102 protein-coding genes, 5 tRNA genes and 1 pseudogene (1 of these 108 only partly in view) are annotated in these 114148 nt (G+C 67.7%); 68 read left to right on the top strand and 40 right to left on the bottom strand.

The features are described from left to right. On the top strand, positions 1-1045 hold a 1045-nt coding region (locus NA3_RS03065; RefSeq protein WP_233427268.1), incomplete at its 5' end, for a hypothetical protein. Positions 1046-1219: 174 nt separating this feature from the next. Here the strand turns inward: NA3_RS03065 and NA3_RS03060 are convergent. Together NA3_RS03060 and NA3_RS03055 are read right to left on the bottom strand one after the other, a co-directional pair. Continuing rightward, positions 1220-1636, bottom strand: coding sequence for a helix-turn-helix domain-containing protein (locus NA3_RS03060; protein ID WP_014348820.1), 417 nt, complete (start codon positions 1634-1636; stop codon positions 1220-1222). Positions 1637-1994: 358 nt separating this feature from the next. Beyond that, complete coding sequence (locus NA3_RS03055) at positions 1995-3161, bottom strand: steroid 3-ketoacyl-CoA thiolase (protein WP_062962012.1); 1167 nt, start codon at positions 3159-3161, stop codon at positions 1995-1997. 213 nt (positions 3162-3374) lie between these two features. Between NA3_RS03055 and NA3_RS03050 the strand changes: the two genes are divergently transcribed. Then, complete coding sequence (locus NA3_RS03050) at positions 3375-4559, top strand: cytochrome P450 (protein ID WP_062962011.1); 1185 nt, start codon at positions 3375-3377, stop codon at positions 4557-4559. 67 nt (positions 4560-4626) lie between these two features. On the opposite strand, the gene NA3_RS03045 is transcribed toward NA3_RS03050, so the two are convergent. The 4 genes from NA3_RS03045 to NA3_RS03030 all read right to left on the bottom strand — a co-directional run bounded on the left by NA3_RS03045 (position 4627) and on the right by NA3_RS03030 (position 8373). Further along, a complete protein-coding gene (locus tag NA3_RS03045; protein ID WP_062962010.1) occupies positions 4627-5049 on the bottom strand; it encodes a nuclear transport factor 2 family protein in 423 nt (140 codons plus the stop codon). A 103-nt stretch (positions 5050-5152) separates the two neighbouring features. Beyond that, a complete protein-coding gene (locus NA3_RS03040) occupies positions 5153-6319 on the bottom strand; it encodes a thiolase family protein (RefSeq protein WP_062962009.1) in 1167 nt (388 codons plus the stop codon). Beyond that, a complete protein-coding gene (locus NA3_RS03035) occupies positions 6316-7350 on the bottom strand; it encodes a thiolase family protein (protein WP_062962008.1) in 1035 nt (344 codons plus the stop codon). The genes NA3_RS03040 and NA3_RS03035 overlap by 4 nt, the downstream gene beginning before the upstream one ends. A gap of 12 nt (positions 7351-7362) precedes the next feature. After that, positions 7363-8373 (bottom strand): Zn-ribbon domain-containing OB-fold protein, encoded by a 1011-nt coding sequence (locus NA3_RS03030; RefSeq protein ID WP_062962007.1) that lies wholly within the window; start codon positions 8371-8373, stop codon positions 7363-7365. Positions 8374-8477: 104 nt separating this feature from the next. On the opposite strand from NA3_RS03030, the gene NA3_RS03025 reads away from it, so the two are divergent. From NA3_RS03025 to NA3_RS03005, 5 genes are all read left to right on the top strand, one after another. Further along, positions 8478-9515, top strand: coding sequence for an LLM class F420-dependent oxidoreductase (locus tag NA3_RS03025; RefSeq protein WP_062962006.1), 1038 nt, complete (start codon positions 8478-8480; stop codon positions 9513-9515). Between the two features lie 30 nt (positions 9516-9545). Next, positions 9546-11087: an acyl-CoA synthetase gene (locus NA3_RS03020; RefSeq protein WP_062962005.1), complete on the top strand. Its 1542-nt coding sequence runs from the start codon at positions 9546-9548 to the stop codon at positions 11085-11087. 215 nt (positions 11088-11302) lie between these two features. Then, complete coding sequence (locus NA3_RS03015) at positions 11303-12952, top strand: acyl-CoA synthetase (RefSeq protein ID WP_062962004.1); 1650 nt, start codon at positions 11303-11305, stop codon at positions 12950-12952. Positions 12953-13198: 246 nt separating this feature from the next. Next, positions 13199-14188 carry a sigma-70 family RNA polymerase sigma factor gene (locus tag NA3_RS03010; RefSeq protein ID WP_062962060.1) on the top strand — a complete coding sequence of 330 codons (990 nt, stop codon included), beginning with the start codon at positions 13199-13201 and terminating at the stop codon, positions 14186-14188. Between the two features lie 214 nt (positions 14189-14402). Further along, positions 14403-15830 (top strand): MFS transporter, encoded by a 1428-nt coding sequence (locus NA3_RS03005; protein WP_062962003.1) that lies wholly within the window; start codon positions 14403-14405, stop codon positions 15828-15830. 48 nt (positions 15831-15878) lie between these two features. Here NA3_RS03005 and NA3_RS36620 read toward each other — a convergent pair whose 3' ends face one another. Both NA3_RS36620 and NA3_RS03000 read right to left on the bottom strand, forming a co-directional pair. Beyond that, positions 15879-16022 (bottom strand): hypothetical protein, encoded by a 144-nt coding sequence (locus NA3_RS36620; RefSeq protein WP_157126521.1) that lies wholly within the window; start codon positions 16020-16022, stop codon positions 15879-15881. 248 nt (positions 16023-16270) lie between these two features. Next, on the bottom strand, positions 16271-17155 hold the full coding sequence (locus NA3_RS03000) for a LysR family transcriptional regulator (RefSeq protein ID WP_062962002.1): 885 nt from the start codon (positions 17153-17155) through the stop codon (positions 16271-16273). Between the two features lie 112 nt (positions 17156-17267). On the opposite strand from NA3_RS03000, the gene NA3_RS02995 reads away from it, so the two are divergent. Together NA3_RS02995 and NA3_RS02990 are read left to right on the top strand one after the other, a co-directional pair. Then, complete coding sequence (locus NA3_RS02995) at positions 17268-18059, top strand: alpha/beta fold hydrolase (protein ID WP_218021761.1); 792 nt, start codon at positions 17268-17270, stop codon at positions 18057-18059. Between the two features lie 32 nt (positions 18060-18091). Then, positions 18092-18904 (top strand): alpha/beta fold hydrolase, encoded by an 813-nt coding sequence (locus NA3_RS02990; protein ID WP_062962001.1) that lies wholly within the window; start codon positions 18092-18094, stop codon positions 18902-18904. A 43-nt stretch (positions 18905-18947) separates the two neighbouring features. Here the strand turns inward: NA3_RS02990 and NA3_RS02985 are convergent, their stop codons facing one another. After that, a complete protein-coding gene (locus NA3_RS02985; protein WP_062962000.1) occupies positions 18948-19367 on the bottom strand; it encodes a VOC family protein in 420 nt (139 codons plus the stop codon). A 160-nt stretch (positions 19368-19527) separates the two neighbouring features. On the opposite strand from NA3_RS02985, the gene NA3_RS02980 reads away from it, so the two are divergent. Continuing rightward, the gene (locus NA3_RS02980) at positions 19528-20082 is read left to right on the top strand and encodes an AAA family ATPase (RefSeq protein ID WP_062962058.1); all 555 of its coding nucleotides are present in this window, start codon (positions 19528-19530) and stop codon (positions 20080-20082) included. Here NA3_RS02980 and NA3_RS02975 read toward each other — a convergent pair. Together NA3_RS02975 and NA3_RS02970 are read right to left on the bottom strand one after the other, a co-directional pair. Then, positions 20079-21176 (bottom strand): acyl-CoA dehydrogenase family protein, encoded by a 1098-nt coding sequence (locus tag NA3_RS02975; RefSeq protein WP_062961999.1) that lies wholly within the window; start codon positions 21174-21176, stop codon positions 20079-20081. The genes NA3_RS02980 and NA3_RS02975 overlap by 4 nt on opposite strands. Positions 21177-21226: 50 nt before the next feature. Further along, entirely contained in the window at positions 21227-22420 is a 1194-nt protein-coding gene (locus NA3_RS02970; RefSeq protein WP_062961998.1) for an acyl-CoA dehydrogenase family protein, read from the bottom strand. A gap of 209 nt (positions 22421-22629) precedes the next feature. Here NA3_RS02970 and NA3_RS02965 point away from each other — a divergent pair, with 209 nt between their 5' ends. From NA3_RS02965 to NA3_RS02910, 12 genes are all read left to right on the top strand, one after another. Further along, a complete protein-coding gene (locus tag NA3_RS02965) occupies positions 22630-22818 on the top strand; it encodes a ferredoxin (protein ID WP_030518642.1) in 189 nt (62 codons plus the stop codon). A gap of 44 nt (positions 22819-22862) precedes the next feature. Then, on the top strand, positions 22863-23780 hold the full coding sequence (locus NA3_RS02960; RefSeq protein ID WP_062961997.1) for a 3-oxoacyl-ACP reductase: 918 nt from the start codon (positions 22863-22865) through the stop codon (positions 23778-23780). Between the two features lie 279 nt (positions 23781-24059). Next, positions 24060-24824: an MlaE family ABC transporter permease gene (locus tag NA3_RS02955; protein WP_062961996.1), complete on the top strand. Its 765-nt coding sequence runs from the start codon at positions 24060-24062 to the stop codon at positions 24822-24824. 4 nt (positions 24825-24828) lie between these two features. Next, positions 24829-25680 (top strand): ABC transporter permease, encoded by an 852-nt coding sequence (locus tag NA3_RS02950; RefSeq protein ID WP_062961995.1) that lies wholly within the window; start codon positions 24829-24831, stop codon positions 25678-25680. A 5-nt stretch (positions 25681-25685) separates the two neighbouring features. Next, positions 25686-26903: an MCE family protein gene (locus tag NA3_RS02945; RefSeq protein WP_062961994.1), complete on the top strand. Its 1218-nt coding sequence runs from the start codon at positions 25686-25688 to the stop codon at positions 26901-26903. Next, positions 26900-27931 carry an MCE family protein gene (locus NA3_RS02940; RefSeq protein WP_084490928.1) on the top strand — a complete coding sequence of 344 codons (1032 nt, stop codon included), beginning with the start codon at positions 26900-26902 and terminating at the stop codon, positions 27929-27931. Before NA3_RS02945 ends, NA3_RS02940 begins: the two co-directional genes overlap by 4 nt. Then, positions 27928-28989, top strand: a complete 1062-nt coding sequence (locus NA3_RS02935) for an MCE family protein (RefSeq protein WP_062962057.1) — start codon at positions 27928-27930, stop codon at positions 28987-28989. Before NA3_RS02940 ends, NA3_RS02935 begins: the two co-directional genes overlap by 4 nt. Further along, complete coding sequence (locus NA3_RS02930; protein ID WP_062961993.1) at positions 28986-30251, top strand: MCE family protein; 1266 nt, start codon at positions 28986-28988, stop codon at positions 30249-30251. Before NA3_RS02935 ends, NA3_RS02930 begins: the two co-directional genes overlap by 4 nt. Beyond that, positions 30248-31492 carry an MCE family protein gene (locus tag NA3_RS02925; RefSeq protein WP_062961992.1) on the top strand — a complete coding sequence of 415 codons (1245 nt, stop codon included), beginning with the start codon at positions 30248-30250 and terminating at the stop codon, positions 31490-31492. Before NA3_RS02930 ends, NA3_RS02925 begins: the two co-directional genes overlap by 4 nt. Beyond that, positions 31489-32913: an MCE family protein gene (locus tag NA3_RS02920; RefSeq protein WP_062961991.1), complete on the top strand. Its 1425-nt coding sequence runs from the start codon at positions 31489-31491 to the stop codon at positions 32911-32913. The genes NA3_RS02925 and NA3_RS02920 overlap by 4 nt, the downstream gene beginning before the upstream one ends. After that, entirely contained in the window at positions 32910-33728 is an 819-nt protein-coding gene (locus NA3_RS02915; protein ID WP_062961990.1) for an Rv1363c family protein, read from the top strand. Before NA3_RS02920 ends, NA3_RS02915 begins: the two co-directional genes overlap by 4 nt. Then, on the top strand, positions 33725-34222 hold the full coding sequence (locus tag NA3_RS02910) for an Rv1363c family protein (protein WP_062961989.1): 498 nt from the start codon (positions 33725-33727) through the stop codon (positions 34220-34222). Before NA3_RS02915 ends, NA3_RS02910 begins: the two co-directional genes overlap by 4 nt. A gap of 359 nt (positions 34223-34581) precedes the next feature. Here NA3_RS02910 and NA3_RS02905 read toward each other — a convergent pair whose 3' ends face one another. Next, positions 34582-36129, bottom strand: a complete 1548-nt coding sequence (locus NA3_RS02905; protein WP_062962055.1) for an alpha,alpha-trehalose-phosphate synthase (UDP-forming) — start codon at positions 36127-36129, stop codon at positions 34582-34584. 85 nt (positions 36130-36214) lie between these two features. Next, positions 36215-36385, bottom strand: a complete 171-nt coding sequence (locus NA3_RS02900; protein ID WP_157110959.1) for a hypothetical protein — start codon at positions 36383-36385, stop codon at positions 36215-36217. 266 nt (positions 36386-36651) lie between these two features. Between NA3_RS02900 and NA3_RS02895 the strand changes: the two genes are divergently transcribed. From NA3_RS02895 to NA3_RS02885, 3 genes are all read left to right on the top strand, one after another. Further along, positions 36652-37491 (top strand): alpha/beta fold hydrolase, encoded by an 840-nt coding sequence (locus NA3_RS02895; RefSeq protein ID WP_062961987.1) that lies wholly within the window; start codon positions 36652-36654, stop codon positions 37489-37491. A gap of 158 nt (positions 37492-37649) precedes the next feature. Continuing rightward, positions 37650-37892 carry an MbtH family protein gene (locus NA3_RS02890; protein WP_011207082.1) on the top strand — a complete coding sequence of 81 codons (243 nt, stop codon included), beginning with the start codon at positions 37650-37652 and terminating at the stop codon, positions 37890-37892. A 158-nt stretch (positions 37893-38050) separates the two neighbouring features. After that, positions 38051-38122: transfer RNA gene (locus NA3_RS02885), tRNA-Thr, on the top strand. Positions 38123-38225: 103 nt separating this feature from the next. Here the strand turns inward: NA3_RS02885 and NA3_RS02880 are convergent. After that, positions 38226-38432, bottom strand: coding sequence for a hypothetical protein (locus NA3_RS02880; protein ID WP_062962054.1), 207 nt, complete (start codon positions 38430-38432; stop codon positions 38226-38228). A gap of 172 nt (positions 38433-38604) precedes the next feature. On the opposite strand from NA3_RS02880, the gene NA3_RS02875 reads away from it, so the two are divergent. Together NA3_RS02875 and NA3_RS02870 are read left to right on the top strand one after the other, a co-directional pair. After that, positions 38605-39342: a response regulator transcription factor gene (locus NA3_RS02875; RefSeq protein ID WP_084490925.1), complete on the top strand. Its 738-nt coding sequence runs from the start codon at positions 38605-38607 to the stop codon at positions 39340-39342. Between the two features lie 188 nt (positions 39343-39530). Then, positions 39531-40934, top strand: a complete 1404-nt coding sequence (locus NA3_RS02870) for a sensor histidine kinase (RefSeq protein ID WP_062962053.1) — start codon at positions 39531-39533, stop codon at positions 40932-40934. Position 40935: 1 nt separating this feature from the next. Here the strand turns inward: NA3_RS02870 and NA3_RS02865 are convergent, their stop codons facing one another. Beyond that, a complete protein-coding gene (locus NA3_RS02865) occupies positions 40936-41361 on the bottom strand; it encodes an HIT family protein (RefSeq protein WP_062961986.1) in 426 nt (141 codons plus the stop codon). 105 nt (positions 41362-41466) lie between these two features. Between NA3_RS02865 and purD the strand changes: the two genes are divergently transcribed. After that, positions 41467-42759 (top strand): phosphoribosylamine--glycine ligase, encoded by a 1293-nt coding sequence (gene purD, locus NA3_RS02860; protein WP_062961985.1) that lies wholly within the window; start codon positions 41467-41469, stop codon positions 42757-42759. 45 nt (positions 42760-42804) lie between these two features. On the opposite strand, the gene NA3_RS02855 is transcribed toward purD, so the two are convergent. Continuing rightward, a complete protein-coding gene (locus tag NA3_RS02855; RefSeq protein ID WP_062961984.1) occupies positions 42805-43809 on the bottom strand; it encodes a M23 family metallopeptidase in 1005 nt (334 codons plus the stop codon). 131 nt (positions 43810-43940) lie between these two features. Between NA3_RS02855 and NA3_RS02850 the strand changes: the two genes are divergently transcribed. The 5 genes from NA3_RS02850 to NA3_RS02830 all read left to right on the top strand — a co-directional run bounded on the left by NA3_RS02850 (position 43941) and on the right by NA3_RS02830 (position 49182). After that, positions 43941-45110, top strand: a complete 1170-nt coding sequence (locus tag NA3_RS02850; RefSeq protein WP_181838443.1) for a pyridoxal phosphate-dependent aminotransferase — start codon at positions 43941-43943, stop codon at positions 45108-45110. Between the two features lie 247 nt (positions 45111-45357). Continuing rightward, positions 45358-46062 (top strand): TetR/AcrR family transcriptional regulator, encoded by a 705-nt coding sequence (locus NA3_RS02845; RefSeq protein ID WP_084490919.1) that lies wholly within the window; start codon positions 45358-45360, stop codon positions 46060-46062. A gap of 6 nt (positions 46063-46068) precedes the next feature. Then, complete coding sequence (gene purB, locus NA3_RS02840) at positions 46069-47502, top strand: adenylosuccinate lyase (RefSeq protein WP_062961983.1); 1434 nt, start codon at positions 46069-46071, stop codon at positions 47500-47502. Positions 47503-47633: 131 nt separating this feature from the next. Beyond that, positions 47634-48104: an HIT family protein gene (locus NA3_RS02835; RefSeq protein WP_062962051.1), complete on the top strand. Its 471-nt coding sequence runs from the start codon at positions 47634-47636 to the stop codon at positions 48102-48104. Positions 48105-48222: 118 nt separating this feature from the next. After that, a complete protein-coding gene (locus NA3_RS02830; RefSeq protein ID WP_062961982.1) occupies positions 48223-49182 on the top strand; it encodes an alpha/beta hydrolase in 960 nt (319 codons plus the stop codon). Between the two features lie 73 nt (positions 49183-49255). Here NA3_RS02830 and NA3_RS02825 read toward each other — a convergent pair whose 3' ends face one another. Then, entirely contained in the window at positions 49256-49480 is a 225-nt protein-coding gene (locus NA3_RS02825) for a DUF397 domain-containing protein (protein WP_223273481.1), read from the bottom strand. A 310-nt stretch (positions 49481-49790) separates the two neighbouring features. Here NA3_RS02825 and NA3_RS02820 point away from each other — a divergent pair, with 310 nt between their 5' ends. From NA3_RS02820 to NA3_RS02810, 3 genes are all read left to right on the top strand, one after another. Then, on the top strand, positions 49791-50003 hold the full coding sequence (locus NA3_RS02820) for a hypothetical protein (protein ID WP_063065915.1): 213 nt from the start codon (positions 49791-49793) through the stop codon (positions 50001-50003). Between the two features lie 99 nt (positions 50004-50102). Continuing rightward, positions 50103-52280, top strand: a complete 2178-nt coding sequence (locus NA3_RS02815) for a S9 family peptidase (RefSeq protein WP_062962050.1) — start codon at positions 50103-50105, stop codon at positions 52278-52280. A 106-nt stretch (positions 52281-52386) separates the two neighbouring features. Beyond that, entirely contained in the window at positions 52387-53106 is a 720-nt protein-coding gene (locus NA3_RS02810; protein ID WP_062961981.1) for a DUF2334 domain-containing protein, read from the top strand. 12 nt (positions 53107-53118) lie between these two features. Here NA3_RS02810 and gad read toward each other — a convergent pair whose 3' ends face one another. Next, positions 53119-54564: a glutamate decarboxylase gene (gad, locus tag NA3_RS02805; protein ID WP_062962049.1), complete on the bottom strand. Its 1446-nt coding sequence runs from the start codon at positions 54562-54564 to the stop codon at positions 53119-53121. Between the two features lie 160 nt (positions 54565-54724). Here gad and NA3_RS02800 point away from each other — a divergent pair, with 160 nt between their 5' ends. Continuing rightward, entirely contained in the window at positions 54725-56095 is a 1371-nt protein-coding gene (locus NA3_RS02800; protein WP_062961980.1) for a dipeptidase, read from the top strand. A gap of 12 nt (positions 56096-56107) precedes the next feature. On the opposite strand, the gene NA3_RS02795 is transcribed toward NA3_RS02800, so the two are convergent. Beyond that, on the bottom strand, positions 56108-56752 hold the full coding sequence (locus NA3_RS02795) for an MBL fold metallo-hydrolase (protein WP_062961979.1): 645 nt from the start codon (positions 56750-56752) through the stop codon (positions 56108-56110). Between the two features lie 126 nt (positions 56753-56878). Between NA3_RS02795 and purS the strand changes: the two genes are divergently transcribed. Then, positions 56879-57115, top strand: a complete 237-nt coding sequence (purS, locus tag NA3_RS02790; protein ID WP_030517414.1) for a phosphoribosylformylglycinamidine synthase subunit PurS — start codon at positions 56879-56881, stop codon at positions 57113-57115. After that, positions 57112-57798, top strand: coding sequence for a phosphoribosylformylglycinamidine synthase subunit PurQ (purQ, locus tag NA3_RS02785; protein WP_062961978.1), 687 nt, complete (start codon positions 57112-57114; stop codon positions 57796-57798). The genes purS and purQ overlap by 4 nt, the downstream gene beginning before the upstream one ends. A gap of 12 nt (positions 57799-57810) precedes the next feature. On the opposite strand, the gene NA3_RS02780 is transcribed toward purQ, so the two are convergent. Beyond that, on the bottom strand, positions 57811-59055 hold the full coding sequence (locus NA3_RS02780; protein ID WP_372464254.1) for a Glu/Leu/Phe/Val dehydrogenase dimerization domain-containing protein: 1245 nt from the start codon (positions 59053-59055) through the stop codon (positions 57811-57813). Between the two features lie 232 nt (positions 59056-59287). Between NA3_RS02780 and NA3_RS02775 the strand changes: the two genes are divergently transcribed. Beyond that, the gene (locus NA3_RS02775; protein ID WP_062961977.1) at positions 59288-60286 is read left to right on the top strand and encodes a LysR family transcriptional regulator; all 999 of its coding nucleotides are present in this window, start codon (positions 59288-59290) and stop codon (positions 60284-60286) included. Between the two features lie 31 nt (positions 60287-60317). Here NA3_RS02775 and NA3_RS02770 read toward each other — a convergent pair whose 3' ends face one another. After that, positions 60318-61385, bottom strand: a complete 1068-nt coding sequence (locus NA3_RS02770) for a substrate-binding domain-containing protein (RefSeq protein WP_062961976.1) — start codon at positions 61383-61385, stop codon at positions 60318-60320. Positions 61386-61431: 46 nt separating this feature from the next. Here NA3_RS02770 and NA3_RS02765 point away from each other — a divergent pair, with 46 nt between their 5' ends. Further along, on the top strand, positions 61432-61866 hold the full coding sequence (locus NA3_RS02765) for a MarR family winged helix-turn-helix transcriptional regulator (RefSeq protein ID WP_062961975.1): 435 nt from the start codon (positions 61432-61434) through the stop codon (positions 61864-61866). Between the two features lie 69 nt (positions 61867-61935). Continuing rightward, positions 61936-63240, top strand: coding sequence for a M18 family aminopeptidase (locus NA3_RS02760; protein ID WP_062961974.1), 1305 nt, complete (start codon positions 61936-61938; stop codon positions 63238-63240). Here the strand turns inward: NA3_RS02760 and NA3_RS02755 are convergent. Then, positions 63195-64502, bottom strand: coding sequence for a glycosyltransferase 87 family protein (locus NA3_RS02755; RefSeq protein WP_227995393.1), 1308 nt, complete (start codon positions 64500-64502; stop codon positions 63195-63197). The genes NA3_RS02760 and NA3_RS02755 overlap by 46 nt on opposite strands. A gap of 159 nt (positions 64503-64661) precedes the next feature. On the opposite strand from NA3_RS02755, the gene purL reads away from it, so the two are divergent. The 4 genes from purL (at position 64662) to NA3_RS02735 (ending at position 70079) form a co-directional block, all read left to right on the top strand. After that, the gene (gene purL, locus NA3_RS02750) at positions 64662-66956 is read left to right on the top strand and encodes a phosphoribosylformylglycinamidine synthase subunit PurL (protein ID WP_062961973.1); all 2295 of its coding nucleotides are present in this window, start codon (positions 64662-64664) and stop codon (positions 66954-66956) included. 192 nt (positions 66957-67148) lie between these two features. Next, a complete protein-coding gene (locus tag NA3_RS02745) occupies positions 67149-68906 on the top strand; it encodes an alpha/beta hydrolase (protein ID WP_062961972.1) in 1758 nt (585 codons plus the stop codon). A gap of 43 nt (positions 68907-68949) precedes the next feature. After that, positions 68950-69594 (top strand): CPBP family intramembrane glutamic endopeptidase, encoded by a 645-nt coding sequence (locus NA3_RS02740; protein ID WP_062961971.1) that lies wholly within the window; start codon positions 68950-68952, stop codon positions 69592-69594. Between the two features lie 98 nt (positions 69595-69692). Then, positions 69693-70079 carry a sterol carrier family protein gene (locus NA3_RS02735; RefSeq protein ID WP_062962046.1) on the top strand — a complete coding sequence of 129 codons (387 nt, stop codon included), beginning with the start codon at positions 69693-69695 and terminating at the stop codon, positions 70077-70079. 1 nt (position 70080) lies between these two features. On the opposite strand, the gene NA3_RS02730 is transcribed toward NA3_RS02735, so the two are convergent. Next, positions 70081-71358: a YhgE/Pip domain-containing protein gene (locus NA3_RS02730; RefSeq protein WP_062961970.1), complete on the bottom strand. Its 1278-nt coding sequence runs from the start codon at positions 71356-71358 to the stop codon at positions 70081-70083. Positions 71359-71533: 175 nt separating this feature from the next. Between NA3_RS02730 and purF the strand changes: the two genes are divergently transcribed. Further along, positions 71534-73138 carry an amidophosphoribosyltransferase gene (purF, locus tag NA3_RS02725; protein ID WP_062961969.1) on the top strand — a complete coding sequence of 535 codons (1605 nt, stop codon included), beginning with the start codon at positions 71534-71536 and terminating at the stop codon, positions 73136-73138. 105 nt (positions 73139-73243) lie between these two features. Here purF and NA3_RS02720 read toward each other — a convergent pair whose 3' ends face one another. Next, positions 73244-73867 carry a TetR/AcrR family transcriptional regulator gene (locus NA3_RS02720; protein WP_062961968.1) on the bottom strand — a complete coding sequence of 208 codons (624 nt, stop codon included), beginning with the start codon at positions 73865-73867 and terminating at the stop codon, positions 73244-73246. Continuing rightward, positions 73854-74723 (bottom strand): alpha/beta fold hydrolase, encoded by an 870-nt coding sequence (locus NA3_RS02715; RefSeq protein ID WP_062961967.1) that lies wholly within the window; start codon positions 74721-74723, stop codon positions 73854-73856. The genes NA3_RS02720 and NA3_RS02715 overlap by 14 nt, the downstream gene beginning before the upstream one ends. Before the next feature lie 187 nt (positions 74724-74910). Here NA3_RS02715 and purM point away from each other — a divergent pair, with 187 nt between their 5' ends. Further along, on the top strand, positions 74911-76029 hold the full coding sequence (gene purM / locus NA3_RS02710; RefSeq protein ID WP_051024195.1) for a phosphoribosylformylglycinamidine cyclo-ligase: 1119 nt from the start codon (positions 74911-74913) through the stop codon (positions 76027-76029). A 295-nt stretch (positions 76030-76324) separates the two neighbouring features. On the opposite strand, the gene NA3_RS02705 is transcribed toward purM, so the two are convergent. From NA3_RS02705 to ygfZ, 4 genes and pseudogenes are all read right to left on the bottom strand, one after another. Beyond that, positions 76325-76531: a DUF3073 domain-containing protein gene (locus NA3_RS02705; RefSeq protein ID WP_036497777.1), complete on the bottom strand. Its 207-nt coding sequence runs from the start codon at positions 76529-76531 to the stop codon at positions 76325-76327. Positions 76532-76716: 185 nt separating this feature from the next. Continuing rightward, complete coding sequence (locus NA3_RS02700) at positions 76717-77679, bottom strand: asparaginase (protein WP_062961966.1); 963 nt, start codon at positions 77677-77679, stop codon at positions 76717-76719. A gap of 203 nt (positions 77680-77882) precedes the next feature. After that, positions 77883-78521: pseudogene (locus NA3_RS02695) on the bottom strand (MOSC domain-containing protein); the annotation flags it as partial. 23 nt (positions 78522-78544) lie between these two features. Then, positions 78545-79660 carry a CAF17-like 4Fe-4S cluster assembly/insertion protein YgfZ gene (ygfZ, locus tag NA3_RS02690; protein WP_372464253.1) on the bottom strand — a complete coding sequence of 372 codons (1116 nt, stop codon included), beginning with the start codon at positions 79658-79660 and terminating at the stop codon, positions 78545-78547. Between the two features lie 165 nt (positions 79661-79825). Between ygfZ and NA3_RS02685 the strand changes: the two genes are divergently transcribed. From NA3_RS02685 to cydC, 5 genes are all read left to right on the top strand, one after another. After that, complete coding sequence (locus NA3_RS02685; protein WP_062961965.1) at positions 79826-80740, top strand: aminodeoxychorismate lyase; 915 nt, start codon at positions 79826-79828, stop codon at positions 80738-80740. Between the two features lie 169 nt (positions 80741-80909). Further along, the gene (locus NA3_RS02680; protein WP_062961964.1) at positions 80910-82358 is read left to right on the top strand and encodes a cytochrome ubiquinol oxidase subunit I; all 1449 of its coding nucleotides are present in this window, start codon (positions 80910-80912) and stop codon (positions 82356-82358) included. Positions 82359-82368: 10 nt separating this feature from the next. Continuing rightward, complete coding sequence (gene cydB / locus NA3_RS02675) at positions 82369-83430, top strand: cytochrome d ubiquinol oxidase subunit II (protein ID WP_062961963.1); 1062 nt, start codon at positions 82369-82371, stop codon at positions 83428-83430. Between the two features lie 6 nt (positions 83431-83436). Next, a complete protein-coding gene (gene cydD, locus NA3_RS02670) occupies positions 83437-85332 on the top strand; it encodes a thiol reductant ABC exporter subunit CydD (RefSeq protein ID WP_063917266.1) in 1896 nt (631 codons plus the stop codon). Next, positions 85329-87116 (top strand): thiol reductant ABC exporter subunit CydC, encoded by a 1788-nt coding sequence (cydC, locus tag NA3_RS02665; RefSeq protein WP_084490973.1) that lies wholly within the window; start codon positions 85329-85331, stop codon positions 87114-87116. Before cydD ends, cydC begins: the two co-directional genes overlap by 4 nt. A 409-nt stretch (positions 87117-87525) precedes the next feature. On the opposite strand, the gene NA3_RS02660 is transcribed toward cydC, so the two are convergent. From NA3_RS02660 to NA3_RS02635, 6 genes are all read right to left on the bottom strand, one after another. Then, a complete protein-coding gene (locus NA3_RS02660) occupies positions 87526-88341 on the bottom strand; it encodes a heme-binding beta-barrel domain-containing protein (protein WP_062961962.1) in 816 nt (271 codons plus the stop codon). 214 nt (positions 88342-88555) lie between these two features. After that, positions 88556-88861 (bottom strand): DUF1416 domain-containing protein, encoded by a 306-nt coding sequence (locus tag NA3_RS02655; RefSeq protein WP_062961961.1) that lies wholly within the window; start codon positions 88859-88861, stop codon positions 88556-88558. 6 nt (positions 88862-88867) lie between these two features. Beyond that, the gene (locus NA3_RS02650) at positions 88868-89701 is read right to left on the bottom strand and encodes a sulfurtransferase (protein WP_062961960.1); all 834 of its coding nucleotides are present in this window, start codon (positions 89699-89701) and stop codon (positions 88868-88870) included. A 66-nt stretch (positions 89702-89767) separates the two neighbouring features. After that, a complete protein-coding gene (locus NA3_RS02645; RefSeq protein ID WP_062961959.1) occupies positions 89768-90253 on the bottom strand; it encodes a DUF4395 domain-containing protein in 486 nt (161 codons plus the stop codon). A 359-nt stretch (positions 90254-90612) separates the two neighbouring features. After that, positions 90613-91059, bottom strand: coding sequence for a thioredoxin family protein (locus NA3_RS02640; protein ID WP_062961958.1), 447 nt, complete (start codon positions 91057-91059; stop codon positions 90613-90615). Then, entirely contained in the window at positions 91056-91862 is an 807-nt protein-coding gene (locus NA3_RS02635) for an LmeA family phospholipid-binding protein (RefSeq protein WP_062962043.1), read from the bottom strand. Before NA3_RS02635 ends, NA3_RS02640 begins: the two co-directional genes overlap by 4 nt. 312 nt (positions 91863-92174) lie before the next feature. Here NA3_RS02635 and NA3_RS02630 point away from each other — a divergent pair, with 312 nt between their 5' ends. From NA3_RS02630 to NA3_RS02600, 7 genes are all read left to right on the top strand, one after another. Continuing rightward, positions 92175-92948: a winged helix-turn-helix transcriptional regulator gene (locus tag NA3_RS02630; RefSeq protein ID WP_062961957.1), complete on the top strand. Its 774-nt coding sequence runs from the start codon at positions 92175-92177 to the stop codon at positions 92946-92948. Positions 92949-93168: 220 nt separating this feature from the next. Then, positions 93169-94161, top strand: a complete 993-nt coding sequence (gene mshD, locus NA3_RS02625; protein ID WP_062961956.1) for a mycothiol synthase — start codon at positions 93169-93171, stop codon at positions 94159-94161. A 228-nt stretch (positions 94162-94389) separates the two neighbouring features. Continuing rightward, positions 94390-95502, top strand: coding sequence for a phosphate ABC transporter substrate-binding protein PstS (gene pstS / locus NA3_RS02620; RefSeq protein ID WP_128145686.1), 1113 nt, complete (start codon positions 94390-94392; stop codon positions 95500-95502). Between the two features lie 106 nt (positions 95503-95608). Further along, on the top strand, positions 95609-96580 hold the full coding sequence (pstC, locus tag NA3_RS02615) for a phosphate ABC transporter permease subunit PstC (protein ID WP_062962042.1): 972 nt from the start codon (positions 95609-95611) through the stop codon (positions 96578-96580). Further along, positions 96580-97479, top strand: a complete 900-nt coding sequence (pstA, locus tag NA3_RS02610) for a phosphate ABC transporter permease PstA (protein WP_062961954.1) — start codon at positions 96580-96582, stop codon at positions 97477-97479. The genes pstC and pstA overlap by 1 nt, the downstream gene beginning before the upstream one ends. A 19-nt stretch (positions 97480-97498) precedes the next feature. After that, positions 97499-98275 carry a phosphate ABC transporter ATP-binding protein PstB gene (gene pstB, locus NA3_RS02605; protein ID WP_036497807.1) on the top strand — a complete coding sequence of 259 codons (777 nt, stop codon included), beginning with the start codon at positions 97499-97501 and terminating at the stop codon, positions 98273-98275. Between the two features lie 211 nt (positions 98276-98486). Beyond that, complete coding sequence (locus NA3_RS02600; RefSeq protein ID WP_084490910.1) at positions 98487-100214, top strand: MFS transporter; 1728 nt, start codon at positions 98487-98489, stop codon at positions 100212-100214. Here the strand turns inward: NA3_RS02600 and phoU are convergent. The 5 genes from phoU to NA3_RS02575 all read right to left on the bottom strand — a co-directional run bounded on the left by phoU (position 100109) and on the right by NA3_RS02575 (position 106191). Continuing rightward, positions 100109-100780, bottom strand: a complete 672-nt coding sequence (phoU, locus tag NA3_RS35680; RefSeq protein WP_062961953.1) for a phosphate signaling complex protein PhoU — start codon at positions 100778-100780, stop codon at positions 100109-100111. The two genes, NA3_RS02600 and phoU, sit on opposite strands and share 106 nt — an antisense overlap. A 98-nt stretch (positions 100781-100878) precedes the next feature. Further along, positions 100879-103410 (bottom strand): LCP family protein, encoded by a 2532-nt coding sequence (locus NA3_RS02590; protein ID WP_062961952.1) that lies wholly within the window; start codon positions 103408-103410, stop codon positions 100879-100881. A 175-nt stretch (positions 103411-103585) separates the two neighbouring features. Further along, on the bottom strand, positions 103586-104707 hold the full coding sequence (gene dusB, locus NA3_RS02585; protein WP_218021763.1) for a tRNA dihydrouridine synthase DusB: 1122 nt from the start codon (positions 104705-104707) through the stop codon (positions 103586-103588). Positions 104708-104851: 144 nt separating this feature from the next. Beyond that, on the bottom strand, positions 104852-105817 hold the full coding sequence (locus NA3_RS02580) for an acyl-ACP desaturase (RefSeq protein ID WP_062961950.1): 966 nt from the start codon (positions 105815-105817) through the stop codon (positions 104852-104854). Between the two features lie 301 nt (positions 105818-106118). Further along, a tRNA-Lys gene (locus NA3_RS02575) sits at positions 106119-106191 on the bottom strand. 918 nt (positions 106192-107109) lie between these two features. On the opposite strand from NA3_RS02575, the gene NA3_RS02570 reads away from it, so the two are divergent. The 8 genes from NA3_RS02570 to NA3_RS02535 form a co-directional block, all read left to right on the top strand. Then, positions 107110-107775 (top strand): TetR family transcriptional regulator, encoded by a 666-nt coding sequence (locus tag NA3_RS02570; protein WP_062961949.1) that lies wholly within the window; start codon positions 107110-107112, stop codon positions 107773-107775. A gap of 91 nt (positions 107776-107866) precedes the next feature. Next, positions 107867-107939: transfer RNA gene (locus NA3_RS02565), tRNA-Glu, on the top strand. 28 nt (positions 107940-107967) lie between these two features. Next, a tRNA-Asp gene (locus NA3_RS02560) sits at positions 107968-108041 on the top strand. A 32-nt stretch (positions 108042-108073) separates the two neighbouring features. After that, a tRNA-Phe gene (locus NA3_RS02555) sits at positions 108074-108147 on the top strand. A 152-nt stretch (positions 108148-108299) separates the two neighbouring features. Continuing rightward, complete coding sequence (locus NA3_RS02550; RefSeq protein ID WP_062961948.1) at positions 108300-109571, top strand: PucR family transcriptional regulator; 1272 nt, start codon at positions 108300-108302, stop codon at positions 109569-109571. Positions 109572-109763: 192 nt separating this feature from the next. Next, positions 109764-111209 carry a class I adenylate-forming enzyme family protein gene (locus NA3_RS02545; RefSeq protein ID WP_062961947.1) on the top strand — a complete coding sequence of 482 codons (1446 nt, stop codon included), beginning with the start codon at positions 109764-109766 and terminating at the stop codon, positions 111207-111209. Between the two features lie 28 nt (positions 111210-111237). After that, the gene (locus NA3_RS02540; RefSeq protein ID WP_062961946.1) at positions 111238-113040 is read left to right on the top strand and encodes a DUF3556 domain-containing protein; all 1803 of its coding nucleotides are present in this window, start codon (positions 111238-111240) and stop codon (positions 113038-113040) included. Next, positions 113037-114148: the 5' portion of a phytoene desaturase family protein gene (locus NA3_RS02535; protein WP_062961945.1), read on the top strand. It continues 307 nt past the right edge of the window; the window shows 1112 of its 1419 coding nt (coding positions 1-1112); it begins with the start codon at positions 113037-113039; its stop codon lies off the right edge, out of view. The genes NA3_RS02540 and NA3_RS02535 overlap by 4 nt, the downstream gene beginning before the upstream one ends.

Here is a 114148-nt window from a genome sequence, read left to right as displayed (position 1 = left end):
CGAGAAGGACAGGGTAGGTATGACGTTCTGGTTGACGGCCCTGCTGGTGTGGATGGCGGCCGGTGCCCGCATCGGTCGTGTCCTGGTGAAGCCCGCGACCACGGCCCGGGTGGCGATCGTGATCGCGGTCGCGGCGGTGGCCGCCGCGGCCACCCTCGGCATTCCGGAGATCGCGGTCGCGGTGGATCACGCACTGCCGCACGGGATCCACGGCCAGGCCCTGGCCGACCGCCTGGTGGTGGCGACCTGGCTGCTGTTCGCGGTGGCGACGTCGGTGGTCGCGGCCGCCGCCTGGCCGGTCGTCTCGCGCCGGAACCTGCGCCAGATCGCCTGGATGGTCTACGGTTTCGGCGCGCTCGTCATCGCCGCCACCATCGGGTGGTCGATCCTGTTCGGCTGGGTCGTGACCCTGCTCGGCTGCGTCTTCATCGCCGTGACCGGTCTGCGCAATCTGGACTGGACGGCGCTGGGCCGCGGTATCGCGCTCTACACCACCGGCACGGTGGTCGCGGGAGTGCTTGCGGCCCTGTCCGTTCTGCGGCTGGCGATCGGTGAACAGCCCGTGCGCCCGGGCGATCCGGGCTGGTTCTGGCCGGCCTGGCAGCTCGCGAGTCTGCTGATCGCGGTCGGCGCGGTGTGGATCGTGATCGAGCTGTGGATGCGAGCGCGCCTGCTGCTGCGCCAGATTCGGGCCCTGCACCGCACGATGGTCGAGCGCTTCCCCGAGGTGGTGGCGCACGAGCAGACGGTGTCGGCCACTCAGCTCAAGGCTTCCGATCAGGTCGCGCAGATCATGGACGCGCTGTATCTGCAGACCGGCGGCGGTATGGAACTGGCGGCGGCCGGGGTGCCCGCGCGTTCGACCACCGAACGTGCCGAGCGAGTGGCCCGCTGGGCACGCAATCCGCTCGGTGACGAGATCGTCGATGCCCGCTGGATCGCACCGCCGGAGGGATTGAGCCCGCGCGGCTGGGTGCAGGCGATCGCCCGCGCCTTCGAGCACACCGCGATCGACCGGAAATCAGCGGTCGCACAGGCGGATTGACCATCGATGCGGTCGGACCGATTGGGCGGGCGGTCCGATCGCACAGCGCATGCTGAACTACACAGCGCAGGCTGAATTACACAGCGCGGACCGAAGCGTCACCGCTTCGGTCTCAGGTCACAAGACAACACAGTGCGGTTCCGAGTGCCGCACTGTGTTGCCTTGTCCAACTTGCTATTCCGTGCCGTCCGGTGGAACCTCGGGCAGACCTTCACTCGCCCGGAGCTTTTCGGCCATCGAGGTCAGGAGGTTCTGCGACTCTTCGGAGAGATCGAACGCCCTGCTCGACAGCCGACGCAGTCCATAGCCCTGCAGCTGGGACAGCAGCTCCAGATCATGGTCGATCTTGGCGGCGTAGATGTCGTTGAAGAAGTAGTCCGGTTTGACCTTGAAGAACTTTGCCAGTGCGGCAACCGTCTCATCTGAGGGGTTCGTCCGCTGACCCGACCGCAACTGCGAGAGATACGGTTTCGAGATCGGATGCCCGGAGGCGGTGAGCGCTGCCGCCACCTCGGCATTGGTGTGCGGCTTACGCCCCGGGGGATGCACGGTTTCGAACAGCTTGTTCAGCCGCGCCGCGAAATCAGCCATTGTGAGCCGCCCAATTCCCTTCGCTGTACTAACAGTCGTTATCTCGGATACGTATCATTGATATTAGCGGCTGAGTAACTGAAAACCTACGCCTGATTCAGGATTTCCTTGAAGCTTCCAGGTCGGCCGTCCGGGAACTGTTCAGCGTCGGCGCGTTTGCGGGGCACCGCGCCCTCACTGGTCGAGGGGCAGTACGCTCCGGTTCTGGCCCGTCGAACGAGTCTCGTTCAACGGGCCATTGATAACCGGAAGATAGCTGACATCTCATCCTTTTGTCTGTATCGCAGTTTGTGTGGCGTACGACACGTCTCGGAGCTGTGAGGATGAACGTTCAACTGGGGACGAAATCTGTTCGGTATTACAACCGCTCGATGATTGTTCCGGTCGCAAGTGCGCCACCGGCGCACATGAGGACCATCGCGATCGACTTGTCGGAGCGTTCCAGCTCGTGCAGGGCGGTGGTGATCAACCGGGATCCCGTGCTGCCGACCGGATGTCCGATCGCGATCGCGCCGCCGTTGACGTTGACCCGGTCCATATCCGGCTTGTGCACCGACGCCCACGACAGCGGAACCGAGGCGAAGGCTTCGTTGATTTCGAAGAGATCGATATCGGCGATGCTCATGCCCGACTTCTCCAGCAGGCGCGTGGTCGCCTGCACCGGACCGTCGAGGTGGAACTCCGGCTCGGCGCCGACGAGGCACTGGGTGACGATGCGCGCCCGCGGCTTCAGTCCGGCACGCGCCGCGGCCTGTTCGTCCATGAGCAGCACGGCGGCCGCGCCGTCGGAGATCTGCGACGAGGTGCCGGCGGTATGAATTCCGTCCTCCAGCACCGGCTTCAGCTTCGCCAGGCTCTCCCGGCTGGTCTCGCGCAATCCCTGGTCGCGGTTGACGTCGAGCGTCTCGCCGGTGAGGGTGCCCTCCTTGTCGACCTGCGGGGCGCCGGCGATGGTCAGCACCTCGCGATCGAAGCGCCCTTCCGCCCATGCCTGCGCGGCCAAACGCTGTGAGCGCACGCCGAATTCGTCGACGTCGTCGCGGGTGATGCCGCGCCGCTTGGCGATTCGCTCGGCCGCCTCGAACTGGTTGGGCATATCGATGTCCCAGCTCGCGGGGCGGCGGGGCCCGGCGTTCTCGCCCACGTTCGCGCCCAGCGGGACGTGGCTCATGGATTCCACGCCACAGGCGACGCCGATGTCGATCGCGCCCTGGGCGATCTGCCCGGCGATCAGGTGGTTGGCCTGCTGGGCGGACCCGCACTGGCAGTCGATCGTGGTCGCGCCCACCTGCCAGGGGAGCCCGGCGTGCAGCCACGCGGTGCGGGTGACGTTGTTGCTCTGCTCGCCGACCTGCATGACGCAGCCGCCGATGACCTGTTCGACCAGTGCCGGATCGAGCTGTGCGCGCTCGAGGACGCCGCGCTGGGCGGCGCCGAGCACCTCGGCGGCGTGCAGGCCGGCCAGCCAGCCGTTGCGTTTGCCGATCGGGGTGCGCGCGGCCTCGACGATGACGGGGGTGCCCATAACTTCAACCTTTCGAACAGGATCCGTATCAGCACAGAAACTGGAACAAGTTCTGTGGATGTACTGAGGGCGGACTATGGCTTCTTTACTACTGATACCACCTATGCTGCAATGAAGGTAGAACGTGTTTCAGTTAGTCGAAGGAGACAACTGGTGGTTGACACCCATGTAGCTCCGAACCTCCCCGAGGGGTTCGATGCCACAGATCCGGACATGTGGGCCCGCGGCATTCCCGTCGAAGAGTTCGCGGAGCTGCGCCGGGCCGCGCCGATCTGGTGGAACCCGCAGTCTCCGGAGGTCGGCGGGTTCCACGACGACGGCTTCTGGGTTGTGTCCAAGCACGCCGATGTCAAGGAGGTCTCGCGGCGCGACGATTTCTCCACCTACGAGAACACCGCGATTCCCCGCTTCAACGACGACATCCCGCGCGAGGCCATCGAGCTGCAGCGCCACATCCTGATCAACAAGGATGCGCCCGAACACACCAAACTGCGCAAACTGATTTCCAAGGGCTTCACCCCGCGCGCGATCAACGGCCTGCGCGCGGAGCTGTCCGCTCGCGCCAAATCGATCGTCGAGGCGGCCGCGGCCAGTGGCGCCGGCGACTTCGTCACCCAGGTGGCCTGCGAGCTGCCGCTGCAGGCGATCGCCGAACTGATCGGCGTCCCGCAGGAAGACCGGATGAAGGTCTTCCAGTGGTCCAACGAGATGACCGGCTACGACGATCCGGACAGCGACGCCGACCCGGCCGCCTCGTCGATGGAGATTCTCGGCTACGCCTGGCAGATGGCGGAGGCTCGTAAGGCGGAACCGGCCAACGACATCGTCACCGCCCTGGTCAACGCCGATATCGACGGTGAGGCGCTGACCTCGGAGGAGTTCGGCTTCTTCGTCATCCTGCTGGCGGTCGCCGGGAACGAGACCACCCGCAATGCCATCACCCACGGCATGATCGCGTTCCTGGAGAACCCGGAACAGTGGGAGCTCTACAAGCGCGAGCGGCCGGTCACCGCCGCCGACGAGATCATCCGCTGGGCCACGCCGGTGAGCTCGTTCCAGCGGACCGCCCTGGTCGACACCGAACTGTCCGGGGTGCAGATCAAGAAGGGCCAGCGCGTCCTGCTGATGTACCGCTCGGCCAACTTCGACGAGGAGGTGTTCGAGAACCCGTACACCTTCGACATCACTCGCGATCCGAACCCGCACCTGTCCTTCGGTGGCACCGGCGCCCACTTCTGCATCGGCGCGAACCTGGCCCGGCTGGAGATCGACCTGATCTTCAACGCCATCGCCGACCACCTGCCCGATATCACCAAGCTCGGCGACCCCAAACGCCTGACCTCGGGCTGGCTCAACGGCATCAAGGAATTCCAGGTCGACTACAAGACCAAGGCCTGATTCGCACCCTGAAACACGAACAGGGCGGGCACCCGATGGGTGCCCGCCCTTTGTTCGTGCGGCGGCTTCACTGCTTGCGCATGGTTCCCATGGCGCGATCGGTTTCCCAGAACGCGCGCAGAGCCACGATCTTCCCGGCGTCGTCGACCTTGTAGGTGAAGACACCCTCGGCGTCGATGACGTGTCCGCCCAGCTGGGTGCGGATCAGCCCGGTGAAGGCCACCTCGTTGCCGCAGGCGAAGGAGTCTCCGAAGACGAAGTCGATGGATTCGGTCGGGGCGATGGCCTTGTCCCAGAACGCCGCGATGGCCTCGTGGCCGCGGTGACCCACGCCGTCGGGATCGAAGACCGAGGGGCCGATCGGATCCTCCACGATGCCGTCGGCGGCGAACAGTGCCAGCCACGCGTCCTTGTCCCGGGCGCGTACCGCGGCCTGTGAGGCCCGTCCGGCCAGGCGCGCCGGATGGTCGGTGGTAGTGGTAGCGGTCATATCGGACTCCCGGCTCGGCGGTATCGGCGAATTTGCTGATGGAATTGCAAATGTGCTTTCCGCCGGCAATCCGGACACCCGGAAATGCCGGCGGAATTGCGTGTCACCGTGGTTCCGAGCCCACTACCCACATCGAGAAGTACTGTGATCCGCCACCATAGGCATGGCCGAACGCTTTTCGAGCACCCTCGACTTGGTAATCGCCGGCCCGGCCCATTACCTGCTTGGCCGCCTCCGCGAAGCGGATCATGCCGGATGCGCCGATCGGGTTGGAACTCAACACACCGCCCGAGGGATTGACCGGCAGCTTTCCGCCGATCTCGGTCTCGCGCGCATCGACCAGCTTCCAGCCCTCGCCCTCGGGAGTGAAGCCCAGGTTCTCCAGCCACATCGGTTCGAACCAGGAGAACGGGACGTAGATCTCCGCCGCGTCGATCTCCTCGAGCGGATTGGTGATCCCGGCCTGCTTCCACAGCGCGGCCGCGGCGTCGCGTCCGGCCTGCGGGTTGACCTGGTCGCGGCCGGAGTAGGCCAGCGGTTCGGTGCGCATGGCCGTGCCGTGCACCCACGCGACCTTCTTACCCGACGCCTCGGCCGCCTTCGCCGACTCCTCGTCGCCGATCACGATCGCGCACGCGCCGTCGGAGGACGGGCAGGTCTCGTCGAAACGTACCGGGTCCCAGAGCATTTGGGACGCGAGTACCGATTCCATGGTGATATCGGGCTGGCGCAGATGCGCGAACGGATTCTTCGCGCCGTTGCGGCGGTCCTTCACCGCCACCATCGCGCCGATGTGCAGGGGAGCGTTGGCCCGGCGGATGTACGCGCGCACGTGCGGTGCGAAGTACCCGCCCGCACCGGCGCCGACCGGCATCGTGAACGGCACCGGATTGGACAGGGCCCACATGGCATTGGATTCGGACTGCTTCTCCCAGCAGATCGCCAGCACCCGGCGGTACACGCCGGCCTGCACGTGGTTGGCGGCCACGACGCCGGTCGAACCGCCGACCGAACCCGCCGTGTGCACGCGCAGCAGCGGTTTTCCGGTGGCGCCCAGGGCATCCGCCATGAACAGCTCGGGCATCATCGAGCCCTCGAACAGATCCGGCGCCTTACCGACGATCACCGCGTCGATATCGGCCATCGTCAGATCGGCATCTTCGAGTGCGCGATCGATTGCCTCGCGGCACATACCGGCCATCGAGACATCGGTCCGTTTCGTCACGTGATGGGTTTGTCCCGTGCCGAGTACGGCGGCTTGCTGCGTCATCGTCCTGCCTCCAGGATCGCCACCAAGTTCTGCTGCAACGCCGGACCGCTGGTGGCGTGTGCGAGGGCTCGCTCGGCGGTGCCGTTCATGATTTCGTTGGCCGCGTAGCCGATTCGTTCCAGTCCGGCGGCGAACATCGGGTTGCCCGCCAGCGCACCACCCGAGGGGTTGATGCGGGTGGACTCGCTCAGCCCGATGGCCTGCTTCAGGATCAGCTGTTCGTGGCTGTAGGTCGCATGCAATTCGGCGACATCGAATCCGCTCGCATCCCCGCCGAGCACCGCCTTGGCCGCGGCCGCGGTGGAGGGGGAGGTGGTCAGATCGCGGGCGCCGAACATCGGGGTATCGATGCGATGCGCCATGCCGGTCAGCCAGGCCGGCCGCTCGCACAGCTCGCGGGCCTTGTCGCCGCGGGCCAGCACGATCGCGGCGGCGCCGTCGGTGATCGGCGCGATGTCGTGTGCGCGCAACGGATTCGCGACATACGGTGCGGCGAGCCGCTTCTCGATCTCGGCGTCGTCGGCGGCCGAGACCGCGGCCATATCGCGTTCGGTCCAGTTTCCGGCGTCGAGACCGGCCCGGGCCTGCAGCCCGGCCACGGAGACCGCGTCCGGCCACAGCGGGGCGACCAGGTACGGATCCATCTGCATCGTCAGCACCTGCCGCAGCGTGCCGGCCGACGGCTTGCCGAAGCCGTAGACCAAGGCGGTCTCGGCCTGCCCGGAGCGCAGTTTCACCCAGGCCTCGTACAGCGCCCAGGCGGCGTCCATTTCGACGTGCGATTCGTTGATCGGCGGCACGGCGCCGATCGAGTCGATCGCGGAGATGAACGAGAAAGCGCGTCCGGCGAGGTAATCGGAGGATCCGGAGCACCAGAAGTCGATATCGGACACACCGATGCCGAGCTTGTCGTACAGCTGCCGGAAGCACGGAACCAGCATTTCGACACCGTTGGTGGTGCCGTAGGTTTCGCGGACATGCGGGGCGTGGGCGAAGCCCACCACCGCGATATCTGTTGCGTTGTCGCTCAAGGTGTTTCGCTCCTAGAGGTGGTGCCGGTAGCTGTCGTAGTCCGCGTCCGGCTCGCCGTTGGGCTCGAAGTGGTCCACGTTCTCCAGCGTGTAACCCCACTCCTCGCGCGGCTTCCACACCGCCTTCACGCGCATACCCATGCGGACTTCGCTGGGATCGCAGCCCAGCACCCGGTGCAGCACCGGAATATCGGCGCCGTCGAGCAGTACGTACGCGGTGACGTACGGCGGCTTGATCTTCTGGCCCATGAACGGCACGTTCACGATGCAGAACGTTGTGATGGTGCCGGTATCGGGCAGGTCCACCATCTCGTCGGTCGGGCGGCCGTCGATCGGGTCGGCGCCGCGCGGCGGGAAGTACACCTTGCTCTCGGCGTCGGCGCGACCGCCGATCAGGCGACCCTCGGCCAGCGCCTGCAGGTACCGCGTCTCGGTGGGCGAGGCGGTGTGCTTGTACCGCAGGTCTATCGGGGTGACGATGCCGGTGACCGGCTCGGCCGCCTCGGTATCCGACGAGGTGGAATCGGCTGGGGCCGAGGAAGTTTCGCCCGGTTCGACGCAGGCGATGTCGTGGATGCTGCCGGTGCGTTCGTCGGCCCAGCGCACCCGCACGCGCATTCCGCTGCGCACGTCGTCGGGAGACGACACGTCGAGAGCGTGCAGCACCGCGGTGTCGGCGCCGTCGAATTTCACCAGCGCCCAGGCGAAGGGGCGGTCGAACGGCTGGCCGGGCAGCGGATCGGCGACCCAGCTCCAGCTCTGCACCGTGCCGATATCGGAGACGTCGACGAACTCGGTCAGCCGCTCCGCGGTCACCGGATCGAATTCCGCCGGCGGCACGATCACCCGGCCGTCGCTGCCGCGAACGCCGACGATCCGGCCCTCGCGCAACCCGGTCAGGAACCGGCCGATGGTCGGTCCGACCGATCGGGTGTAGTCGAACTTCATCCGTAGTTCGGCGCTGAGTACCTCGGGTGCGGGTTCCGCTTCCGGACCGCTGCCTTTCGCGATTACGCCGGTCATGGTGTTCCCATTGGTCACGATATCGAGTAGAACAGGTTCTTATTCTGGTGGCAAGGGCTACCTGGAAAGGTGTCCGGCGACGGGCTCGGCGGAAGGAGTCGACGATGCGGTTCGGATTGCAGCTCGGATATTGGGGTGCGGGACCGCCGCCCAACGCCGGGGAGTTGGTGGTGGCCGCCGAGGAGGCCGGATTCGACGCGGTTTTCGCCGCCGAGTCGTGGGGTTCGGATGCCTTCACCCCACTGGCCTGGTGGGGTGCGTCCACACACCGGGTGCGGCTCGGGACGTCGGTGGTGCAGCTGTCCGCGCGCACTCCCACCGCGACCGCGATGGCCGCGCTGACCCTCGATCACCTCAGCGGTGGCCGCCACATCCTGGGGCTGGGCGTCTCCGGTCCGCAGGTGGTGGAGGGCTGGTACGGCCAGCCGTTCGCCAAGCCGTTGCAGCGCACCCGGGAGTACGTCGGGATCATCCGCCAGGTGCTGGCCCGCCAGGCGCCGGTGGTGAGTCAGGGCGCGCAGTACCGGTTGCCCTACGACGGGCCCGGCTCGACCGGCCTGGGTAAACCGCTCAAGCCGATAACCCACCCGCTACGTGCGGATCTGCCGATCTGGCTCGGCGCCGAGGGGCCCAAGAACGTGGCGCTGACGGCCGAGATCGCCGACGGCTGGCTGGCGATCTACTACACCCCGCGACTTGCCGGAATGTACGACGAATGGCTCGACGAGGGGTTTGCCCGTCCCGGCGCCCGGCGTTCTCGGGAGGACTTCGAGATCGCGGCGAGCTGTCAGGTGATCATCACCGACGACCCTCGCGCCGAGATCGATCGGATCAAGCCGGTGATGGCGCTCTACATCGGCGGCATGGGTGCCGAGGAGCTGAACTTCCACGCTCAGGTCTATCGCCGGATGGGTTACGGCGCCGAGGTCGACGAGATCACCAGGCTGTTCCGCTCCGGCCGCAAGGACGAGGCCGCCGCCGTGATTCCCGACCAGCTGATCCTCGATACCGCCATCATCGGCGACGAGGACCATGTGCGTTCCCAGCTGAAGGTCTGGGAGGCGGCGGGCGTCGGAATGCTCCTGGTGACCGTCCGCGACGTGGCGCAGCTGCACCGTCTCGCCCCCCTTGTTCAGATGTAGAACACGTTCTAGATTCGAGGAGTGACTTCGATGGAGCCGGCGCAGAAGCTGGGACTGTGGAATATCGCTGCCACCGACCCCGATCGGATCGCGGTCATCGATCCGTCGGGGCGCGAGGTCAGCTACCGGGAGCTGGCGGACCAGGCCGACCGCATCGCAAGAGGCTTGCAGGCCAAGGGTTTACAGCCCGGCGATGTGCTGGTGTCGATGGTGCACAACACCACCGAGGCGCTCGGCGTGTACTTCGCGGCCTACCAGGCCGGGCTGTACATCGTCGCGGTGAACTGGCATCTGACCGGTCCGGAGGTCGCCTACATCCTCGGCGACAGCGAGGCGAAGGTGTTCATCGCCGACGAGCGCTTCGCCGAGGCGGCGACGATCGCCGCCGACGAGGCGAATGTGCCTGCGAGCGCGCGCTATTCGGTGGGTGCCGTCGACGGGTTCCAGCCCCTGGCCGAACTCGGTGCGAGGGAGTCCGGACGTCCCGACGTCCGGACCACCGGTGCGCCGATGCTCTACACCTCGGGAACCACCGGGCGCCCCAAGGGAGTTCGCCGCCCGTTGACCGGCGCCGATCCGGATGTGGTGGGCCCGCAGGCGACCGGCTTCTTCGGACTCTTCGGCATTCAGCCCTTCGACGACCACGTGCACATCTGCGGCTCGCCGCTCTATCACACCGCCGTGCTGAACTTCGCCTCGATCTCGATTCAATTGGGGCACAAGGTGGTTCTGATGGACAAGTGGGATCCGGAGGAGATGCTGCGGCTGATCGACACACATCGGGTGACCCACAGCCATATGGTCCCCACCCAGTTCCACCGGCTGCTCGCCCTCCCGGAGGAGGTGCGGGCGCGCTACGACGTCTCCTCGCTGCGGTGCATGATCCACGGCGCCGCGCCGTGCCCGCAGGAGACCAAGCGCAAGATGCTGGAGTGGTGGGGCCCGGTCGTCACCGAGTATTACGCGGCCACCGAGGGCGGCGGCACGTCGATCTCGGGCGAGGAGTGGTTGCGCAAGCCGGGTTCGGTCGGCAAGGCGTGGCCGTACGCGGTGGTGAAGGTGCTCGACGAGGACGGCAACGAGGTCGCGCCCGGCGAGGTCGGCCAGGTGTACATGAAGATGGGCGGCTCCAACTTCGAGTACCACAAGGACAAGTCGAAGACCGAGGACGCGCGGGTGGGCGATCTGTTCACCGTGGGCGACATCGGGCATATGGATGCCGACGGTTATCTGTTCCTGCACGACCGGCGCTCGGACCTGATCCTGTCCGGGGGAGTGAACATCTATCCGGCCGAGATCGAGGGTGAGTTGATCACCCATCCCAAGGTCGCCGACGTCGCGGTCTTCGGTATCCCGCATCCGGATTGGGGGCAGGAGGTGAAGGCCGTCGTGCAGCCGGCCGAAGGAGTCGCGGCCGACGGCGAACTGACCCGGGAGCTGATGGAGTTCGCCGCGGCTCGCCTGGCGAAGTACAAGCTGCCCAAGAGCATCGACTACCTGCCCGAACTGCCGCGCGATCCGAACGGAAAGTTGTACAAGCGCAAGCTGCGCGAGCGTTACGTGCCCGCGTAGCCGCAGTCTCGCCGATCGAGTCCGGATGCCCTTTCCGTCCTGCCCTGTGTGGGCGTCCTCGATCGGGGCGCCTTCGAGCCCGCCCGGTTCCGCCGGCGGGCTCGTCGGCGTTGCAGAATACGCGTTCCGGCGAAACCCGCTGCCGCTTCGGCGGAATTAGTAAACTGTGTAAATCAAGTCTTGTCAGGCGTAAGAACACGTTCTATTTTGGTCCTGTGAGCTACAACATAGCGGACCTTGTCGAACACACCATCGACCTCGTGCCGGACCGTGTCGCGCTGGCCGACGACGTCCGCTCGGTGACCTATGCCGAGCTGGAGGATCGGGCCAACCGATTGGCGCATTACCTGCAAGAACAGGGTGTGCAACCGGGTGACAAGGTCGGCATCTACTCGCGCAACACGATCGAGGCCGTGGAGGCCATGGTCGCGATCTTCAAGGCGCGGGCAGTAATGATCAACGTGAACTTCCGGTACGTCGAGAACGAGTTGCAATACATTTTCGACAATTCCGATATGGTCGCGCTGATTCACGAACGTCGTTACAGCGACAAGGTATCGGCCGTGCGGCCGAACACGCCGAAGTTGAAGACGGTCATCGCCGTGAACGACGGTACCGAAGCCGAGGTGCCGCTGCCCGCGGATTCGGTGGAATACGAAGCGGCACTGGCGGCTTCGCACGGTGAGCGCGACTTCGGCGACCGCTCCAACGACGACATCTTCATGATCTACACCGGCGGCACCACCGGCATGCCCAAGGGCGTCATGTGGCGGCACGAGGACTGGTGGCGGGTGCTCGGCGGTGGCATCAACTTCGTCACCGGCGAAGCGATCGAGGACGAGTGGCAGCAGGCCAAGGCCGGCGCCGCCGGTGGGCAGATGGTGCGCTATCCGATCCCGCCGATGATCCACGGCGGTTCGCAGTCGGCGACCTTCCACGGCCTGTTCGACGGTGGCAAGACGATCATGCTGCCGGAGTTCGGCGCCCACACCGTGTGGCAGGCGATCGACCGCCACGGCGTGAACCTCATCTTCATCACCGGTGACGCCATGGCGCGGCCGATGCTGGACGCGCTCAAGGAAGGCAATCCGGAAACCGGTGAGCCGTACAAGCACGCGAATCTGTGGGCGATGGCCAGCAGTGCCGCGCTGTTCTCCCCGGCGCTCAAGGACGAGTTCATCGAGCTGCTGCCGAATACCGTCATCACCGATTCCATCGGCTCCTCGGAGACCGGTTTCGGCGGGCTGTCGGTGGCGGCCAAGGGCGCGACTCACACCGGCGGTCCTCGGGTCAAGATCGACGCCTCCACCGCCGTCATCGACGAGCAGGGCAACCCCGTCGCGCCCGGCTCCGGTCAGGTGGGCGTGCTGGCCCGGACCGGCAACATCCCGCTCGGCTACTACAACGACCCGGTGAAGACCGCCGCGACGTTCAAGGAGTTCAACGGCGTTCGCTACTCGATCCCCGGCGACTTCGCCCGGGTCGAGGAGGACGGCACCGTGACGATGCTGGGCCGCGGGTCGGTCAGCATCAACAGCGGCGGCGAGAAGATCTACCCGGAAGAGGTCGAGGGCGCGCTCAAGTGCCATCCGGAGATCTTCGACGCGCTGGTGATCGGTGTGCCGGACGAGCGGTGGGGACAGCGGGTGGCCGCGGTCGTGCAGTGTCGAGGCGGCAACCGTCCGACGCTCGAGGAGCTGCGTCCGGTGCTGACCAAGGAGATCTCCTCCTACAAGCTGCCGCGCAGCCTGTGGTTCGTGGACGAGATCAAGCGGTCTCCGGCCGGTAAACCCGACTACCGCTGGGCCAACGAACACGCTCGATCGCGGCCGGCCGACGAGGATTCGCAGGCATCGTCGAAATAGTCACGACGAAATAGCCACCCCGAAATAGATAGCTCGCCGAAGTAAATAACCGGCAATCGATATCGCCGCGCCCCGGCATGGCAGTGGGGGCGCGGCGATTTCGTGGCGCCGGAGGCTGGTGACTTTCGTCCGCCGCGTATCCGTCGAGTGCCATTGCATGGCCGCGGCCTGCTGAGCACGGCGTTCGTGTCCATGCCCCCACTTCCGGGGTGTTTTCTGTCGGTGGCCTGTGCCACAGTGATCCGCATGAGCGAACAAGCTTCCGCCGGCACCGTCGACGACGTGCTGCAGCAATTCGAGAGTTACCGGCGGGAGCTGTGTGCTTACGCCTATCGGATGTTGGGTTCCTCGTTCGAGGCAGAGGACGCGGTTCAGGAGACTTTCACTCGGGCCTGGAAGGCCTACGACTCGTTCGAGGGGCGGTCCAGTCTGCGGTCGTGGCTGTACAAGATCACCACGAACATCTGCCTGGACATGCTCGACGGCCCGCAGCGCCGGGCCCGGCCGATGGACCTGTCCGGGCCGTCGAGTCCGGACAGTCCGCTACCGCCGCCGCAGCCGGATTACGTCTGGGTCGAGCCGATTCCGAACGCACTGGCCTTCGGCGCCGACCCGGCCGAGCATGCCAGCACCAAGGATTCGCTGCGGCTGGCGTTCGTGGCGGCCTGTCAGCATCTGCCGGCCACCCAGCGGGCGATCCTGATCATGCGGGAGGTGCTTCGGTTCTCGGCCAACGAGACGGCCGAGATGTTGATGATGTCGCCGGCCTCGGTGAACAGCGCGCTGCAGCGGGCCCGCGCGACGATGTCGAAGGTGCAGCCCTCGGAGTCGGGCGGCTACGACGAATCCGACGACAGTCAGCGCAAACTCGTCGACGGTTTCGTCCGCGCCTTCGAGGCCTACGACATGGACGCGCTCACCTCGTTGCTCAAAGAGGATGTGGCGCTGTCGATGCCGCCCATCGAGCTGTGGGTTTCCGGCCCGGAGAACGTCGCTCGGTTCATGGTGTCGCCGGGGCCCTCGGCCTGCCGTGGTTCGCGGCTGGTTCCGCTGGAAGGCGCCAACGGCCTTCCGGCCTTCGGTCAGTACAAACCCACCGACGAACCCGGGGTCTTCTCGCCCTGGTCGATCACGGTGCTGGAATTCGACGGTCCCGCGATCAGCGGACTGAACTTCTTCCTCGACACCGACCGGTTGTTCCCGCTGTTCGGATTGCCGCCGGAGTTGCGCGACTGATCCGTCGTGGATCGTGACGGGCCCGCCGGTCGAAAGACCGGCGGGCCCGTCTTTTTCGTGGCCGCGGACGTTCTTCCGGCTATACCCTGTGGGGGTATGACGCGAATCACAGACTCGTTCCATGTCGTCGATATACCCCATAGGGGTATACAGAACGGGTCGGAAATTCAACGGGCGCAGCGGATGCGCCCGCAACCGAGGAGTGAGGATTTCGATGTCCACTCGGGTATCCGCGCCGCCGACGCGGCGCTGGTTCGCATTGGCCCTGATCGCGCTGGCTCAGTTCATGGTCATCATGGACACCTCGATCATCGGGGTCGCCCTGCCGAAAATGCAGGAGTCTCTGGGCTTTTCGCAGGAGGGCCTGTCCTGGGTCTTCAACGCCTACGTCATCGTCTTCGGCGGATTGCTGCTGCTCGGCGGACGACTGTCCGATATCTGGGGTGCGCGCCGCATCTTCCAGGCGGGCTGGGTCGTGCTCGGCGCCGGCTCGCTGGTCGCAGGGCTCGCCGGCTCGCCCGCGCTGGAGCTGATCGGACGAGGGGTCCAGGGCGCGGGCGCCGCACTGATCGCTCCCTCGGCGCTGACCCTGCTGATGATGGTGTTCGGGTCGAATCCCAAGGAGTTGACCACCGCATTCGCGTTCTACGGCGCCGCCGCCCCGGCGGGCGGTACCGCGGGCGTATTCCTCGGCGGCCTCATCACCGAGTACGCCTCGTGGCCGTGGGTCTTCTACATCAACATTCCGATCGCCGCGCTGGCCGTCGTCGCGGCCGCGGTACTCGTTCCCGGCGGGGCCTCGGCGGCCGGCGGTTCGGTCGATGTGCTCGGTGCCCTCACCGCGACGCTCGGCTTGGGTGCGGCCGTCTTCGCGGTCGTCCGCGCTCCCGAGGCCGGGTGGGGGTCCGGATCGACCTGGGCCGTCCTGGCGCTCGCGGTCGTCCTGCTGGCGGCGTTCCTGATCCTGCAGGCTCGTCGCCGGGAACCGCTGATGCCGCTGTCGATCTTCCGTGCGCCGAATCTCGGTGCGGCCAACCTGGCTCAGGTGCTGCTCGGTGCGGCCTGGGTGCCGATGTGGTTCTTTCTGAACCTGTATCTGCAGCAGGTTCTCGGTTATTCGGCGTTCCCGTCGGGTGCGGCCCTGCTGCCGATGACCGCCCTGATCATGGTCGGCATGATCGCGGTATCACCGAAGTTGTTCGCGCGCTTCGGCGCTCGCGCCATGGTCGTCACCGGACTGCTGCTCCTGGGCGCCGGGCTGGTCTGGCTGACCCTCATCCGGGCCGACGGCAGCTTCTGGATCGACGTGCTGCCCGGATCGCTGCTGGCCGCATTCGGTATGTCGCTGGCATTCGTGCCGTCGCTGCAGACCGCCATTTCCGCGGCGCGGCCGGAGCAGGGCGGGCTGGCGTCCGGGCTGGTGAACACCGGCTATCAGATCGGCTCGGCGCTGGGGCTGGCGGTGGTCACCGCGATCGCCTCGGCCGCCGGAGCCGATCGCCTCGATGACGCCGATGCGCTCACCGACGGGTTCTCGGCGGCATTCGGTGCCGCGGCGGGGATCGCGGTGCTGGCGGCGGCGCTCGCCTGGGCGACATTCCGGTCGCCGGCGCGGCGGGAACGCGTGCCGGCCGGTGTGTGACCGCCGCCCACGCGTGGCCCTCGACCCTGGTCGGGGGCCACACCCGTGTCAGTCGATGGCCTTGGCGGTCAGCCAGATGGTGATGACGACTCCGGCGGCCACCGCCATGCCGATGTGGCCGGGGGAGCGCGCGTAGTCGTAGCTCGAGAGCGCCGCGAGGGCCGCCATGACGAACATCAGCGAACGTTTCACTCTGTCCCCCCACCTCTCGGGAGTCAAGCATACGAGAGGCGGAAGTGGTTGCGCCACAGGAGAATCCCGCATATTCGCGGTCCCCCTATTGCGAGGTGTTCGCCGGTAGCCGAGGCGCACGTGTGGCGCGCGGATAGCTCGGTGGCCCAGCCTATCCGAGTCGGTCGCCGCGGCGGGTCGTGCGCCAGCGGAGCGAAAGCCGCTGGGGCGGAGCGTGTTCGGGTGGGGCGGGCGCAATGATCAGGTGGTCAATCGGTGACGGTGTGGCAGGCCTCGATGAGTGCGCGCAACTCCGCCCGCGGCGGATCGGGCCGCACCGCGAGATAGCTCGGCATCCGCGGCTCCGGGTTGCGCAGCGGACGCCAGACCACGCCCGGGAACGACACGTGCGCCGCCTGGGCCGCGTAGTACACCGTCCAACTCGGCGCGCCGAAGCCGATGGCGGCCAGCGTGTCCTGTTCGGTGGTGAACTCCGGTCCGAAGGCCGGTTCGAAGCCGGCCAGCCGGCACGAGTCGGTGACCAGGTCGTACAGGGCGGGATTGCGCGTGCGGCCGGCCAGCCGCAGCGGCAGTTCCGCGAGGCGCGCGAGATCGATCTCGCGCAACACGGCGAGGTCGTGGCGGGCGGGGAGCGCGGCCACGAGCGGGTCCGACCACAGCGGTAGTAGTTCGAGGCCGGGTTCGTCGCGCGCGCCGCGCACGATCGCCGCATCCAGTTGACCCGAGCGCACCCACTTCATCCGATCCGCGGTATCGGCGTTGACCAATTCGAGGTGGGCGTGCGCGGCGCGGTGGGTGAAGGCGACGAGAATGCCTTCCAGGCGCGTACCCAGACCGGTGCTGGTGCCCAGCCGGACCGTGCCGGTGCGTTCGACGCGCAGATCGTCGATGGCGGCCCGGGCCTGCGCCACCGCGGCGAGGACCTGTTCGGCGTGCGGAAGCAGGCGCCGCCCGCCCTCGGTGAGGCGCACGGTCCGGGTGGTCCGCTCGAACAGTGCGACGCCCAATTCCCGCTCCAGCCGGGTGATCTGCTGGCTCACGGCCGACTGCACGATATGCAGCCGCTCGGCCGCGCGTCCGAAGTGCAGTTCCTCGGCCACGGTCAGGAAGTACTGCAGTTGGCGGAGCTCCACGGCGCGAGATTAATCAGTTTCGGTGAACAGTGCCAGCGCGGTTCGACCATTTTTCGGCGCGGCCGATCGCGGTTTCCTGGTCGCAGCACATCGGAAACCGCACCGGGGAGTGATGACCATGCCGTATCTCACCGTCGACGACGTCCAGCTGTACTACGAGGATCAGGGAACCGGGCAGCCGCTGGTGTTCCTGCACGGCTGGGGTACCAGCGGGCGGGTCTGGGGCGCTCAGCAGGCCGCGCTGGCCACCGAGTTCCGGGTAATCACCGTCGATTGGCGCGGCTGCGGGCGATCGGACCGGCCGGTCGCCGGCAACGACCTGGCCGGTGTGATCGCCGATCTCGTCGAGCTCATCCGGCAGCTCGGGTTGTATCGCCCCATCGTCGTCGGATCCTCGGTCGGCGCGACCTTCGCGACCGAACTGGCGCTGGCCCATCCGGATCTGCTGGGCGGTGTGGTCGCGGTCGACGGTCCGGCCTACTGGCCCGCGCAGGGTATGCCGCTGGCCGAGATCATCGGCGAAATGCGGGACCACCGGGCCGAATTCGTCGCCCGGTGGGTGCCGAACTGGTACGCCCCGGGAACCTCGCCGGCGCTGGTGGACTGGACCGTGCGACAGATTCTCGATTCGGGTGTGTACATCGACGAACTGTTCCACCTCTTCGCGACCTACGATCCCCGCCCGCGGCTGCCGCGGCTGCGCACGCCGATCCACTACCTGCACGGCGAACTGGACGCCGAAATTCCGGTGGCGGTGGCGCGGACGTGCGCGGCCCTCACGCCGGGCGCGCGCGTCGGCGTGATCGCCGGCGCGGGCCATATGCCGCACCAGGAGCGAGCGGCCGAGTTCACGGCCGCCCTGCGCGCGGCGGTCGCCGGCTTCACTCGGCGGGCCGCCGCCTGATCACCGATACCACTGCGAGACGAGGATATTCGATGACATTCGCAACCGCCCGAATCGGTGCAGGCACCGCCGAGGTCGCCTACGACGTGACCGGTACTGGTCCGGCCGTCGTGCTGGTGCACGGCACGGCGGCGGCACGCGACCAGTGGGCGCCACTCACCGCCGACATCGCCGACCGCTATACCGTTGTGGCACTGGACTATTCCGGTTCCGGCGACACCGTCGACCACGGCGGCCCGCTCACCGTCGCCGATCTGGCCGCCGAGGTGCGCGCCGTCGCCGACCACGCCGGACTGAACCGATTCCATTTGGTGGGGCATTCCCTGGGTGCGGTGGTGGCCGCGCACGTCGCGGCGACCGCACCCGACCGGGTTCGCTCCCTGCTGATGCATGCGGGCTGGGTGCGCACCGACGCTCGGATGGATGCCGAATTCCGCTACTGGATCGAGCTGCTGCGCGCCGATGCCGCCTTCGGCACCAGCCTGTTCGCGCACATGCTGCCGCTGATGGCATTCGGTCCGCGCTACTGGGAACGGACGAGCGCGGAGGAGAACGCGACCCTGGTCGAACAGCTGGCGAAGGTGATCGCGCGCGGCGCCGCACGGCAGACCGAGGTGGATCGCACCGTGGATCTCACCGATCTGCTCGGCCGCATCACCGCGCCGACGCTGATCCTCGCCAGTGCGCACGATCGGGTCGTTCCGGCGGCGCAACAGCAGCAGCTGCTGGCGGCGATACCCGATGCCCGCTACGCCGAGATCGACGCCGGCCACGGCGCTCCGGGCGAGGATCCGGCCGGTTTCCACGCCAAGATCGTGAATTTCCTGGACGCGCAGACGGCCTGAAGGACCCGGGTGAGCGGCCGGTCGCTCGCTCACCCGGAGCGGGTCAGTTGCCGCCCGGATAATCCATCCAGAAGCCCTCCCAGTGGTGACCGTCGGGATCGACGAAGGCGCGGCTGAACATGCCCACCGCCTCCTCCTGGGCGCGTTTGTCCTCGCTGACCTCCTCGGTGGCCCCCGCGCCCACCGCGGCCGCGATCAGCGACTCGACCTCCGCTCGACTGCCCAGCGACAGCGCGTAGATCGAGCCGGTGGCCGCCCGGGTGTCGGCGATCGGGCGGTTGGTGAAGGTGTCGAAGTACTGCCGGACCAGCAGCATCAGGCAGATGTTGTCGTCGACCACCACGCAGGCGGCGTTCTCGTCGGTGAAGTCCGGATTCACCTTCCAGCCCAGCGCCTCGTAGAACGATGTGGACCGCTCCAGATCCTCGACGGGGAGATTGATGAAGATCATCTTGCTGGCCATGGTCGTTCCTCTCGCGGCATCCATACGTGTCGTCAGTACAGACGCCGCGGGCGTGGCAAACTCATCGGGCACCTCGACGTACCCCCTCTGAGCTGCATCGATGGCGCTCCGATCGGGAAAATCGCTCGCGGTCGGATGTCCCGCGCGATACCGTCCGGCCATGACGAGTGCCGTCTATCTCATCACCGGCATCCAAGCGGCCGGAAAATCGACGGTCGCGCAGGCCCTCGCCGAACGACTGCCCAGTTCCGCGCACGTTCGGGGGGACGTGTTCCGCCGCTTCGTCGTGGGCGGCCGCGCCGAGATGTCGGGCGAGCCCAGCGAAGAAGCCATGCGGCAGTTGCGGTTACGCCATCGTCTGACGGCCGCGACGGCCGACGAGTACGCCGCCGCGGGGTTCACGGCGGTGGTTCAGGACGTCGTCCTGGGCGACCTGCTGCCGTGGATGATCGAGCAGATTCACACCGATCCGCTGTACGTGGTCGTGCTGACTCCGCGTCCGGCCGCGGTAGCCCGGCGTGAAGCGGGTAGGGACAAGAAGGCCTACGGCGTCTTCACCGTGGAACAGCTCGACACCGTCTTGCACGCGGAAACGCCGCGCATCGGATTATGGCTGGACACAACGGATCTCACGGTCGAGGAAACCGTCGAAGAAATTCTCGCCCGGGCCGAACCGGTGGAGCGGCGGATCGGCCCGGGCGAGCGCCTGCGTTAATGGGCCTCGGCCAGGAGGGTGCCCAGAGCACGCAGGTGATCGGTGGCGCCGCCGAGCGCGAATTCGTTGTGTTTGGCGGCGGTGAAGTAGCACTGCACGATGTGGTCGCGGTCGATGCCGACGCCACCGTGCACATGCACGACGGTGTGGGCGATGCGGTGACCGGCCTCGGCGGCCCAGAACTTGGCGGTGTGGATCTCCGCGTCCGCCGGCAGCCCCTCGTCGACCCGCCACGCGGCCTGGGTGACCGCCAGCCGCAGTCCTTGCAGATCGATGTAGCCGTCGGCCAGCCGCTGCGCGACGGCCTGGAAGCTGCCGATCTTGCGATTGAACTGCTCACGCTCGCGGCCGTATTCGGCGACGAGTTCGATCGCGCGCTCCAGGGTTCCCAGCTGCTGTGCGGCCAGGCCGAGCCAGCCATGGTTCAGCAGCCACGCGAGAATCTCCGCGCCGTCGTCCACGGTGCCGATCAATTCGGCCGGGGTGGAATCGAATTCGACCTCGGCCTGCGGGCTGCGGTCGACCACCTGCTGCGGCGTGACGCGCGCGTCCGCCGGGTCGACCAGGAAGACCGCGGCCTTGCCGGAGACCGTGGCGGGCACCAGGATTCGCGCGGCCTGCGCGGCGAAGGGAACAACCGTCTTGGCGCCGACGAGTTTCCAGCCGCCGTCCTCGGTCGCGGTCGTGGTGGGCTTCGCCGGCTCCCAGTTGCGTTCCTCCGACAGCGCCACGGTCAGAATCGTCTCGCCCGCACCGGCTTTCGCCGCGAGCTCGCGCTGCGCCCGGTCACCCCAGCGGGCCAGTGCACCGGCGCCGAGTACGACCGACCACAGATAGGGAACGGGGGCGGCGGATTTGCCGATCTCCCGCAGAATCGCGGTCTGTTCCAGCGCCCCCAGGCCGCTGCCGCCCACCGATTCCGGCAGCGCGGCCGCGAGCACTCCGGTCTCGGCCAGCGACCGCCAGAGCTGCTCGTCGAAGCGGACCTCGGCCTTGTCCAGTTCCCGCAGCCGGTCGGCGGTGACCAGTTTGGCGCAGACCTCGCCGGTCAGCCGCGCGAGATCCTGCTGCCCCTCGGTAAGTGTGAAATCCATCGTTGTTCCTAGTTCTTCGGCGTTTCCGACGTTTCCGACCGGTCCGCGGCTCAGCGGGCGGCAGCGGGCTGTTTCAGGGCGGTCATCGCGATGATGTCGCGCTGCACCTCGTTGGTGCCGCCGCCGAAGGTCAGGATCAGGCAGGCGCGATGCATCCGCTCGAGCCGTCCGCGCAGCTGCGCGCCGGGGGAGTCCTGTCGCAGATAGGCCTGCGGGCCGAGGATCTCCATCAGCAGTCGGTAGGCCTCGGTGGCCAATTCGGTGCCGAGCACCTTGCAGGTGGAGGCATCCCACGGCCGGGGCGCGGCATCCCCGCCCGCATCGGCGCCCGAGGCGATCTCCCAGTTCAGCAGTTTCAGGAATTCCACCTTGGCGTGCACGCGGGCCAGATTCAGCCGCACCCACTCGTTGTCGATCACCCGCGCACCGCTGGAATCCTTGGTGTCGCGCGCCCATTCGGTGGTCTGCGCGACCGCCAGCGCCAGCGGAGCCGCCGAGGTCAGCGCGACCCGCTCGTGGTTGAGCTGGTTGGTGACCAGCGCCCAGCCGCCGTTCTCGGGGCCGACCATCGCCGACTGCGGCACCCGCACATCCTGGTAGTAGGTGGCACTGGTGTCGGGCCCGGCCATCGTGTGCACCGGGGTCCAGGAGAAGCCCTCGGCCGAGGTGGGCACGATGAACATGCTGATGCCCTTGTGCTTCTTCGCCGTCGGGTCGGTGCGCGCGGCCAGCCAGATGTAGTCGGCGTACTGGATGAGGCTGGTCCACATCTTCTGGCCGTTGATCACCCAGTCGTCACCGTCGCGGACCGCGGTGGTGCGCAGCGACGCCAGGTCGGTGCCGGCTCCGGGCTCGGAGTAGCCGATGGAGAAGTGCAGTTCGCCCGCGGAGATCTTGGGCAGGAAGAACTTCTTCTGCTCCTCGGTGCCGTAGTGCATGATCGTCGGCGCCACCGAGTTGATGGTCAGGAACGGCACCGGCGCACCCGCGACGGCCGCCTCGTCGGTGAAGATCAGCTGATCCATCGTCGAGCGATCCTGGCCGCCGTACTCCTTGGGCCAGCCCAGGGTGAGCCAGCCGTCGTGGCCCATCTGCTGAACGACCTCGCGGTAGACGTTGCCGTGCCCGTACTCACCGGTCTGCGACGACAGGGCCTCGCGGCGCTCCGGCGTGATCAGCTTGGCGAAATAGTCGCGGAGCTCGGCGCGCAGCTGCTCCTGTTGCTCGGTATAAGCAATCCGCATGGCGGTTACCTCGTACTCGGTGATGGTGATGGCGGATGTGACGACATCGCCCCTGTGACGATCAGCGCCGGGGCCGATCTGCCCTGACGTCGATCATTGCATATCTACTGAAACATGTTCCAGTATGGAAACCGAATCCGGCCGCTTCGGCCGCAGTGGCCCGGCCGGGCTTGTAGGCTCGGCACTACCTGGTGGTGAAGGAGTTGTCTATGAAGGTCAGTGTGGATTTCGATCAGTGCGAGGCCAACGGTATTTGCGTCGGAATCGCCCCCGACGTCTTCGAACTCGACGATGAGGACCAGTTGCACATCCTCACCGCCGACGTGCCCGAGGACCGGCTCTCCGATGTCGAGACCGCCGTCGCGCAGTGCCCCAAGGCTGCCCTGCGGTTGCAGTGAAATGGATGCTTGCCGATAACTGGAACACGTTCTAGAGTCACGGCGTGAGTGAATCGTCGAATCAGCCGGGGACGGATCTGTCCGGCAAGGTAGCGATCGTGACCGGAGCCGGCGCGGGCCTCGGGCGGGCCGAAGCGCTGGCGCTGGCCGGGGCCGGCGCCTCGGTGGTGGTCAACGATCTGGCCGAAAGCGATGCGGTGGCCGCCACCCTCGCCGATATCCGTGCGCTGGGCGCGAAAGCGGAATTCGTGGGTGGCAGTGTGGCCGAGCGCGCCACCGCCGACGCCCTGATTCGCACGGCGGACGAGACGTTCGGCGGTGTGGACATCGTCGTGAACAATGCGGGAATCGTCCGTGACCGCATGCTTTTCAATCTCTCCGACGAGGACTGGGACGCGGTCCTCGCGGTCCATCTGCGCGGCCATTTCCTGTTGTCGCGGAATGCCGCCGCCTACTGGCGCGGTAAATCGAAGGAATCCGGTGCTCCAATTTACGGGCGCCTGATCAACACATCGTCGGAAGCCGGTTTGCTGGGTCCGGAAGGGCAGCCGAATTACGCGGCCGCGAAAGCCGGAATCACCGCGCTGACACTGTCCGCCTCGCGTGGTTTGTCGCGATACGGCGTGCGCGCCAATGCCATCTGCCCGCGGGCTCGGACGGCCATGACGGAATCGGTCTTCTCCGCCGCTCCCGACGGGGATGTGGACCCTCTGTCGCCGGACCACGTCGCCCGGCTGGTCGCCTATCTGGCCTCTCCGGGCGCCGATGCGATCAACGGTCAGGTATTCGTCGTCTACGGCCCGATGGTCGCGCTGATGGCCGCGCCTCGAGTCGAGGCCCGCTTCGACGCCGCCGGCGCGGAATGGAATGCGGACGCACTCGCCGACACACTCGGCGCCTACTTCGCCGAGCGCCCCGCCGGGCGTACGTTTTCTGCGAGTTCGCTGCACGATCTCGGCTGATTATCGGGTGCGGATCATCCGACCAACTCCGGTTGATCGGCGGTCTCGCACTTGGTAGACATGGGGGTCGATGGTTGTGGGGTGCCTCACAAAGGCGTTCTATACACCGTATGAACCTGTTCTAGCTTCCGAGGTGAAGCTCGGATGAAAAGAGCAGGTCAAAAATGTCAAATTCTCTTCCGATTCGATGTGAACGTGTTCTAATCTTCGGAGCGGAAGAGGTGTGGAGGCTCGCTGGCGCAGCGTTGCGCGTACGGGTCGGCAAGGAGGAATCGCGGAATGAACGAGGTTCTTGCCGTGCCGTTGCGTGCGGTCGGCGGGTTCTTCGAACTCGTGGCCGCTGTGGCGCGGGCCTTGATACGTCCGCCATTTCAGCGACGGGAATTCGTCGACCAGTCGTGGTTCGTCGCACGGGTGTCGATCATCCCGACCATCCTGGTCGCGATCCCGTTCACGGTTCTGGTGAGCTTTACGCTGAACATTCTGCTGCGAGAGATCGGCGCGGCCGATCTCTCGGGCGCGGGCGCCGCGTTCGGCACGATCACCCAGGTCGGTCCGATCGTGACGGTGCTGATCGTCGCCGGCGCCGGCGCCACCGCGATCTGCGCGGACCTGGGCGCGCGCACGATCCGGGAAGAAATCGACGCCATGAAGGTGCTCGGTATCGACCCGATCCATCGCCTGGTGGTGCCCCGCGTCCTCGCCTCGATGTTCGTCGCGGCGCTGCTCAACGGCTTGGTCTCGACGATCGGCATCGCCGGCGGCTTCCTGTTCTCGGTCCTGCTGCAGGGCGTCAACCCCGGCGCCTTCGTCAACGGGCTCACCCTGCTCACCCATACGCCGGAGCTGGTGATCTCCGAGGTCAAGGCCGCGCTGTTCGGTCTGATCGCCGGGCTGATGGCCTGCTATCTCGGTCTCAACGTCAAGGGCGGTCCCAAGAGTGTGGGTGACGCGGTCAACCAGACGGTGGTTTTCTCCTTCATGGCTCTGTTCGTGGTGAACGTCGTGGTCACCGCCGTCGGTCTCAAGTTCACGGTGCGGTGATCCGATGGCGTTCGTAATCCAGTCCCGCTTCCCCCGTACTGTTCGACGTGTGCGGCGGGTTTCTGGTTCGATGGACGGAATCGGGCATCACGCCCAGTTCTACGCGAAGTCTCTGGCCTCGGTGCCGAAGGCGTTCTCGCACTATCGCACCGAAACCATCCGCCTGATCGCCGAAATCAGCATGGGCACAGGCGCTTTGGCGGTGATCGGCGGCACGGTGGTGATCGTCGGCTTCCTCACCCTGTTCACCGGCGGCACCATCGCGGTGCAGGGCTACAGCTCTCTGGGCAATATCGGTGTCGAGGCGCTGACCGGATTCTTCGCCGCGTTCCTCAATGTGCGCATCGCGGCACCGGTGATCTCCGGCATCGGGCTCGCGGCGACCATCGGCGCCGGCGCGACGGCCCAGCTGGGCGCCATGCGGGTGGCCGAGGAGATCGACGCCCTGGAATCCATGGCGATCCGGCCGATGCCCTTCCTGGTGGGCACCCGGGTGCTGGCGGGCATGATCGCGATCGTTCCGCTCTACGCGCTGGCGGTCATCGCGTCGTTCGTCGCGAGCCGCTTCGCCACGGTCGTCATCTACGGCCAGTCGGCCGGTGTGTACGACCACTACTTCTCCACATTCCTGATTCCCAGTGACATTCTGTGGTCGTTCGTCCAGGCGATCCTCATGGCCCTGGCGGTCATGATGATTCACACCTACTACGGCTACAACGCGACCGGTGGACCGGTCGGTGTCGGAATCGCGGTCGGTAACGCGGTGCGCGCCTCGCTGGTGGCAGTGGTGTCGGTGACGCTGCTGATGTCGCTGGCGATCTACGGCACCTCCGGCAACTTCCATCTCTCCGGGTAGGCGGTATGGCGGCAAATAAACTCGTCGAAAAGGAAGGCGCCGGAAGGTTTTTCGGCGCCGGGTGGGGTGTCAAGCTTTCGGGGGTGGCGCTGATTCTGTTTCTGGCCGCGATCGTCGCCGTCGCTCTGACGATGTTCGTGGGCGGATTCAGCACATCGAAACCGGTCTATCTCGACGCCCCGCGGGCCGGCCTGGTGATGGACAAGGATGCGAAGGTCAAGATCCGCGGTGTGCAGATCGGCCACGTCTCCGATATCGCGTATACCGGCGACCATGCTCGGCTGACCCTGGCGATCGAACCCGATCAGCTGAAGATGGTGCCGGCCAATGCGACCGTGGATATTCGGTCCACCACCGTCTTCGGCGCCAAATTTGTGAATTTCGTCGAGCCGGAGGTTCCGTCGGCCCAGCATCTGCAGGCCGGTGCCACGCTCACCGCGCAGTCGGTGACCGTCGAATTCAATACGCTCTTCCAGCATTTGACCGATGTGCTCGGCAAGATCGAGCCGGAGAAACTGAATGCGACGCTGACCGCGCTCGGCACGGCCTTGCAGGGCCGCGGCGACAAACTCGGTCAGCTGCTGGTCGACAGCGATGAGTATCTGCGCGACATCAACCCGAGTCTGCCGGATCTGCAACGCGATCTGCGGACGTCGGTGGGCGTCACCAACCTGTATGCCGACACCGCGCCGAACCTGTTGCGCACGACCGACAATGCGTCCGTGACGAGCAAGACCATCGTCGACCACAAGGACAGCCTCGACGCCGTGCTGCTGAATCTGATCGGCCTGGCCGACACCACGGGCGCGGTGCTGAAGGAGAACGAGAACGGTCTGTCGACGGCCCTCGATCTGCTGCGGCCGACCGCCGAACTGCTCAACGAATACAACCCGGCGTTGTACTGCCTCGTCGAAGGTGTCGCCGGCGCGATTCCGCGAGCCAACGAGATCTTCGGCGGCACCGGACCGTGGGTGACGTTGAACGCCAGCTTCATGCCGGGCGGCACGCCCTACACCTATCCGAAGGATCTGCCGAAGGTGAATGCGACCGGTGGCCCGCACTGCGAGGGCGTCCTCGACCGCAAACCCGGGAGCCACGCGAACTACCTGGTCACCGACACCTCGGAGGGACGGGTGTACACACCGGAACTGTCCACCCACCTGAACGGCCCCCGGGTCTTCCAGTTGCTGTTCGCGGGCCTGCCGGGGGTGGGTAACCCGTGAGGCTCAAACCGCACGCCACCAGCGTCAAACTCGGAATCTTCACGCTCGTGATGGTTCTGGTGCTGGCCCTGCTGGTCGTCATCTTCTCGCAGATGCGTTTCGCCCGGGCGAACGGCTACCACGCGGTGTTCACCAGTTCCTCGGGCATGCTGCCCGGGGCCAAGGTGCGCATCGCGGGTGTGCCTGTCGGATCGGTGAAGAGCGTCGAGGTCGGCAAGGATCATCTGGCTCATGTCGATTTCGACATCGACCGCCAGTACAAGCTCTATGTCAGCACCCATGCCGCGGTCCGCTACGAGAATCTGGTGGGTGACCGGTATCTGGAACTGATGGACGCCCCGGGCACCGCGCAGGTGCTGCACGCCGGCGGCACCATCGGCCTGGACAAGACCAAGCCGGCGCTGGACCTGGACATGCTGCTCGGTGGTTTCAAGCCGCTGCTGCGCGGCCTGGACCCGCAGCAGGTCAACTCCCTGACCGAGGCGCTGCTGCAGGTCTTCCAGGGACAGGGCGGCACCCTGGTCGCACTGCTGAACAGCTCCGGCTCGTTCGCCAAGACCCTGGCCGACCGCGATGCCCTCATCGGCAGCGTGATCGAGAACTTGAAGACGGTGCTGGCCACCATCGACGATCACAACAAGGAATTCGACACCACGCTGACCGAATTGCAGCGTCTGGTGAGTGGGCTGGCCGCGGATCGGGATCCGATCGGCGCGGCGCTGCCGCGACTGGCCGGCGCTACCGGAGACCTCACCGATCTGCTGAAGCAGGCGCGCCCGGACCTCAAGGCGACCTTCGACCAGCTGGGCCGGGTCGCCGACAATCTCGATCAGAAGTCCGACGATGTCGAGTGGGTCCTGCAGAACCTGCCCTCGACCTACAAGGAGCTGGTGCGGCTCGGTTCGTACGGCTCGTTCCTGAACATGTACGTGTGCGGAACGAATTTCCTCCTGGACGGCCCGGACGGTAAGCCGATGCATGTGAATCTGCCCGGTCTGCAGACGACCGGAAGGTGTTCGACGAAGTGAACCAGACCTCCCCGCTCATCAAACACGGCGTCGTCGGCGTCGTGCTGGCGGTCGCGATCGCGTTGTCCGCCTTGCAGTTCGGCCGGCTTCCGTTCATTCGCAGCGGCGCCGAATTCACCGCGTATTTCGCCGATGCCGGCGGTCTGGTGACCGGTGACCAGGTTCAGGTCGCCGGTGTCCGATCCGGGCAGGTCGAGGATGTCAGCCTCGACGGACCCAAGGTGAAGGTCCGGTTCAGCCTCGACGAATCCATCGTCCTGGGGAAGAAGACGACCGCCGCGATCAAGACCAACACCGTGCTCGGGCGCAAATCCCTGGAGGTCGTCCCGCAGGGCTCGGGCGCGTTGCGCCGCGATCAGCCGATTCCGTTGGACCGCACCACATCTCCGTATTCGCTCAACGACGCCCTGGGCGATCTGAGCAATACCGTGAAAGGGCTGGACACCGACCAGGTCGACAAGACCCTGGACGCCCTGTCGGACGCCTTCGCCGAGACGCCCGCGCCGCTGCGTTCCGCCCTGGACGGCATCACGCAGCTCTCGCGCAGCCTGAACGCCCGCGACAAGGCGCTGACCGAACTGCTCTCGCACGCGCAGAACGTCACCAAGGTGCTCTCGGATCGGTCGAACCAGATCAACTCCCTGCTGGTGGACGGCAACAACCTGCTCGGTGAACTGGACGCCCGGCGCACCGCCCTGAGCCAGTTGATCGTCTACGTCAACGGACTCGCGCAGCAGCTGACCGGGTTCGTCAACGACAACGAGCAGAGCCTGAAACCGACACTGGACAAGTTGAATTCGGTGCTGCAACTGCTCGAGCGGAACAAGGACAACCTGAACCAGGCCCTGGACGCCCTCGGCCCGTTCGAGGCGGCGCTCGGTGAACAGGTCGGCAGCGGCCCGTACTTCCAGGCCTACGTCTCCAACGCCTCGAGTATGACGTTGCAGCCGCTGGTGGACGCGCTGGTCTGGCCGCAGCATGTGCCCGAATCGTTCTGGAAGTACCTGACCACCCCGCCGCCCTCGATCGGGCCCGCGATCCAGGAGCCGCCGCGATGAACGCGATTCGCACGATCACGAAGGTGCCGAAGTGGGTCCGCGTCGTGGCCGCCGCCCTGGTGGTGGCGCTGGCGGGCTGGATCGTCTACGGCGCGGTGACCAATATCGGCAAGACCCACATCACCGCCTATTTCCCGTCCACCACCGGGCTGTACGCCGGTGACGACGTGCGGGTGCTGGGCGTCAAGGTGGGCCGGATCGATGCGATCGAGCCGGGCCGGGACAAGACCAAGGTGACCATGACGGTCGACCGCGGCGTCGACATCCCGGCCGATGCCAAGGCGGTCACGGTCTCGCCGAATCTGGTCTCGGCCCGCTTCGTGCAGTTGGCCCCGGTGTACACCGGCGGCCCGAAGATGCACGACGACGGCGTGATTCCGATCGAACACACCGCCGTGCCGGTGGAATGGGACGACATCAAGGCCGAGCTGACGAAGCTGTCCAAGGCCCTGGGGCCGATCGGTGAGGATCAGCAGGGCTCGTTCGGACGGTTCGTCAACACCGCGTCCGACAATCTCGCCAACGGCAATGCCCAGGCGCTGCGGGACACGCTCCACGAGTTGTCGAGCACGCTGAATACCCTGTCCGACGGACGGACCGATCTGTTCGGCACCGTCCGCAACCTGCAGCAGTTCGTCGACGTGCTCTCCAAGAGCAACGATCAGATCGTGCAGTTCGGCGGCCGGTTGGCCTCGGTGTCGTCGGTGCTGTCGGGCGTCTCCGACGACCTCGGCGCCGGATTGGACAATCTCGATTCGGCGGTGGCCGACGTCAAGCGGTTCCTCGACGAACGCGGCGGCCAGCTCACCGAGAGTGTGCAGAACCTCGCTCAGGTGACCCAGATCCTGGCCGACAAGCGTCCGCAGCTCGAGCAGGTCCTGCATTCGGGCCCGGTCGCGCTGTCGAACTTCTATCAGATCTACAAGCCCGCGCAGGGCACGCTGACCGGCGCCGTGGTGCTGCCGAACTTCCGCAATCCGTTCGCCTTCCTGTGTGGCGCCGTCGAGGCGCTCGAGGACAACGGTTCACAGCGGACCGCGGACCTGTGCAAACAACAGGTGGCACCGGTGATCAGCTCGCTGATGATGAATTACCCACCGCTGCTGGTGAATCCGGCGTCCGGGCAGCAGGCCTTCCCGAACCAGCTGACCTTCTCGCCTCCGAGCCTGGCCGACCGCGTCCAATATCCGGCGCCCGGCGAGGCCCCGGCCGAGGTGCCCAGCGGCTTGGCCGGCCTCGCGATCCCGGGAGGAGGACGATGATGCGACGCGGACGACTGCGACTCGCCGGCGCCGCCGTCGGTCTGGTGATCCTGTTGGGTGCCACCGGATGTGAGTGGGACGGCCTGAACACCCTCCCGATGCCCGGTGCGGCCGGAACGGGTGAGGGCGCCTGGCAGATCAAGATCCAGATGCCCAATGTCACCACCCTGACCCGCAATTCGCCGGTGCAGGTGGACGACGTCACGGTCGGCACGGTGAAGAACATCCAGCTCGAGGATTGGCACGCGCTGGTCACGGTGAGCCTGGAGAAGGGTGTGCACCTGCCGGCCAACGCGGTGGCCGCGATCGGGCAGACCAGCCTGCTCGGCAGTAACCACGTCGAGCTGTCGGCGCCGAAAGACGTTGCGCCGGAAGGGCAATTGAAGCCGGGCGATGTGATCCCGCTGTCGCGCGCGAGTGTCTATCCCACCACCGAGCAGACGCTGTCGTCGCTGTCGGTGGTGCTCAACGGTGGTGGTATCTCGCAGCTCGAGACCATCACCCACGAGCTGAACAAGACCTTCTCCGGGCGGTCCGATGCCATCCGCGACCTGCTGCCGCAGCTGGCGCAGCTGACCAGCACCCTGGACGCCCAGACCAAGGACATCATCGACGCGATGGGTGGGCTGGACCGCTTCGCCGGGCAGCTGAACAACCAGAAGGACCAGGTGACACGGGCAGTCACGCAGCTGCATCCGGCCCTCACCGTGCTGGCCGACCGCCGCGAGAACATCACCAAAACCATTACCGCACTGGGTGATCTCAGTGATGTGGTGAACCGGGTGATCGCCGAGAGCGGTGACAATCTGAAGGCGGATCTGGCCAATCTCCACCCGGCCCTGGAATCGCTGGCCAACACCGGAACGAAATTGGCCGACTCTCTGCAGATTCTGCTCACCTTCCCGTTCCCCATGCGCAACCTGAACAAGGCGCTCAAGGGTGACTACCTCAACCTGCTGATGACCGTCGACATCACCGGCGCGCGGCTGGATTCGAACTTCCTCACCGGCACGCCGCTGGGTGGACGCTTCGGCGGGGTCGAGGGCGCGCTCGGCACGATCGCACCCGATACCGCGATGGGCAAGGGCGACCCGGTCACCGGGCCGATGCAGCCGCCGCCGCCCGCGCCGGACACCGCCGCGCCGACGCCGAGTCTTCCCGGCCTGCCGCCGATTCCGAATCTGCCCGCCATACCCGGGCTGACGGTGCCCGCGCCGCAACAAGGGGGTGCGGGTCGATGAAACTCAGCAAATTCGTCCGGACCCAGTTGGTGATCTTCTCGATCCTGACCGTGATCGGCCTGGTCGTGATGGCGGGCGTCTACGTCCACCTGCCGGCCATGTTCGGCATCGGCCGCTACGGCGTGACCGTGCAGCTGGAGGCCACCGGCGGGCTGTATCCGACCGCGAACGTCGCCTATCGCGGCACCAACGTCGGCAAGGTCGAGGATGTGAAGCTGACCCCCGAGGGGGTCGACGCCAAACTGTCGATCGACAGTGACTTCAAGATTCCCAGTGATGTCGATGCCCATGTGAAGAGCGTGTCGGCGATCGGCGAACAGTACGTGGATCTGGTCCCGGCCGAGAATCCGCACGGCGGGAATCTGCACGACGGTTCGGTGATCCCGGTGCAGCGCACCAAACTTCCGCAGGACGTCGGCGATATGCTCGACCAGGCCGACCGGCTGCTCAGCAGTGTCGCCGATACCAAACTGCGCCAGGTCATCGACGATGCCTTCACCGCGTTCAACGGCGCGGGCCCGGATCTGCAGAAGTTCATCGACTCCGCCTCGTTGCTGGTGCAGGAGGCGAAGAAGAACACGAACGAGACCAAGGATCTACTCGACAAGATCGGCCCGCTGCTCGACACCCAGAACCAGTCCGACGGCGCGATTCGTTCGTGGACAAAGGATTTGGCGACCGTCACCGATCAGCTGCGACAGCACGACCCCTCGCTGGGGCAGTTGCTCGACCGCACCCCCTCGGCCGCGCAGAAGGTGTCGCAGACCTTCCAGGATCTGCGGCCGACGCTGCCGCTGCTGCTGTCCAATCTGACCAGCGTCGGTCAGGTCGGGGTGACCTACCACGCCGGTGTCGAACAGATCCTGGTGATCTACCCGCAACTGGTGGCGGCACTGCTGACATCCATCCGCGGGCCGACGCAATACGGCGCCATGGTCGACTTCATGCTCGGGCTCAACGACCCGCCCGGCTGCACCACCGGCTTCCTGCCGCAGGATCAGCGCCGCTCGCCGGCCCTGAAGGACACCCCGGACACGCCGCCGAATCTCTACTGCAAGGTGGCGCAGAACGCCAAGGAAGCGGTGCGCGGTATCCGCAACACGCCGTGTGCGGATGTGCCGGGCAAGCGGGCGCCGAGTCCGGAACTCTGCCACGACCCGCAGGGTTACGTGCCCGAGGGCGACAACCCGCCGTTCGGCGATCCGCACCCGGTCACCCCGTCCGGTGAACCGGCGGCCCACCCGGGTGACGCTCCGGCCGCGCAGAGCCAACCGGCGGCGGCACTGCGCACCTACGACCTGAAGAACCACACCTTCACCGGACCCGACGGCCGGACCTACCGACAGGGGGATGTGGGCCCCGACGGATCGGGCACTGTACCGTCCAGTTGGCAGGCGATGCTCGAGGAGCAACAGAAATGAGCGAATCGAATTCCACACCCACCGGTCGCGTCCGGCGCCGGGCCAGCCGGCAGGCGGGAGCGCCGACCGAGGCGATCGCGGTCGAGCGGACCGAGAGTGCGCCGGCCGCGGACGCGACCGTGAAACTCGGCACGGGATCCGCCGAAGCCGAGGCCGCCGCCGCTACTTCGAAGCCCGGCACCGCGGACGAGACGGTGAAGCTCGCAACGGCCTCGCCGGAGCGCGGGAAATCGTCCGGGAGCGGGAAGGAATCGTCCTCGGAGATCGTGTCCGACACCACCGCTGATGCCGCCGCCGAGGACGAGCCCGCGCCGCCGAAGCGCTCACTCGGCCCGCTGGGCTGGGCCGCCGCGGTGGTGGCCGTGCTGTCGTTGATCCTGCTGGTCGGCTCGGGCGGCTTCTTCGCCTACCACCAGCATCAGGTCAGCACCCAGGCCGACCAGCGCGCGGAATATGAGCAGACCGCCAAGCAGGCCATCCTCAATCTGACCAATATCAAGGACGACACCGCGAAGCAGGACATCGACCGGGTGCTCTCGGTCGCCTCGGGGCAGCTCAAGCAGGAGTACTCCGAGCGCAAGGACGCCTACGCGCAGGTCGTGCAGCAGGCCAAGGTGAAGGCCAGCGGCGAGATCATCGAAACCGCGGTCGAAAGCCAGGACGACCACACCGCGAAGGTGCTGGTCGCGGCCAAGCAGACCCTGACCAATGCCGGTGCCAAGGACCCGCAGGAGCGCTACTACCGCTTCCGGGTCACGGTCGACCGCGCCGACAACGGTGGTATCACCGCCTCGCAAGTGGAGTTCGTGGCATGAGCAAAGCTTCCGGCACACTACGTCCCATCCTGTTCGTCGGCGCGGCGGTGTTGTTCGTGGCCGCGGTCGCGATGGCCTCGGTCACCGGCTACAAGTACTGGTCCGACAAACAGATCGAGCAGGCCCGCACCGACTCGGTGCCCGCGGCCCGGCACGCGGTGGAGTCGGTGTTCACCTACGACTTCAAGACCGTCGACGCCGAGCTGCCGAAATCGGCCGACAACCTCACCCCGTCGTTCCGCAAGGACTACCTGAAGCTGATCCAGCAGGCGATCGCGCCCGGCGCCAAGGAGAAGCAGCTCACCGTGCAGGCCAGCACCACGGCGGCCGGTGTGGTGTCCGCGGAGCGCTCGCACGCGGTGGTCCTGCTGTACCTGAATCAGGTGACCACCAGCAAGGACTCCCCGCAGGGGACCGTGACCCCGAGCCGGGTCCGCGTGGCTCTGGACAAGGACGGCGGCCACTGGCTGGTCGACGCCATCACCCCGATCTGATACCGCGTTAAGCGAATCCCGTTATCCCCGTTAAGGGTTCGTCCCTACCGTCGACGGCACAGCGATTCCGAGGCGGGATCGGTGGTCGATACCGGCTCCGGTCGCGGCACAGATCTCCCGCCGGTGAAGCGCGCCTGTGCCGCGCGGTCGACGACCGTGCGGTGATCCGGCGGGTGCGGCGGAATCCGGGGTGGCGGTGTGCGGCGACCGCCGGCCCCGGCGGAGGCCAGGACCGAGATTCGGTGTGGGCGGCGCTCTCCGGCTGCCGGAGGGTCGGTTCGAAGGGTGTACCCGCCTCGGGTCGCTGTGCAATCGCCGATCGCCCTGCCCGGCCCCGCCGAGGAGCGCTTGCCGCGGGCCTAGCGCTCAGCGCCTCCCGGATCCACATCCGCGTCGGTGAGCAGCGCACTACCCGCCACCCGATCCTGGGCCAGTGCGTCGAGGAACGAGCGCGCCCAGCGGTCCACGTCGTGGGCCAGCACCTGGCGGCGCAGCGAACGCATCCGGCGGCGCTTGGTTTCGGGATCGTCCTCGATCGCGGACATGATCGCGTTCTCGACGCTGTCCAGATCGTGCGGGTTGCACAGGTAGGCCTGCCGCAATTCCGCTGCGGCGCCGGTGAATTCGCTGAGTACGAGGGCGCCGTTGAGGCCGCTGTGGGAGGCCACGTACTCCTTGGCGACCAGATTCATGCCGTCGCGCAGCGGGGTCACCAGCATGACGTCGGCGGCGACGAAGAAGGCGACCAGTTCGTCGCGGGGGATCGGCCGGTGCAAATAGTGCACGAAAGGGTAACCGACGCGGGAGAATTCGCCGTTGATCCGGCCGACCTGACGTTCGATGTCGCCGCGCATCTGGATGTAGCTCTCCACCCGTTCGCGACTCGGCGTGGCCAGCTGCACCATCACCGTCTCGGCCGGGTCCAGCCGGCCCTCGTGCAGGAGTTCCTGCAGCGCCGCCAGGCGGATGTCGATGCCCTTCGTGTAGTCCAGGCGGTCCACGCCGAGCAGGATGTGCTTGGGGTTGCCCAGTTCCCTGCGGATCTGAGCGGCGCGCTCACGCACCGACCGTCTTCGCGACAGCTCGTCGAGTTCGGCGGAGGCGATCGAGATCGGGAAGGCGCCGACCCGCACCGTGCGGAAACCGACCTGCACCACACCGAGTTTCGACCGCACGCCGACCGTGCCGCGCGAGGTGGGTTGTCCGGCAAGCCTTCTCGCCAGGTAGAGGAAGTTCTGCGCGCCGCCGGGCAGGTGGAAGCCGATCAGGTCGGCGCCGAGCAGACCCTCCACGATCTCGGTGCGCCACGGCAGCTGCATGAACAGCTCCACCGGCGGGAACGGGATGTGCAGGAAGAAGCCGATGGTCAGATCGGGCCGCAGCATGCGCAGCATCTTCGGCACCAGCTGCAGCTGGTAGTCCTGTACCCACACCGTCGCGCCCTCGGCGGCGACCTTCGCGGTGTATTCGGCGAAGCGCCGGTTCACGTCCACATAGGCGGTCCACCAGTCCCGGTGGTACTCCGGCCGCACGATCACGTCGTGATAGAGCGGCCACAGCGTGCCGTTGGAGAATCCCTCGTAGTAGGCGGCGACCTCCTCGGCGGTCAACGGCACCGGATACAACTCCAGGCCGTCCTCGATGATCGGGTCGACATCCACATCGGGGACGCCGGCCCAGCCCACCCAGGCGCCGTTGTTGTTGCGCAGTACCGGCTCCAGGGCCGTCACCAGGCCACCCGGACTGCGCTTCCACCGCTTGGTACCGTCCGGGAGACGTTCCAGGTCGACCGGGAGCCGGTTGGCGACCACGACGAAACCGGATCCGGCACCGCCGGGACGGTCTGCTGGTGCGGATTCGGTTTCCGGCGAAGGGTCTCGAGATCGATCGCTGCGTATGTCGCGCATCTGGTCCACTGCTGGATCCTCCGGTCGCCGAAATGGCGGAGCTAGGCGTGGGATTTCAGTTGTTATGAGCGCTGCGGCGCTCGTCCTATTCGCTGCGTGCGCTGGGACCGATTCCGAGCATCGACAGCAGCATCCGGCATTCGTCGGCATCGTTGGCGTAAGCGGCCACGACGCGCTGTGCCTGCCGTGCGGTCTCGTCGGCGAGCGGTTCCAGGTCGTCGTCCGCGATGTCGTTGGCGCTCTTCGCGGCCATCATCGTGTCCTCTCGGCTCGGGGTCGTGGCACGGCGGTTGGGTTCGACCGTCGTGGTGTCGGCGCCGTGCGCTGTCAATGGTATCGGTCGCCGCACAGGGGCCCGTCGACTCGGTACCGACCGCCGCCGAACCGCAACTGCGCGGGCGAGACCTGTCACACCGGCGAAACGCCGAGGCCCCCGAAACCTATAACGTTGGTAGGGAGGCGTATTTCGCCCACTGCGTGTATCGAGCACCGCACGAATCGAGTGGAAAGGGTCGCAGCACTATGCCGTTGGCCACGGTGAATGGAATCTCGCTGAACTACCAGGTGAAGGGAGACAAGGCCAAAGGCACCGACACCAAGGGGGCTGCCCCGCTGGTCGTGCTGATCATGGGCACCGGGAGCCCCGGCCGGGTGTGGGAGCTGCACCAGGTTCCGGCGCTGGTCGCTGCCGGTTACCGGGTGTGCACGTTCGACAATCGCGGCATCGCTCCGTCCTACGAGGCGCCCGACGGGATGACCATCGACGAATTGGTCGCCGACACCGCGGCGCTGATCGAATTTCTCGACGAGGGCCCGGCCCTGGTCGCCGGCACCTCGATGGGGGCGCGGGTGGCGCAGGAATTGGCTCTCGCGCGTCCCGACCTCGTGCGTAAAGCCGTATTCATGGCCGGACACGCGCGGCTCGACCAATTTCAGAAGACGCTCTCGCTCGGCGAACACGAACTCGACGCCTCCGGGGTGCGACTGCCCGCCAAATACGAGGCCGCCGTGACCGCGGTGATGAATCTTTCGCCCGCGACGATGGCCGACCCGAATTCCGCGCGCGATTGGCTGGACCTGTTCGAATTCACCGGCGGACCGGCATCGCCGGGAATCCGGGCGCAGCGCCGGATGGATCACGATTTCGATCGGTTGCAGGCCTATCGCGCGATCAAGGTGCCGTGTCTGTCCATCGGATTCGCCGACGACCGGATGATTCCCGCGTATCTGACCCGTGAGCTGGCCGAAGTCATTCCCGACGCCCGATACCAGGAGATCCCCGACGCCGGGCATTACGGGTATCTGGAACGTCCGGAGGCGGTCAATAAGATCCTGCTCGATTTCTTCGCGGGCTCGAGGTAACCGCCAACGCGTAACGTCGGTCTTGCTAGTGTCGACACATCGCTCGGGGGCTACGGCTCTGGTCGGTCGGCTCAGGTCGGTTTCGGCTCGTGCCCGCGCCCCGCGAGTTCCGTATCCAGCGCGTTCCCGTACACAGCGCCAGCATCCAGTGAGGTGAAATGAGCACCAACCCCTTCGACGACGAGGACGGCCGCTTCTTCGTTCTGGTCAACGACGAGGAGCAGCATTCCCTGTGGCCTGCTTTCGCCGAGGTCCCGGCCGGGTGGCGAGTGGTGTTCGGCGAGGACAGCCGCGCTGCCTGCGTCGAATACGTGGAGAAGAACTGGACGGATATGCGGCCCAAGAGCCTGCGTGACGCGATGGCCGCCGACGACGCGGCTCGCCAGGGCGCCCAGTCCTGATTCCGCGCCGGACGAAACTGCGCGGAGCGACGGTGATCGGCGGCTGCGTGACGCCCTGAGGGGCCTACGCAGCCGCTGCGATCCGTCGATCCCTCCGACGGTGGTGAGCAATTTTTCCGGACGGCCCTCGCCCCGGTTATGATGTCACCGCTTCACCCGCCTCCTTAGCTCAGTGGTAGAGCACCGCTCTTGTAAAGCGAAGGTCGTCAGTTCAATCCTGACAGGGGGCTCCGAGAGGCTCCGACCTGCGAATGCGGGTCGGAGCCTTTGTCGTCGGCCGAGCACGCAGGCGGGCGCCGACGAAGGTGAGCCGTGACGAAGCCGCCCGGGAGGTCAGGGCAGGTGCATCAGCTGGCGGGCCAGTCCGAACAGGCGGCTGCCGAGCTTGAAGACGGGAATTCCCAGCGGGATCAGCAGGATCGTGGCGCACAGGACGGCGCCGAGCAGGCACACCACGGCCGCCAGCAATCCGACCACCGTGCCCAACACGGCCGTCAGGATGCCCACCACCACATTGAGCAGACCCTGTAGCGCTCGCATGACGACCTTTCCGCCGTCCATTCTGCTCTTTTCCGGCGCAGCATGCTTCGACCCGCACCGCCGTGACGACAGTTGAGCGCCTCCCACCCGCGACCTGCCCCGCAGGGGTCTCGCAGGAAACTCCCAGACAACGTTCAGCGCATTCCGGGCTGCAGGAGAGACGATAGCCGGCATGAACGGAGTGGCTGGCAATCGAACCCCCGAGGCTCGGGTGCTGGTGGTCGACGACGAACCGATGATCGTCGAACTGCTGTCGGTGAGTCTGCGCTACCAGGGGTTCGAGGTGGCCACGGCCGCCAACGGCGCCGAAGGGCTGGACCGGGCCAAGCAGTTCCGGCCCGACGCCCTCATCGTCGACGTCATGATGCCCGGCATGGACGGCTTCGGCCTGTTGCGCCGGCTGCGCGCCGACGGCATCGACGCCCCGGTCCTGTTCCTCACCGCGCGTGACGAGGTCGAGGACAAGATCACCGGCCTCACCCTCGGCGCCGACGACTACGTCACCAAACCCTTCTCGCTCGAGGAGGTGGTGGCGCGGCTGCGGGTGATTCTGCGCCGCTCCGGTCACGTGGTGGAGGAGACGAAATCCTCGCGCATCCGCTTCGAGGACATCGAACTCGACGACGACACCCACGAGGTGTGGAAGGCCGGGGAACCGGTCGCGCTCTCGCCGACGGAATTCACCCTGCTGCGGTACTTCATGGTCAATGCCGGAACCGTGCTGAGCAAGCCGCGCATCCTCGACCACGTCTGGCGCTACGACTTCGGGGGCGAGGTGGGCGTGGTGGAGACCTATGTCTCCTACCTGCGCAAGAAGGTCGACACCGGTCCCGACCGGCTGATCCACACGCTGCGCGGTGTCGGCTACGTGATGCGCGCGCCCAGCCGCAGCCGGTCGTCGGCGAAATGAGCGATCCGCGCTCGGTGCGCGAGCGCGCCGACCGTGACCCGGCCGGCGCCGACGCGGTGTTCACGACGGCCTGGGCATCCGAGCCGGGCACCGATCCCGAACCGGGTGGCGTCGCCGGAACCGGCGCCGAGGGCGTCGCTGCGCCTCGGCAGGGAATCCGGCGCCGGATCTCGCGGCGCCTGGCCGCGGTGCCACTGCGGGTCACCCTGGTGCTGGCGCTGGTCTGCCTGGCCGGCCTCGGACTGCTGGTGTCGAGTGTCGCGGTGACCTCCGCCATGCGAAACGTCTTGATCGACAAGGTCGATCGGCAGCTGTTCGAGGCGGCCCACACGTGGGCCAGCCCCGATGCCCCACCGCCCCAGCATCTTCCGCAACCTCCGGGGCGGGAACGTCCGCCGGCACTGTTCTATGTGCAGGTGACCGGTCCCACCGGAAATCAACGCCTGCTGCTGAGTTCGGGGCCCACCGTTCCGGACACCCCCTCCGATCTGTCCAAACATCCCGAAACCGTGGGATCGGTGGGTGATCCCGACGAACACTGGCGAGCGATCAGGGTGGTGAACCCCCAGGGTTCCAGCATCGTCGCCTTGCGGCTCACCGAAACCGAGAACGTCGTCGACCGCCTGATCGGGTTGCAGGTGGCGGTGGGCCTCATCGTGCTCGCCGTGCTCGCCGTGGTGGCGCAGTTCGTGATTCGCCGGAGTCTGCGCCCGCTCGGTGAGGTGGAGAAGACCGCCGCGGCCATCGCGAGCGGGGATCTGCATCGGCGAGTTCCGGTGCAGGGCACCAACACCGAGGTCGATCGGCTCTCGCAGTCGCTCAACGGCATGCTGTCCCAGATTCAGAGCGCCTTCGCCGCGACCGAGGCATCCGAGGAATCGGCGCGGCGTTCGGAGGCCCGGATGCGGCGGTTCGTCGCCGATGCCAGCCACGAACTGCGCACCCCGCTGACCACGATCAAGGGTTTCGCGGAGTTGTATCGGCAAGGGGCGCTGGCGGATCCGGCCCTGTTCATGGATCGGATCGAACGCGAATCCAAGCGGATGAGCCTGCTGGTGGAGGACCTGCTGATGCTGGCTCGCCTCGATGCGCAGCGCCCGGTGGAACGCCGGCCGGTGGATCTGCTGGCATTGGCCAGCGATGCGGTGCACAACGCCCGCGCCGTCGACGCGGCCCAGCGGCCCGAGGAGCCCCGCCGGCCCATCGACCTCGACATACGCCCGGGGACAGGGACTTTGGAGGTGCTCGGCGACGAGGCTCGGTTGCGTCAGGTGCTGGGCAATCTGGTCAACAACGCGCTGATCCACACCCCGCCCGACGCGGCGGTCACCGTCGCGCTGACACCCGGGCCGGACGAGGTCGTCATCGAGGTCGCCGACACCGGGCCGGGCCTGCCTGCCGAGGACGCCGAGCGCATCTTCGAACGCTTCTACCGCACCGACACCTCGCGCAGCCGCAACAGTGGTGGCACCGGATTGGGGCTGGCGATCGTTCAGGCATTGGTCGCCGCGCACGGCGGCACGGTCTCGGTGCGCAGCGCGGTGGGACAGGGCACCACCTTCGCGGTGCGCCTGCCCCGTTCGCAGGAGTGATTCAGGCGGGGACGTTCGCGCCGTAGCCGAGATCGCGCAGCGCCTGCTTGATCTTGTCCTGCGCTTCGTCCAGCGATTCCGGGCTCGGATCGGGGTCGGCGCCGGAGATATTGAAATCGCCCAGCTCGAACGCCGGGAAGACGTGCACGTGCAGATGCGGCACCTCCAGCCCGGCGATCAGCAGGCCCGCCCGCGGCGCATCCCACGCCTTGCGCACGGCTTGGCCGATCTTCTGAGCGACCTCGGTCATCCGCGCGAACGTGGCGGGATCCAGATCCTGCCACTGGTCGATCTCCTTGCGGGGAACCACGAGCGTATGACCCTGGGTGACCGGGGCGATGGTCAGGAAGGCGACGAATTCCTCGTCCTCCCACACGAACCGCCCCGGCAGCTGTCCGGCAATGATCGCGCTGAATACAGATGGCATGGGTTTCATACTGCCCCGCCCGGCCGGGAGGCGGTGCCCGGGGCGGCGGGCTGTCCTCCCGGTACCCGCATCTGCTGTTCACCCGCGTCCCCTAAGCTGTCACGCGTGCGCGTACTCGTCATCGGATCCGGAGCCCGTGAACACGCCCTGGTCGAAGCCCTGCGTCGGGATCCCGGGGTCACCGCGATCGCGGCCGCGCCCGGCAATCCGGGGATCGGCCAGGTCGCCGAGGTGCGGGCGGTCGATCCGGCCGGCGCCGACGCCGTCGTGGGCCTCGCCCGGGATTTCGCCGCCGATCTGGTGGTGATCGGTCCCGAGGTGCCGCTGGTGCTCGGTATCGCCGACGCGGTGCGGGCGGCGGGGATCGCCTGCTTCGGACCGTCGGCGGCCGCCGCGCGGATCGAGGGATCGAAGGCCTTCGCCAAGGACGTGATGGCCGCGGCCGGGGTGCGCACCGCGCACAGCGAGGTCGTCGATCATCCGGGCGAACTCGACGCCGCACTGGATCGTTTCGGGCCGACCTGGGTCGTCAAGGACGACGGGCTGGCCGCGGGTAAGGGTGTCGTGGTCACCACCGATCGGTCCGCGGCCCGCGATCACGGCGCCGAACTGCTCGAGCAGGGCCATCCGGTACTGCTGGAATCGTTCCTCGACGGTCCCGAGGTCTCCCTGTTCTGCCTGGTCGACGGCGAGACCGTGGTGCCGCTGCTGCCCGCGCAGGATCACAAGCGCGTCGGCGACGGCGACACCGGCCCCAACACCGGTGGCATGGGCGCCTACACCCCGCTGCCGTGGCTGCCGCCGGAGACGGTCACCGAAATCGTCGACGATGTGGTGAAACCCGTTGCCGCCGAAATGGTTCGGCGCGGCGTCCCGTTCTCCGGGCTGCTGTACGCGGGCCTGGCGATCGGCCAGGCCGGACCCGCGGTCGTCGAATTCAACTGCCGCTTCGGCGATCCCGAGACCCAGGCCGTGCTCGCCCTGCTCGACAGTCCGCTCGGCGCCCTGCTGCACGCCACCGCGACCGGCACGCTGGCGCAGGCGCAGCCGCCGGTCTGGAAGGACGGCGCGGCGATCACGGTGGTGCTGGCCGCGGAGAACTATCCGGGCCGCCCCCGCACCGGGGACGTCATCTCCGGCGCCGAGGGCACGCCGGCCTCGGGCCCGGGCGCGAATGCCGAAGTGCTGCATGCCGGTACGTCGCTGCGCGCGGACGGCGCGCTGCTGTCGGCCGGGGGTCGCGTGCTGAATGTCGTTGCCACGGGCGCCGATCTGGCCGAGGCCCGCGCGAACGCCTACGAGCGCATCGCGGGAATCAAACTGCCCGGCAGCCACTTCCGGACCGATATCGGCCTCGCCGCCGTGGAGGACCGGATCTCGCTTCCCACCCGGGTGTAGTCGACACAGCGTCGGCCCTGTCGCCGGGAGCGAACCCCGGCCGGGTCAGCCGACCTGTATGCCGTGCATGGCCAGCCATGGCTGCGGGTCCACGTGCTGTCCGCCGATGAGGATCTCGAAGTGCAGGTGCGGGCCGGTGGAATCGCCGCGGTTGCCGATACGAGCGATCTGCTGACCGGCGCGCACCCGCTCGCCGACCGATACCGAGAAGTCGTACATGTGGCCGTACACCGAGATGGTGCCGTCGTCGTGGCGGATGCGTACCCACAGTCCGAAGCCCTGCGCCGGCCCGGCGTCGATGACGGTGCCGTCGGCGACGGCGTAGATCGGTGAACCGATGGGGGCCGCGATATCGATCCCGTAGTGGAAGGTGCCCCACCGGCCGCCGTATCCGGAGGTGAACACGCCGCGCGCGGGCAGGGCGAAACCGCCGATGGCCGGGGCGGTTCCGCCCGGGATGATGCCGTCGGGAATCGAGGTGGCCGGCCCGGGCAGCCAGGGTTGCGGCGTCCCGGCGACCGCCGCGGCGGCTTCGGCCTTCGCGCGTTCGAGGGTGGCCCGCGAGGCCGCGGCGACCACCTGCGCCTCGCGCATGCGCTCGCCGTTGTCGATGGCGGTCAGATAACGCTTGCTGGTTTCGGGTTCGGCCTGCACCTGAAGCGGATACGCCACCGCGATACGCTGTGCCGCACCGGGTTTCGGCGTCGAGTCGACGGGCTGCGGCGCCACGGTGTCGGCGGCGGCGAACAGTCCGATCACGACCATGCCGATCACCAGCACCCGATGCTCGCCGACCCAGCCGCGCAGCCGTGGCCACAGGGTCTCGAATTCCTCCCGCCAAGGGCGATCCCGGAAGGTCTGCTGCCAACGCCCCGCCCGCGTGCGCCATTCGACCGCCGCGACCTGCCCGGCATCGCGCGATCGGCGAGCCGAGGAACGGAGGCGATTCGCGATCGAGGGGCGGTCGCGGCGCAGCGTCGTTCGCCAGTCGGGGCGGATCACGGTCCAGCCCCCCTGGTACGACTTCGCGCGGCGTGCCTGGTCAGGCATTCTGCCGACGATAACAGGGGGCCACCCGCACGCGCAGGCAGGCGCGGCGGCGCACAGCAACGTCTCAGCCGCCCGGTGCCGGGAAACGGACTGCGCGCCGGCCGGCCGACACGGTGTTCTACCGTCGTCTGGTGCGCAGTGAATCCCGGCGGTCCACCGTTCCGACCTTCTACGTCATGGATGTCTGGAAGGCCGCGGCCGAACGCGCCCGTACCCACGGCGACGTGCTGGTCCTGGCCGCGGGCCAGCCCTCCACGCCCGCCCCGGTCCCGGTGCGGCGTGCCACCCAGGTGGCCCTCGACGCCGAATTGCTCGGCTACACCGAGACTTTCGGCATCCCGGAACTGCGCTCGGCCATCGCGGCCCATCACCGCGACACCTACGGCGTCGAGGTCGAGGCCGACGATGTGGTGATCACGACCGGATCCTCGGGCGCGTTCACGCTGATCTTCCTGGCCGCATTCGACGTCGGCGACACCGTCGTGGTCGCTCGTCCGGGTTACCCGGCCTACCGCAACACCCTCACCGCGCTGGGCTGCCGCGTGATCGAACTCGACTGCGGCCCGCAGACCCGGTTCCAGCCGACCGTGGCGATGCTGGAGGAACTGCCCGAACCGCCCGCCGGCTTGATCGTGGCCAGCCCGGCGAATCCGACCGGCACCATGATCGCCCCCGACGAGCTGGCGGCCCTGGCCCGCTGGTGCGACGAGCACGGCACGCTGCTGATCTCCGACGAGATCTATCACGGCATCGCCTATTCGGGAGTCGACGGCGATACCGAACCGGTGAGCTCGGCCTGGGAGACCTCACGTGAATCGGTGGTGATCGGTTCGGTGTCGAAGTACTTCTCGATGACGGGCTGGCGGCTGGGCTGGATGCTGGCACCCGCGCGGCTGCGTCCGGCGCTGCAGCGGCTGGCGTCCAATATGACCGTCTGCCCGCCGGCCATCTCGCAATTCGCGGCGGCGCACGCCTTCGGTCCGGAGGCGAAATCCGAACTCGACGGACACGTGCGCCGCTACGCCCGCAACCGGTCGTTGCTCCTCGAGGGGCTGCCCGCACTCGGCATCACCGAGCTGGCGCCGGCCGACGGCGCCTTCTACGCGTACGCCGATATCGGTCATCTGAGCGAGGATTCGACGCAATGGTGCGCGGATCTGTTGGCGCACACGGGTGTCGCGCTCGCACCCGGGATCGATTTCGACACCCGTCACGGACACCGCACGGTCCGATTCTCGTTCGCCGGCGCCACCGCGGATATCGAGGAGGCGCTGGTGCGGCTGGGCCGATATCTGAGCTGACGCACAGACTTTCCGTACCGGCCCACCGGAGCGCGTGGATGCGGTACAAATGAATCGGGTTGTGATTTCAACCCTTGCTATTTCGAACCGGTCCCGGCTGTCCGCTCGGATCGGATCCCGGAAATTTGCGCGGTCCCATGGTCGATTGCACAGCAACGATTCGGCCGGGATTGCACAGACGCACAGATTTGCACAGATCGCACCGATTTGGCACGGATGAACCGATGATGACTGGCACGATGACACGGTGATCACCGCGACGACCCCGAAAGGCGAAAGGCGTCGCCAAGCGTTGGTTGCGGCTGCCGCGGAGTTGCTACTCGAAGGCGGCTTCGATGCCGTGCGCCACCGTTCGGTGGCGACGCGCGCGGATTTGCCCCTGGCATCCACGACCTACTATTTCGAATCCCTCGAGGATCTGATCGCGCGCGCGGTCGAGTTCAGCGGCAATGCCGAACTCGAGTCGATGCGCCGCCGGATCGGCGAGGTCACCCACCGCAAGCGCGGCGCCGAGGCGACCGTCGACCTGATCGTGGATCTGATGGTCGGCACCGACGGACCCGACGAATTCGCGCGCGGGCGGCTGATCGCCCGTTACGAGCGTTCGGTGGCCTCGGCCCGGCATCCGGAACTACGCGAGGTGCAGCTGCGGTTACGCGCGCAGCTCGAGGACCTGCTGGCCGATGTGCTGCGCCGATCCGATCGGATGGTGCGCACCGATCAGCTGCGCCGGTTGGTGGCGGTGGTCGACGGTGCGGTGGTCGCCGCGCTGGCCGAATCCGATCCGCAACCGCGCCGGACGGCCCGCGGCGCGCTGCTGGAATTGATCGATGTGATCGCTCCGCCGGTGCCGCAACCGCTGATGGCGCCGCAGACCGTGCCACCGGCCGCGGCACAGCACATGCCGGCGGCCATGCCCCAGCAACCGAGCAGGCATCGAACACTAGACTGACTGTTCGTGAGTCTTGTCCCGAACGTCCTCGCCACCCGGTACGCGAGCCCGCAACTGGTGCAGTTGTGGTCGCCCGAGAACAAGATCGTGCTGGAGCGCCGGTTGTGGCTCGAGGTGCTGCGGGCCCAGACCGAACTCGGCGCCGCCGGTACCGACGCGGTCACCCCCGACGTGCTCGAGGATTACGAGCGGGTGCTGGGCGAGGTCGACCTGGCCTCGATCGCCGAACGGGAGCGGATCACGCGCCACGATGTGAAGGCCCGGATCGAGGAGTTCAACGCTCTCGCCGGGCACGAGCAGATCCACAAGGGCATGACCAGCCGGGATCTGACCGAGAACGTGGAACAGTTGCAGATTCGGCTCTCGCTGGAACACGTCTACGAACACGGCGTCGCGGTCGCCGCGCGGCTGGCGGAGCGTGCCGCCGAGTACCAGTCGATGGTGATGGCCGGTCGCTCGCACAACGTGGCGGCGCAGGCGACCACGCTGGGCAAGCGCTTCGCGGGTGCGGCCGACGAGGTGCTGATCGCCCTGCGGCGGGTGCGCGAGCTGATCGATCGGTATCCGCTGCGTGGCATCAAGGGTCCGATGGGCACCGCCCAGGACATGCTCGATCTGTTCGACGGCGACGCCGCCAAGCTCGCCCAGCTGGAGCAGAAGGTCGCCCGGCATCTGGGCTTCGCGAGCGTGCTGACCAGCGTCGGCCAGGTCTACCCCCGCTCACTGGATCACGACGTGATCTCCGCGCTGGTCCAGTTGGGCGCGGGCCCTTCGTCGTTCGCGCACACGGTGCGGCTGATGGCGGGGCACGAATTGGTCACCGAGGGCTTCCAGCCCGGGCAGGTCGGCAGTTCGGCGATGCCGCACAAGATGAACACCCGCTCCTGCGAACGCGTCAACGGCCTGCAGGTGGTTCTGCGCGGCTACGGCTCGATGGCGGCGGAACTGGCCGGTGCGCAGTGGAACGAGGGCGATGTGTTCTGTTCCGTGGTGCGCCGGGTCGCGCTGCCGGACGCGTTCTTCGCCATCGACGGCATGATGGAGACCTTCCTGACCGTCCTCGGCGAATTCGGCGCCTACCCGGCCGTGATCGAGCGCGAACTCAACCGCTATCTGCCGTTCCTGGCCACCACCCGCATCCTGATGGCGGCGGTGCGGGCCGGAGTGGGCCGCGAGAGCGCGCACGAGGTCATCAAGGAGCACGCGGTCGCGGTGGCGCTGGCCATGCGGGAGCAGGGGCGCGAACCGGATCTGCTCGACCGCCTCGCGGCCGACGACCGGATGCCGCTGGACCGGGCCGGTCTCGAGGCCGCTCTGGCCGATCGGACCGCGTTCATCGGCGCCGCCGAGGCGCAGGTGAGCGACGTGGTGGCGCAGGTACAGAAGCTGATCGACGCGCATCCGGAGGCCGCCCGCTACACCCCGTCGCCGATTCTGTAGCCGCCGCCGGACCGATGGTCGCGGCACCGAATCCGCCGGGCGCCGCCGTGCGTGCGGTGGCCTCGCGCGTGCTCGGCGCCGTGCGAATGGTGCGGCGGCGCAGGCGAAATCGGCGACTAGGGTTGCCGGATATGGACCCCTACACGATCTTCGCCGATATCGTCGCCGGGCGGGCGCCCTCGTCCAAGGTCTACGAGGACGACGACGTTCTCGCCTTCATGGACATCCGGCCCATGACACCCGGTCACCTGCTGGTGATTCCGAAGGTTCCGGCGCGCAGCCTGGCCGAACTCGATCCGGTGATCGGCGGCAAGCTCTTTCAGGTCGCGCAGCGTCTGGCCGCCGCGCTGCGGCAGTCCGAGGTGCGCTGTGATGGGGTGAATCTCTTTCTGGCAGACGGTGTTACGGCCGGCCAGGAGGTCTTCCACGTCCATCTGCACGTCATTCCGCGCACGCCCGGCGACGGCTTCGGGCTGCGCCATCGCGCGACGACCCCGCCGCGTGCGGACCTGGATTATCTGGCGGCATCGATCCGGGGCGCGGTCGGGCGGACGCGACCGGATGCCGCGAGCGGACAGGACGGAAAGTGGTGGCTCACCTGAGTGGCGGTGCGGGCCGGGCGATTTGCTGAGGAAACGCCTGCGGGCCGAAAGCTCCGCGCGGCACCACAGTGTGCGTTACTTTAAGTAGCAGTTGTGGTGGGCTGACGGAGGTGGGGACATGCGACGTTCATTCGTTGCTGCGGTTGTGCTGACAGTCGGACTGGGAGTCTTCGGTCCCTGGATGGGCCCACAGCCCCGCGCATCGGCGGCGCGGGTGGTCGGGAACAACGATATGAGCCCGACCCGGACGGCGCTGTTCATCGACTCGCCGGCCATGGGCCGCACCATTCAGGTCCAGGTCCTGCATCCGGCCGGCGGGGGCTCGCGACCCTCGTACTATCTGCTCGACGGGCTCGACCCCGGTGTCCAGCAGAGCACCTGGACCAATGCCACCGATGCCGAACCCTTCTTCCGCGGTAAGAACGTCAACGTCGTGCTGCCGATCGGCGGGCAGGCGAGTTACTACACCGACTGGCAGCGCGACGATCCGCATTTCGGCCGCTACCAGTGGGAGACCTTCCTGACCCGCGAACTTCCGCCCATCATCGATGCCACGTTCTCGGGCAACGGCGTGAACGCGATCGGCGGTCTGTCGATGGGCGGAATCGCGGCGTTCGTCCTGGCCGTTCGCCACCCGGAGCTGTACGAGGCGGTGGCGGGCTACAGCGCGTGCCCGGATCTGGGTATCGCGCAGGGGGCGATCATGTTCTCGATCGCCAACCGCGGCGGCAATCCGTTCGATATGTGGGGTGCGCCGGGGAGTCCGGAATGGGGCGCCCACGATCCGGCGCTGCTGGCGGACCGGCTGCGCGGCAAGACCGTCTACCTGTCCACCGGCACCGGAATCCCCGGTCCGCACGAGACCGAGATCAAACCGCAGCTGCCGGAGAACATCGTCCTCGGCGGGCCCATCGAGGCCGGTGTGGACGTCTGTGTCACCGCCTTCGAGCAGCGGCTGCGCGGCATGCGAATCCCGGCCCGGGTCGATCACAGTCCGGTCGGTACGCATTCCTGGTCGTATTGGCAGGACTATCTGCACGCGTCCTGGCCGACGGTCGGCGCCGCGATCGGGGCCTGATCGCCGGAGGCCGACGATCCGATCGCGCGGGCCCGCGACGGTCCGCGCGATCGGATTCGGCCTCGGGTTCGGTTCAGTGCGGTTGCGCTCCGGGGCGGTTGAATTCGCCGTCCTTGGCGCCGGCGACGAATGCCCGCCACTCGCCGGGAGTGAAGATCAGCGCCGGCCCGTCCGGATTCTTGGCATCCCGCAGCCCGATATTGCCGCTGGCCAGGAAGGCCACCTCGACACCGCCCTCCCCGTCGCCGCTGCGCTGCCAGACCGCCCCGGGTTCGATCTCGCGATTCTTCGCTTCCAACCTGTGCTCCTGCATCGATGTGATCGCCCGTGGCGTCCGCGCGGGCGCTGACGTCCTCGAGAGTAGGCGGTCGGACGCCGCCGCACCGGCGTCGTTTCCGAATCCGCGCGCCCGGGCATGGCCGGGATCACACCGATATGCCGACCTGCGAAATGTGGCATTCGTCTACTCGTCGCGGCAACACCGCTGGTTTACGCCGCAACCCGATCGGAAACCCCATTCATTGTGGCAGTTGGAGGGCGTCGACTGGTCAAGAGACCGAGAGGGCGTGCCCTGCCGCACTGAAGGGACGACAAGGATGGAGCACCGCATGGCACCCGTCTTCGACAGTTGCGCGGTGGTGCCCCGGCACCTCACCGTCGAGCAGGCACACAACATCCTGCACAGTCACAGCAGCTGTCCCACCGACCAATGCCCGCGCCGCAAAGCCGCACTGTTCTTCCTGATGGAGTCTCGACGTTCGGCCCGCGGCAACGGGCGTGACCTGCGCCGGCCCGCACCGCGGACCACCGGCCTGGGGTAACGCGAGCCGAGCTCGCACTCCCGCCCTCGCCGATGTGTTGGTGTCGGCGGGTGTGGGGGTGCGCGCCCGGACCGGGCCACCGCGATTACGGTGGTCACCATGGCTCTCGACAGTGGTACCGGAACCATCCAGAACGCCGGCGACACCGCGGTGGCGGTGACCCCGCCGGTGGCCAAACAGGTCCCCTCCGAACGCGTCCATCACGGTGACACCTTCGTCGATCCCTACGAATGGCTGCGGGACAAGGACGATCCCGAGGTCATCGCCTATCTCGAGGCCGAGAACGCCTACACCGACGCCCAGACCGCGCACTTGGCCCCGCTGCGTGCGCGGATCTTCGACGAGATCAAATCGCGCACCCAGGAGACCGATATGTCGGTCCCGGCGCGGCTGGGCGAGTACTGGTACTACTCGCGCAGCTTCGAAGGCAAGCAGTACGCCGTGCACTGCCGTTGCCCGATCGCCGATGCCGACGACTGGACTCCGCCGCAACTCGAGGTCGATATCGAGATTCCCGGTGAGGAAATTCTGCTCGACAGCAACGTGCTGGCCGAGGGGCACGACTTCTTCGCCCTCGGCGCCTTTTCGATCAGTCACGACGGCACCCTGCTGGCCTATTCCACCGATACCGTCGGTGACGAGCGGTATGTCTTGCGGTTCAAGGATCTCCGCAGCGGTGAGCTGCTCGGCGACGAAATTCCCGGCACCGCGCCGGGGGCGACCTGGTCGCTGGACGGAACCCACGTCTTCTATCAGACCGTCGACGAATCCTGGCGGCCCGACACCGTGTGGCGGCACCGCCTCGGCACCGGGCAGACCGACGACGTGAAAGTCTTCCACGAGCCCAACGAGCGCTACTGGGTCAGCATCGGCGCCAGCCGCTCCGAGAAGTACCTGATGATCTGGGTCGGATCGAAGATCACCACCGAGGGCTGGATCCTCGAATCCGACGATCCCGAGGGCGAATTCCGGGTGCTGCTGCCGCGCCGCGAGGGTGTGGAGTATTCGGCCGAACATGCGGTGATCGGTGGGCAGGACCGGCTGCTGATCCTGCACAACGACGTGGTCGACGGTGTGAAGGCCGAGAATTTCGTGCTCACCGAGGCGCCGGTGGACGATCCGGCGGCGATGACCATGCTGATCGGTCATCGTGACGACGTGCGGCTCGAGGACGTCGACTGCTTCCGCGACCATCTCGTGCTCTCGTATCGGCGCGAGGCGCTGCCGCGAGTCGCGGTGTGGCCGTTGACTTCCGACGGTTACGGCGAGCTGCGTGAACTGGAATTCGGGCTGGAACTGTTCTCCGCCGGCGTGGGCTCCAACCCGGAATGGGCGCAGCCGACGCTGCGGCTGGGCGTGACCTCGTTCATCACCCCGATGCAGGTCTTCGACTACGTGCCCGCCACCGGTGAGCTGACGCTGCGCAAACAGCAGCAGGTGCTCGGCGGCTACGACCCGGACGACTATGTGCAGCACCGGGATTGGGCCACCGCGGCCGACGGCACCCGGATTCCGATCTCGGTGGTGCGCCGCCGCGACAGCGAGGGTCCGGGCCCGAAACCGTTGCTGCTCTACGGATACGGGTCCTACGAGGCCAGTATCGATCCGGGTTTCTCGGTGTCGCGGCTGTCGCTGCTCGACCGCGGCATGGTGTTCGCGGTCGCCCACGTGCGCGGCGGTGGCGAGATGGGCCGGCTGTGGTACGAGAACGGCAAAACGCTCACCAAGAAGAACACCTTCACCGATTTCGTGTCCTGCGCACGGCACCTCGTCGACACCGGGGTCACCACGCCGCAGGTGCTGGTGGCCGACGGTGGCAGTGCGGGCGGACTGCTGATGGGTGCGGTGGCCAACTTGGCTCCCGAACTGTTCGCGGGCATCCTCGCCAATGTGCCGTTCGTGGATCCGCTCACCTCGATCCTGGACCCGTCGCTGCCGCTGACGGTCATCGAATGGGACGAGTGGGGTAATCCGCTGGAGGATCCGGAGGTCTACGCCTATATGAAGTCCTATTCGCCGTACGAGAACGTGGCGGCCGTGGACTATCCGGCGATCCTGGCGATCACCAGCCTCAACGACACCCGCGTGCTCTACGTCGAGCCCGCGAAGTGGGTCGCCGCGCTGCGGGCCACGAAGACCGGCGACTCTCAGCTGCTGCTGAAGACCGAGATGAGCGCCGGGCACGGCGGCGTCAGCGGCCGCTACGAGAAGTGGAAGGAAGTCGCCTTCGAATACGCCTGGGTGCTCGACCGGGTCGGTCTCGGCGAGGTCGGCTGACGGCTGCGCGTAGCCGGACCGTGCGGCCGGGCGGTCGCTCCGGGAATTCGTCGGGGCGTCACTTCGGCTGCACGGGGCCGACACCTGCCGCGCGCACAGTGGAGGCATGAGCGGCAACGACCGGGGGTTCGGGCAGCTGATCGTCTCGGTGTCGGGTATTCGCGACACCACACTGGAACAGGCGCGTGCCTTCGCCGCGGAGATGGACGGCCGCGGGGTACGGCTGTCGCTGCTGGTGGCGCCGCGGTTGAAGGGGAAGTACCGGCTCACCGAGGATCCGCACACCCAGCGGTGGTTGCGGGACCGGCGCGCCGCCGGTGACGCGATCGTGCTGCACGGCTACGACCAGGCCGCGACCAAGCGTCGCCGCGCCGAATTCGCCACGCTGCCCAAGCACGAAGCGCGCCTGCGCCTCACGGCCGCGGACCGGGTGATGGAACAGATCGGGCTGCGCACCCGGTTGTTCGCCGCCCCGCGCTGGACGGCCTCCGAGGGCGCCGTCGCCGCCCTGCCCGAGGTCGGCTTCCGCCTGGCGCTGGGATTGACCGCCATCCACGACCTGGAACGGGATACGGCACAGCGCTGCTGGGTGCACGGCGTCGGTGAGGGTTTCCGGGCCGAACCGTGGTGGTGCCACGCACTGATCATGAGCGCGGCCCGCATCGCCCGGCGCGGCGGAACGCTGCGTCTGGCCGTCTCGGCGGCGCAGCTCTCCCGGCCCGGACCGCACCAGGCCATGCTGGACGCCGTCGATCTGGCGCTGTTCCACGAGGCGGTTCCCGACGTCTACCGGTGGGAACCGTACGCCATGCCGCATGCGGCCTGAGCCTGCCCGACGTCAGCGAATATTCGCCGGGTCCTCCCCGGCCGCGCGCCGCATATCCCGCACCTCGGTGACGATCGCCTCGTCCGATACGACGGCGGTGGCGTCGTGGGTGAATCCGCCCGCCTCCTTGCGGGTGAGCGAGGTGGACAGCGGATGCGTCTTCAGCTGGTCGACGCAGCGGTGGATATCGGCCAGCAGCAGATCGGCCATATCGTGGGTGAAGCCGTGCCGGATGACCGCCCGCATGATCGTCTCGTCCTGCCGGTCGGCGGGTAGCGGATAGGCGGCGATCAGCCAGCCGCGCGAGCGCAGGCGTTCGGACAGGTCGTACAGGTTGAAGCCGGGATCGTCGCGCAGCCGCCACGACACCGCGCTGATTCCCCGGGTGGGCGTGCCGTCGTGGATCATCTCGAACAACCCGGTCTCGGTGAGTCCGTGGGCCAGATGTTCGGCGACGCGGTAGATCGCCGATTGCAGCCGGGTGTAACCCGTGCGGCCGAGCCGGATGAAGTCGTAGTACTGGGTGATGGCCTGGCCCCCGGGGCGGGAGAAATTCAGGTTGAAGGTGGCCATACTGCCGCCGAGATAGTCGACGTTGAACACGAGCTCGTCCGGGAGATCGGCGGCCGTGCGCCAGAGCGCCCAGCCGGCGCCCAGCGGCGCCAGACCGGTTTTGTGCCCGGAGGCGTTGATCGACTTCACGCGCGCGAGCCGGAAGTCCCACACCAGATCCGGCGCCGTGAACGGGGCCAGGAATCCGCCGCTGGCGGCGTCGACGTGCAGGGGGATGTCCAGTCCGGTGCGTGCCTCCAGATCGTCCAAGGCCGCGCTCATCGCGGCGACGTCCTCGAGCAGTCCGGTGAAGGTCTGCCCCATGGTGGCGACGACCATGATGGTATTCGAATCGCACTGTGCCGCAATGTCATCCGGCTCGAGTGTATAGCGGTTCCCGCGCAGCGGCACCTGCCGGATCTCGACGTCGAAATAGCGCGCGAACTTCTCCCAGCACACCTGCACCGGGCCGCAGACGAAATTGGGGACGCCCTGCCCGCCGTTCTTGCGCCAGCGCGTCTTCGCGGCCAGCCCGCCGAGCATCGCCGCCTCACTGGACCCGATGGTGGAGGTGCCTCGCGTCGACCCGGGATCGGGGCAGTGCCACAGGTCGGCGACCATGCGCACGCACCGGCGCTCGAGCTCGGCGGTCTGCGGATATTCGTCCTTGTCGACAATATTCTTGGCCAGGCTCTCCGCCATCAACCGGCGGGCGTGATCATCGATCCAGGTGGTGCAGAAGGTGGCCAGATTCATCCGCGACACGCCGTCGAGCATCAGCTCGTCGTGCACGATCTGATAGGCCTCCGGCGCCGGCATCTCGCGATGCGGAAAGTGGTGTTTGGGTGCGCCGCGATCCAGATCGGGCATCGCGAACAGGTCGTCGGATTCCGATGATGCAGACATCTCGTCCTCTCCGGTGGTCGGATCGCGGTCGAGCTCTCCCTCATCATGCCCGCTGCCGTTGCGGACCGGTCCGAAGGGGTGGGGAAAGCGGGTGAATTCCGCGCCGCGCCGGGCCCGGCGCCGATGCGGCCGGTCTCGGAAGGGGGTTAGGTTGGGTGACATGACCGACGATTCTCGGACGGCGGCCCTGCGCGAACAGGTGCGGGCGCTGATGCCGCAGGCGAAAGCCGATCTGGCCCAGTTGGTTTCGTATCGGTCCGTGGCCGATGCGCGCCAGTTTCCGCCGGAGGAATGTCACCGGGCGGCGCGGTGGGTCGCCGACGCCTTCGCCGGCCTCGGTCTCACCGACGTCGGCCTGCACGAGACGCCCGACGGGAGCGAGGCGGTCGTGGCCCGGTACCCGGCTCCCGCCGGAGCTCCCACGGTGCTGCTGTACAGCCATTACGACGTGCAGCCGCCGGTGGACGAGACGGCCTGGGAGACTCCGGTGTGGGAGCTCACCGAGCGCGACGGCCGCTGGTACGGGCGCGGCGCGGCCGACTGCAAAGGCAATATCGTCGTCCATCTGACCGCCCTGCGGGCGCTGCGGAACACGCTGGGAGACAAGGGGTATCCGGTCGGCATCACGCTGGTCTGCGAGGGTTCGGAGGAACAGGGCACCGGCGGTCTGGAACAGTTCGTTCCGCAGCACGCGGACCTGCTGCGCGCCGACGCCCTGTTGATCGGTGACTGCGGCAATTTCGCGGCGGGCCTGCCGACCTTCACCCAGACCCTGCGCGGCAACGTGAATGTGCTGGTCACGGTCGAAACCCTCTCCGGCCCATTGCATTCCGGCATGTTCGGCGGGGCGGCCCCGGATGCGGTCGCCGCGCTGATCCGGCTTCTCGCGACGCTGCGGGACGAACACGGGAACACCACGGTCGCCGGGTTGCCGGCCGATCAGGTCTGGGACGGCGCGCAATATCCGGTCGAGCAGTTCCGTGTCGATGCCGGCATCCTCGACGGCGTGCAGGTGCTGGGCAGCGGCACCATCTCGGACATGCTCTGGGCTCGGCCGGCGTTGACCGTGCTGGGCATCGACGTCCCGCCGGTGGTGGGGTCGGCGGCGGCCGTGCAGCCCAGCGCGCGGGCCCGGTTGAATCTGCGGATCCCGCCCGGAGTCGATCCGGCTCCGGCCCTGAAAGCCCTTACCGCACATCTGGAATCGCATACGCCGTGGGGTGCGCGCGTGCGGATCGAGACGGAGGGCACCGGGGCGCCGTTCCGGTCCGGAACCGGCGGCCCGGCGCGGCTGGCGATGGAGGACGCCTTCGCCGCCGCGTACGGACGCACCGCCACCATGCAGGGGCAGGGCGGTTCGATTCCGCTGTGCAACGTCTTCGCCGAGACCTACCCCGACGCCGAGATCATGCTGCTCGGCGTCGAGGAGCCGAAATGCCTGATCCACGCCCCGAACGAGAGCGTCGATCCCAGCGAGATCGAGCATGTGGCGCTGGCGGAGGCGCTGTTCTTGTCCTCGTATTCGCGGTGAGGGGTTGAATCGCTAGAAGGTCTTGGTGTCCTCCGGCTCGATGAGCGCGAATTCGGTATCGGCCGGGCGCATTTCCGACAGGCGGCCGAAGTAGATGCCCTGTGCCTCCGGCGCGATGATGCCGTAGTGGATCGGGACGGCGGTGCGCGGCGCCACGGCGCGCAGATAGTCCACCGCTTCGCTGATCTTCATCCACGGCGCGACCGCGGGTACCGCCAGCACCCCGACCGATACCGGCGGCACCCACAGCGAATCGCCCGGATGGACGAACTGCGCCGGATCGTCGGCGGTGCCGAGCTGGAAGACGGTGTTGTCGACGACCGGCAGCTCCGGATGGATCACCGCGTGCTTGCCGCCGCCGCCGGTGATCTGCAGACCGCCGATGGTGACGATATTGCCCGCGTGCACGGCCTGCCACGGCTCACCGCGCTGCTGTGCGGTCTGCGGATCGCTGAGCAGGCGCGCGCTCGGATTCGCGTCGACCAGGGCCTCGATCCGGTTCGGATCGATGTGGTCGGGGTGCTGATGAGTGATCGCGATCGCGTCGAGTCCCGTGATGCCTTCGAATCCGTGCGAGAAAGTGCCCGGATCGAACAGGATCTTGGCGCCGTTCAATTCGACGAGAACGCAGGAATGACCGAAGTGGGCTATGCGCATGTTTTCACGCTATCTCGCCCGGCCGCAGCGTGGGCCCGGAGGCGGCAGCCCTGCCCGGCGGGGCGTCCGCGAGCAGCCCCGATTAAGCTGTTGTGGTAATCCCCCCACCAGCTTGAGGAGCAACGCGTGGCACGAGTTGTGGTCGAGGTGATGCCGAAGGCCGAGATCCTGGATCCGCAGGGTCAGGCCATCGCCGGCGCGCTCGGACGCCTGGGTTTCCCGGGTGTGTCGGATGTGCGGCAGGGCAAGCGGTTCGAACTCGACATCGACGACAGCGTCAGCGATGCGGAGCTCGAGAAGATCGCCGAGGCCCTGCTCGCCAACACGGTGATCGAGGACTGGAAAGTGGTGCGGCTGCCGTGACCAGCTCTGCGCGAATCGGTGTCATCACCTTCCCCGGCACGCTCGACGACGTCGACGCGGCGCGCGCGGTCCGGCTGGCCGGCGCCGAAGCGGTGAGCCTGTGGCACGCCGACGCGGACCTCAAGGGTGTCGACGCGGTGGTGGTGCCGGGTGGATTCTCCTACGGCGACTACCTGCGCGCCGGCGCCATCGCCCGCTTCGCGCCGGTGATGGGCAAGGTCGTCGAGGCCGCGGGTAAAGGTATGCCGGTGCTGGGAATCTGCAACGGTTTCCAGGTGCTGTGCGAGGCCGGGCTGCTGCCGGGCGCGCTGACCCGCAACGAAGGTCTGCACTTCGTCTGCCGGGATCAGTGGCTGCGGGTGGAGTCCACGGCGACCGCGTGGTCCTCGCGCTACGAAGCCGGTGCGCAGATTCTGGTCCCGGTGAAGAATGCCGAGGGCCGCTACCAGGCCTCGCAGGCCGTGCTCGACGAACTCGAAGGCGAAGGCCGGGTGGTCTTCCGCTACGTGGGCGGCAACCCCAACGGTTCGCAGCGCGACATCGCCGGCATCGCCTCCCCGAACGGCCGCGTCGTCGGCCTCATGCCGCACCCCGAACACGCCACCGAGCCGCTGACCGGGCCGAGTGACGACGGGCTGGGGATCTTCCTGTCGGTCCTCGACAGCCTCGTCACCACGGCCTGAACGGCCTGTCGCTCAGGGGATCACGACCGCGGCGTTGATCGGCGCCGGGTCGTCGGCCCAGCGCCGGCCGGTGTCACGCGGTGTGATGCCGTGGTCGGTCCAGGCGGCCAGCAACTGCGCGACCTTGGTGTGCATGGTGGTGCGCAGCCGATCGAAGGAGTTCTCCGGCACGTCGTCGACCTCACCGAGCAGCAGCCACCACGCCCAGGCGACCGCACCGGCATTGGCGACGAAGTCAGGCAGCACCGGCACGCCGCGGGCGGCGAGCATGGCCTCCGCCTCCGGCGTGGTCGCGGCGTTGGCCGCCTCGACGACGACGCGGGCGCGCACATCGAAGGAGTTGTCCGGCGTGATCGCGTACGAGATGGCCGCGGGCACCAGGATGTCGACCTCGGCGGACAGCACCGCGCTGCGCGGCAGTTGCTCGACATCCGACGGCAGCCGGGAGCGGTCGATCTCGCCGAAGTCGTCGCGCAATTCCAGCAGTGCCGGGATATCCAGGCCGCCGGCCCGGTACAGAGCACCGGCGGCATCGGCCACGGTGGTCACGCGCATTCCGGCTTCGTGCAGGTAGTAGGCCGCCGCACCGCCCATCGTTCCGACGCCTTGAATCGCGACAGTCGTCTCCGCCGGCATCCGGCCCCAGGAGACGGCCGTGGCGAGGCAGGCGTGCGCGACGCCGTAACCACCGATCACATCGCCCAGCAGGAAACCGCCCTCGACCGCCGCGTTCAGTCCGTCGCGGACTCGTTCCAGGGTGGCGGCGGGGTCGGCGGCGCGGCGGATCGCGGCGTGGTAGCTCTGTCCCAGGCCCAGCTTCTCGAACACCTCGTCGATCAGATGCTGCGGAACGCCCAGGTCCTCCGCGGTCACCCAGTGCGCGTCGATCCACGGGCGCATGGCCTCACAGAATCGCTCCAGCACCAGGACGGCACGCGGATCCTTCGGGTCGAAGTCGATGCCGCCCTTCGCGCCGCCGATCGGCAGGTCGAAAGTCGCGGTCTTGGCGGCCATTCCGCGCGCCAGATCCTCCACCTCGCTCAGCGTGCACCCGGCCCGCATGCGGGTGCCGCCGGTGGCCAGGCCGCCGCGCAGGGTGTGAACGACGAGGTAGCCGACGGCGCCGGTGTCCGAATCGGTCCACTGCAGCCGCATGTACGGCTCGGGGCGGCGGATCGCGGGGGCGGCCGGGACGGTCGCGGGCACCGCCGGGACGGTCGGTGCGGTGTCCTCGGCCGGGTTGTGGATCGTCGTCACGGCGAACTACCTCCTTCGCGTTCGGATGGCCGACCACCATCCGCGCGGAACGTCGAGTCGCGCGACGATCGGCGTCCGGACCTCGTCGTCCCGGCTGGTGATTCGCTCTCACCAGCCTGAGTGCTGCCCGGTCACACGTCTATTTACGGTTCGTTCACGGCCGTGTTCAGTGTTTCTGCACAGCGTTGTCGGCCGCGCGTACGGTTTCCGCGCACCGCTTACGCTCGATGGCATGGACCTGTCGCTGCCTCGTCTACGCATGCTGCGCGAGCTGCATCGGCGCGGCACGATCACCGCGGCCGCGAGCGCGCTGCACTACACCGCGTCGGCGGTGTCGCAACAGCTGGCGCAGCTGGAGCGGGACGTGGGGCTGCGCCTGTTCGAGCGGCGCGGGCGCCGGCTGCAACTCACCGATCGCGGAGTGCTGCTCGCCGAGCACGCCGAGGAGATCCTCGCCTCGGTGGAGCGAGCGACGCAGGCGCTCGAGGAGTCCGGGGAGTCGGTGTCGGCGACTCTCACCGCCGGGGTGTGGGCCTCGGTCGCCTCGGGGCTGCTGCCGGACGCGCTCACCGCGCTCGCCCGCGCCCATCCGGGCATTCTGGTGCGGACCAGGGAACTCGCGCCGGAGGCGACGGCTGCCGCGGTCCGCGACGGCACGCTCGACCTGTCGTTCGTCCTCGACTATTCGAATTACCCGATGACCTGGGACCGCGGTCTGGAACGTGCCGTGATCGCGGTCGAGCGGCTCTACGCGGCGGTGCCGGCCGGAGCGGTGCCGACGCCGACGGTGACCCTGGCCGATCTGACGGAACATCCGTGGATCCTCGCGCCCGCTCGCTCGCATTTCGGACATGCGGTTCGGCTGGCCTTCCAGTCCGGCGGGGTCGAACCGCGCATCGACCACGAAGTGGAGGAGCAGTCCACCGCGATGGCGATGGTCGCGGCCGGTCTGGGCGTCACGCTGGTCTCGGACCTGGGACTGGCGTTGCGGCCGCCGGGTGTGGATATCGTCGGGCTCGGCGACGGCCTCACCCGGACCGTCTCGCTGGCCTACCGCACCAATACGGCACGCCGGGCGGCGCTGCTGTACGTCGTCAACGCGGTCCGCGCCGCCGCCGTCGACAAGGGTCTCGGTCCGGATCGGCCGTTGCTCGCCGCGCCGGGCCCGGAAACCATTGCGCCGCCGAATGATTCGGTCGAGGTCGCCCGCAAGGGCCTCGGACTCGACTGAGCCCGGGTGCCGCCGTGCCGGTACCGCGGCGTCAGTACAAGGTGTCCAGTATCCGAAGGTCCACGCCCTCCGCCCGGGCGATCAGGCTGGGCGGGCGGACCACGTGATTGTCGCGGTACATCCGCGCTCCCGACGGCGTCTCCAGCACCACGCCGTGCTCCAGCGCGGCTCGCATCCGGGGCACCTCGAGGGAGCCGACGGCATGGGCCATCGCCCGCAGCGTGTGCAGCGCCTCGTAGGCGGTGTTGCCGAAGTAGGTGAGTTTCGGCGCGAAGCGGCCGTGCATGTGGTGATAGCGCGCGAGCCGGTCGGGATCGGCGCTCACGTCGGGGAACAGACTGGACGCGACATAGAGATCGGTGTTGGCACCGGGGCCGGCGGCGAGCAGGAGTTGTTCGTCGACGACCGGGCTGACCCGCACTTGCGTCCCGGCCCGGCCCATCGCGGTGAACTGCTGGTTGAACCGGACCGCGTCCATCCCGACCAGCAGCATCACGATGCCGTCGACCCGGTCCAGGCGCGGGTCGGTGAGGATCGATCCGAAATCCCGGGTGCCCAGCGGCACATAGCGTTCGTAGTGGACGGCGTCGCGGTACGCGGCACGGACGTCGCGGCCGGTGGCCACCGGCCAGATGTAGTCGTTGCCGATGATCGCCCAGCGGCGGGTGCCGAATTCCCGCGACAACCACCGCATGGCCGGCAGGATGTGGCCGCTGGGCGCCTCGCCGATCATCACCACCTCGGCCGGTTCGTCCGGCAGCTCCTCGTAGACATTGGCGAACAGATACGGAACCCGCCCGCCCGTGACCCGGGCGACCGCCTGGCGTACCGCCGAGATGTGCCAGCCGGTGATGGCATCGACCATTCCGGTGGCCAGCAGCGCCGAGACCTCGTCGGCCACCTCGGCCGGGCTGCGGCCGCCGTCGATGGTCGTGACCCGTACCTGCCGGCCCAGAATTCCTGTGCCACTGTTGATTTCTTTCGCAGCCAAGGAAATCGCCGCTTCACAGGACGGCGCGACAATTCCGACGGGGCCCTGCAGCGGGACGATATTCAGGACCTCGACCACTTCGTCCGGGCTCTCGCCGAAGGAGAACATTCGGTACCCTTCTTCGTATCCGAGCGAAATGATGGGGCGGAGAAATATGTCGACCATTGTAAGTGGCGCCGCCACGCTGCACGGGGCGCTGCGCGCTGCGGAACGCGGTTGGCTCCGGCACCTCGACGCGGCACTGTGTGCCAGGCAGCTGACCGCAGACCAGTGGGCCATGTTGTCGAATCTGTCCGACCGCTCCGGTATCACCATGAGCGAGCTGGCGGTTCGCGCCCAGCTACCGCCCTCGTCGGCCACCCGCCACGCCGACGCCCTCGCCGAGCGGGGCCTGATCTTTCGCATCGCGGCCGAGGACGACCGCCGCCGCATTCTCATCGGTTTGACCCACCGCGGCAAGGATCTGGTGGATTCGGTTCGCGAGCAGGAGTCACTCGCCGAAGAGGAATTGCGTAAACGAATCGGCGCGCGAAATCACGCGGAATTGCTGCGACTGCTCGAGTTGATGGTCGAGACGCAGGCGGATTGATCCGGTTCGCGACGCCGCCGGCGACTCGGCGATATTCCGGCAATTCCGGCAGCCGTTAGGATCGCCGGTATGCCGGTCTCCACCACCGCGACGGCCTCCGGGCTGTGCGCCTTCGTCGATGCCTCGCCGTCCCCGTTTCACGTATGCCGCACGGTGGCAGCCGAATTGACGGCCCACGGATTCACCGAACTGCCCGAGGCCCGGCCGTGGGCCGAGGCGGCGGAGACGAACGGGGGAGTGGGTCGCTACTTCGTGATTCGCGGCGGATCGCTGGTGGCCTGGGCGGCGACGACCACCGATCCGGCCGGCGCGTTCCGGGTGGTCGGCGCGCATACCGACAGCCCGAACCTGCGCGTCAAACAGCATCCCGATCTGGCCGTCGCGGGCTGGCAGTTGATCGGCCTGGAACCCTACGGCGGCGCCTGGCTCAATTCCTGGCTGGATCGCGATCTCGGTATCTCGGGCCGGCTCGCCGTGCGTGAGGGCGACGAACTGGGCCAGCGGCTGGTCCGCATCGACGATCCGCTGGTTCGGGTGCCGCAACTGGCCATCCACCTGTCCGAGGATCGGCGCGGGGTGACGCTGGATCCGCAACGCCACGTCAACGGCATCTGGGGTTTGGGGGAGCGCCCGCGCTCGTTCATCGCCTACGTCGCCGAGCAGGCCGGCGTCCGCGCCGACGACGTGCTCGGGTGGGAACTGATGACCCACGACCTGGAACCGAGCCGGGTGGTCGGCCGCGACCAGGATCTGGTGAGTGCGCCGCGGCTGGACAACCAGGCCACCTGCTACGCCGGACTGCAGGCCTTCCTGGCCGCCGCCGACCGGGACGGCGGCATCACCCCGGTGCTGGCGATGTTCGATCACGAGGAGGTCGGCAGCCAATCCGACCGCGGCGCGCAGTCGGATCTGCTGCCCGCGATCCTGGAGCGCATCGTGCTCGCCCGCGGCGGTGGCCGCGCGGATTACCTTGCGGCACTGGCCGGTTCGATCTGCGCCTCCGGCGATATGGCCCATGCCACCCACCCCAACTATCCGGACCGGCACGAGCCCTCGCATCGCATCGAGGTCGGCGGTGGCCCGGTGCTGAAGGTGAATCAGAATCTGCGCTACGCTACCGATGCGGTCGGTGCCGGAGCCTTCGCCCTGGCCTGTGCGCAGGCCGGGGTGCCGCTGCAGCGATACGTGCATCGCGCGGATCTGCCGTGCGGTTCCACCATCGGCCCGATGACCGCGGCCCGCACCGGCATGCCGACCGTCGACGTGGGCGCACCGCAGCTGGCGATGCATTCGGCGCGCGAATTGATGGGCGCCGCGGACGTGGCCTCCTATGCGGCGGCGCTGGCGGCGTTCCTCACGCCGCTCGGGCGGTAGGCGATCGCCGCGATCACCAGGGCGGCGAAGGTCACCAGCACATAGCTGCTGCCGATGATCTGCTGCCACCACGCCCAGCGCAGTTCACGGTCGGCGTTGTGCGGCAGCACCCATTGCGGGCCGACCATGAACAGCACGGTGATCGCGGCGGTGACCGCGATCCACATCCGCCGCCGCGCCGGGCTTTTCGGCGCATCCGGGGTGTCCGCGGCCGGCATCCGGGCGATCAGGTCGCCCGCGACCAGGAAGGCGGGGGCGACCCACACCCAGTGGTGCGACCAGGAAACCGGCGATACCAGCAGGACCGCCGCCGAATTCACCAGTAGCGCGGACACCTGGTGACCGGCGTCGAGCAGCCGCTTCATCCACAGGGCGGCCAGTCCGATCGCGATGAGCGACAGCCCGATCCAGATACCCGTCGCGGCGCCATCGGAGACGCCCAGGCGGAAGGCGAAGCCCTTGAGCGACTGATTGCCCGCGTACTGCGGCGGTCCGATGCGATCGGTGTCGATCAGCGTGTGGAACCAGTATTCGGTGGAATCGTGCGGGAACAGCAGGTAGGCCATCGCGATCGCGCCGATCGCCGAGCCGATGAGCGTGAGGCACGCGCGCCAATCCCGGCGCAGCAGGAAGTAGAGCAGATAGCCGGCCGGAATCAGCTTCACCGACACCGTGATTCCGATCAGCATGCCGCGCGGCCAGAACGGCTTGCGGACCAGTGCGTCGAGGGCGACGGCCGCCATCAGGAGGAGGTTGATCTGGCCGAAGTTGTAGGTCTGGCGCACCGGCTCGGACAGGCCGAGCACTGCCAGCGCCCCGATCAGCAGGATCACCCGGGTGGAGCGGTCCATCCGCGGCCGCACCCGGACCAGCACGAGCCACAGCGTCACCGCGAGGCTCGCCATCGAGGTGAGCAGCACCAGCCATTCGGCGGCGGCGAGCGGCATCAGCGCGAGCGGCGCGAAGAACAGCGCGGCCAGCGGCGGATAGGTGAACGGCAGCCCGATGCCGCCGACCTTGGGCATCGGCCCGTACAGGTCGCCGCCGTCGAGCCACGTGTGCGCGCCGTTGCGGTAGACCTGGAGATCGATATAGCCGGTCCAGATGTGGGCGGCCCAGGAGACGATCGCCGAGACGACGAACAAGGCGATCGCGATCAGGAGCAGCCGTCGCTGCCGAGTAGTCAGCCCCCCTGTGGACCGCGCGGACGACGTGGTCGCGGGCAGTTCGGCCGGATCCGCGACCCTGGATCGATCGTTCACCGGCTCAGCGTACCGGTGAACAGGTGCTGCCTGGTCGGGGCGGGTTTGGCACCCACTAGACTGTGCTGGACTCCCATCCGCGTGCATTCCGTCTCTCACTCCAGCGTCGGAGCTCGTAGCTGCACGTTTGCCCGGCCGAAAGGACCTAGGTAGCCCACCGTGACTGTCCACGTCGACACCGTCAGCGCCGCCGCAGCCACCCCGGATACCCCGCAGCCGTACAAGGAGCTGGGTCTCAAGGACGACGAATACGCGCGCATCCGCGACATTCTGGGCCGCCGCCCCACCGATGCCGAGCTGGCGATGTACTCGGTGATGTGGAGCGAACACTGCTCCTACAAATCCTCGAAGGTGCACCTGCGCTACTTCGGCCAGACCACCACCGACGAGATGCGCGCCTCCATGCTGGCCGGCATCGGCGAGAACGCGGGCGTGGTGGACATCGGTGACGGCTGGGCGGTCACCTTCAAGGTGGAAAGCCACAACCACCCCTCCTACGTCGAGCCGTACCAGGGTGCGGCCACCGGTGTCGGCGGCATCGTGCGCGACATCATGGCGATGGGCGCGCGGCCGATCGCGGTGATGGACCAGTTGCGCTTCGGCGCCGCCGACCATCCCGACACCCGGCGCGTGGTCGACGGTGTGGTGCGCGGTGTCGGCGGCTACGGCAACTCCCTCGGCCTGCCCAACGTCGGCGGCGAGACCGTCTTCGACGCCTCCTATCAGGGCAATCCGCTGGTGAACGCGCTGTGCGCGGGCGTGATGCGGGTGGAGGATCTGCACCTGGCCTTCGCCTCCGGCACCGGCAACAAGATCGTGCTGTTCGGCGCGCGGACCGGTCTGGACGGTATCGGCGGTGTGTCGGTGCTGGCCTCGGACACCTTCTCCGGTGACGAATCCGCTTCGGGCCGTAAGAAACTGCCGAGCGTACAGGTGGGCGATCCGTTCGCCGAGAAGGTGCTCATCGAGTGCTGTCTCGAGCTGTACCACGCCGGGCTGGTGGTCGGTATCCAGGACCTCGGCGGTGCCGGATTGTCCTGCGCGACGTCGGAATTGGCGGCGGCCGGCGACGGCGGTATGCGCATCGACCTGGACAAGGTGCCGCTGCGCGCCGCGAATATGACCCCCGCGGAAGTGCTTTCGAGCGAATCGCAGGAGCGCATGTGCGCGGTGGTGACGCCGGACAACGTCGAGGCGTTCATGGCCGTCTGCCACAAGTGGGATGTGCTGGCCACTGTGATCGGCGAGGTCACCGACGGCGACCGCCTGGTGGTGAAGTGGCACGGCGAGACCGTGGTGGACGTGCCGCCGCGCACCGTCGCGCACGAAGGCCCGGTCTACGAGCGGCCCGTACAGCGTCCCGAGGAGCAGGACGCCCTGGTCGCCGACACGACCGCCGGGCTGGCCCGGCCGAAGTCCGGTGACGAGCTGCGGGCCACGCTGCTGAAGATGATCTCCAGCCCGCAGCTGTGCAGCCGCAAGTGGATCGTCGAGCAGTACGACCGCTACGTGCGCGGCAACACGGTGCTGGCCGAGCATGCCGACGCGGGTGTGATCCGCATCGACGAGGAGTCCGGCCGCGGCATCGCGCTGGCCACCGACGCCTCGGGCCGCTACACCAAACTCGACCCCTACACCGGCGCGCAGCTGGCGCTGGCCGAGGCCTACCGCAACGTCGCCACCACCGGCGCGACGCCCAAGGCCGTCACCAACTGCCTCAACTTCGGTTCCCCCGAGGATCCGGGTGTGATGTGGCAGTTCCAGCAGGCCGTGCGTGGACTCGCGGACGGCTGTGTGGCCCTGGGCATTCCGGTCACGGGCGGCAACGTCAGCTTCTACAACCAGACCGGCCAGACCGCCATCCTGCCGACCCCGGTGGTCGGCGTGCTCGGTGTCATCGACGATGTGCATCGGCGCATCCCGACCGGATTCGGCACCGAGCCGGGCGAGACGCTCATCCTGCTCGGCGAGACCCGCGACGAATTCGACGGATCGATCTGGTCGCAGGTCGAGCACGATCACCTGGGTGGTGTGCCGCCGCGGGTGGACTTCGCCCGCGAACAGCTGCTGGCCGAGGTGCTGACCGCCGGTTCGCGCGACGGAATGATCAGCGCCGCACACGATCTCAGCGAGGGCGGACTGGCGCAGGCCGTGGTCGAAGGGGCGCTGGCCGGTGAGACCGGTGTGCGCATCCTGCTTCCCGAGGGCGCCGACCCGTTCGTCACGCTGTTCTCGGAATCGGCCGGACGCGTTCTGGTCGCGGTGCCGCGGTCGGAGGAGACGCGTTTCACCAAGATGTGCACCGCGCGCGAACTGCCGTGGGTGCGCATCGGCGTGGTGGATCAGGGCTCGGACTCGGTCGAGGTGCAGGGCCAGTTCTCGATCACGATGGACGAACTGCGCACCGCTCACGAGGGCACGCTGCCCGCGCTGTTCGGCACCGCCGCGGAGTGAGCCGAGGCGGACCGCGACGCCGGCAGCGCCGCGGTCCGCTCACGAGGAATCCGCACTGCCGGATGTCCAGCGGCAGAGGGACGATGCCGCGCGTGGAACTACTCGAGTACCCCGGTAATTCCCGTGCGAGCAGTTGTTTGCCTCACGTGGGGAGGTCCCCGATTTCCGCACCCCGACCGCCATACTTGACGGGTGCTCGATACCGCCGGGACTCTCACAACGCTGCGTACGCGCGGCGTTGTGGTCTATCGGCGAGGCCTGCGGCTGCTGCGGCGGCTCGAGGACGACATCATCGCGCTCAACTACGTCGGACTGGTCACCGCGACAGTGTTTTTCGCCTGGTCGGTGACGCCGTCGCTACTGCCGCGCGACTGGTTGTTCCAGGGCCTGATCAGCGGTCTGAATGCCGCCATCGGGTACGGCGTGGGCTGTCTGCTGGAGTGGGGCTTCCGCAGACTGATCCGGCCGCGCTTGCGTTTTCGCACGCCGTCGCTGCGGATTCGCTACGCGGTGAAGGTGACGATCCTGACGATCTGCCTGCTCACCGCGCTCTACATGCTGGTCCTCTCGGCCGACTGGCAACGGCAGATCTACGGCCTGATGGGTATGGAAGGCACCACGCGCGCCGCCTATCTGCGCACCGGGGCGCTCAGTCTCGCGGTGGCCGCGCTGGTGGTGGCGATCTACCGGACGGTGCGGTGGATCGTGCAGTTCTTCGCACGTCTGCTCAGCCGCTGGGTGCGGGTGCCGCCGAAGCTCGCCCCGAGCGCCGGCTCGATCGTGCTGGCCGTGATGGTGGTGCTGCTGTTCAACGGTGTGCTGTCGCAGGGCTTCTTCACCGTCGCCAACTCGGCCTTCAGCGTGCGCAACGACAAGATGACGCCGTACGCGGTGCAGCCGAGCGCACCCGAGCGCTCCGGCAGCCCCGCCTCCCTCGCCGCATGGGACACGCTCGGTTCGGAGGGGCGGTGGTTCGTCTCGCACGGTCCCGATGCCTTCCGGATCGGCGCGGTGACGGGTAAGCCCGCGCGCGAACCGGTTCGGGTCTACGTCGGTCTCGGGTCGGCGGCCGAGGGGCAGACCCAGGAAGAGCTGGCGGTCGCCGAACTCGAACGCACGCACGCCTTCGACCGCAAGGTGCTGGTGATCGTCACCACCACCGGAACCGGATGGGTGAACTCGACGACAGCGGGCGCACTCGAGTACATGTACGGCGGCGACACCGCGATCCTCGCCTCGCAGTATTCGTATCTGCCGAGTGTGCTGTCGTTCCTCGCGGACCGGCAGAAGGTCGCCGTGGCGGGGAAGAAGATGTTCGACGCGGTCTACGCCGCCTGGTTGGCGCGGCCGGCGCAGTCGCGGCCGAAGTTGCTGGTCTACGGGGAGAGCCTGGGTTCGCAGGGGTCGGAGGCGGCCTTCGACGGGCTGGCCGATCTGCGTGCCAAGGTCGACGGCGCGCTCTGGGTGGGGCCGCCGAATTCGAATCGGTTGTGGAGACAGTTCGTCGAGCGCCGCGACCCCGGTACCCGCGAGGTGGAACCGATCTACGCCGACGGCCTGGTGGTTCGATTCGCCTCCGGCGCGGCAGATCTGACGAAGCCGTCGCCGGAATGGCGGCATCCACGCATCGCCTATCTGCAACATCCCTCCGACCCGATCGTCTGGTGGTCGCCGGATCTGATCTTCTCCCAACCGGATTGGCTCTCCGAGCCGCGCGGCTCCGACGTGTCCACGCAGATGCGCTGGTGGCCGCTGGTCACCTTCTGGCAGGTCGCCGCCGACCTGACCAACGCCCAGGGGGTCAGCGACGGGCACGGTCACAACTACGGCACCCTGGTCCTCGACGGCTGGGCCGCGGTACTGCCGCCCCCGGACTGGAATCCGCAACTGCAGGAGACCATCCGGACTCAGCTGGAACTGTCGGAAGCGTACGAACGCGCGGTCAAATGAGAGGCGGAATGGTCGCCGCGACGGCGCACTCGCGGAGGGCGCCATGAGTAACCACGGGTGGGTGCGTACGGTTCTGGCATCCGGCGTCGCCCTGGTGTGGAGCAATCTGGCGCTGCCGCGACTGGGACCGATACGGGCTCGCACGGTCGCCAACGCCGCGTTCGCGACCGCATATGCCGCTCTCTTCGGCGGGCGGCCGCACTGGCTGGCACGACGCGGATTTCACTGGGGCGCAGCGATATTCGGTGCGGTCGGTACCGCGTATGCCATCGCCCTCGCGGTCCCGGAATTCCGTGATCGGATCGCGGAGTTCACCGATCGCGAGCCCGAGGTGAGTACCGCCGAGTGGGTCTGCCTCCACATTCCGGTGGGAACCGTGTACAGCGAGGAGCTCATCTTCCGGGGAACTCTGGATCGGCTGGTCGACGATGCGGGGCCCGTGCGGAGGTATTGCGGCGCATTGGTATTCGGCCTGTGGCACATTCATCCGGCACGGTCCGCAGGCGACAGCATCCCGGTAACCGTCGCCGCCACCACCGCGGGTGGCCTGCTCTTCTCGTGGCTTCGCCGCCACACCGGCAGCGCGACGGCGCCCGCCCTCGCCCATCTCGCCTTGAATGCCGGCGGTGCCCTGGCCCCGCCCGCGGCGGCTGCGCTGCGCGGCCGGCACACAGCTCGTGCCTGTTGACGATTGTGGACAGTTCGCGTCGACGGTCCGACAGGCTGCCCCCGTCACCCGCCCACCACATGCGCGAGATGTCCGGGCGGCTCGCTACGCTCGGTGGAATGGCGCGACGTTCGGCTGTGGACCCTGCTCAGGTGCGTGATTCGGTGGCGGCGGTCGGAGCGTGGCTGCGCGACGAGTCGGCGGCACAGCCGGGACGGTCCGAACTTGCGGCGGCGGTGCGCGGGACCGCGCGGAGTCTGGCAGCGGCGGCGCCGGGCGCCTCGGTGGAGGTGCGGGTGCCGCCGTTCGTGGCGGTGCAATGTATCGAGGGCCCGCGGCACACCCGGGGGACGCCGCCGAATGTGGTGGAGACCGACGCGCGGACGTGGCTGTTGCTCGCGACGGGACTGCTCGATTTCGAGGCCGCGGTGGATTCGGGGGCGTTGAGCGCCTCCGGAATCCGGGCGGGGGAGTTGGCCCGCTGGCTGCCGCTGGTCGCGCTGTGACCTAGGCCGGAGCGGGTTCGGTGCGGTTGATCGGCTTGCGCTCCAACCCTTTTCGGTCGTAGAAGCGCGTCACGACCAATCCGAGCACCACGCCGATCGTGAGGCCGAGCACGGTCATCCAGAATCCACGCGTGAAGCCGGCGGCGCCGTTGCCGTCGAAATACAGCAGCGAACGCACCGCCAGGAACACCTGGTGCATGGGTTCGAAGGTGGCCAGCCAGCCGAGGTACTTCGGTGTCGCCTCGATCGGCACGGTGCCGCCCGAGGACGGCAGGCCCAGCACGATGAACAGGACCATGTTCACCAGCAGTCCGGCCGAGCCGATCGCGGCCAGGATGGAGATTCCGGTGAAGCCGACCGCGATGATCGCGAGCACCCCGTAGAGGTACAGGCCCAGCGGATTGTCCAGTGGCATCCCCAGCGCCGCGCCGATGCCGAGCAGTATCGCGGAGACCACCACCGCGGCCACCGTCATGACCGCCCATTTGATCAGCAGCGTGCGGAGTCTGGAGACGGGGGTGGCGGGATAGTGCACGTACCACGGCCCGTATTCGGTCGGGACGAACCCGAGGGCCGAGTCGATCATCGTGTGCACGATCATCGCGCCGAGCATGCCCGCCATCAGCAACAGCAGTGCGTAGAAGAACGCCGTCAGGCCCTGGCCCGATCCGCCGGGCAGGGGATGGAACTCCTGCACCAGAATCTGTAGCGGTTGCGCGAGGGTGAGGCGGGTCGCACCGGACAGTTCGGGGGCCGGTGGGCCGCCCGGCGCCGGGGTGAGCTGAGCCCGCACCTGCTCGATGAGCTGCTGTCCCACCTTGTCGTTGATCTGGGGCAGCGCCTCATTACCGAAACGCACCACGATCTGCGTGGCGTAGGTGCCCGAGCGCGGATTGGTCATCAAGGTGATGATCGGACGCTCGATATCGCCGGGTATGACACTTCCCACACCGAGAATCCCCAGCCGCTTGCTGAAATCGCTCGGGATGACGACCGCACCATAAACTTGGCCGTTCTGCATCTGCTGCTGGGCCTCCGGGAGCCCGAGTGCGCGCAGATCGATCTGGTCGGCGGGCACGGCGCTACGCAGCCCCTCGGCGACCTGATCGCCGAAGTTCACCTGCTTCTGCTGGCCGGGTGCGCCGAGAGTCTCACCCACATCCTGGTTGACCAGGGCGATCGGGAAATCGTGCAGATTCCGCTGGGGGTCGACGACATAGTCGAGATACAGCAGACCCAACAGCGCCGCCACCACTGAGAGAACCGCCACAGGGAACATCCATCGAAACGGAAATAGCCCTCGTAGATTTCGACTTTGTAGTGCGGTGTCGGTGCTCGCCACGGTCGAACCGTAGCAGCAAACAGCGCGCCACCCGGCGGATCCGGACGTGGGTTTCGCGCGGATGACCCGTAGAATGACGAGTGCCCCCCGCCCGACTAACAGGGAGCAAACGGTGACCCACGCCGATCTGTCGATCCCGAAGACCGCCGCAGGCCGAAACACCTCCGCAGTCGACGAGCCCGAGAACGAGCCCCGCGAGGAGTGTGGCGTCTTCGGCGTCTGGGCTCCGGGCGAGGATGTGGCCAAGCTCACGTACTACGGCCTCTACGCACTGCAGCACCGGGGCCAGGAGGCCGCCGGTATCGCGGTGGCAGATGGTTCGCAGGTCCTGGTGTTCAAGGATCTGGGCCTGGTCTCGCAGGTCTTCGACGAGCAGACGCTGGCGGCGATGCCGGGGCATATCGCCATCGGGCACTGCCGGTACTCGACCACCGGTTCCACCATCTGGGAGAACGCTCAGCCGATCTTCCGCACTACGGCCGTCGGCACCGGACTCGCGTTGGGACACAACGGAAATCTGGTCAACACCGCCGAGTTGGCGACGCGTGCCAGGGAATTGGGTCTGATCAACGGCCGCCTGCCGGGCAGTGCGATCACCGCCACCTCGGATTCGGATGTGATGACCGCGCTGCTGGCCCATGCCGCGGCCGACAAGAGCATCGAGCAGGCGGCCATGGAGTTGCTGCCGACGTTGCGCGGCGCCTTCTGCCTGACCTTCATGGACGAGCACACCCTCTATGCGGCGCGGGATCCGCAGGGTGTGCGGCCGCTGTGCCTGGGCCGCCTCGATCGCGGCTGGGTGGTTGCGAGCGAGACCGCCGCGCTCGACATCGTGGGCGCCTCGTTCGTGCGTGAGATCGAGCCCGGCGAACTGCTGGCGATCGATGCCGATGGAGTTCGTTCGCTGCGGTTCGCCAATCCCGAACCGAAGGGCTGTGTCTTCGAATACGTCTATCTGGCCCGGCCGGATTCGACGATCGCCGGTCGCTCGGTGCACGCCACCCGGGTCGACATCGGCCGTCGGCTGGCCGCCGAACACCCCGTCGACGCCGATCTGGTGATTCCGGTACCGGAATCCGGGACGCCGGCCGCGGTGGGCTACGCCCAGGGATCCGGCGTGCCCTACGGCCAGGGCCTGATGAAGAACGCCTACGTGGGCCGCACCTTCATCCAGCCCAGCCAGACCATCCGCCAGCTCGGCATCCGGCTCAAGCTCAACCCGCTGCGCGAGGTGATCCGCGGGAAGCGGTTGATCGTGGTCGACGACTCGATCGTGCGCGGCAACACCCAGCGCGCGCTGATCCGCATGCTGCGCGAGGCGGGGGCGCTGGAGATCCATGTGCGCATCGCCTCCCCGCCGGTGAAGTGGCCCTGCTTCTACGGCATCGACTTCGCCTCGCCGGCCGAGTTGATCGCCAACGGCGCCGGGCCGGAAATGGCCGAGGGGTCGCAGGATTCGGAAGCGGCGATGGTCGAGAGCGTGCGACGTTCCATCGGTGCCGACAGCCTGGGCTACATCTCGCTCGAGGGCATGATCGCGGCCACCGAGCAGCCGCGCACCCGGCTGTGCTGCGCCTGCTTCGACGGCAAATACCCGATCCCGCTGCCCGACGAGGCCGCCGTCGGCAAGAACGTCCTCGAGGGGATCCTCTCCGGTAAGCCGGAATCGGAACTCCTGGGCGAGAATGCCAACGCGAGCGCGCTGAGCCGCCCCTGAGTGTGACGTCGCCGCCGGGCCGGTCGTCACAGGGCCCGGCGTGTTCCTTGAATGGTCGAGTCCTCCTGTGGCGCAAGGACTTTCGATGCTGCGCCGGTCCGAGGGCTAGAGGCTCGGTGACGTGCTCGGCGGTGTGAGCAATCCGCCGAGCATCATCAGAATGCACTGCTCGGCCTCGGCGCCGGCCGCATCCGGATCGTCGGCGTGCGCGACGATCATGCCCGCTTCGGTGACCGCGGCCAGAATCAATTGGGCCAGAGTCCGGATCGGGACCGCGGGCGCGAGGCCGGACTCCACCGCCGACTCCAGCTGATTCATGATCAGCCCGAGTCCGTGGCGCGCTTCCATCTCCCGCCAGCCCTGCCAGCCGAGGACCGCCGGACCGTCCGACATGGCGATCCGGACCGTTTCCGGGCGGCGGCTGATCACGAGGAACGTGTGCAGGCCGGTCGCCATCGCGGCCAGCAGGTCGGCCGGGTCGGGCAGGGTATCGATCGCATGCCGGATCTCCTCGGTGTTGTCCGCCTCCAGCTGTTCCAGTACCGCGATGAACAGGCCGCGCTTGTCGCCGTAGTGGTGATGCAGCGCGCCGCGGGTGACACCGGCCTCCGCGACGATCTCCTCCGCCGAGACCGCGGAATATCCGCGTTCGCCGAACAGCCGCCGCCCGACCGACTCGAGACTCGCCCGCGTCGCGCGTGATCTGTCCTCCTGGCTACGGCGTGGCATGCAGCCGAGTGAACTCCACGATCAACCGGCTGAGCAACTCGGGCTGGTCCTCGGAGACGAAGGTGAGTGAATCCTCGATCGTGCGCAGGGTCGCGTCGGGCAGATCGTGCGCCAGCCGCTGTGCGAAATCCAGCCGGAACACCTTGTCCTCCGGGGCCCAGGCCAGCAGTACCGGCAGATCCCATTCGCCGAACGTGCGCGCGGCCGCGAGGGTGTGGCGCTTGTGAATATCGCGCAGGAACCGGCGCAGGTCGGCGCGGATGGCCGCGGAGTTGCGGCTCGGCAGCAGATAGGAATCGGCGATCTCGTGCGGCAGCGGCTGCTTGGTGACCAGCCCGTAGGCGATGGGCAGCCGCTGCGCCGGCCGGAAACGCAGGCTCTGCAGAACCGCGGTGAGCAGGCCGGGTACGCGCGAGAGCCGAGGCAGCGGCGTGAACGGCTGCGGGAAGAACTTCTCGTAGGCGTCGCAGTTGGTGAACACCACGCGCCCGACTCGGCTGCGATCGCGCGACAGCATGATCTGCGTGATAGCCCCGCCGGTGTCGTTGGCCACCAGGGTGACGTCGGTGAGATCGAGTTCCCGCAGGAACGCGGCGATCAGATCGGCCGCACCGGTAGGGGAGAGGTCGGCGGCGGGCATCGGTTCCGAATGGGAGCCGAACGGCCAATCCGGGGTGAGGCAGCGATGGCCGGCGGCGGCGACGTCCGGCACCACCTTGCGCCACAGATCGGCGTTGACGAGCAGGCCGTGGACGAAGACGACGGGTGAGCCGGAACCGGTGTCGTGATAGTGGATGCGGCCGCCCGGCACGGCGACGTGTCGAATCGGGCCGAGGCTGGTGCTGCTGATTCCCATGACGTGCCTTCCGGAGTGGGGGTGATGTGTTCCAGAGTTACCTACATACGGTATGTATGTCAATGGTGCATGTGACGGTAGCCTCGAATCCGTACGTGCAGCCGAACACCGGTGCAGTCTCGTTATCCGACTCGGGTAGCGTGATCAGGCATCTGTCCGCCGATTCGGTTTGGAGCTTTCCCGAACAATGACTGAGCAGACCCCGAGTGGTGCCGGTGTGAACGACACCGGCGCCGACGAGGCCCAATCCGGAGGCGCGTCCTACGCCGCCGCCGGTGTCGACATCGAGGCCGGCGACCGCGCAGTCGAGTTGTTCGCGCCGCTGGCCAAGAAGGCCAGCCGGCCCGAGGTGCAGGGCGGTCTGGGCGGTTTCGCCGGATTGTTCGCGCTCAAGGGTGGCTACCGGGAACCGCTGCTGGCCGCCTCCACCGACGGTGTGGGCACCAAGATCGCGGTCGCGCAGGCGCTGGACAAGCACGACACGGTCGGCCTGGACCTGGTCGCCATGGTCGTCGACGATCTGGTCGTCTGCGGCGCGGAACCGCTGTTCCTGCAGGACTACATCGCCGTCGGCAAGGTGGTTCCGGAACGGGTCGCGCAGATCGTCTCCGGTATCGCCGAGGGCTGCATCCAGGCCGGATGTGCGCTGCTGGGCGGCGAGACGGCCGAGCACCCGGGTCTGATGGGCGCCGACGACTACGACATCTCCGCGACCGGCGTCGGTGTCGTGGAGGCGGACGAGGTGCTGGGCCCGGATCGGGTCCGGCCGGGCGACGTGGTCATCGCGATGGGCTCCTCGGGCCTGCATTCCAACGGCTACAGCCTGGCGCGCCGGGTGCTGCTCGATATCGATCGGATGGCGCTCACCGGGCACGTCGAGGAATTCGGCCGCACCCTGGGCGAAGAGTTGCTGGAACCTACCAAGATCTATGCCAAGGATTGTCTGGCGCTGATCGCGGAGACCGATGTGCGGACCTTCGCCCATGTCACCGGCGGCGGGCTGGCGAACAATCTCGCCCGGGTGCTGCCGGCCGGGCTGGTCGCCGAAATCGACCGCGGCACCTGGAATCCCGCGCCGATCTTCAAACTGATCGCGCAGCGCGGCCGGGTCGAGCGGGCGGAGATGGAGAAGACCTTCAACATGGGCGTCGGCATGGTCGCCGTCGTCGCCCCCGAGGATGCCGATCGTGCGCTCGCGGTGCTGACCGCGCGGCATATCGAATGCTGGACCCTGGGATCGGTCAAGAAGGCCAAGGATGCCGATGCCGCCCGCGTGGCGCTGCTCGGGGAACATCCCAGGTTCTGACCCGACATGCGATCGCCTCCTCGCGCCGGTACGGCCCGGTGTGAGGAGGCGATCGTCGTTCGGCTGAGCGGTTGCGGCATGCGGAGGCAACCGGCTGCGGCGCGGCCGGGGCGGCAGTGTGCCGGGGTACGTTCAATCCGGGTCACGCCGCCCTCGGTATCACTGATACCTGCGGCGGCGACCCGTACTACGAGCCCTCATCGAGGTGAAGAACGGTCGATCTATCGGCCGAAAACGCTGCCGACGTGCGAAGGGGGAGGCCCCTCAGGCCTCCCCCTGCACACGTCGATCCGAGTCAGCGGCGCCAGTCGTCGTAGTCCTCATCTTCCTCCCAGCGCTTGAGCGATTCGTCCGAATCGTGCTCTTCGGACAGCACACCGCTCCGCCGGGGGGTGTGCCCCGACAGCTCGCGCTGAAGGCTCGCGAAGTCGGTCGACGGCGAGCTGTACTTCAGCTCGCGTGCAACCTTGGTCTGCTTTGCCTTAGCCCGGCCACGGCCCATGGCTGACCCCCTCGCGTCACTGCGGGGCGGCCTGGGGTGGTTGGCGGCCCCGTTCGAATTAATAATCTTCCTGACAGACACTTTAGCGTGTGTCAGGCGGTCGCGCTTCCAGGAGTGGGTGAAGACTCCGGAACATCGACCGTTCGCGGGGCGGTCGCGCGGGGGTTCGCCGAAATGGTGGGCTGCTACACCGCACCCGGGATTGCCCGGATGATGCCGACCCTGGCCCCGCCGCCCAGGACCGGCGGGCCGGCGAGCGCGGCGTGGGCCTCGGTCCACTCGACGCCCATACGCTGGAGAATCGCCTGCGTCAGGGGCATCCGGGCCCGGTCGTGGCCGTCGTCGATCTTGTAGGCGAAGGCGCGCCCGTCCGGCAGCGCGCCCGCGTGCACACCGTCCGCCCCGATCTTGCAGACCAGCCCGGGGGTCGCGCGCATGGTCTCGAGATCGGGGGCATCCGTGCCCGAAATCACTCGCGGATGGTGGCGAATCGCGTCCGCGACCCGGCGCTCCGGCGTTCCGGGGGCCGCGGTGGCGAGGCCGGCGTAGGCACGGGCGAGGTTGATCAGCGAGACCGGGACGATCGGCAGGCCGCAGCCGTCGATGCCGAGGTCGGTCTCGGGTTCGCCGGTGATCTCGGCGATCGTCGCCGTGACCGCCTGCTGCAGCGGATGCGAGAGGTCGAGATATCCGGTCACCGGCCAGCCGTTGATCACACAGGTCGCAAGCATCGCGGCATGTTTGCCCGAGCAGTTCATGTAGATCTTGCGCGGGGCCGACCGCCGGTCGCGACCGGCCAGTGCCTCGGCGCGGGCCTGTTCGCCCATCGGCAGATCCGGCGGGCATTCCAGACTGTTCTCGTCGAAGCCGAAGCGGTCCAGCAGCCGCCGTACCAGCGCCAGATGGTCGGGTTCGCCGAAATGCGAGGCGGTGGCGATGGCGAGTTCGGCCTCGTCGACCGGCTCGAAACCGTTGCGCAGCAAGGTGATCGCCTGCATGGGTTTGTTGGTCGAGCGCGGGAAGATCGGCAGATGTACCTCACCCAGGGCGAGCGAGGGCTCCCCGTCGGGTTCGACGATCACCACCGACCCGCGGTGGACACATTCGCGGAAGCCGGAGCGAACCACTTCCACCAGTTCCACACTCATGGCCGGTCTCCTCGCTCCACGTCACCGCATGCCGTCGCATCCGCTGCCTTCGCCCGCGCCGCCGCCCCGCTCGGCATCACCGCGTGCGGGGTACCGGCTCCGGTCGCCGCCGGCCTCGACGTCGTCCGGCTCGGTGTCGCATCCGTCGCCGCGGCGATGCCGAACCCTTCGGAGGGTGCGGCGGCCCGCGCCCGGCCGGCGGCCCGCCGCGCATGCCGGGCGATCTGCATGCGCACGTCGTCGGAGATCGTCGGTTCGGCGGCGAGCAGATGCTCCAGCCGTGCCGGATCGTGGCCGGTGAACAGGTCGCGCACCGTGATGCCGTGCTCGGGGATGTGGTCCACGTGCACCCGGTCGCCGGCGCCGATCGTGCCTTCGGTCAGCACCCGCAGGTAGGCGCCGGTATCGGCCCGCAGCGTGAAGCGCTTGACCCACTGCTTCTCGCCGGACCAGTGCCCGAAGGTCGCGCACGGCACGCGCGGCGCGCTGACCTCGAGCAGGGTGTCGCCGATGCGCCAGCGTTCACCGAGCACGGCATCGCTGACCGGCAGCCCGGATACTCGCAGATTCTCACCGAACCAGCCGGGCGCCAACGTGCGGCCCAGCTCCTCGCCCCACCGCCGCGCGTCCTCGTCGGCGTAGGCGTAGACGGCCTGGTGGACGCCACCGTGATGTTTCGTATCGCAGACGCGGTCCCCGGCCAGTCCCAGCGCACGGACCGCCACCCGGGAGGCGACCGGGCGTTTGTCGATCGCGGTCCGGCCGACCCGGCTCACCTTCGCGGGCACCTCGAGTTCGGCATGGAGCACACAGACCGCGAGGACGTGGCCGATCGCGCCGATTTCCCGGGGCGCTGCGGGCGCGCTCACCGGCCGCGCAACTTGTCCACGGCGAGCCGGCCGGCCTGCGGCTCGTCATCGGACGGGATCGAATCCGGATCGATGGCGGCGGCCATCGGACCGGCCTCCAGCCGGGTGTCGGCGGTGATGGCACGTTTGACCAGCGCCAATGCGATCGGCCCGAGTTCGTAATGGTCGATCACCGTGCCGAGGCGGCCGACCGCGCGGCCGCCGGCGGTCACCGCGTCACCGGCCGCGGGCCGGGCATCGGCGGAGCCGTCCAGGTGCAGCAGCACCAGATGCCGCGGCGGTTTACCGAGATTGTGGACACGGGCGACGGTTTCCTGCCCGCGATAGCAGCCCTTGTTCAGATGGACCGCGCCGAATTCCTCCGGGCCGCCGATCCAGTGGGCCTCGTGCGGAATGGTCCGATCGTCGGTGTCGACGCCGATGCGCGGGCGCAACGCCGCCACTCGCAGCGCCTCGAATGCCCACAGCCCGGCCGGTTCGGCGCCGGCCGCGGTCAGCGCCGACCACAGTTCGCTCAGCCGGTCACGCGGCACGACCAGGTCGTAGGAATCCGCGGTAGGCCATGGCATGCGGCGCAGGAACCCGCCACCGGGCAGCGCGACCGCGCCGTACACCTCCGGCAGCGCGGCGACGCCCAGTGCCGCGGTCAGCTCGCTCACCCGCGGCCCCAGTAGGGTCAGGACCGCGTGGTCCGGTGCGGCCTCGGGTTTCGCGTCGGCCCAGAAGACCATCTTCTGCAGAAAGTCGAGCAGTGCGGGGCCGCGGTCCCCTTCGGTATCGATCCACACCGTGCCGTCGAGTTCGGTGAGCACGAAGTGGTGCTGCACGCGGCCGTTGAGGTCCAGATCCAGATTCTCGGCGGACCGGCCGTCGCTCAGCTCGGCGATGTGCTGGCTGGAGATCGTGTGCAGCCAGCTCAGCCGTTCGGCGCCGGTGATCCTCGCCACGAAACGGTGGGAACGGTCCACGAGGGCCACGCGCTGGGCCGCGGCACGCTGTTCCCCGAAGGGATCGCCGTAATGCCAGGCGACCGCGGCATCGGGACTTTCGGGCGGGCCGGGCACGGCCCCTGGGAGACCGAGCAGTGGACTGGGGGCGGCAACCACGGACACGTTTTCCACAATAGGCGGTCGCGCCGGCCCGCGCCGCGCCACGGGTTGCCGGGGGTATGCGGTGAGTATGCCGTGGATACGCCTGTCGGCGCGGGGCTCGCCCGGGCGTTGCCCGACGATTGCGTACCCACGCCTGATGCGCTCGATTCGCCTAGGCTGCCACGCATGGTGGATCGAGTTCTGGTGACACTCGACGGTACCGTCCGGAATCCGGACGAGCCGTTGCTCTACGCGGACGATATCGGCGCGTTGCGCGGCGACGGCGTCTTCGAGACGGTGCTGGTGCGGGACGGCAAAGCAAGTGCACTGGAATTACATCTGGCTCGGCTACGCCGCTCGGCCCAGGCGCTGGACCTGCCCGACCCCGATGTCGCCCAGTGGCGCACCGCGGTGGAGTCCGCGGTCAAGGAATGGGGATCCGACCGCGAGGGCGTCTTGCGCATGATCGTGACCCGGGGCCGCGACGGCGCCGAGTCCACGCGTGCCGGTTCCGGTGAACTGTCCGGCCCGGCACCGGATCTCACCGGTTACGTGCTGGTGAGCCCGGTCGCCGAGCGGGTCAGTAAGGCTCGCGCCGAAGGTATTTCGGTGATCACCCTCACTCGGGGCATTTCCACCGACCTCGCCACCACCGCCCCGTGGTTGCTGCTGGGCGCCAAGACGCTCTCCTACGCGACGAATATGGCGGCGCTGCGCTTCGCGGCCCGCCAGAACGCCGACGATGTGATCTTCACCAGTACCGAGCATCGCGTGCTGGAAGGTCCGCGCTCGACGGTCGTGATCCAGCGCGACAAGCAGTTGCTCACCCCGCCCGCGCGGGACGGCGTACTGCCCGGCATCACCCAGCGAGCATTGTTCGCCGAGGCGGGCAAGGCCGGCTGGGACTGCGGCTACAAGTCGCTGTTCACCGCGGATCTCGTTACCGCCGACAGTGTTTGGCTACTGTCGAGCATCACGCTGGCCGCGCGGGTGGCGACGCTGGACGGCCTGCGGATGTCGGCGCCGGACTGTGCCGACGAGATCGTGGATCTGGTGAATCGCGGGATCGAGCGGGCCTGGAATATCGCCGACTGGACCTGATTCGACTGCGGTGTCGGAGCGTCGGAACCTCCGAACCCGTTACTACGCAGCAATAATTGTTGGGATGTCGTGACGTAGGACTCGTTGCTCCACGGCTGTTCCGGCGTAGGCTCTACTACGACATGTCGTAGTACGTGTGGATGTCCCGCATGACACAGGAGGCCGCCGGATGGATGTCGTCGACGTCTCACGTTGGCAGTTCGGGATCACGACCGTCTATCACTTCATCTTCGTACCGCTCACCATCGGCCTCGCGCCGATGGTCGCCGGGATGCAGACCGCATGGGTGATCACGGGTAAGGATCATTGGTATCGGCTGACGAAGTTCTTCGGCAAATTATTCATGATCAACTTCGCGCTCGGTGTCGCCACCGGCATCGTGCAGGAGTTCCAGTTCGGCATGAACTGGAGTGAATACTCCCGCTTCGTCGGCGACGTATTCGGCGCCCCGCTGGCCATGGAGGGGCTGGCCGCGTTCTTCCTGGAATCGACCTTCCTTGGCCTGTGGATCTTCGGCTGGTCGCGGCTGCCGAAACTGGTGCACCTGGCCACCATCTGGCTGGTCGCGATCGGCGTGAACGCCTCCGCCTACTTCATCATCGCCGCCAATTCGTTCATGCAGCATCCGGTCGGCGCCCGCTACAATCCCGAATCCGGGCGCGCCGAACTGGAGAGCATCGGCGCATTGCTGACCAACAACACCGCGTTGGCGGCCTTCCCGCACGTCGTCGCGGGCGCGTTCCTCACCGCCGGCACCTTCGTGGCCGGGATCGGCGGCTGGTGGATGGTCCGCAACGCCCGCTCGGGTCATCCGGAGCTGATGGCGGAGGCGCGCGGTATGTGGCGGCCCGCCGCCCGCGCCGGGATGTGGGTGATCGTGATCGCCGGCATCGCACTGGTATTCACCGGCGACATCCAGGGCAAGCTGATGTTCAAACAGCAGCCGATGAAGATGGCCTCGGCGGAATCGTTGTGCCACACCCAAACCGATCCGAACTTCTCGGTGCTCACCGTGGGCACGCACAACAACTGCGACAGCGTCACCCATGTCATTCAGGTGCCGGGTGTGCTGCCGTATCTCGCCGAGGGCCAGTTCAGCGGCGTGACGCTGCAGGGCGTGAAGGACTTGCAGGTCAGCTACAACGAGAAGTTCGGGCCCGGCGACTACCGGCCCAACCTGTTCGTCACCTACTGGACCTTCCGCGCGATGATCGGCTGGGCGATCGGTTCGGCGGCCATCGCCTTACTGGGCTTCTGGATGACTCGCCGTGGCCGGGTGCCCGATCAGAACTGGTTCAAATGGCTGAGCCTGATCTGTATCCCCACCCCGTTCCTCGCCAACAGCGCCGGCTGGGTGTTCACCGAGATGGGCCGCCAGCCGTGGGTGGTCGCACCGAATCCCACCGGTAATCCCGCCATCCGGATGACCGTGCAGCAAGCCGTCTCCGGACATACCGCCGGCACCGTGCTGACCTCGCTGATCGTCTTCACGCTGGTGTACGGCGTCCTGGCGATCGTGTGGTTCTTCCTGATGCGGCGCTATGTGATCGAAGGGCCCGAACAGCCACCCGCGGAGACGGAAACGCCTGCGGTCGAGAAACTTTCGTTCGCGTACTGAGGAGCCGAGGATGAGTCTGCCCGAATTCTGGTTCTTGCTGATCGGTGTCCTGTTCACCGGCTACTTCGTGCTCGAGGGTTTCGATTTCGGCGTCGGAATACTGATGCCGATCATCGGCCGCGGCGACGAAACGCGAAAACGCGCCGTACTCAACACGATCGGGCCGGTCTGGGACGGCAACGAGGTGTGGCTGATCACCGCGGGCGGTGCGATGTTCGCCGCCTTCCCGGAGTGGTACGCCAGTCTGTTCTCCGGGTTCTACCTGGCGCTGCTGCTGATTCTGGTGGCGTTGATCGTGCGCGCGGTGGCGATCGAATGGCGTGGCAAGATCCACGATCCGCGCTGGTACAAGTGGTGTGACGCCGCGATCGTCTTCGGCTCCTGGGTGCCCGCGTTGGCCTGGGGACTGGCTTTCGCGAATATCGTCCACGGGGTACAGCTCAACGCGCACAAGCAGATCGAGGGCGGTCTGCTCGGCCTGATCAACCCCTACGGGCTGCTCGGCGCCCTGACGCTGCTGCTGCTGTTCATCCTGCACGGCGCGGTGTTCATCGCCTTGAAGACCGGTGGCGATATTCGCGAGAGCGCCGAGCGGATCGCCCGCATGATCTGGTTGCCGGCCACCGTGGTCGCCGCCGCGTTCGCGTTGTGGACCCAGTTCGCCCACGGCCAGGGCTGGACCTGGATTCCGTTGGGCCTGGCGGTCTTCGGCCTGCTACTCGCCGGTGGTGCGGTGCTGCGGCATCGCGACGGCTGGGCGTTCACCGGCACCGCCGTCACCGTGGTCGCCGCGATCGTGCTGCTGTTCGGTGCGCTGTTCCCGTATGTGCTGCCGTCCACCATCGACGCCGCCTACGGGCTGACCGTCGACGGCCGGATGGTCGACGGGCATCCCACCGTCAGCGCCTCCTCCACGCATTACACGCTGGTGGTGATGAGCTGGGTCGCGGTGGTGCTGACTCCGGTCGTGCTGGTCTACCAGGGCTGGACGTACTGGGTCTTCCGCAAGCGCATCACCGTCGAGCAGATCCCCGCGCCCATCGGCCTGTCGATGCGCAGCGGCGCGCGGTAGGTCCCCATGGCCCGACCCGTCGATCCCCGGCTCTGGCGCCACGCCCGCTCGGCCCGCCGATATCTGATCCTCAGCGTGGGACTGTCGCTGGGGATCACGGCGGGCATCGTGGTCGCGGCGCTGATGCTGGCCCGGATCGCGGCGGGCGTGATCACCGACCCCGGGCAGCGCACGGTCGGCGCGTGGACCGCCGAGCTGGCGATCCTGGCCGCGGCGATCGCGGTGCGGACGGTGGCGAACTGGTGGCAGTCGCGGCTGGCGCATCGAGCCGGCGCGCAGGTGGTCGCGGAGTTGGAGAATTCCGTCCTGGCCGCCGGCGCGGCCCTGCCACCGCGCGAACTGGACCGGCGGCGAACCGAACTCGCGGTGGTGGTCGGCGACGGACTGGGCGGATTGCGCGCCTACCTCACCGGATATCTGCCGGCGTTGCTGCTGGCGGTACTGGTACCGCCCGTCGTGCTGGCCGTGATCGCCGTGCACGATCTCACCGCGGCGATCATCATCCTGGTGACGCTGCCGCTGATCCCGATCTTCATGATCCTGATCGGGCTGATGACCCAGGGTCGTGCCGCCGACGCCCTGGCCGCCACCACCCGGCTGTCGGACCAGATGCTCGACCTGTTCGCCGGGATGCCGACGCTGCGGGCGCTCGGGCGGGAAACCGGTGCGGCCGAGGACGGTGCGCCGACCATGCGGCATCGGGTGCGCGAGCTCGGCGAGGCGCTGCACAGGCGGACCATGGCGACGCTGCGGATGGCGTTCCTGTCGTCGATGGTGCTGGAGATGCTGGCGACCCTGTGCGTGGCACTGGTCGCCGTGTCGATCGGCATGCGGCTGGTCTTCGGGCATATGGGCCTGTACGCCGGTCTGCTTGGCCTGATCCTCGCCCCGGAGGTCTATCTGCCGCTGCGAGCGGTGGGGGAGAGATTCCATGCGGCACAGGACGGAATGGCCGCTGCGGAACGGGCTTTCACGGTACTGGAGCCGGACCCCGCCGAGGCGGGGGACCTGTCCGCGGCCGTCGCCGATGCGGAGGATGTCTCGGTGGCGGCGCCCACCGGAGTTTCGCGGGCAGATGACCGCGGTGCCCGCCGATCCGGCGAGCCGCCCGCGGTGGAGGTCCCGGTCGAACCGGGGACCGGAGATGTCGAACTGTGTGACGTGTGGGTGCGCGCACGGGACGGGTACGCGCCCGCCGGACTGTCGGGTGTGCTGCGACCGGCAGCGGTGACCGCCCTCATCGGACCCAACGGGAGCGGGAAATCGACTGCGCTGCAAGTGATATTGGGCCTGATGGCGCCGGAACGGGGTGCGGTCCTGGTTGGCGGGCGCCCGGTCGGTGAGCTCGATCCGGACGGGTGGTGGTCGCATATCGCCTGGTTGCCGCAGCGCCCGGTGCTGCTGCCCGGCACCTTGCGCGAGAACCTCGAACTCTTCGGCGCCCGTGCCGGCGCTGCCGGGCGCGGTGATGCCGCCCACGACGCCGACGCTGTCGACAACGCGTGCAGGGCAACAGGTTTCGACACCGTCCTCGCCGAACTTCCGGACGGGTGGGACACCGTGGTGGGCCCCGGTGGCATCGGTCTGTCCCTCGGCCAACGCCAACGCCTGGCATTGGTCCGCGTGCTGGCGGCAGACCGCCCGATTCTGCTGTTCGACGAGCCCACCGCCCACCTCGACGAGCACAGCGAAACCACCGTTCTCGCCGCCCTCACCGAACGGGCCCGCGCGGGCGCGACGGTCGTCGTGGTCGCGCACCGGCCCACCGTGCTGGCCATCGCCGACCACATCATCGAGGTGCCCGCGCGGCCCGCGCCCGAACCGGCGGAAACCTTTGCCGCACACCGTGAGTCGGACGATCGCGAACTCTGCCGGACGATGACCGGGGAGTGGGCGCCGTGAAATCCCTGTGGGCCGAACTGCGTGAGCTGCGGCGGGTTTCGGAGATCTCCCCGTGGCGCGTGCTCGTATCGATCTGCTGGGGGACGATCGCGCTGGGCAGTGGACTCGCGCTGGCGGCGCTGGCGGCGTGGCTGATCGCGCGGGCGTGGCAGATGCCGCCGGTGCTGGACCTCAGCGTCGCCGTGGTCGCGGTGCGGGCGCTGGGTATCTCCCGCGGGCTGTTCCGCTACATCGAGCGGCTGGCGACCCACGACGTCGCACTGCGTGCGATGACCACCGCCCGCACGGCGGTGTATTCGGCGTTGGCGCGCACCGATATCTCGTCCCTGCGCCGCGACCGCGCCGGCCTCCGAGGCCGGGAAGGAGACTCCGGTGTCGGCGCCGGACGGGAGACCGGGCTGCTGCGCCGGGGCGACCTGCTCACCCGGATCGGTGCGGATATCGATGACCTCGGCGCCGTGATCGTGCGTGCGGTGGTTCCCATCGCGGTCGCGATTCTGCTCTCGCTCGCCGCCGTCGCCCTGCTCGCCACGATTTCCGTGCCGGCCGGGGTGATTCTGACGGTGGCCCTGCTGGTTTCCGGCGGGTTCGCGCCCTGGCTCTCCGCGCGCGCGGCGCGTGACGCGGAACTGGCGGTGCAATCCGATCGTGCCGAATTCCGGGCCGCGGCCGTGACCGTGCTCGATCACGCCCCCGAACTGCGGGTCGCCGGACGGCTCGAGACGGCGATGACGGCCGCCACGACCGCCGCCGAGCGCGCGGTGCGTGCCGAGGACCGGGCGGCCTCGCGCAGCGCGTGGGCGGCCGCGGCGACCCCGTTGTCGATCGGCGCCAGTGTGCTCGGTGCCTTGCTGATCGGAATCGTGTTGTACGGCAACGGCTTCGGAGCGCCGGCCGAGCCACTGCAACCCGCACCGGCCGGTGGGATCAGCCCGATGGCCTTCGCGATACTGGTACTGCTGCCACTGTCGGCATTCGAGGCCGTGGGGGTGCTGCCCGCCGCGGCGCAAGCCCTCACCAAGGGCCGCGCCGCCCTACGCCGCATTCGTGCCCTCGACCCGGTCGAGCCGGCGTCGCGGGCTGTCCGCCCCGACGACATCGCCTCCGACGACAATGCCTCCGACGACAATGCCACCGACGACAATGCCACCGACGACAATGCCACGGCGCCGGCCGATGACGCGTCCGGTGATCTGCGTGCCCGGCTGATACGGACGCTGCCCGACCTCCCGCCGGGCCGCCGGATCGCGGTGGTGGGCCCGAGCGGGGCGGGTAAGACCACGCTGCTGATGAACTGGGCCGGACTGTTCGATACCCCGCGCCCCGGCCGCACCTTCTTCGCCGAGGATGCCCACGTGTTCGGCACCTCGGTCCTGGAGAACCTCCGCGTGGCCCGCGGCGACGTGACCGATACGGAAGCCGAAAGCGCCCTGCGCGCGGTCGGTTCCGGGCCGTGGCTCGATACCCTGCCGGAGGGGCTGGAAACGGATCTGGTCGGCGGCGCGGCCGCACTCTCGGGCGGGCAGCGCCGTCGTCTGCTGCTGGCACGCGCTCTCGTCGCCCCCGCCGACACCCTGCTCCTGGACGAACCCACCGAACATATGGAGGCGGCGGCGGGCGCCGAACTGCTGCGCGCACTGCTCGACGAAACCAGCGGTCTCGTCGACCCGGACCGCACGGTGGTTGTCGTGACCCACCAGCTGCCCGCCGATCACCGCGCCGACACCGTGGTCACGGTCGCACCCGGCGGCGAGATATCGATCACTCGCCGCGTCGCCGCTTGACTCGGCGTAACCCCAGGTCGGTGGCGCGATTCGGCTCTGCGAAAAATCCGTTGCAGCCTCTCGGCCGCGGCCGGTAGTTTCGTCTGTACACGGGAAAGGAGGTGGTTCGAAGAATGGATATTCAGAGGACGCGTGAGGTGGCTGCCGGTTGAGCGCCACAGCCGCGGTCCCCGTACCGCGGCCCGCTGCAGTGGATTCGGTCCCCGCGCGAGCGCTGAACTAATCCAAGGCAGTCACCCGGCCCCCGAGCCCCCGGTTTGTCCGACCGGGACCCGCGACGAGATCGAATCTCCGCGGGAACGGCTCGGGGGCCGTACCCGTTTCCGAGTGAGTCCCCTCATCCGTCGAGATACGCGATCGACATCGACTTGACCGACCCCGGCCGAAGGCTCTGAGGCCGGGGCTCGGATCAGCCGATGTAGCGCTGGAGGCGGGCGGAGAGGCGGGGCTTCAGGGCGCCGTCGGCCTCTACTCGTTCCTCGACGTAGCCGAGGTCGCCGCCTTCGACGATGCCGTAGAGGCGTTTGGCGCCGCCGACCACCGCGCCGGACTGGCTGCGGATCACGACATCGGTGGCCAGTTCCCAGGACGACTGGGTGAGGGCCTGGCCGTAGAAGAGTTCGACGATTCCGGAGCTGTGGGTCAGCAGGAGTTCGATGACCTCGTCGTCGCCGTCGATGCCGACCCGCCAGAAGCCGCTCTCGCGCAGATCGGGGCCGGAATAGTTGCCTTCGGCGTCGAGGACCCAGGAACGGGAATCCCAGGACAGATAGTCGCCACCGTCGTGGGAGACGATGATCTGCTGGCCGAAGTGGTAGTCGCCGCCGCGCTCGGGATCGTTGCCCTCGCCTTCACCGCGCCAGACGCCCACCAGCGGCAGCAGCGCGAGCATGGAGGCGCTCAGATCCGGACCCAGCCGCAGATTCGCGGTGTCCTCGGGCAGCGGCAGACCCGGCAGCTGCGGAATGTTGCGGCCGCCGGTGGATTTGGCGCGCTCGGCAGCCTCGGCTACCGCGTCGTCGCCACTGCGGCGAGCCGCGTCGTCGCCACTGCGGCGAGCCGCATCATCGGTACTGCGGCGAGCCGCATCATCGGTACTGCGGCGAGCCGCATCATCGGCACTGCGGCGAGCCGCGTCATCGCTCTCGCGCCCCTCGGCGTGCGCCTGTGAGGCGTGACCGTTGGTCGCTGCGTTGTCGACGTTCTCGCTCGCCGAATCGGTCACGACTCGGTGAAGAGCCGGTAGAGGACGTACAGCCCGAACCAGGCGATCAGCACGGAGCAGATGACCAGCAGAATCTCGAAGGTTAAGACCACATATCGGAGTTTAACGACCCGCTCGGCGAAGACGAAAACGGCCCCGGGAAAACGAATCCCGGGGCCGTTCGCGTGCGATGAGCGCAGTTTTCGGCGCCTGCCGTCGACGCTCGGCGTCGCTGTTACTTGGCGACGCTCACGTCGACGTTGTGAATGCCCGCCCCTTCCGGGCTGACCTTGGCCGATCCGTTGCCGGCCGACGACAGGGCCCGGATGGTCCAGGTGCCGGGCGCGGCGAAGAAGCGGAAATCACCGGTGCCGGAGGCCACGACCTCGGCGGTGAACTCGTCGCTCGAGTCCAGCAGGCGGACGAAGGCGCCGCCTACCGGGTTACCGTCCGCATCGAGGACGCGTCCGGTGAGGACGGTCTCCTTCTCGGTGTCGACGTTGGCCGGAAGGGCCTGACCCTGGGTAGGTGCTGCACACATATCTATTTACGCTCCCAACTCGATCGGTGCACCGACGAGGGAGCCGTATTCGGTCCAGCTCCCGTCGTAGTTCTTGACGTTCTTGTGGCCCAGCAGCTCCTGCAGCACGAACCAGGTGTGCGACGAGCGCTCACCGATGCGGCAGTAGGCGATGGTTTCCTTCTCGCCGTCGAGGCCCGCTTCCTTGTAGATGGAAGCCAGTTCCTCGTCGGACTTGAAGGTGCCGTCTTCGTTCGCGGCCTTGCTCCACGGCACGTTGATGGCGCCGGGGATGTGGCCGGGACGCTGGCTCTGCTCCTGCGGCAGGTGCGCGGGAGCGAGAATCTTGCCGGAGAACTCGTCGGGCGAACGCACGTCGACGAGGTTCTTGACGCCGATGGCCTGGATGGCGTCGTCGCGGAAGGCGCGGATCGACAGGTCCTGCTCGGCGGCCTTGTAGGTGGTCGCCGGGCGGGTCACCGCATCGGTCGACAGCGGACGGCCGTCGAGCTCCCACTTCTTGCGGCCGCCGTCGAGCAGCTTGACGTTCTGGTGGCCGTAGAGCTTGAAGTACCAGTACGCGTAGGCCGCGAACCAGTTGTTGTTGCCACCGTAGAGAACGACGGTGTCGTCGTTGCCGATACCGCGGGCCGACAGCAGATCCGAGAACTGCTCCCGGTTGACGAAGTCACGCCGAACCGGATCCTGCAGGTCCTTCTTCCAGTCGAGCTTGACGGCACCCTCGATATGGCCCGTGTCGTAGGCCGAGGTGTCCTCGTCGACCTCGACGATCACGACGCCGGGGGTGTTGAGGTTCTCTTCGACCCAGTCTGCGGAGACCAGGACATCGGAGCGAGCCATGTTGTTCCTTTCGATGTGACTTGCCGGGGTATGTGGAGAGATGAATCGGTGGTTTGCGGGGGCCGGTCAGTTCGTCGAGGTGCTCGAGGCGGCCGGGGTGCGCGCGGTGAACCGCTGGGTGAGCGGATAGATCTTGCAGCCCAGGCAGATTCCGAACGCCGCGTTGAGGAACGCCGCGAACAGTGCGAAGGCGGTGAAGACCGCGCCCACCACGCCGGCGCCGGCCGCGAAGCCGAGGAAGCCGACGATCGCGAAGACGAAACCGACGAGCTGTGCGAACCGCAGCGGCGGCACCGGCTCGGTTTCGGTCGCCGGTCCGATGCGCGGCGCGACGAAGGTGGCGAAGACCCAGCCGTAGGGGCTGCGCCGGGGACCGTACAGCGCGCCGAGGGCGAAGACGATCGCCTGCAGGGCGATCAGCACCGCGGCGGCGGCCGTCGAGAAAGCGGAGACGATCAGGACCAGCACGAGGACACCGGTGGTGATCCACGCCGCGAACCGCGGTCCGCGGATGTCCACCTGACCGGTGGGTGAGTTGGTGTTCTGAGGCACGGGAACTCCTGCGCTGAAGGAAGGCTTATCTGGCTTATCCGGTTGCGGGTTATCCGTCAGATAGGTCGGATCACCGGGGGATCGACGAGATCTCACACGCGGTGGAGAAACCGGTCGGCGGCAGGGATACGAAAGGCCGACCGGCTACATGCACAGGCAGCAACAACCGCCGAGGCGGCACAGATCGACTGTGCGGCGTCGGGTGAGCATCAGCTCTCGGCGGGTTTGCACGCCAAGCAGTTTACCCGGTTTCGGGAGGGAATTGGACCCGGGGTACGAAACCGGTGCGGGCACCGGGCGTGCGGACGGCTCGCGCTGCTCTCGGAGCACAGCGCGAAAAGCCCTCGTGAGCAGGAAGTTCAGGCCGCCTCGGGAACCGTCAGCGGGGCCAGTGCGCTACGCAGGTCGGTGGCCTTGGGCACACCGGAGATCCGGAACCGCTCACGCCCATGGGCGTCGAAGACGAACGTGGTGGGCAGCGACAGGACGTTGAGCTCGCGCGCGAGGTCGGCCTCGGCGTCGATATCGATCTCGACATCGCGGGGCGGCTGCACGGTATCGGCCAGATCGGCGACGACCCCGGCCACCACCCGCCGGACCGCGGCGCACGGACCGCACCATTCGGCGGAGAAGTGCAGCACGGTCGGCACCGCCTCGGTGACACCGACGGCGCTGAGCAGTTCGGCCCGCGACCCCGCAATCTCGGTGGTCTTGGCCGTTCGCACGCGGCCCTCGCGGTAACGCAGAGCGATACCCGCGGCCACCCCGGCCAGCAGGACGACGGCCAGAATCGTGAGTTCAATCATGGTCGGGCAAACCTGTCCATATCAATGCGAATATTCTCCCCTTCCCCCTCTACCACGATATTGCCGCCGATGGCCTGCACCTTCTTCGGGGGCACTCCGAACGGCAGATCCTTGGTGTCGATGGTGCGGGTGAAGCGGGCCAGCACCGCGGCCTTGTCCAGGTCGGGACCCAGTTCCGCGGCGGTGGTGGTGGGCGCCGTGGTATCCACGCCGCCGCGATAGAGGTCGGTGGCGACCAACTTGATCTGATCACCGTCGAGGAACAGGTCGGCCTTCACGCTCACCCGGTCGGTACTGCGGGTCTCGGGGCCGAGCTGGATGGTGCCGGTGAGGACCAGGGCGCCCTGGGTGGTCATGCCCGAACCGCCGGACCCGCCGGTGCCGTCGGATTTGTCGGCTGGGCGGGTGACCACCTCGAGGTCCGGGATGTTGAACAGCCGCCCCAGCTCGACCGGTTCGATCCGCATCCGGCCGGCCACCTGGTCGACCATCACCGAGCGCATGTCGTTGTCCACCAGATCGTGCATCGACAGGTGGACACCGTTCAGGGTGGCTTCGACGAGGATTTCACCGGGAATGTCGGGCCGGTTGGCACGTGCCCGGATCTCGAGGTTGCGGTAGTCGCCGCGCGCGGTCTGGGCCAGGAACGGGAATCCGTGAATGGTCACTTCGGGGTCGGCGCTGAGTTCGCCGCCGGCGCGCAGCGACCGCGATACCCGGTACTCCGAGTAGGCCGCCGCAGTGAAATCGACCACTACGGCGATCGCGACCACCAGCAGCAGCCCGACGATCAGTTTTCTCATCCACATGCTCCGAGTTCAGGCCGTCCGGGCGCGCGGAACGCGGCGGTCGCGCGCGGAGGGGTGCGAGGCGTGGGCGTCTCGAGGAGAGGTTACCCGGTACGAAGATATCTGCCCGGACCACGTGGGGCGCGCGGGTGTAGGCCCGGCAGCGGCCATCGCCGCTGGTCCCCGCACGGGTGCGGCGGAAGTGCGGAATACATGATCGGGGCTCCGCACGCGCTAATGTAGGCACGAATTACCTGTGCCGACGCGCATGGATTCGCGATTGACGTCGAGGTTGCCCGCGGACATGCCAGATTGGGAGGAGAGCCGGTGGAGCTGCTCCTGCTGACCTCCGATCCGAACCCGGAAGCCGTGCTGCCGTCCCTGGCGCTGCTCCCGCACAATGTGCGGCCCGCGCCCACCGAGGTGGCATCGCTGCTCGAGGCGGGAACCGCGGACGTGGCCCTGGTCGACGCCCGCACCGATCTGGCGGCCGCGCGCGGACTGTGCAGACTGCTCGGCAGCACCGGCTCCTCGGTACCGGTGGTGGCGGTGCTGACCGAGGGTGGTCTGGTCGCGGTCAATGCCGATTGGGGGCTGGACGACATCCTGCTGCCGGGAACCGGCCCGGCGGAACTCGATGCCCGCCTGCGCCTGCTGGTCGCCCGCAACGGCGGCGCGGCCAGCCCGGAGAACACCGGCAAGATCACGCTCGGCGAACTGGTCATCGACGAGGGCACCTATACCGCGCGGTTGCGCGGCCGCCCGCTCGACCTGACCTACAAGGAATTCGAGCTGCTGAAGTATCTCGCCCAGCACGCCGGCCGGGTCTTCACCCGCGCCCAGTTGCTGCAGGAGGTCTGGGGTTACGACTTCTTCGGCGGCACGCGCACGGTCGACGTGCACGTGCGGCGGCTGCGAGCCAAACTCGGCAGTGAGTACGAATCCTTGATCGGCACCGTCCGCAACGTCGGTTACAAAGCGGTTCGCCCGGCCCGCTCGGCCAACAACAAGGGCGGCGAGCAGGCGGCCGGATTCCCGGACGAGGGCGACGACGGCGCCGACGACTCGCAGTTGACGCAGGTCAACGGCAGTCCCTCATGAAGTCGGTGGCAGGCCGCAGAAGCGAGATGCGAGCAGATGCCCGCCCGGCGCGTTGTGGCGCGGACGATCGGCCGCGAGAAGTATTGCGCCGGAACGAAACCGGCGCCCGGGACAGGTAACCGCCGCGGGCGGGAATCACGGCGGTGGCCGAGCCGGTTGTGGGAGGAGCCGGTGACCGGAGGCCCGGTTGCCGGAGGGACGTGAACCGGATGAGCGAGGGATGGGTGTGAGCGTGCAGGTGCCGGACTGGACCACCGAATTGGCCCCAGCGACCGCGGCGCGGATCGTGGAGTTGGTCGAACGCGCGGGTGCCGCCGACGCGGTCGCGCCGATCTCCGAACAAGCGGTGCTCTCGGTGACCGCGTTCGCCCCGGCCGGGGCACCCGCCGCAGCCGAGCACGACCGCGCCGACTCGGATGCGCGGGCCCGCCATCTTGTCGTCGAGCGGGACGGAGAACTCGTCGCGTACGCGAATCTCGTTCCGGCACACGGTGATCACCCGGCGATGGCCGAGGCCGTGGTGGATCCGAGGGCGCGCGGGCGCGGGATCGGCGCGACGCTGGTCGCGGCGGCCCTGCAAGCCGGCGGCCCGGGTGCGCGGATCTGGGCGCACGGCAATCTGGCGCCGGCGCGGGCGGTCGCGGGCCGGCTCGGACTGACGATCGCGCGCGAACTGTGGCAGATGCGCCGGGCCCTGACGGAGGCTTCGGACAGCGATCAGGCAACCATCGAGCTACCGCAGTTGGAGGTGCCCGCCGACATCGTGCTGCGGACTTATGCCGGGCCGGCCGACGACGCGGAGATCCTGCGGGTCAACAACGCCGCGTTCGACTGGCATCCCGAACAGGGCGGCTGGACCGAGGCCGAGATCGCCGTCCGGCGGGCGGCCCCCTGGTTCGACCCGAAGGGCCTGTTCATCGCCGCCGATCCCGCGGATCCCGCGCGCATCCTGGGCTTTCACTGGACCAAGGTGCACGAGCCGGACGAGACCTCGGACGCGGTCGGCGAGGTCTACGTGGTGGCCATCGATCCGGCCGCCCAGGGCCGCGGACTGGGGCGCGTGCTCACCCTCGCGGGCCTGCACTACCTGCGTGAACGAGGTCTGGGCGCGGTGATCCTCTATACGGAGGCCGACAACACCGCGGCCGTGCACACCTATACTCGTCTGGGGTTCGAGACGGCCCACATCGACGCCGCCTACACCGCGCGGTGATTCACTCGCAGTAACACTGCGGCAAATCTCACAGGTTTGAACCGCAATCGCGCCGGGTTGTTCACTCTGCGTTCACTTGCCCAGGTCCCGCTGTCAACCGGACGAATCTACTTTGATCGTGGGCGGCATTCGCTGCTCGGTGCGCAAGTTCTCTGCGAACGGCCACCCACAGGACCCGTCCGGTCGTTGAGGGATCGGGCGTGTATGAAGCGTTTCCCGGAGGAACAGGTGAATTTCAAGCGCAGCGGCGCTCTCCTCGGTGTGCTGGCGGCTGCCGGCACTCTGACACTGACTGCCTGTGGTAGCGACGACAACTCGGCCGCAACCGGTAACACCAGCAAGGTCGATGTGGCCTGCGGTGGCAAGAAGGCTCTGAAGGCCAGCGGATCCTCCGCTCAGAAGAACGCGATGGACCGCTTCATCGCCGCCTACGAGCAGAACTGCGACGGCGCCAAGCTGGACTACACCTCCAGCGGCTCCGGCGCCGGCGTGAACGAGTTCATCGGTGGCCAGACCGATTTCGGTGGTTCGGACTCGGCGCTGGACCCGAAGAAGGACGAGCCGAAGAAGGCCGCCGACCGTTGTGGCGCACCGGCCTGGAACCTGCCGACGGTCTTCGGTCCGATCGCCATCACCTACAACCTCGACGGTGTCACCAACCTGACCCTCGACGGCCCGACGGCGGCGAAGATCTTCAACGGCACCGTCACCAAGTGGGACGACCCGGCGATCAAGGGCCTGAACCAGGGCGTGAACCTGCCCTCGGACCCGATCCACGTCATCTTCCGCAGTGACGAGTCGGGCACCACCGACAACTTCCAGCGCTACCTGGACGCCGCCTCCAACGGCGCGTGGGGCAAGGGTGCGGGCAAGGCGTTCGCCGGCGGCGTCGGCGAGGGCGCGAAGGGCAACGAGGGCACCTCGGCCGCCATCAAGAGCACCAAGGGCTCCATCACCTACAACGAGTGGTCGTTCGCGCGGTCGCAGAACCTGTCCACCGCGCAGATCATCACCGATGCCGCCGTGAAGCCGGTGGCGCTGAACACGGAGTCGGCCGGTAAGGCCATCGCGTCCGCGAAGATCGTCGGCGAGGGCAACGACCTGATCATCGACACCAACTCGTTCTACAAGCCGACCGATCCGGGCGCCTACCCGATTATGCTGGCCACCTACGAGATCGTGTGCTCGAAGTACGCCGACGCCGACACCGGCAAGGCCGTCAAGGCGTTCCTGACCTCCGCGGTCACCAACGGTCAGAATGGACTCGAGGACTCCGGCTACGTGCCGATCCCGGATGCGTTCAAGACCAAGCTGACCACCGCGATCAACGCCATCTCCTGATTGCGAAACCCCAATGACCGTCCACGACGAAGTCACCGCCGCGGGCCAGTCGGATTCGACCGGCCCGCGGTCGGGCAACGAAGTCCCGCCGGGAGATACTTCCTCCATGCCGAGTGAGTCGAGCACCAAGCCGGCCGGTCGCAACACCGGCGGCCACAGCCGCCGGGGGGAGACCGTCTTCCGTTCCCTGGCCACGGCCGCCGGGGCGACGATCGTCGCGGCGATCGCGCTCATCGCGCTGTTTCTGCTGATTCGCGCGGTGCCGTCGGTGGCGGCGAACAAGGCGAACTTCTTCACCAGCGCCGAGTTCAACGTCACCAACGCCGACAACATGCACTTCGGCATTCGCGACCTGTTCATGGTCACGGTGCTGAGCTCGCTGCTGGCACTGCTGATCGCCGTGCCGCTCGGCGTCGGTATCGCGTTGTTCCTGACGCAGTACGCGCCGAAGGTGTTGTCGCGTCCGTTCGCGATGCTGGTCGACCTGCTCGCGGCGGTGCCTTCGATCGTGTTCGGTCTGTGGGGTTTCCTGGTGCTGGCCCAGAAGCTGGCGCCCTTCGAACAATTCCTCAACGACAAATTGGGCTGGTTCTTCCTGTTCAAGGAAGGCAACGTCTCCATCAGCGGCGGTGGCACGATCTTCACCGCCGGTGTCGTGCTCGCGGTGATGATCCTGCCGATCATCACCTCGGTCAGCCGCGAGGTCTTCCATCTCACTCCCCGCGCGCACATCGAGGCCGCACAGGCCCTGGGCGCCACCAAGTGGGAGGTGGTGCGAATGACCGTGCTGCCGTACGGCCGCAGCGGTGTGATCGCAGGTTCCATGCTGGGTCTCGGCCGCGCGCTCGGTGAAACCATCGCGGTGCTGATCGTGCTGCGCACCGCCGCGACACCCGGGCACTGGTCGCTGTTCGACGGCGGCTACACCTTCGCCTCCAAGATCGCCTCGGCCGCTTCGGAATTCAGCCAGGCGCTGCCGACCGGCGCCTACATTGCGGCGGGCTTCGTCCTGTTCGCGCTGACCTTCGTCGTCAATGCTCTGGCTCGGATCGCCGCCGGTGGGAAGGTGAACGGGTGATGACCACCACGTTGGACAAGCCGATCAAGGCGCCCACGTTCCGTCACGTGAGCATGGGCCGCAAGGTACGCAACAATGTCGCCACCTCGGTCATGTGGCTGTGCTTCGCCATCGCGCTGATCCCGCTGGCCTGGGTGCTGATCCTGGTGCTGAGCAAGGGTTTCCACGCGATCGTCAACAGCGGCTGGTGGACCAAGTCGCAGAAGGGCGTGCTGCCCGACCAGTTCGCCGGCGGTGTGTACCACGCGATCTACGGAACGATCGTGCAATCGGCGGTCGCCGCGGTGATCGCGGTGCCGCTGGGCATCATGGCCGCCGTGTATCTGGTCGAATACGGCCGCGGCTGGCTGGCGAAGACGACCACCTTCATGGTCGACATCCTCGCCGGCGTGCCCTCGATCGTGGCCGCGCTGTTCGTCTTCGCGCTGTGGATCGCCACCCTCGGTTTCCCGCAGTCGGCCTTCGCGGTGTCCCTGGCATTGGTACTGCTGATGTTGCCGGTGGTGGTGCGCAGTACCGAGGAAATGCTCAAACTCGTGCCCGACGAATTGCGCGAGGCCTCCTACGCACTGGGCATCCCGAAATGGAAGACGATTCTGCGGATCGTCGTGCCGACCGCTCTGCCCGGCATGATCAGCGGTATGTTGCTGGCGGTTGCCCGCGTCATGGGTGAGACCGCGCCGGTGCTGGTCCTCGTCGGTTATTCGAAGTCGATCAACACCGACATCTTCAACGGAAATATGGCGTCGCTGCCGCTGATGATCTACCAGGAACTGGCCAACCCGGAAGCGGCAGGCCGGATGCGAGTGTGGGGCGCGTCGCTGACGCTGATCCTGATCATCGCCCTGCTGTACATCGGCGCGGCCGTGGTCAACAAACTGCTCACGCGGAATCGATAGAAGCGAACGGAATACGACAATGGCCAAGCGGATCGACGTCAAAGATCTCAACATCTACTACGGCAAATTCCATGCCGTGTCCGATGTGTCGCTGACCGTATTGCCGCGCAGCGTCACCGCTTTCATCGGTCCGTCCGGTTGCGGTAAGTCGACGGTGCTGCGTTCGCTCAACCGCATGCACGAGGTGACCCCGAACGCCCGCGTCGAGGGCGCGGTGCTGCTCGACGGTGAGGACATCTACGGCTCCGCGGTCGACCCGGTGGGCGTGCGGCGCACCATCGGTATGGTGTTCCAGCGGCCGAACCCGTTCCCCACCATGTCGATTCGCGACAACGTGGTGGCCGGGCTGAAGCTGCAGGGTGTGCGCAACCGCAAGGAACTCGACGAGGTGGCCGAGCGCTCGCTGCGCGGCGCCAACCTGTGGAACGAGGTGAAGGATCGCCTCGACAAGCCCGGCGGCGGCCTGTCCGGCGGTCAGCAGCAGCGGCTGTGCATCGCCCGCGCGATCGCGGTCTCGCCCGATGTGCTGCTGATGGACGAGCCGTGTTCGGCGCTGGACCCCATCTCCACGCTCGCGATCGAGGATCTGATCTCCGAGCTGAAGAAGGAGTACACGATCGTCATCGTCACCCACAACATGCAGCAGGCCGCGCGAGTGAGTGACCAGACGGCGTTCTTCAACCTGGAAGCCCAGGGCAAGCCCGGCAAACTCATCGAAATCGACGAGACCGAGCGGATCTTCTCCAACCCCACGCAGAAGGCGACCGAGGACTACATCTCCGGCCGCTTCGGATAATTGGGCGGCCGAGCAGCCGTCGAAATTTCGAAAACCCCGTCCCCGGTGGGACGGGGTTTTCTTTGCCACCCACCCGGGATGCTATGGCGCACATCACAGCACTTGCCGGGATGTGTGCTCGCTCATCTCATACCACAGTCGGTTGTCTGACACTCTAGGTAACAGTTATCTTCCTTCTTAACTAAACCGATCGTTATAGTCAGGAGGCGGGATGTCGGTGTCAACGGCGAGACCAGGACCCCAGCGGGGGATTCCGATCGCGACGCGTATGCGGATTCTCGCGTTGATCGCGATCTGTGCGGCCGAACTGCTGGTCGTTCTGGACAACACGCTGGTCAATGTGGCCCTGCCGTCGATGGCGGTGCAGTTGCAGGCTCGGATGAGCGGACTGCAGTGGATCGTGGACGCGTTCACGCTGGCGTTCGCCGGGCTGCTGCTGCCGCTCGGCCACCTCGGCGACCGCTACGGCCGCCGGAGACTGATGATCATCGGCCTCGCGGGTGTGGCCGTGATGTCGGCCGCCGGTGCGATGTCCTCCGGGCTCGGTCAGGTGATCGCCGCCCGTGCCGGCATGGGCGTCTTCGCGGCCGCGGTGTTCCCGGCGACGCTGGCGCTGATCATCAACCTGTTTCCGGAGGCGCGGGCCCGGGCCGCGGCTATCGCGCTGTGGACCGCCATGGCCGGTATCGCGGTGGCGATCGGGCCGGTGACCGGTGGCTGGCTGCTCGAGTACTTCAGCTGGCACGCCGTGTTCTGGATCAATGTGCCGATCGCGGCGATCACGATCGCGGCCGTACTCGTCGTCGTCCCGGAATCGCGGGCCGACCACAGCGGCCGGCTCGACGTGCTCGGCATCGGCCTCTCGCTGGTGGCGGTCACGACGCTGGTGTGGACGATCATCGAGGCGCCGAAGCACGGCTGGTTGTCCGGACGCAGCGTCGGCGGCTATGCGCTCTCGCTGATTCTGCTCGCGCTGTACGTGATCTGGGAGTTGCGGGTGGAATCGCCGGTGCTGAACATGCGGCTGTTCCGGATCCGGCGCTTCTCGATTCCGGCCCTGGCGATCACCGTCTCCTACTTCTGCGCGTTCGGATTCCTGTTCCTGATCACCCAGTACTTCCAGGGTGTGAAGGAAATGAGCGCCCTCGAATTCGGCATCCACTCTTTGCCTTTCGCGGCGGCGGTGGGCCTCGGCGCGCCCATCGCGACGCTGGCCGCACAGCGCATCGGCACCACCGCCACCGTGGTGTGCGGCCTGCTCCTGCTGGCCGCCGGCATGTTCTTCGCGGGCCGGGTCACCGTCGAAACGCCCTATCTGGGAACGGTTCTGGTCTCGATGATCCTGATGGGCGTCGGCTTCGGCGTTGTGCAGGGACCGGCCACGGAATCCATCATGGGCGCGGTGCCGATCGAGGAGGCGGGCGCCGGATCGGCGGTCAACGACACCACCCGCGAGGTGGGTGGCACCCTCGGCGTCGCCGTCCTCGGCTCGATCATGACCTCCGTCTACACCGGTCGAGTCGGCGCCCGCATCGACGCGATCCCGGACGCGATCATGAATCCGACCCAGAAGAGCCTGGCCCGCGACACCCCCATCAGCGTGCTGGAAATCGTCAAGGTGCCGATCAGCCCGTTCTTCGCCGGTGCGAAGGCCGACTTGGTGCACGCCATGAAGGTCGCCGCCCTGGCCGGCTCGACGGCCGCATCCTGGGCGGCGGTCGGTGCCCTCCTGGTCTGCGCGGTGCTCGTGGCAGCGCTGTTGCCCTGGAAACCGCAGCGTGGCGCGTCACTGCTGCTCGGCCGAACCGCGGAGGACACCCGGGCCGCGAAACCTCAGATCTTCTCGGTCTCGGTGTCCGGATCGGGGGGCAGCACGCCCGTCACGAGGAACACGACCCGGCGGCCGATCTCCACCGCGTGGTCGGCGAAGCGCTCGTAGTAGCGGCCCAGCAGCGTGACATCGACGGCGGCGGCCACGCCGTACTTCCACTCCCGGTCCATCAGCAGCGAGAACAGGTGGCGATGCAGATCGTCCATCGCCTCGTCGTCCTCGTTGAGCTGCGCGGCCCGTTCCGGATCGCGCGTCTCCAGGACCTCCTTGGCGGCGGCGCCCATATTCACCGCGATGCGGCCCATCTCGGCGAAGTAGCCGTTCACCGATTCCGGGAGCGCGTGATTCGGGTGCCGGCGGCGGGCCACCTTGGCCACGTGCAGCGCCAGCACGCCCATCCGATTCACATCGGAGACGATCTGGATGGCGCTCACCACCTGTCGCAAGTCGCCGGCAACCGGCGCCTGCAGCGCCAGCAGTGCGAACGCCTTCTCCTCGGCCTGCGCGATCATCTCGGCGATCCGGTCGTACTCGGTGATCACCTGTTCGGCCAGGACGATGTCGGCCTGCAGCAGCGACTGGGTCGCCCGCTCCATGGCCGATCCGGCCAGTCCGGCCATCTCACCCAGCAGATCGGCGAGTTCGGCCATTTGTTCGTTGTAGATGACACGCATGAAACCAAAGACTAGTTCCCGGCTCTGACCAAGTCACGAACGGTGGGTGAATCGTCGGTGCCGGTGCGATCGGCGATGTCGCCGCAGGTGAGCGCGGCTCACTTGCAGAGGTCGTCGCCCGCGTTGACGTGCTCGAGGTCGCTGGGAAGTGTGACCGGCGTCGCGGCGGCATCGGTGGCACCGGCCGGGGCGGGAACCGGCGACCCGAACGCGGTCGGCGTGCCGACGGTACCGGAGAAGTCCGCGCCGAGCGCCACCTCCACGATGCTGCCCAAACCCGAGGCCACGGCCAGTTTCGCGCCCGGCAACGCCGAGGCAACCGTCGCGGCCTCGGCCTCGTGCCCGGCCGAATAGCGGACCGTGGTGGTGTCGATCGTGCCGCCGGAGTAGTTGCCGACGTTGTAGATCTGGAAGCCCTCGGACGCGAATTTCGTCGCCGCCGTACTGGCCACGCCGGTCGCCCCGGAACCGTTGGAGACCTGCACCGACACCGTGCTCGGATCCACGGCGGTCAGCTGCGGCGGGGCCGGTGCCTGAGCCGGCTTGGACGGCTCCGGCGCCTTCTTCTCACCCGGCAGCGGCTGGTCGTCGATGATCGCCTTGAAGATCGCCTTGATATCCGATTCGCGAGGGATCTCGTTGCCGTAGGAGGTGGTGCCCGCGGTCGGCACGGTGAGGAACGTGATCGCGCCCGCGCTGACCTTCTGCAGCGAGCGGCCCAGCATCAGCAGATCCTTGGTGTTGACGTTGTCCATGAAGGCATGGCTGCTGAACGCGCCGATGAAGCCGTTGAGTTTGCCGATGTCGAAGAGCACCTTCGAGGACAGGGAACTGCGCAGCAGCGAGGACAGGAACAGTTGCTGGCGGTGGATGCGGTCGTAGTCGCTGCGTTCCTCACCCTGCACGTGGCGAGCGCGGACGTAGTCCAGCGCGGTCGGGCCGTTGAGGATCTGGCGACCGGCGTTCGGCAGGACCGTGCCGAGCTCCTCGTCGACCAGCGGCCGGTTGGTGCACACCTCGACCCCGCCGATGGTGTCGACCATCGACTGGAAACCGCTGAAGTCGATGCCGACGAAGTGGCTGATCTTCAGACCGGACAGTCTCTGAATCACCTTGGTCAGGCATTTCGGCCCGCCGAGGGCGTAGGTGGCGTTGAGCTTGTCGCCGTTCGCGGCGGGGAATTTCGCGTCGGTGTATTTGGCCTTGTCGTTGTCCCAGCCCTCGCATTCGGGACGGCTGACGTCCAGGTCGCGCGGGAACGAGACGGCCACCACGCGGGAGCGGTTCGCCGGAATGTGTACCAGCATGACGGTGTCGGACCGGGCGCCCTCGGCATCCGCGGTGGTGCCGGCGCCGAGCTGGCTGTCCACGCCGGCGCGGGTGTCGGTGCCGACGATGAGGAAGTTCTCGTCACCGGTCTGGCCGCCGGGATCGACGATATCGGCGGAGTTCTCGTCCAACGCCGACACCTGGGTGAAGCCGTTGTCGGTGGCGCGCAGGTAATTCCATCCGACACCGGTCATGACTAGGGCCAGGACCGCGCACACAGAGGTGGTCACCCGGGCCGCGAGCCGGGTGCGCCGCCGCCGGCGCTGCCTGCTCGCCGCCAGCCGCGACAACGGTGGCTTGCCTACCGCCTCGGGCGCGGCGGAAGCCGTTGCCTCCGCGCCGGATTCGTCGTCGGGTACGGGCAGCTGGTCGGTCACCTGCTCGGCGACCGGCGCCTTACCGGTGGCCGGCCGATCGACCGGACTGTCGGCGGCCGGGGCGCGATGGACCGCGGTGGCCTGGGCATCGGCGGAAACCGGTGCGCCACTTCGCATTGCGGCTTCCGGTCGTTGCGATCCCGGTTTCGACGCCGCGCGCGGATCGGATGCGCCCCCGGGGCGGCGCGGGTCCGCGGCCGTACCCGGCACGACCGGAGCGGCCGGCGGGCGTGTGCCCGGTGCGGATTCACGCTGCGCTACGGGTGGCCCGGGCACAGGTGGCGCGGCCTTCGGATCGGGGCCGCGCCTGCCCGGTGCCGCGGGTGTCGTGGACTGCTCGGGGCGCGGCCGGCGAGTGCGTGGGTCGGGGCCGGGTGTGCCACCCGCGACATTGCTGTCGGCCGGTGTGCGGCCGCGCGCGTTCGGGATGGCGCCCGATGCGCCGGTCGGCGCCTTACCGCGGGTCGCGGGCCCGGCTGCGGCGGGACGGGGCCCGGCGCCGGGCGTGAGATCGCGGGGGTCGCCACGGCGTTCGCTGCCGCCTCGGCCGGGCGGGTTCGCCGGCTGGGCGCCGCGACCGGCCGCCCGGTTCGCACCGGTGGCGGGACGCGCGGTGTTATCCGTTGTGCGCCCGTGGTTTCCGGCCTGGCGCCCGGCATTGTCGGACTGCGGAGTACGACCGCGGCCGGAGCCGCTCTCGCCCGCACTGCGGCGCTTGTCCGCGGCGTCGTCTTTACGGCGGCGCTCGATGCGTTCACTGTCGACCCGCTGAACCAGGTCGTGGACGGTGATCGGCTTGGAGGTCTGCGGCTCGTCCGCACGCCGGTTGCGCGGGGCGTCGTCGGAATCCGGCGCAGGGTATCGCTCCCACGGGGCGCGACCTCCGGGCCGGGACGAACGCCCGCGCCGATCGTCGTCACCCACCAACGAACCTCACTTCACTCTTCGTCGCGACCGGAGCTGTCGATTCCATCACTCCGGTGGCGGCACGCGCAGTCACATCCGGCCGAATCGGCCCCAGCCATGATAACGATTACGCCACAGTTGGCCACTTCTAAACCAGCCATCACTGTCGGCGCAGGTCGGAGAGTATCCGGCGTCAGCCTCCGCTGTGCATCACATCGGCGGCCGCGGGCACGGTGGGATCCTCGGGATCGTCGAGCCAGCCCTCCGGCAGCACCACCTTCGCGGCCGGTGAGCCCTGTCGCCCGCGTGGTCCCTGCGCGTCCGCGGGGAACGGCACGTCCGGCGGCAGCTGGTCGATCAGCTCGCGCAGCCCGCTCAGGCTGCCCACGGTCGCGAAGCTGCGGCGCAGCTGCGAACCGAGCGGGAAGCCCATGAAGTACCAGGCCATATGTTTGCGGATATCGCGCATGGCCTTGTCCTCGCCGTCGTGGTCGACGAGCAGCGTCGCGTGCCGGTACAGGATCTCGCCGACCCGGCCCAGACGCGGTCCCTCCGGAATCGGCTCCCCGCGCAGCGCGGCACTCAGCTCGGCGAACAGCCACGGCCTGCCCAGGCAGCCGCGTCCGACGACCACACCGTCACAACCGGTTTCGGCGATCATCGCGAGTGCGTCTGCGGCGCTGAAGATATCGCCGTTGCCGAGTACCGGAATGGTGGTGACGGCTTCCTTGAGCCGCGCGATGGCCGACCAGTCGGCCGTGCCGGAGTACAGCTGCGCGGCGGTACGGGCGTGCAGTGACACCGCGGCGGCGCCCTCGGCCTCGGCGATGCGCCCGGTGTCGAGGTAGGTCTGATGGTCGTCGTCGATGCCGATGCGGAACTTGAAAGTCACCGGCACACCGGCGGGTTCGGCCGCGGCGACCATCTCCCGCACGATCTCGGCGAACAGCCGTCGCTTGTAGGGAAGCGCCGCACCACCGCCGAGCCGGGTGACCTTCTTCACGGGGCAGCCGAGGTTCATATCGATGTGGTCGGCCCACCCCTCGCCGACGATGATGCGCACCGCCTCGCCGAGCGTCTTCGGGTCCACGCCGTAGAGCTGCATCGAGCGAGGGTGCTCGTCCTCGTCGAAGGCCATCATGTGCAGCGTCTTCTCGTGCCGCTCGACCACGGCGCGGGCGGTGATCATCTCGCAGACGTAGATCGAGGTGCGGCTGCCGAATTCGCGGCAGAGCTTGCGGAACGCGACATTGGTGATCCCCGCCATCGGCGCGAGCACCACCGGCGGATCGACGGGGTAGGGGCCGATTCGCAGTCCGGTTCTGGTGTCTAGTGCCGCGGTCACGACTTCCAGTGTCCCATCCGAATGACAGTGCGAGAGATCACAGGGGTGCCCTGTGCATGCGACCGGGACCGGTGCCGCGCGGCACCGGTCCCGGTCGAAGTCGTGCGGAAGAGCTCAGCTCGCCGCGGTGAGGTCGCGTTCGCGCTTGGCGGCCTCGCGGGCCAGCATGCGGTCGCGCTGCTCCTCGAACTTCAGGACATCCTTGCTCAGCTTTTCCAGGAACAGGCCGAGCCGCTCGCGAGTCTGCTCGCCGCGCGCGGTGAAGTCGTCGCGCTCGAAGATCTGCCACTTCTTCAGCACCGGCTGCACCACGTCCTCGAGGTGCTGGCGCAGGTCGTAGATGCCGTGCTTGGCCATCAGCACACCGTTGCGGCGGAAGTTCGGCATTCCGGCGCCGGGCATCTGGAAGTTCTCGAGGATCAGGGTGATCGCGTCGAGGGCCTGATCGGGCGCCAGATCCAGTGCGGCGCCGCACATGTTGCGATAGAAGATCATGTGCAGGTTCTCGTCGGCGGCGACGCGCTGCAGCATGCGGTCGGCGATCGCGTCGTCGCACACCTTGCCGGTGTTGCGGTGGCTGACGCGGGTGGCCAGCTCCTGGAAGGTCACGTAGGCGACCGAGTGCAGGAAGCCGGCGTCGGCCTCGGCGGGGGAGGCGAAGCCGTTGGTCATGTGGACCATGCGGGCCTGCTCCAGCGCCACCGGGTCCACGCCGCGGGTGACCACGAGGTAGTCGCGCATCACGATGCCGTGGCGGTTCTCTTCGGCGGTCCAGCGGCCGACCCAGGTTCCCCAGGCGCCGTCCTGGGAGAAGTTCTCGGCGATTTCGCGGTGGTAGGAGGGCAGATTGTCCTCGGTGAGGAGGTTGGTGATCATCGCGGCCTTCGCCACTTCACTGAGCTTCGACTGCTCCGGGTCCCAGTCGACGCCGCCCAGCGCGGCGAAGTTGCGCCCCTCGTCCCACGGCACGTAGTCGTGCGGGTGCCATTCCTTGGCCATCGAAAGGTGCCGGTTGACGTTTTCTTCGGCAACCGGCTCCAACTCCGTCAGCAGCTCGAGTTGAGTCAGATCCCTTGCCATACATACGCCCTTCGGTGTTGTCGTGCGATATTGCTGGTCGCCCCCCTGCTGGCCGTGCCGCCGCCGCCCATACCTTACGGCACCGTAGGTGTGATGCGAAGCGCACCTGTATGAGTTCACAGCATCGGTGATCGAACTCATAAGGGCATTCGGCACATGCCCCAACCGGTGCGAGTGTAGGTGGGGGACCTGTGCGCCAACGGTGTATCGCGTGGGAGTCGAGAACGTTAGCCGAGCATCGGATCGACGGGTCCCGGGCGAGACGACGATGGGCCGGAGCTCTCGCTCCGGCCCATCGGTGTGCCCCCACCAGGGCTCGAACCTGGGACCTGCGGATTAAAAGTCCGTAGCTCTACCAACTGAGCTATAGGGGCGCGGTCCGCAAGTCTAATGTTTTGCGCGCGGAAGTGGTAACCGGTATCCGTGTGACACTGCAGCGGTAGGTATCTGCGCTGGTCGCGCGGCCTTCCGGGGCGGGTGGCGGCTCCCGGGGAGCGGGATCGCCGCCCACGGGATCCGAGCGTCCCTTCCGACGCGGGGGCCGCTCGCCTTCCCCGGCCCCGTGGACCTGTGCCCCGGCCCGCCGGCCCCGGAGCGGCGGGGCGTTCCCGTATACCCCGCCGATTGCCGGGCAATCTCCTTGCTCAGCAATTTGTTTCAGCGCGGAAGTGTGGAAACATTGTCCAAACGTAGTGCGTGACAACATATTTGGTACGGGAGGTGATCGTGTCGGTGGATCCGCCCGGTGGCCGACCGCAGCGGCCCGGATGAGTCCCGGGTTCCAGGGTGCCGGCCGGTGGTGGTGAACATTGCTGGGGCGCGCCGGAATTCGCATATGCGGGTGCTAACCGGGCATTTGCCACGAGCGGTCCCGGTTTCCGGTGAAGTGACTCCTCGGTACGTGGCGCGTCGTCTCGTGATTCGGGGTACGGTGATCGCTTGGTGAATTCCGGCGAACCGGGAGATCTTCCGGCGGTTGGGATTCGGCCGAAGGTTGTTGTGCCAGCACATGTCGCGACCGGCCGGGCCGGTCGCGAGGTCGGAGGAGACGACGTCGCAGGAGGCGGATCCGAGACGAATGAAACGCCCGGGTGCGCACCCCCTGCGGCGCACCCGGACGTCGAAACTATACCAGCTGGTGTGTTTCAAGTATCCCTGCGAATTTTCGTACCAAAAGTCTGAAAGCCGGGCGTTAGCCCGGAATTAAGTATTTGAAAATCTAATAACTTCTCGTCGAGGACCGTCTCCTATCGGTTCCTCCGGCGGCAAGCAGCTTCGGAGGCGTTTCGAGCATGGCACGGCAGCAAGAGCGGGCCCGCCGGACACGGGCGGCGATCATCAGGTCCGCCGCCGTTGAATTCGGGAAGAGCGGCTACGCCGCGGCATCGCTGAATCGCATATTGGAGGGATCGCGCGCGACCAAGGGCGCGATGTACTTCCATTTCGATTCCAAGGAGGATCTGGCCCGGGCGGTGCTGGACGCTGCCGTCGAACGATATCGCGCGACCAGCGAAAGATGGCTGGCCAGAACGGATCTCGAGCCGCTGGACGTCATGCACGGGATGATCGACGAGGTCGCGCTGCGGCTGGAGAACGACATCATCGCCCAGGCGGAGTTCCGGCTCGTGATCGAACCGGAGTTCTATCAGGACGCGCGGGCGGGCGGCAGCCGGATCGTCAGCCGGTCGGCGCGGCTGCTCGCGGTGCGCGCCGTCGACCGCAAGCAGCTGCGGCTGGACACCGACCCGGACCGGTTCACCCGCACCCTGGCGGCCGCGCTGGCCGGACAGCGCTACATCATCGATCTGCTCGGCGGCGGCGTCGATCTGCGCACCCGGTTCACCGAGGCCCTGGAGGTGATCATCGAGGCGATGGCGACTCAGGATTGGCTCGAGGAGTTCCGCCGGCACGGATGGAAGGCCTCGGCACGCCTGGAAGATCTGAATCTGGGCCTCTGACCAGCCGATTTGGGAATAGCGCAAAGCCTGTCATAAGCTATGCGAGCTCCCAACGGAAGCCGTTGAGGTACGGACCGGAGAGATCCGGCGGGCCCCCTTCGTCTAGCGGCCTAGGACGCCGCCCTTTCAAGGCGGTAGCGCGGGTTCGAATCCCGTAGGGGGTACGGTGGCAACACCGTTGAGAGCATGCAAGGCCCTGTGGCGCAGTTGGTTAGCGCGCCGCCCTGTCACGGCGGAGGTCGCGGGTTCGAGTCCCGTCAGGGTCGCTTTGTTGTACGGCATTCGGTTCGGGTGCCCCGGCCAGGTAGCTCAGTTGGTACGAGCGTCCGCCTGAAAAGCGGAAGGTCGCCGGTTCGATCCCGGCCTTGGCCACTTTCAAATCCCCTCGACCTGTGGTCGGGGGGATTTTTCGTGTCCGCTCGCTGAGCGCGATGAGACAGATTTCACGTCTGTCTTCGTCTCGGGGAGACGAATTTCGGCAGGAAAGCCGGTCGGGGTGGGGTTCGGGGCCTACCGTCCGTGGTGTGACGAAGGCGCACGATGGTGAGGTCGGTGCGGGCGAATATGTGGCCCGGATCGCCGCGCGGTTGAACGAGCAGGTGACCGGGGTCAGCTCGCTCATCAAGGATGCGCTCGAGGAGCGCATACCGGAGTTGCGTGGGGATGCGCGGACGGTGGAGTTGCTGGGGGCCAGTGTCGAGGGGAATGTCGACACGATTCTGCATGCGCTGCGGCACGGGATCGCGGTGGAGCGGATCACCGCGCCGACCGCCGCGCTCGAATACGCCCGGCGGCTCGCGCAGCACGGGGTGCCGGTGAATGCGCTGGTGCGGGCGTATCGGCTGGGGCAGCGCGGGTTGACCGAGTTGGTCTTCGCGGAGCTGCACGCCATAGATATGGAGCCGACCACCCGGATCGCGGTGATCGAGGAGATCACCGATGTGCTGTTCGCCTATATCGACTGGATCTCACAGCAGGTTGTCGCGGTCTACGAGGAGGAGCGCGAACGGTGGCTGGAGAACCGGAACAGCGTGCGCGCCATGCGGGTCCGTGAGGTGCTGGCCCAGGACACGGCCGTCGACGTCGACGACGCCACCGCCGCGATCCGGTATCCGCTGCGCCGCCATCACGTGGCGATGGTGCTCTGGTACCCGGACGCGGACTCCGACAGCGACGACCTGGCCCGGTTGCAGCGGTTCGTCCGCGACCTCGCCGGGGCCGTCGATGTGGCTGCCGCTCCGCTGTTCGCCGCGGCCGACCGCACCAGCGGATGGGTCTGGCTGCCCTACACCTCGGATCCCGATGATCCGGCCGCGCGGATCCGCCGCTTCGCCGCCACCCGGCCGGACGCACCTCATATCGCGATCGGCGCTGTGGGAGTCGGAGTCGAGGGATTCCGCCGCTCGCACCGTCAGGCCCAGCGGGCCCGCGCGGTCGCGGCCCGGAGTGGGGCGGCGGACAAGGTGGTGGCGGCCACCGATCCGGGCTTGACCGCGGCGGCATTGCTCGGCGAGAACCCGGCCGCCGTCCGGGACTGGGTCGGCGACGTCCTCGGACCGCTGGCGACCGACACCGCGAGCGACGCCCGGCTCCGCGACACCCTGCGTGTGTTCCTGCGCACCGGATCCAGTTACAAGGCGGCGGCACAGGAGCTGGGTCTGCACTACAACTCGGTGAAGTACCGGGTGAGCCGGGCGGTGTCCCGGCGTGGGCGGCCGATCGCCGACGACCGGCTCGACGTCGAGATCGCGCTGTTGGTCTGCCATTGGTACGGAAAATCGGTGCTCATGCGCTGAGCGCGCGAACGCCCGTACCGGTTGACGCATGGGCGCTGCCGGTCGTGCGGGCAGGTGGACAGTGATCGCCACATTCTTTGTCTCGCGGAGACGACACCTCCGCAGTAATTCGTTCACGCGCGACGGTGTGGTGCAGCTCACTACTTCCTACCGTTGTGAGGTCCGTTCGAGACCGATGATTCAGGACCCTCCATGCACCTTTCCGAGTTGCCCGACCTTCGAAGCCGCCACGATCCCGGCGCACCCTGTGTGGCCGACGATCAGGTCGAGTTGACCAACGCCGAATTCGCCGATGCGGTGCGGCGGGCCGCCACCGCGTTTGCCGCACAGGGAGTTTCGCCCGGCGATGTGGTCGCGGTGATGCTGCCGAACACAGTGACGCTGGTGGTATCCCTGTTCGCCGCCTGGCGGCTGGGCGCCGCGGTGACGCCGATCAATCCGTCGCTGGTTCCGGCCGAGGCCGGCTATCAGGGTGCCGACGCCGGCGCCAAGATCCTCGTAACCGATCGGCCGATGGATATCGGGGTCACCGTGCTCACGCCCGCCGAGCTCACCGCGACCCCACCCGCCGAGATCACCGCCGAAACCCGCGACGAGGCGCTGGCCCTGCTGGTCTACACCAGCGGAACCACCGGACGGCCCAAGGGCGTGATGCTCGACCACGCGAATCTGAACGCCATGTGCGCCATGGTGATCGGCGCCTTCGAGCTCACGGCCGCCGACCACAGTTTGCTGATCCTGCCGCTGTTCCACGTCAACGGGATCGTGGTGAGCACCCTGGCGCCACTGCTCGCCGGTGGGCGCACCACGATCGCGGGCCGGTTCGTTACCGGCACGTTCTTCGACCGCCTCGAGCGCAGTGGCGCCACCTATTTCTCCGCGGTGCCGACCATCTACACGATGCTGGCCGACCTGCCGCCGGAGGTCGCCCCCGATACCTCGGCGGTGCGTTTCGCGGTGTGTGGCGCGGCGCCGGCCAGTGCCGAACTGCTGCACAAGTTCGAAAACCGTTACGGCATACCGATCGTCGAGGGCTACGGATTGTCCGAGGGCACCTGCGCGAGCGTCGTCAATCCGCTGCGTGGCCGCCGCAAGCCGGGCACGGTCGGCCTGCCGCTGCCCGGCCAGACGATCCGCATCGCCGACCCCGACGGCAATCCGGTCGCCGACGGTAGCGCGGGCGAGGTGCTGATCCAGGGCCCGAATGTCATGCGCGGCTACCTGAATCGGCCGGAGGACACGGCCCGGACGATCGTCGACGGCTGGCTGCACACCGGCGATATCGGCCGCATCGACGCCGACGGCTATCTCGTCCTGGTGGACCGCGCCAAGGACATGATCATCCGCGGCGGCGAGAACATCTATCCCAAGGAGATCGAGACCGTCGTCTACCAGCTGCCCGAGGTTGCCGAGGCCGCGGTGGTCGGCCGGGCCAGCGAGCTCTACGGCGAGGAGCCGGTGCTGTTCCTCGCCCTGAATTCCGGCGCCACCCTCACCGCGGAGCAGGTGCTCGCCCATACCCGGCGGAATCTGTCGAAATACAAACTGCCCGTGGCGATCACCTTCCTCGACGACCTGCCCAAGAACGCCGTCGGCAAACTCGACAAACCGTCGCTGCGCCGCGCGCCGACCGCCTGATCCGCCCCACGAGAAGGAGATACATCCGATGGGATTCACGAAGCCGGATCTACCGGCAGTCGATCCGGACACATTCCTGCAGAAACCGCTGATGGAACGGATGCGCATCCTCGGCGCCGACTGGGCCGAAAACGGCTTCGGCTCACCGAAGATGGTGCATTGCGTCTACATCCTCAAGCTGATCGTGCTCTATGCGATCGGCGGAATCACCGTGGCCACACTGACTTCCGGCCTGCCGGCGTTCTGGCATGTCGCCGAATGGTGGGATCAGCCGATCGTCTATCAGAAGGCCGTCGTCTGGACGGTGCTGCTGGAGGTCGTCGGTCTCGCCGGTTCCTGGGGGCCGTTGGCAGGCAAGGTGAAACCGATGACCGGTGGCATCCTGTTCTGGGCCCGGCCCGGAACCATCCGGCAACGCCCGTGGGCGTGGGTGCCCGGCACCGGCGGTGATCGCCGCACCTGGTTCGACGTCACGCTGTATCTGGCCCTGCTCGCGAGTTTGGTGCTCGCGCTGGTTCTGCCCGGCGCGCACAGTGATTCGCTCGCGGCGGTGCTGCCGGACAACACCTCCGGGCTCATCGCTCCCGCCGTGCTGATCGCGCCGATCGTGCTGCTGATTCTCAACGGCCTGCGCGACAAGGTCGTGTTCCTCGGCGCCCGCGGCGAGCAGTATCTTCCGGCCCTGATCGCGTTCACGGTGTTCCCGTTCGTGAACATGATCGTCGCGTTGAAATTGCTGATCGTGGTCGTCTGGGTGGGCGCCGGCTTCTCCAAACTCGGCAAGCATTTCTCCAACGTGGTGCCGCCGATGGTGTCCAACAGCCCGTCGGTGCCGTTCAAGTCGGTCAAACGCGCGCACTACAAGGATTTCCCGCGCGATATGCGGCCCTCCGGCGTCGCGCATTTCATGGCCCACGTCAACGGCACCTGCGTGGAGATGCTGGTTCCGCTGGTGCTGCTGTTCTCCACGAACAAGTGGGTGACGCTGATCGCGGTGCTGATCATGGTGATCTTCCACCTCTTCATCGTCTCGACCTTCCCGCTGGCCGTGCCACTGGAATGGAACGTGCTGTTCGCCTACGCCACCGTCTTCCTGTTCCTGGGCTTCCCGGCCTGGAACGGCTACGCCGTGTCGGACATGTCGCCGGTGTGGCTGGTCGTTCCGGTGGTCGGCGCGCTGGTGTTCTTCCCGGTGCTCGGCAATCTGCGGCCCGACAAGGTCTCGTTCCTGCCGTCGATGCGGCAGTACGCGGGTAACTGGGCGTCGGCGGTGTGGACGTTCACCCCGGGCGCCGAGGAGAAGCTGAACCGGGTGACCCGCTCGGCCGCCAATCAGATCGACCAGTTCATCGAATTCGGTTACGAACCGCAGTGGGCGGAGATCACCCTGCAGAAGACGATCGCCTGGCGCACCCTGCACAGCCAGGGCCGCGGCCTGTTCTCGCTGCTGATCGCGCGGCTGCCCGATATCGATTCGCGCACGGTCCGGGAGGGGGAGTTCCTGTGCAACTCGATCGTGGGGTTCAATTTCGGTGACGGCCACTTCCACGACGAGGGGATGATCCGCGCGGTGCAGGACGAGGCTCGCTTCGAACCCGGCGAATGTGTGATCGCCTGGGTGGAGTCGGAGGCGTTCGGCAGCGGCGTGCAGCACTACAAGCTGATCGACGCCGCGCTGGGCGTGATCGAACGCGGTACCTGGCGGGTCGCGGACGCGGTGGCCGAGCAGCCCTGGCTGCCGAACGGGCCGATTCCGCTGCACCCCACCTGGACTCGTGCCGCTGCGGTGCGGATCGAACCCACGCAGGACGATTTCGGAGTGGTGGCGTGACAACCGCACTGGTGGTCGGCGGCGGGCCCAACGGGCTCGCCGCCGCCGTCGCCCTCGCCTCCGAAGGTGTCGAGGTCACGGTGCTCGAGGCGGCCGAGCAGGTCGGCGGCGGCACACGCAGCAGCGAGGCGATCGTTCCCGGTCTGCTGCACGACCACTGCTCGGCCATCCACCCGATGGCCGTCGGGTCCCCGTTCCTGACGAGCCTGGGCCTCGACCGCTACGGACTCGGCTGGCGGTTGCCCGAGATCGACTGTGTGCATCCGCTCGACGACGGCAGCGCCGGGGTGCTGTACCGCTCGGTCGAGCAGACCGCGGCCGGGCTCGGTCGCGACGGTTCGCGCTGGCGCCTGGCATTCGAGCGACCGGTGCGGCGGTACGACGCGCTGAGCGAGGACATCATGGGTCCGCTGCTGCGACTGCCGCACCACCCGCTGACGTTGGGCCGGTTCGGGGCGCCGACCCTGTTGCCCGGCTCCGCCTTCGCACGGCTGTTCCGGACCGAGCAGGCACGAGCGTTGTTCGGAGGTGTTGCGGCCCACGCCTTCCGGCCGCTGCATCATCCGCTCACCTCGGCCATCGGGCTCGGGATCCTCACGGCCGGGCATCGGCACGGCTGGGCGGTGGCCGAAGGCGGATCGCAGGCGATCAGCGATGCGATGGCGGCGCTGCTGGCGGAGCTGGGCGGAAAGATCGAGACCGGGGTGCGGATCGAGTCGGCCGCGCAGCTGGCACCGGCCGACATCACGATCTTCGATCTGGCACCCGATGCCGTCGGCCGCATTCTCGGGGATCGGCTGCCGCGCCGAGTTCGTCGGGCGTTCAGCCGCTTCCGTCGCGGCCCCGGCGCGTTCAAGGTGGATTTCGCGGTGGCGGACGGAGTGCCGTGGACCAACCCGCACGCCCACCGCGCCGGCACCGTCCATCTCGCCGGGACCTACGGAGAGCTCGCCGCGACCGAACGCGAGATCCACGCGGGCCGCATGCCCGAGCGTCCGTTCGTCCTGGTCGGCCAGCAATATCTGGCCGATCCGCAGCGCTCGGCAGGCGATGTGCACCCGGTGTGGAGTTATGCGCACGTCCCCAACGGCTACCCCGGCGACGCGAC

The organism is Nocardia africana NBRC 100379 (assembly GCF_001612635.1).
GTDB lineage: Bacteria > Actinomycetota > Actinomycetes > Mycobacteriales > Mycobacteriaceae > Nocardia > Nocardia africana.
Note: the sequence above shows the minus strand (reverse complement) of the source record. Positions and strands in the feature narration are given on the sequence as shown.

Bases quoted from the DNA above. Each gene is read 5' to 3' on its own strand.
- NA3_RS03060 (WP_014348820.1), bottom strand. From the start codon at position 1,636: ATGGCTGATTTCGCGGCGCGGCTGAACAAGCTGTTCGAAACCGTGCAT.
- NA3_RS03055 (WP_062962012.1), bottom strand. From the start codon at position 3,161: ATGGGCACCCCCGTCATCGTCGAGGCCGCGCGCACCCCGATCGGCAAA.
- NA3_RS03050 (WP_062962011.1), top strand. From the start codon at position 3,375: ATGTGGGCCCGCGGCATTCCCGTCGAAGAGTTCGCGGAGCTGCGCCGG.
- NA3_RS03045 (WP_062962010.1), bottom strand. From the start codon at position 5,049: ATGACCGCTACCACTACCACCGACCATCCGGCGCGCCTGGCCGGACGG.
- NA3_RS03040 (WP_062962009.1), bottom strand. From the start codon at position 6,319: ATGACGCAGCAAGCCGCCGTACTCGGCACGGGACAAACCCATCACGTG.
- NA3_RS03030 (WP_062962007.1), bottom strand. From the start codon at position 8,373: ATGACCGGCGTAATCGCGAAAGGCAGCGGTCCGGAAGCGGAACCCGCA.
- NA3_RS03025 (WP_062962006.1), top strand. From the start codon at position 8,478: ATGCGGTTCGGATTGCAGCTCGGATATTGGGGTGCGGGACCGCCGCCC.
- NA3_RS03020 (WP_062962005.1), top strand. From the start codon at position 9,546: ATGGAGCCGGCGCAGAAGCTGGGACTGTGGAATATCGCTGCCACCGAC.
- NA3_RS03010 (WP_062962060.1), top strand. From the start codon at position 13,199: ATGAGCGAACAAGCTTCCGCCGGCACCGTCGACGACGTGCTGCAGCAA.
- NA3_RS03005 (WP_062962003.1), top strand. From the start codon at position 14,403: ATGTCCACTCGGGTATCCGCGCCGCCGACGCGGCGCTGGTTCGCATTG.
- NA3_RS02995 (WP_218021761.1), top strand. From the start codon at position 17,268: ATGACCATGCCGTATCTCACCGTCGACGACGTCCAGCTGTACTACGAG.
- NA3_RS02990 (WP_062962001.1), top strand. From the start codon at position 18,092: ATGACATTCGCAACCGCCCGAATCGGTGCAGGCACCGCCGAGGTCGCC.
- NA3_RS02985 (WP_062962000.1), bottom strand. From the start codon at position 19,367: ATGGCCAGCAAGATGATCTTCATCAATCTCCCCGTCGAGGATCTGGAG.
- NA3_RS02980 (WP_062962058.1), top strand. From the start codon at position 19,528: ATGACGAGTGCCGTCTATCTCATCACCGGCATCCAAGCGGCCGGAAAA.
- NA3_RS02975 (WP_062961999.1), bottom strand. From the start codon at position 21,176: ATGGATTTCACACTTACCGAGGGGCAGCAGGATCTCGCGCGGCTGACC.
- NA3_RS02970 (WP_062961998.1), bottom strand. From the start codon at position 22,420: ATGCGGATTGCTTATACCGAGCAACAGGAGCAGCTGCGCGCCGAGCTC.
- NA3_RS02965 (WP_030518642.1), top strand. From the start codon at position 22,630: ATGAAGGTCAGTGTGGATTTCGATCAGTGCGAGGCCAACGGTATTTGC.
- NA3_RS02955 (WP_062961996.1), top strand. From the start codon at position 24,060: ATGAACGAGGTTCTTGCCGTGCCGTTGCGTGCGGTCGGCGGGTTCTTC.
- NA3_RS02950 (WP_062961995.1), top strand. From the start codon at position 24,829: ATGGCGTTCGTAATCCAGTCCCGCTTCCCCCGTACTGTTCGACGTGTG.
- NA3_RS02945 (WP_062961994.1), top strand. From the start codon at position 25,686: ATGGCGGCAAATAAACTCGTCGAAAAGGAAGGCGCCGGAAGGTTTTTC.
- NA3_RS02930 (WP_062961993.1), top strand. From the start codon at position 28,986: ATGAACGCGATTCGCACGATCACGAAGGTGCCGAAGTGGGTCCGCGTC.
- NA3_RS02925 (WP_062961992.1), top strand. From the start codon at position 30,248: ATGATGCGACGCGGACGACTGCGACTCGCCGGCGCCGCCGTCGGTCTG.
- NA3_RS02920 (WP_062961991.1), top strand. From the start codon at position 31,489: ATGAAACTCAGCAAATTCGTCCGGACCCAGTTGGTGATCTTCTCGATC.
- NA3_RS02915 (WP_062961990.1), top strand. From the start codon at position 32,910: ATGAGCGAATCGAATTCCACACCCACCGGTCGCGTCCGGCGCCGGGCC.
- NA3_RS02910 (WP_062961989.1), top strand. From the start codon at position 33,725: ATGAGCAAAGCTTCCGGCACACTACGTCCCATCCTGTTCGTCGGCGCG.
- NA3_RS02905 (WP_062962055.1), bottom strand. From the start codon at position 36,129: ATGCGCGACATACGCAGCGATCGATCTCGAGACCCTTCGCCGGAAACC.
- NA3_RS02900 (WP_157110959.1), bottom strand. From the start codon at position 36,385: ATGATGGCCGCGAAGAGCGCCAACGACATCGCGGACGACGACCTGGAA.
- NA3_RS02895 (WP_062961987.1), top strand. From the start codon at position 36,652: ATGCCGTTGGCCACGGTGAATGGAATCTCGCTGAACTACCAGGTGAAG.
- NA3_RS02890 (WP_011207082.1), top strand. From the start codon at position 37,650: ATGAGCACCAACCCCTTCGACGACGAGGACGGCCGCTTCTTCGTTCTG.
- NA3_RS02880 (WP_062962054.1), bottom strand. From the start codon at position 38,432: ATGCGAGCGCTACAGGGTCTGCTCAATGTGGTGGTGGGCATCCTGACG.
- NA3_RS02875 (WP_084490925.1), top strand. From the start codon at position 38,605: ATGAACGGAGTGGCTGGCAATCGAACCCCCGAGGCTCGGGTGCTGGTG.
- NA3_RS02865 (WP_062961986.1), bottom strand. From the start codon at position 41,361: ATGCCATCTGTATTCAGCGCGATCATTGCCGGACAGCTGCCGGGGCGG.
- NA3_RS02855 (WP_062961984.1), bottom strand. From the start codon at position 43,809: ATGCCTGACCAGGCACGCCGCGCGAAGTCGTACCAGGGGGGCTGGACC.
- NA3_RS02835 (WP_062962051.1), top strand. From the start codon at position 47,634: ATGGACCCCTACACGATCTTCGCCGATATCGTCGCCGGGCGGGCGCCC.
- NA3_RS02830 (WP_062961982.1), top strand. From the start codon at position 48,223: ATGCGACGTTCATTCGTTGCTGCGGTTGTGCTGACAGTCGGACTGGGA.
- NA3_RS02820 (WP_063065915.1), top strand. From the start codon at position 49,791: ATGGCACCCGTCTTCGACAGTTGCGCGGTGGTGCCCCGGCACCTCACC.
- NA3_RS02815 (WP_062962050.1), top strand. From the start codon at position 50,103: ATGGCTCTCGACAGTGGTACCGGAACCATCCAGAACGCCGGCGACACC.
- NA3_RS02810 (WP_062961981.1), top strand. From the start codon at position 52,387: ATGAGCGGCAACGACCGGGGGTTCGGGCAGCTGATCGTCTCGGTGTCG.
- gad (WP_062962049.1), bottom strand. From the start codon at position 54,564: ATGTCTGCATCATCGGAATCCGACGACCTGTTCGCGATGCCCGATCTG.
- NA3_RS02800 (WP_062961980.1), top strand. From the start codon at position 54,725: ATGACCGACGATTCTCGGACGGCGGCCCTGCGCGAACAGGTGCGGGCG.
- NA3_RS02795 (WP_062961979.1), bottom strand. From the start codon at position 56,752: ATGCGCATAGCCCACTTCGGTCATTCCTGCGTTCTCGTCGAATTGAAC.
- NA3_RS02775 (WP_062961977.1), top strand. From the start codon at position 59,288: ATGGACCTGTCGCTGCCTCGTCTACGCATGCTGCGCGAGCTGCATCGG.
- NA3_RS02770 (WP_062961976.1), bottom strand. From the start codon at position 61,385: ATGTTCTCCTTCGGCGAGAGCCCGGACGAAGTGGTCGAGGTCCTGAAT.
- NA3_RS02765 (WP_062961975.1), top strand. From the start codon at position 61,432: ATGTCGACCATTGTAAGTGGCGCCGCCACGCTGCACGGGGCGCTGCGC.
- NA3_RS02760 (WP_062961974.1), top strand. From the start codon at position 61,936: ATGCCGGTCTCCACCACCGCGACGGCCTCCGGGCTGTGCGCCTTCGTC.
- NA3_RS02740 (WP_062961971.1), top strand. From the start codon at position 68,950: ATGAGTAACCACGGGTGGGTGCGTACGGTTCTGGCATCCGGCGTCGCC.
- NA3_RS02735 (WP_062962046.1), top strand. From the start codon at position 69,693: ATGGCGCGACGTTCGGCTGTGGACCCTGCTCAGGTGCGTGATTCGGTG.
- NA3_RS02730 (WP_062961970.1), bottom strand. From the start codon at position 71,358: ATGTTCCCTGTGGCGGTTCTCTCAGTGGTGGCGGCGCTGTTGGGTCTG.
- NA3_RS02720 (WP_062961968.1), bottom strand. From the start codon at position 73,867: ATGCCACGCCGTAGCCAGGAGGACAGATCACGCGCGACGCGGGCGAGT.
- NA3_RS02715 (WP_062961967.1), bottom strand. From the start codon at position 74,723: ATGGGAATCAGCAGCACCAGCCTCGGCCCGATTCGACACGTCGCCGTG.
- purM (WP_051024195.1), top strand. From the start codon at position 74,911: ATGACTGAGCAGACCCCGAGTGGTGCCGGTGTGAACGACACCGGCGCC.
- NA3_RS02705 (WP_036497777.1), bottom strand. From the start codon at position 76,531: ATGGGCCGTGGCCGGGCTAAGGCAAAGCAGACCAAGGTTGCACGCGAG.
- NA3_RS02700 (WP_062961966.1), bottom strand. From the start codon at position 77,679: ATGAGTGTGGAACTGGTGGAAGTGGTTCGCTCCGGCTTCCGCGAATGT.
- NA3_RS02685 (WP_062961965.1), top strand. From the start codon at position 79,826: ATGGTGGATCGAGTTCTGGTGACACTCGACGGTACCGTCCGGAATCCG.
- NA3_RS02680 (WP_062961964.1), top strand. From the start codon at position 80,910: ATGGATGTCGTCGACGTCTCACGTTGGCAGTTCGGGATCACGACCGTC.
- cydB (WP_062961963.1), top strand. From the start codon at position 82,369: ATGAGTCTGCCCGAATTCTGGTTCTTGCTGATCGGTGTCCTGTTCACC.
- cydD (WP_063917266.1), top strand. From the start codon at position 83,437: ATGGCCCGACCCGTCGATCCCCGGCTCTGGCGCCACGCCCGCTCGGCC.
- NA3_RS02655 (WP_062961961.1), bottom strand. From the start codon at position 88,861: ATGTGTGCAGCACCTACCCAGGGTCAGGCCCTTCCGGCCAACGTCGAC.
- NA3_RS02650 (WP_062961960.1), bottom strand. From the start codon at position 89,701: ATGGCTCGCTCCGATGTCCTGGTCTCCGCAGACTGGGTCGAAGAGAAC.
- NA3_RS02640 (WP_062961958.1), bottom strand. From the start codon at position 91,059: ATGATTGAACTCACGATTCTGGCCGTCGTCCTGCTGGCCGGGGTGGCC.
- NA3_RS02635 (WP_062962043.1), bottom strand. From the start codon at position 91,862: ATGAGAAAACTGATCGTCGGGCTGCTGCTGGTGGTCGCGATCGCCGTA.
- mshD (WP_062961956.1), top strand. From the start codon at position 93,169: ATGGGTGTGAGCGTGCAGGTGCCGGACTGGACCACCGAATTGGCCCCA.
- pstC (WP_062962042.1), top strand. From the start codon at position 95,609: ATGCCGAGTGAGTCGAGCACCAAGCCGGCCGGTCGCAACACCGGCGGC.
- pstA (WP_062961954.1), top strand. From the start codon at position 96,580: ATGACCACCACGTTGGACAAGCCGATCAAGGCGCCCACGTTCCGTCAC.
- pstB (WP_036497807.1), top strand. From the start codon at position 97,499: ATGGCCAAGCGGATCGACGTCAAAGATCTCAACATCTACTACGGCAAA.
- NA3_RS02600 (WP_084490910.1), top strand. From the start codon at position 98,487: ATGTCGGTGTCAACGGCGAGACCAGGACCCCAGCGGGGGATTCCGATC.
- phoU (WP_062961953.1), bottom strand. From the start codon at position 100,780: ATGCGTGTCATCTACAACGAACAAATGGCCGAACTCGCCGATCTGCTG.
- NA3_RS02580 (WP_062961950.1), bottom strand. From the start codon at position 105,817: ATGGCAAGGGATCTGACTCAACTCGAGCTGCTGACGGAGTTGGAGCCG.
- NA3_RS02570 (WP_062961949.1), top strand. From the start codon at position 107,110: ATGGCACGGCAGCAAGAGCGGGCCCGCCGGACACGGGCGGCGATCATC.
- NA3_RS02545 (WP_062961947.1), top strand. From the start codon at position 109,764: ATGCACCTTTCCGAGTTGCCCGACCTTCGAAGCCGCCACGATCCCGGC.
- NA3_RS02540 (WP_062961946.1), top strand. From the start codon at position 111,238: ATGGGATTCACGAAGCCGGATCTACCGGCAGTCGATCCGGACACATTC.